109 protein-coding genes, 1 tRNA gene and 1 pseudogene (2 of these 111 running past the window's edge) are annotated in these 115,343 nt (G+C 45.0%); 50 read left to right on the top strand and 61 right to left on the bottom strand.

Going from position 1 to position 115,343, the window contains the following annotated elements; translation table 11 throughout:
• Window positions 1-921, bottom strand: the 5' portion of a protein-coding gene (locus ATY38_RS03025) for a glyoxal oxidase (protein WP_062557991.1). Its footprint begins 651 nt before the window's first position; the window shows 921 of its 1,572 coding nt (coding positions 1-921); the start codon lies at window positions 919-921; its stop codon lies beyond the left edge, outside the window.
• 365 nt (window positions 922-1,286) lie between these two features.
• Here ATY38_RS03025 and ATY38_RS03020 point away from each other — a divergent pair, with 365 nt between their 5' ends.
• On the top strand, window positions 1,287-2,132 hold the full coding sequence (locus ATY38_RS03020) for an HDOD domain-containing protein (RefSeq protein ID WP_062557990.1): 846 nt from the start codon (window positions 1,287-1,289) through the stop codon (window positions 2,130-2,132).
• A gap of 15 nt (window positions 2,133-2,147) precedes the next feature.
• On the opposite strand, the gene trpC is transcribed toward ATY38_RS03020, so the two are convergent.
• From trpC to ATY38_RS03005, 3 genes are read right to left on the bottom strand one after another with little or no spacing between them, the layout of a single operon-like run.
• Window positions 2,148-3,005, bottom strand: coding sequence for an indole-3-glycerol phosphate synthase TrpC (gene trpC / locus ATY38_RS03015; protein ID WP_062557989.1), 858 nt, complete (start codon window positions 3,003-3,005; stop codon window positions 2,148-2,150).
• A 5-nt stretch (window positions 3,006-3,010) separates the two neighbouring features.
• Window positions 3,011-4,036, bottom strand: a complete 1,026-nt coding sequence (trpD, locus tag ATY38_RS03010; protein WP_062557988.1) for an anthranilate phosphoribosyltransferase — start codon at window positions 4,034-4,036, stop codon at window positions 3,011-3,013.
• 27 nt (window positions 4,037-4,063) lie between these two features.
• Entirely contained in the window at window positions 4,064-4,627 is a 564-nt protein-coding gene (locus tag ATY38_RS03005) for an anthranilate synthase component II (protein ID WP_062557987.1), read from the bottom strand.
• A gap of 241 nt (window positions 4,628-4,868) precedes the next feature.
• On the opposite strand from ATY38_RS03005, the gene rpsF reads away from it, so the two are divergent.
• From rpsF to ATY38_RS02975, 6 genes are all read left to right on the top strand, one after another.
• Complete coding sequence (rpsF, locus tag ATY38_RS03000; RefSeq protein ID WP_062557986.1) at window positions 4,869-5,288, top strand: 30S ribosomal protein S6; 420 nt, start codon at window positions 4,869-4,871, stop codon at window positions 5,286-5,288.
• 11 nt (window positions 5,289-5,299) lie between these two features.
• Window positions 5,300-5,596: a primosomal replication protein N gene (gene priB / locus ATY38_RS02995; RefSeq protein ID WP_013646586.1), complete on the top strand. Its 297-nt coding sequence runs from the start codon at window positions 5,300-5,302 to the stop codon at window positions 5,594-5,596.
• An 18-nt stretch (window positions 5,597-5,614) separates the two neighbouring features.
• Window positions 5,615-5,899: a 30S ribosomal protein S18 gene (gene rpsR, locus ATY38_RS02990; protein ID WP_062557985.1), complete on the top strand. Its 285-nt coding sequence runs from the start codon at window positions 5,615-5,617 to the stop codon at window positions 5,897-5,899.
• Window positions 5,900-5,910: 11 nt separating this feature from the next.
• Window positions 5,911-6,366, top strand: coding sequence for a 50S ribosomal protein L9 (gene rplI / locus ATY38_RS02985; protein WP_062557984.1), 456 nt, complete (start codon window positions 5,911-5,913; stop codon window positions 6,364-6,366).
• 108 nt (window positions 6,367-6,474) lie between these two features.
• Window positions 6,475-7,863, top strand: a complete 1,389-nt coding sequence (gene dnaB / locus ATY38_RS02980; RefSeq protein WP_062557983.1) for a replicative DNA helicase — start codon at window positions 6,475-6,477, stop codon at window positions 7,861-7,863.
• A 124-nt stretch (window positions 7,864-7,987) separates the two neighbouring features.
• On the top strand, window positions 7,988-9,208 hold the full coding sequence (locus ATY38_RS02975; RefSeq protein ID WP_062557982.1) for a hypothetical protein: 1,221 nt from the start codon (window positions 7,988-7,990) through the stop codon (window positions 9,206-9,208).
• 65 nt (window positions 9,209-9,273) lie between these two features.
• Here ATY38_RS02975 and ATY38_RS02970 read toward each other — a convergent pair whose 3' ends face one another.
• The gene (locus ATY38_RS02970) at window positions 9,274-10,638 is read right to left on the bottom strand and encodes an HD-GYP domain-containing protein (protein WP_062557981.1); all 1,365 of its coding nucleotides are present in this window, start codon (window positions 10,636-10,638) and stop codon (window positions 9,274-9,276) included.
• A 164-nt stretch (window positions 10,639-10,802) separates the two neighbouring features.
• On the bottom strand, window positions 10,803-13,589 hold the full coding sequence (locus tag ATY38_RS02965) for a class I SAM-dependent DNA methyltransferase (protein ID WP_062557980.1): 2,787 nt from the start codon (window positions 13,587-13,589) through the stop codon (window positions 10,803-10,805).
• A 110-nt stretch (window positions 13,590-13,699) separates the two neighbouring features.
• Between ATY38_RS02965 and ATY38_RS02960 the strand changes: the two genes are divergently transcribed.
• From ATY38_RS02960 to ATY38_RS15735, 5 genes are all read left to right on the top strand, one after another.
• Window positions 13,700-14,674, top strand: a complete 975-nt coding sequence (locus tag ATY38_RS02960; RefSeq protein WP_062557979.1) for a 2-hydroxyacid dehydrogenase — start codon at window positions 13,700-13,702, stop codon at window positions 14,672-14,674.
• Window positions 14,675-15,072: 398 nt separating this feature from the next.
• The gene (locus ATY38_RS02955; RefSeq protein ID WP_062557978.1) at window positions 15,073-15,582 is read left to right on the top strand and encodes a hypothetical protein; all 510 of its coding nucleotides are present in this window, start codon (window positions 15,073-15,075) and stop codon (window positions 15,580-15,582) included.
• A 243-nt stretch (window positions 15,583-15,825) separates the two neighbouring features.
• Window positions 15,826-16,731 carry a Stf0 family sulfotransferase gene (locus tag ATY38_RS02950; RefSeq protein ID WP_062557977.1) on the top strand — a complete coding sequence of 302 codons (906 nt, stop codon included), beginning with the start codon at window positions 15,826-15,828 and terminating at the stop codon, window positions 16,729-16,731.
• A 123-nt stretch (window positions 16,732-16,854) separates the two neighbouring features.
• Complete coding sequence (locus tag ATY38_RS02945; RefSeq protein WP_062557976.1) at window positions 16,855-18,030, top strand: M20 aminoacylase family protein; 1,176 nt, start codon at window positions 16,855-16,857, stop codon at window positions 18,028-18,030.
• Window positions 18,014-18,154, top strand: a complete 141-nt coding sequence (locus tag ATY38_RS15735; RefSeq protein ID WP_176767915.1) for a PIN domain-containing protein — start codon at window positions 18,014-18,016, stop codon at window positions 18,152-18,154. Before ATY38_RS02945 ends, ATY38_RS15735 begins: the two co-directional genes overlap by 17 nt.
• A gap of 146 nt (window positions 18,155-18,300) precedes the next feature.
• On the opposite strand, the gene ATY38_RS02940 is transcribed toward ATY38_RS15735, so the two are convergent.
• The 10 genes from ATY38_RS02940 to mfd form a co-directional block, all read right to left on the bottom strand.
• Entirely contained in the window at window positions 18,301-18,924 is a 624-nt protein-coding gene (locus ATY38_RS02940; protein ID WP_062557975.1) for a PEP-CTERM sorting domain-containing protein, read from the bottom strand.
• A gap of 236 nt (window positions 18,925-19,160) precedes the next feature.
• Window positions 19,161-19,559: a hypothetical protein gene (locus ATY38_RS02935; protein WP_143023459.1), complete on the bottom strand. Its 399-nt coding sequence runs from the start codon at window positions 19,557-19,559 to the stop codon at window positions 19,161-19,163.
• 47 nt (window positions 19,560-19,606) lie between these two features.
• Window positions 19,607-20,545 (bottom strand): hypothetical protein, encoded by a 939-nt coding sequence (locus tag ATY38_RS02930; protein ID WP_062557973.1) that lies wholly within the window; start codon window positions 20,543-20,545, stop codon window positions 19,607-19,609.
• Entirely contained in the window at window positions 20,542-20,841 is a 300-nt protein-coding gene (locus ATY38_RS15730; RefSeq protein WP_074701698.1) for a TRCF domain-containing protein, read from the bottom strand. Before ATY38_RS15730 ends, ATY38_RS02930 begins: the two co-directional genes overlap by 4 nt.
• A 10-nt stretch (window positions 20,842-20,851) precedes the next feature.
• On the bottom strand, window positions 20,852-21,097 hold the full coding sequence (locus tag ATY38_RS02925; RefSeq protein WP_062557972.1) for a hypothetical protein: 246 nt from the start codon (window positions 21,095-21,097) through the stop codon (window positions 20,852-20,854).
• Entirely contained in the window at window positions 21,084-21,356 is a 273-nt protein-coding gene (locus tag ATY38_RS02920; RefSeq protein WP_062557971.1) for a BrnT family toxin, read from the bottom strand. The genes ATY38_RS02925 and ATY38_RS02920 overlap by 14 nt, the downstream gene beginning before the upstream one ends.
• A 119-nt stretch (window positions 21,357-21,475) precedes the next feature.
• Window positions 21,476-21,649, bottom strand: a complete 174-nt coding sequence (locus tag ATY38_RS16015) for a hypothetical protein (RefSeq protein WP_158441754.1) — start codon at window positions 21,647-21,649, stop codon at window positions 21,476-21,478.
• A gap of 175 nt (window positions 21,650-21,824) precedes the next feature.
• Window positions 21,825-22,175 (bottom strand): REP-associated tyrosine transposase, encoded by a 351-nt coding sequence (locus ATY38_RS02915; RefSeq protein ID WP_062557970.1) that lies wholly within the window; start codon window positions 22,173-22,175, stop codon window positions 21,825-21,827.
• A gap of 81 nt (window positions 22,176-22,256) precedes the next feature.
• Window positions 22,257-22,754, bottom strand: coding sequence for a PIN domain-containing protein (locus tag ATY38_RS02910; protein WP_062557969.1), 498 nt, complete (start codon window positions 22,752-22,754; stop codon window positions 22,257-22,259).
• Window positions 22,755-22,932: 178 nt separating this feature from the next.
• Window positions 22,933-26,397 carry a transcription-repair coupling factor gene (mfd, locus tag ATY38_RS02905; RefSeq protein ID WP_062557968.1) on the bottom strand — a complete coding sequence of 1,155 codons (3,465 nt, stop codon included), beginning with the start codon at window positions 26,395-26,397 and terminating at the stop codon, window positions 22,933-22,935.
• 510 nt (window positions 26,398-26,907) lie between these two features.
• On the opposite strand from mfd, the gene ATY38_RS02900 reads away from it, so the two are divergent.
• Together ATY38_RS02900 and ATY38_RS02895 are read left to right on the top strand one after the other, a co-directional pair.
• The gene (locus ATY38_RS02900; RefSeq protein ID WP_062557967.1) at window positions 26,908-27,741 is read left to right on the top strand and encodes a TRAP transporter TatT component family protein; all 834 of its coding nucleotides are present in this window, start codon (window positions 26,908-26,910) and stop codon (window positions 27,739-27,741) included.
• Window positions 27,742-27,914: 173 nt separating this feature from the next.
• Window positions 27,915-28,514 carry a histidine phosphatase family protein gene (locus tag ATY38_RS02895; protein ID WP_062557966.1) on the top strand — a complete coding sequence of 200 codons (600 nt, stop codon included), beginning with the start codon at window positions 27,915-27,917 and terminating at the stop codon, window positions 28,512-28,514.
• An 86-nt stretch (window positions 28,515-28,600) separates the two neighbouring features.
• Here ATY38_RS02895 and ATY38_RS02890 read toward each other — a convergent pair whose 3' ends face one another.
• The 5 genes from ATY38_RS02890 to ATY38_RS02870 all read right to left on the bottom strand — a co-directional run bounded on the left by ATY38_RS02890 (window position 28,601) and on the right by ATY38_RS02870 (window position 36,017).
• Window positions 28,601-29,647 carry an HlyD family secretion protein gene (locus tag ATY38_RS02890; protein WP_062557965.1) on the bottom strand — a complete coding sequence of 349 codons (1,047 nt, stop codon included), beginning with the start codon at window positions 29,645-29,647 and terminating at the stop codon, window positions 28,601-28,603.
• Window positions 29,631-31,826, bottom strand: a complete 2,196-nt coding sequence (locus tag ATY38_RS02885; RefSeq protein ID WP_062557964.1) for a TolC family protein — start codon at window positions 31,824-31,826, stop codon at window positions 29,631-29,633. Before ATY38_RS02885 ends, ATY38_RS02890 begins: the two co-directional genes overlap by 17 nt.
• Window positions 31,799-33,124, bottom strand: coding sequence for a glycosyltransferase family 2 protein (locus tag ATY38_RS02880; protein WP_062557963.1), 1,326 nt, complete (start codon window positions 33,122-33,124; stop codon window positions 31,799-31,801). The genes ATY38_RS02885 and ATY38_RS02880 overlap by 28 nt, the downstream gene beginning before the upstream one ends.
• A gap of 3 nt (window positions 33,125-33,127) precedes the next feature.
• Window positions 33,128-34,510, bottom strand: a complete 1,383-nt coding sequence (locus ATY38_RS02875; RefSeq protein ID WP_062557962.1) for a TackOD1 domain-containing metal-binding protein — start codon at window positions 34,508-34,510, stop codon at window positions 33,128-33,130.
• 340 nt (window positions 34,511-34,850) lie between these two features.
• Window positions 34,851-36,017: an IS4 family transposase gene (locus tag ATY38_RS02870; RefSeq protein WP_062557961.1), complete on the bottom strand. Its 1,167-nt coding sequence runs from the start codon at window positions 36,015-36,017 to the stop codon at window positions 34,851-34,853.
• A 388-nt stretch (window positions 36,018-36,405) separates the two neighbouring features.
• Between ATY38_RS02870 and ATY38_RS02865 the strand changes: the two genes are divergently transcribed.
• The 3 genes from ATY38_RS02865 (at window position 36,406) to ATY38_RS02855 (ending at window position 38,166) form a co-directional block, all read left to right on the top strand.
• Entirely contained in the window at window positions 36,406-36,768 is a 363-nt protein-coding gene (locus ATY38_RS02865; RefSeq protein WP_062557960.1) for a hypothetical protein, read from the top strand.
• A 143-nt stretch (window positions 36,769-36,911) separates the two neighbouring features.
• Entirely contained in the window at window positions 36,912-37,685 is a 774-nt protein-coding gene (locus ATY38_RS02860) for a complement resistance protein TraT (RefSeq protein ID WP_062557959.1), read from the top strand.
• 133 nt (window positions 37,686-37,818) lie between these two features.
• A complete protein-coding gene (locus tag ATY38_RS02855) occupies window positions 37,819-38,166 on the top strand; it encodes a Spy/CpxP family protein refolding chaperone (protein ID WP_062557958.1) in 348 nt (115 codons plus the stop codon).
• Window positions 38,167-38,169: 3 nt separating this feature from the next.
• On the opposite strand, the gene queC is transcribed toward ATY38_RS02855, so the two are convergent.
• From queC to ATY38_RS02790, 13 genes are all read right to left on the bottom strand, one after another.
• Window positions 38,170-38,847, bottom strand: a complete 678-nt coding sequence (gene queC, locus ATY38_RS02850; protein WP_062557957.1) for a 7-cyano-7-deazaguanine synthase QueC — start codon at window positions 38,845-38,847, stop codon at window positions 38,170-38,172.
• Window positions 38,848-38,980: 133 nt separating this feature from the next.
• Window positions 38,981-39,637, bottom strand: coding sequence for a 7-carboxy-7-deazaguanine synthase QueE (gene queE, locus ATY38_RS02845; protein WP_062560074.1), 657 nt, complete (start codon window positions 39,635-39,637; stop codon window positions 38,981-38,983).
• Window positions 39,638-39,731: 94 nt separating this feature from the next.
• Window positions 39,732-40,631 carry a tol-pal system protein YbgF gene (gene ybgF, locus ATY38_RS02840; RefSeq protein WP_062557956.1) on the bottom strand — a complete coding sequence of 300 codons (900 nt, stop codon included), beginning with the start codon at window positions 40,629-40,631 and terminating at the stop codon, window positions 39,732-39,734.
• 2 nt (window positions 40,632-40,633) lie between these two features.
• Window positions 40,634-41,158 (bottom strand): peptidoglycan-associated lipoprotein Pal, encoded by a 525-nt coding sequence (pal, locus tag ATY38_RS02835; RefSeq protein WP_062557955.1) that lies wholly within the window; start codon window positions 41,156-41,158, stop codon window positions 40,634-40,636.
• Window positions 41,159-41,191: 33 nt separating this feature from the next.
• Window positions 41,192-42,490 (bottom strand): Tol-Pal system beta propeller repeat protein TolB, encoded by a 1,299-nt coding sequence (gene tolB / locus ATY38_RS02830; protein ID WP_062560073.1) that lies wholly within the window; start codon window positions 42,488-42,490, stop codon window positions 41,192-41,194.
• A gap of 47 nt (window positions 42,491-42,537) precedes the next feature.
• Window positions 42,538-43,482 carry a cell envelope integrity protein TolA gene (gene tolA / locus ATY38_RS02825; RefSeq protein ID WP_062557954.1) on the bottom strand — a complete coding sequence of 315 codons (945 nt, stop codon included), beginning with the start codon at window positions 43,480-43,482 and terminating at the stop codon, window positions 42,538-42,540.
• A gap of 10 nt (window positions 43,483-43,492) precedes the next feature.
• A complete protein-coding gene (gene tolR / locus ATY38_RS02820) occupies window positions 43,493-43,906 on the bottom strand; it encodes a protein TolR (protein WP_062557953.1) in 414 nt (137 codons plus the stop codon).
• A gap of 19 nt (window positions 43,907-43,925) precedes the next feature.
• Window positions 43,926-44,606, bottom strand: a complete 681-nt coding sequence (tolQ, locus tag ATY38_RS02815) for a protein TolQ (protein ID WP_062557952.1) — start codon at window positions 44,604-44,606, stop codon at window positions 43,926-43,928.
• Window positions 44,603-45,013, bottom strand: a complete 411-nt coding sequence (gene ybgC, locus ATY38_RS02810) for a tol-pal system-associated acyl-CoA thioesterase (RefSeq protein WP_062557951.1) — start codon at window positions 45,011-45,013, stop codon at window positions 44,603-44,605. The genes tolQ and ybgC overlap by 4 nt, the downstream gene beginning before the upstream one ends.
• 22 nt (window positions 45,014-45,035) lie before the next feature.
• Window positions 45,036-45,941 carry a cysteine synthase CysM gene (cysM, locus tag ATY38_RS02805; RefSeq protein ID WP_062557950.1) on the bottom strand — a complete coding sequence of 302 codons (906 nt, stop codon included), beginning with the start codon at window positions 45,939-45,941 and terminating at the stop codon, window positions 45,036-45,038.
• Window positions 45,942-46,067: 126 nt separating this feature from the next.
• Window positions 46,068-46,355 carry a ComEA family DNA-binding protein gene (locus tag ATY38_RS02800; protein ID WP_062557949.1) on the bottom strand — a complete coding sequence of 96 codons (288 nt, stop codon included), beginning with the start codon at window positions 46,353-46,355 and terminating at the stop codon, window positions 46,068-46,070.
• Window positions 46,356-46,544: 189 nt separating this feature from the next.
• Window positions 46,545-48,197 (bottom strand): MFS transporter, encoded by a 1,653-nt coding sequence (locus ATY38_RS02795; protein ID WP_062557948.1) that lies wholly within the window; start codon window positions 48,195-48,197, stop codon window positions 46,545-46,547.
• A gap of 32 nt (window positions 48,198-48,229) precedes the next feature.
• The gene (locus ATY38_RS02790; protein ID WP_097104206.1) at window positions 48,230-49,369 is read right to left on the bottom strand and encodes a Do family serine endopeptidase; all 1,140 of its coding nucleotides are present in this window, start codon (window positions 49,367-49,369) and stop codon (window positions 48,230-48,232) included.
• Between the two features lie 78 nt (window positions 49,370-49,447).
• Between ATY38_RS02790 and ATY38_RS02785 the strand changes: the two genes are divergently transcribed.
• Both ATY38_RS02785 and mltA read left to right on the top strand, forming a co-directional pair.
• Window positions 49,448-50,194 (top strand): Nif3-like dinuclear metal center hexameric protein, encoded by a 747-nt coding sequence (locus tag ATY38_RS02785; protein WP_062557946.1) that lies wholly within the window; start codon window positions 49,448-49,450, stop codon window positions 50,192-50,194.
• A gap of 219 nt (window positions 50,195-50,413) precedes the next feature.
• Window positions 50,414-51,616, top strand: a complete 1,203-nt coding sequence (mltA, locus tag ATY38_RS02780) for a murein transglycosylase A (protein WP_062557945.1) — start codon at window positions 50,414-50,416, stop codon at window positions 51,614-51,616.
• Between the two features lie 46 nt (window positions 51,617-51,662).
• On the opposite strand, the gene ATY38_RS02775 is transcribed toward mltA, so the two are convergent.
• Both ATY38_RS02775 and ATY38_RS02770 read right to left on the bottom strand, forming a co-directional pair.
• The gene (locus ATY38_RS02775; RefSeq protein WP_062557944.1) at window positions 51,663-52,385 is read right to left on the bottom strand and encodes a DsbC family protein; all 723 of its coding nucleotides are present in this window, start codon (window positions 52,383-52,385) and stop codon (window positions 51,663-51,665) included.
• Between the two features lie 25 nt (window positions 52,386-52,410).
• The gene (locus ATY38_RS02770; RefSeq protein WP_062557943.1) at window positions 52,411-53,580 is read right to left on the bottom strand and encodes a UbiH/UbiF family hydroxylase; all 1,170 of its coding nucleotides are present in this window, start codon (window positions 53,578-53,580) and stop codon (window positions 52,411-52,413) included.
• Between the two features lie 258 nt (window positions 53,581-53,838).
• On the opposite strand from ATY38_RS02770, the gene ATY38_RS02765 reads away from it, so the two are divergent.
• The 4 genes from ATY38_RS02765 (at window position 53,839) to ATY38_RS02750 (ending at window position 56,575) form a co-directional block, all read left to right on the top strand.
• A tRNA-Met gene (locus tag ATY38_RS02765) sits at window positions 53,839-53,914 on the top strand.
• Window positions 53,915-54,211: 297 nt separating this feature from the next.
• A complete protein-coding gene (gene cysK, locus ATY38_RS02760) occupies window positions 54,212-55,189 on the top strand; it encodes a cysteine synthase A (RefSeq protein ID WP_062557942.1) in 978 nt (325 codons plus the stop codon).
• On the top strand, window positions 55,189-56,139 hold the full coding sequence (epsC, locus tag ATY38_RS02755) for a serine O-acetyltransferase EpsC (RefSeq protein WP_062557941.1): 951 nt from the start codon (window positions 55,189-55,191) through the stop codon (window positions 56,137-56,139). The genes cysK and epsC overlap by 1 nt, the downstream gene beginning before the upstream one ends.
• A 28-nt stretch (window positions 56,140-56,167) precedes the next feature.
• Window positions 56,168-56,575 carry a GlcG/HbpS family heme-binding protein gene (locus tag ATY38_RS02750; RefSeq protein ID WP_062557940.1) on the top strand — a complete coding sequence of 136 codons (408 nt, stop codon included), beginning with the start codon at window positions 56,168-56,170 and terminating at the stop codon, window positions 56,573-56,575.
• Window positions 56,576-56,672: 97 nt separating this feature from the next.
• Here ATY38_RS02750 and ATY38_RS02745 read toward each other — a convergent pair whose 3' ends face one another.
• The 5 genes from ATY38_RS02745 to cysB form a co-directional block, all read right to left on the bottom strand.
• Complete coding sequence (locus ATY38_RS02745) at window positions 56,673-57,167, bottom strand: DUF2165 family protein (RefSeq protein ID WP_062557939.1); 495 nt, start codon at window positions 57,165-57,167, stop codon at window positions 56,673-56,675.
• A 100-nt stretch (window positions 57,168-57,267) separates the two neighbouring features.
• Window positions 57,268-58,128 (bottom strand): Tim44 domain-containing protein, encoded by an 861-nt coding sequence (locus tag ATY38_RS02740; RefSeq protein ID WP_062557938.1) that lies wholly within the window; start codon window positions 58,126-58,128, stop codon window positions 57,268-57,270.
• A 132-nt stretch (window positions 58,129-58,260) separates the two neighbouring features.
• Window positions 58,261-58,695 (bottom strand): DUF3293 domain-containing protein, encoded by a 435-nt coding sequence (locus ATY38_RS02735; RefSeq protein ID WP_235590375.1) that lies wholly within the window; start codon window positions 58,693-58,695, stop codon window positions 58,261-58,263.
• Between the two features lie 51 nt (window positions 58,696-58,746).
• Window positions 58,747-59,310 carry a c-type cytochrome gene (locus tag ATY38_RS02730; RefSeq protein WP_062557936.1) on the bottom strand — a complete coding sequence of 188 codons (564 nt, stop codon included), beginning with the start codon at window positions 59,308-59,310 and terminating at the stop codon, window positions 58,747-58,749.
• 269 nt (window positions 59,311-59,579) lie between these two features.
• Window positions 59,580-60,509 (bottom strand): HTH-type transcriptional regulator CysB, encoded by a 930-nt coding sequence (gene cysB, locus ATY38_RS02725; protein ID WP_062557935.1) that lies wholly within the window; start codon window positions 60,507-60,509, stop codon window positions 59,580-59,582.
• 400 nt (window positions 60,510-60,909) lie between these two features.
• On the opposite strand from cysB, the gene ATY38_RS02720 reads away from it, so the two are divergent.
• From ATY38_RS02720 to ATY38_RS02675, 11 genes are all read left to right on the top strand, one after another.
• The gene (locus ATY38_RS02720) at window positions 60,910-61,137 is read left to right on the top strand and encodes a hypothetical protein (protein WP_062557934.1); all 228 of its coding nucleotides are present in this window, start codon (window positions 60,910-60,912) and stop codon (window positions 61,135-61,137) included.
• Window positions 61,138-61,182: 45 nt separating this feature from the next.
• Window positions 61,183-62,925 (top strand): nitrite/sulfite reductase, encoded by a 1,743-nt coding sequence (locus ATY38_RS02715; protein ID WP_062557933.1) that lies wholly within the window; start codon window positions 61,183-61,185, stop codon window positions 62,923-62,925.
• 7 nt (window positions 62,926-62,932) lie between these two features.
• Complete coding sequence (locus tag ATY38_RS02710; RefSeq protein WP_062557932.1) at window positions 62,933-63,466, top strand: DUF934 domain-containing protein; 534 nt, start codon at window positions 62,933-62,935, stop codon at window positions 63,464-63,466.
• Window positions 63,459-64,157, top strand: coding sequence for a phosphoadenylyl-sulfate reductase (locus ATY38_RS02705; RefSeq protein ID WP_062557931.1), 699 nt, complete (start codon window positions 63,459-63,461; stop codon window positions 64,155-64,157). The genes ATY38_RS02710 and ATY38_RS02705 overlap by 8 nt, the downstream gene beginning before the upstream one ends.
• 84 nt (window positions 64,158-64,241) lie before the next feature.
• Window positions 64,242-64,382 (top strand): hypothetical protein, encoded by a 141-nt coding sequence (locus ATY38_RS16010; protein ID WP_158441753.1) that lies wholly within the window; start codon window positions 64,242-64,244, stop codon window positions 64,380-64,382.
• Window positions 64,383-64,495: 113 nt separating this feature from the next.
• Window positions 64,496-64,900 (top strand): response regulator, encoded by a 405-nt coding sequence (locus ATY38_RS02700; RefSeq protein WP_062557930.1) that lies wholly within the window; start codon window positions 64,496-64,498, stop codon window positions 64,898-64,900.
• A gap of 113 nt (window positions 64,901-65,013) precedes the next feature.
• Window positions 65,014-68,553, top strand: a complete 3,540-nt coding sequence (locus ATY38_RS02695) for an FAD-dependent oxidoreductase (protein ID WP_062557929.1) — start codon at window positions 65,014-65,016, stop codon at window positions 68,551-68,553.
• A 6-nt stretch (window positions 68,554-68,559) separates the two neighbouring features.
• Window positions 68,560-68,946 (top strand): Hpt domain-containing protein, encoded by a 387-nt coding sequence (locus ATY38_RS02690; RefSeq protein ID WP_062557928.1) that lies wholly within the window; start codon window positions 68,560-68,562, stop codon window positions 68,944-68,946.
• Window positions 68,947-69,248: 302 nt separating this feature from the next.
• On the top strand, window positions 69,249-70,376 hold the full coding sequence (locus ATY38_RS02685) for a Re/Si-specific NAD(P)(+) transhydrogenase subunit alpha (protein WP_062557927.1): 1,128 nt from the start codon (window positions 69,249-69,251) through the stop codon (window positions 70,374-70,376).
• 77 nt (window positions 70,377-70,453) lie between these two features.
• A complete protein-coding gene (locus ATY38_RS02680) occupies window positions 70,454-70,762 on the top strand; it encodes an NAD(P) transhydrogenase subunit alpha part 2 (protein ID WP_013646651.1) in 309 nt (102 codons plus the stop codon).
• A complete protein-coding gene (locus ATY38_RS02675) occupies window positions 70,763-72,145 on the top strand; it encodes an NAD(P)(+) transhydrogenase (Re/Si-specific) subunit beta (RefSeq protein WP_062557926.1) in 1,383 nt (460 codons plus the stop codon).
• Between the two features lie 108 nt (window positions 72,146-72,253).
• On the opposite strand, the gene ATY38_RS02670 is transcribed toward ATY38_RS02675, so the two are convergent.
• Together ATY38_RS02670 and ATY38_RS02665 are read right to left on the bottom strand one after the other, a co-directional pair.
• Complete coding sequence (locus tag ATY38_RS02670) at window positions 72,254-73,765, bottom strand: sensor domain-containing phosphodiesterase (RefSeq protein WP_062557925.1); 1,512 nt, start codon at window positions 73,763-73,765, stop codon at window positions 72,254-72,256.
• Window positions 73,766-73,828: 63 nt separating this feature from the next.
• Window positions 73,829-74,875 (bottom strand): phosphoglycerate mutase, encoded by a 1,047-nt coding sequence (locus ATY38_RS02665; RefSeq protein ID WP_062557924.1) that lies wholly within the window; start codon window positions 74,873-74,875, stop codon window positions 73,829-73,831.
• A gap of 212 nt (window positions 74,876-75,087) precedes the next feature.
• Here ATY38_RS02665 and icd point away from each other — a divergent pair, with 212 nt between their 5' ends.
• Complete coding sequence (gene icd, locus ATY38_RS02660; protein ID WP_062557923.1) at window positions 75,088-76,338, top strand: NADP-dependent isocitrate dehydrogenase; 1,251 nt, start codon at window positions 75,088-75,090, stop codon at window positions 76,336-76,338.
• A gap of 174 nt (window positions 76,339-76,512) precedes the next feature.
• Here the strand turns inward: icd and ATY38_RS02655 are convergent, their stop codons facing one another.
• Window positions 76,513-76,716, bottom strand: a complete 204-nt coding sequence (locus tag ATY38_RS02655) for a cold-shock protein (RefSeq protein ID WP_013646657.1) — start codon at window positions 76,714-76,716, stop codon at window positions 76,513-76,515.
• Window positions 76,717-77,375: 659 nt separating this feature from the next.
• On the bottom strand, window positions 77,376-77,582 hold the full coding sequence (locus ATY38_RS15725) for a hypothetical protein (RefSeq protein ID WP_144429452.1): 207 nt from the start codon (window positions 77,580-77,582) through the stop codon (window positions 77,376-77,378).
• 502 nt (window positions 77,583-78,084) lie between these two features.
• Between ATY38_RS15725 and clpS the strand changes: the two genes are divergently transcribed.
• Entirely contained in the window at window positions 78,085-78,393 is a 309-nt protein-coding gene (clpS, locus tag ATY38_RS02640) for an ATP-dependent Clp protease adapter ClpS (protein WP_062557920.1), read from the top strand.
• A 1-nt stretch (window position 78,394) separates the two neighbouring features.
• Window positions 78,395-80,650: an ATP-dependent Clp protease ATP-binding subunit ClpA gene (gene clpA, locus ATY38_RS02635; RefSeq protein ID WP_062557919.1), complete on the top strand. Its 2,256-nt coding sequence runs from the start codon at window positions 78,395-78,397 to the stop codon at window positions 80,648-80,650.
• Between the two features lie 195 nt (window positions 80,651-80,845).
• On the opposite strand, the gene ATY38_RS02630 is transcribed toward clpA, so the two are convergent.
• The 6 genes from ATY38_RS02630 to ATY38_RS02605 all read right to left on the bottom strand — a co-directional run bounded on the left by ATY38_RS02630 (window position 80,846) and on the right by ATY38_RS02605 (window position 89,256).
• Window positions 80,846-81,595, bottom strand: a complete 750-nt coding sequence (locus ATY38_RS02630; protein ID WP_082632988.1) for an IS5 family transposase — start codon at window positions 81,593-81,595, stop codon at window positions 80,846-80,848.
• A gap of 325 nt (window positions 81,596-81,920) precedes the next feature.
• Entirely contained in the window at window positions 81,921-85,079 is a 3,159-nt protein-coding gene (locus ATY38_RS02625; RefSeq protein ID WP_062557918.1) for an efflux RND transporter permease subunit, read from the bottom strand.
• A 33-nt stretch (window positions 85,080-85,112) separates the two neighbouring features.
• Window positions 85,113-86,612 carry an efflux RND transporter periplasmic adaptor subunit gene (locus tag ATY38_RS02620; protein ID WP_062557917.1) on the bottom strand — a complete coding sequence of 500 codons (1,500 nt, stop codon included), beginning with the start codon at window positions 86,610-86,612 and terminating at the stop codon, window positions 85,113-85,115.
• A gap of 3 nt (window positions 86,613-86,615) precedes the next feature.
• Entirely contained in the window at window positions 86,616-88,043 is a 1,428-nt protein-coding gene (locus ATY38_RS02615; protein ID WP_062557916.1) for a TolC family protein, read from the bottom strand.
• A 127-nt stretch (window positions 88,044-88,170) separates the two neighbouring features.
• Window positions 88,171-88,545: a hypothetical protein gene (locus tag ATY38_RS02610; protein ID WP_062557915.1), complete on the bottom strand. Its 375-nt coding sequence runs from the start codon at window positions 88,543-88,545 to the stop codon at window positions 88,171-88,173.
• 111 nt (window positions 88,546-88,656) lie between these two features.
• A complete protein-coding gene (locus tag ATY38_RS02605) occupies window positions 88,657-89,256 on the bottom strand; it encodes a Maf family protein (protein ID WP_062557914.1) in 600 nt (199 codons plus the stop codon).
• 56 nt (window positions 89,257-89,312) lie between these two features.
• On the opposite strand from ATY38_RS02605, the gene ATY38_RS02600 reads away from it, so the two are divergent.
• From ATY38_RS02600 to ATY38_RS02555, 10 genes and pseudogenes are all read left to right on the top strand, one after another.
• A complete protein-coding gene (locus ATY38_RS02600; RefSeq protein ID WP_062557913.1) occupies window positions 89,313-89,828 on the top strand; it encodes a YceD family protein in 516 nt (171 codons plus the stop codon).
• An 18-nt stretch (window positions 89,829-89,846) separates the two neighbouring features.
• On the top strand, window positions 89,847-90,026 hold the full coding sequence (rpmF, locus tag ATY38_RS02595) for a 50S ribosomal protein L32 (protein WP_013646667.1): 180 nt from the start codon (window positions 89,847-89,849) through the stop codon (window positions 90,024-90,026).
• Window positions 90,027-90,087: 61 nt separating this feature from the next.
• A complete protein-coding gene (plsX, locus tag ATY38_RS02590; RefSeq protein WP_074701490.1) occupies window positions 90,088-91,128 on the top strand; it encodes a phosphate acyltransferase PlsX in 1,041 nt (346 codons plus the stop codon).
• Window positions 91,128-92,084, top strand: coding sequence for a beta-ketoacyl-ACP synthase III (locus tag ATY38_RS02585; protein ID WP_176492691.1), 957 nt, complete (start codon window positions 91,128-91,130; stop codon window positions 92,082-92,084). Before plsX ends, ATY38_RS02585 begins: the two co-directional genes overlap by 1 nt.
• A 2-nt stretch (window positions 92,085-92,086) precedes the next feature.
• Window positions 92,087-93,032: pseudogene (gene fabD, locus ATY38_RS02580) on the top strand (ACP S-malonyltransferase).
• A 46-nt stretch (window positions 93,033-93,078) separates the two neighbouring features.
• A complete protein-coding gene (gene fabG, locus ATY38_RS02575) occupies window positions 93,079-93,822 on the top strand; it encodes a 3-oxoacyl-ACP reductase FabG (RefSeq protein ID WP_062560071.1) in 744 nt (247 codons plus the stop codon).
• Window positions 93,823-94,009: 187 nt separating this feature from the next.
• Window positions 94,010-94,252, top strand: coding sequence for an acyl carrier protein (gene acpP, locus ATY38_RS02570; RefSeq protein WP_062557910.1), 243 nt, complete (start codon window positions 94,010-94,012; stop codon window positions 94,250-94,252).
• A gap of 35 nt (window positions 94,253-94,287) precedes the next feature.
• Complete coding sequence (fabF, locus tag ATY38_RS02565) at window positions 94,288-95,529, top strand: beta-ketoacyl-ACP synthase II (protein WP_062557909.1); 1,242 nt, start codon at window positions 94,288-94,290, stop codon at window positions 95,527-95,529.
• A gap of 16 nt (window positions 95,530-95,545) precedes the next feature.
• Window positions 95,546-96,541, top strand: a complete 996-nt coding sequence (gene mltG, locus ATY38_RS02560) for an endolytic transglycosylase MltG (protein ID WP_062557908.1) — start codon at window positions 95,546-95,548, stop codon at window positions 96,539-96,541.
• A gap of 44 nt (window positions 96,542-96,585) precedes the next feature.
• The gene (locus ATY38_RS02555) at window positions 96,586-99,168 is read left to right on the top strand and encodes a glycosyltransferase family 39 protein (protein WP_062557907.1); all 2,583 of its coding nucleotides are present in this window, start codon (window positions 96,586-96,588) and stop codon (window positions 99,166-99,168) included.
• 116 nt (window positions 99,169-99,284) lie between these two features.
• Here the strand turns inward: ATY38_RS02555 and ATY38_RS02550 are convergent, their stop codons facing one another.
• The 4 genes from ATY38_RS02550 to ATY38_RS02535 all read right to left on the bottom strand — a co-directional run bounded on the left by ATY38_RS02550 (window position 99,285) and on the right by ATY38_RS02535 (window position 103,436).
• Complete coding sequence (locus tag ATY38_RS02550; protein ID WP_062557906.1) at window positions 99,285-100,319, bottom strand: methyltransferase; 1,035 nt, start codon at window positions 100,317-100,319, stop codon at window positions 99,285-99,287.
• Between the two features lie 63 nt (window positions 100,320-100,382).
• Window positions 100,383-100,886, bottom strand: coding sequence for an SRPBCC family protein (locus tag ATY38_RS02545; RefSeq protein WP_062557905.1), 504 nt, complete (start codon window positions 100,884-100,886; stop codon window positions 100,383-100,385).
• Between the two features lie 177 nt (window positions 100,887-101,063).
• Entirely contained in the window at window positions 101,064-102,602 is a 1,539-nt protein-coding gene (gene murJ / locus ATY38_RS02540; protein ID WP_062557904.1) for a murein biosynthesis integral membrane protein MurJ, read from the bottom strand.
• 111 nt (window positions 102,603-102,713) lie between these two features.
• Complete coding sequence (locus ATY38_RS02535) at window positions 102,714-103,436, bottom strand: hypothetical protein (protein WP_062557903.1); 723 nt, start codon at window positions 103,434-103,436, stop codon at window positions 102,714-102,716.
• Window positions 103,437-103,603: 167 nt separating this feature from the next.
• Between ATY38_RS02535 and ATY38_RS02530 the strand changes: the two genes are divergently transcribed.
• The 3 genes from ATY38_RS02530 to ATY38_RS02520 are packed head-to-tail and all read left to right on the top strand — an operon-like array spanning window position 103,604 to window position 105,543.
• Window positions 103,604-103,918, top strand: a complete 315-nt coding sequence (locus ATY38_RS02530; protein ID WP_062557902.1) for a hypothetical protein — start codon at window positions 103,604-103,606, stop codon at window positions 103,916-103,918.
• Window positions 103,919-103,928: 10 nt separating this feature from the next.
• Window positions 103,929-104,786, top strand: a complete 858-nt coding sequence (locus ATY38_RS02525; protein ID WP_062557901.1) for an HvfB family MNIO-type RiPP peptide maturase — start codon at window positions 103,929-103,931, stop codon at window positions 104,784-104,786.
• A complete protein-coding gene (locus tag ATY38_RS02520; RefSeq protein WP_062560070.1) occupies window positions 104,764-105,543 on the top strand; it encodes an HvfC family RiPP maturation protein in 780 nt (259 codons plus the stop codon). Before ATY38_RS02525 ends, ATY38_RS02520 begins: the two co-directional genes overlap by 23 nt.
• Window positions 105,544-105,650: 107 nt before the next feature.
• Here the strand turns inward: ATY38_RS02520 and ATY38_RS02515 are convergent, their stop codons facing one another.
• The 6 genes from ATY38_RS02515 to ATY38_RS02490 all read right to left on the bottom strand — a co-directional run.
• Entirely contained in the window at window positions 105,651-107,612 is a 1,962-nt protein-coding gene (locus ATY38_RS02515) for a GGDEF domain-containing response regulator (RefSeq protein WP_062557900.1), read from the bottom strand.
• Window positions 107,613-107,814: 202 nt separating this feature from the next.
• The gene (locus tag ATY38_RS02510; protein WP_062557899.1) at window positions 107,815-110,568 is read right to left on the bottom strand and encodes a hybrid sensor histidine kinase/response regulator; all 2,754 of its coding nucleotides are present in this window, start codon (window positions 110,566-110,568) and stop codon (window positions 107,815-107,817) included.
• Window positions 110,568-110,999 carry a YfiR family protein gene (locus ATY38_RS02505; RefSeq protein WP_235590374.1) on the bottom strand — a complete coding sequence of 144 codons (432 nt, stop codon included), beginning with the start codon at window positions 110,997-110,999 and terminating at the stop codon, window positions 110,568-110,570. The genes ATY38_RS02510 and ATY38_RS02505 overlap by 1 nt, the downstream gene beginning before the upstream one ends.
• A 236-nt stretch (window positions 111,000-111,235) precedes the next feature.
• Complete coding sequence (locus ATY38_RS02500) at window positions 111,236-113,101, bottom strand: TonB-dependent receptor plug domain-containing protein (RefSeq protein WP_235590373.1); 1,866 nt, start codon at window positions 113,099-113,101, stop codon at window positions 111,236-111,238.
• Between the two features lie 322 nt (window positions 113,102-113,423).
• Window positions 113,424-115,280, bottom strand: a complete 1,857-nt coding sequence (locus ATY38_RS02495; protein ID WP_062557897.1) for an ABC transporter ATP-binding protein — start codon at window positions 115,278-115,280, stop codon at window positions 113,424-113,426.
• Between the two features lie 6 nt (window positions 115,281-115,286).
• Window positions 115,287-115,343 carry the 3' end of a TraB/GumN family protein gene (locus ATY38_RS02490; protein WP_176492689.1) on the bottom strand. It continues 1,185 nt past the right edge of the window, so only the last 57 of its 1,242 coding nucleotides appear in the window; its start codon lies beyond the right edge, outside the window — the gene reads right to left on this strand; it ends in the stop codon at window positions 115,287-115,289.

Raw genomic sequence — 115,343 nt, 5'->3', positions numbered from 1 at the left:
GTTGACAACGGACGCCTTGCGGTTGTCGCGAACTGATAATATGCGGCCTGGGGCATACATGATGCTCGGCAGACTGTTAAGGCCCGGCAGTGTGGTTGATTTATACTTCGAGAGCGTACCGGTGCCTGAGGTGTCGAGCTTGTACATTGATCCATCGTGGCCAAGAATGAACAATTTGCCTTGCGGGTTTACCCAAGCTCTGGGATAGAACCAGGCAACCCCGGTGCTGCCCAGTGCGCCGTAAGCGGCGTTACTGGTCGCTGAGCTAAGTACCCGCCATTGCCCGTCAGTCGTGCGCACTTCCGGCGTAGGAGAATAAGTTGCTACAGTGGCGGGTATGGTGGGCGTTCCGGGAAAATCCCTGCTGTTACGGCCACCCATCACGACATGTTCACCATTGGGCAGTGTTACAGCGGTTGCGTACCAACGCTTAAACGTCATGTTTTTGGGATGGTGCGTTAATGTATCGGTGGAGGAGTCAAAAACATTCACATTAGCGTGAGCATATTGCCTCTTCGTGTTCAAGAAGGCGTCGCCACCAAAGAAAAGACCGCGGCCATCCGGGAGATGTGCCTGACCAGCGCAGTAAATGTCGGTAAGGGTTGTGTTGGGTAATGTCTCAAATGCATTGGATCCGATGCCGAGCGATGGATCCCAGATAACATACAGCAGATTGCCAATCTGCGTACCCACGGTATCGGTTCCATAAGCAATGACTCGTCCATCCGGCATCAGCATCATTGCGATAGGTATAACGGGCCAATCGTGCAGAGGACCGAATCTGCCTTTCAGGTGAGCTTGTGATCCGGCTGCCACCGCATGAAAGTTGCTTCCGTAAAGAAAAAGAAATAAGAACAGGATGGCGGGTAAAAGATACTTGAGATGCCAAATTCCTTGAGCAGAAAGAGAGCGTTTAAACATCCTGTTTCTCCTGATATTGAAGGTATGAAAATACGGGTAGTGGATGGCTTGCTTATATGAGCGATAATAAAGGGAATTGTATTTTATAACAATGAAATAGTGGAGAATATGAAGGATAAATAAATTACCCGAGTTTGTTTACAGTCTGTCTGGGGTACCTTATTTCGCTCTTATGGGTATTTATACACTTTGCTGTATTTTCTTTTCTTATTGCTGATGGATCGCTGGTTTGATTTTCCTCTCTTTTTCTCAGAAAGATGTCAGCAACCCGTGATTGTCTTTTCAATAGCTAGCTTATTGTTTCCTCAAGGTTTATAAAGAAATGTCGTAAGAAATTTCACGCCAATCTTATTCGGGAGCTCAGAATGTCTCAACCAGTCTCAAGAAAATTATCAGATTGGGTTAATTTCCTCACAAGGGCAGAAATTCCTGTTCTCAAACAAACTGCACGGAATCTTGAGGTTCTTACAAAAGATGAACAAAACTTAAATGCACGCAGTTATGCGAGTGTGGTGAAAAATGATCCTTTGATGACAGTAAAACTTATGCGTTACATGCAAGATCATAAGCATCGCTGCCAAGAGCACGATGTGATGGAAGCCGAGCAGATTGTAATGATGCTCGGACTTGAAACCTTGTTTAAGAAGATTCCTCCTGCACCATTGGTTGAAGAAGTTCTCGGACGCAATAATATGAGTGCGCTCATCCATTTATTAAAAACGGCTCATCGTTCCAATATGGCAGCATCTTATGCGTATGACTGGGCGATTCGTTTGCATGATCTGCATTTTGCTGATATCCGTCTGGCTGCCCTGTTGCACGACATCGCAGAAATATTGATGTGGTGCTTTGCACCCGTTGAAATGTTAAAAGTCAAACAACTGCAAAAACAAAATAAAGCATTAAGAAGTGCAGCAGTACAGGAAAAAATTCTGGGATTCACTTTAAATCAATTGCAACATGAGCTTGCTGTCAGATGGAAATTACCTGAGCTACTGATTACACTGATGGATGATGAGCATGCAAAATTACGACGAGTTCGCAACGTCATACTTGCGGTGAATCTGGCCAGGCATTCCGCTAATGGATGGGACGATGCTGCATTGCCTGACGATTATGAAGAGATTTCCAAACTCCTGCACTTGCCAGTGTGTGATGTCATGACGATCGTCGGTGCTAACAAGCAGCACGAAAGTGCCCATCTTGCCTGAAATATAAACTATCAATTAAGAAAACAAACGCGCCAATTCAATGCCCGGATCTTCCGCGCGCATGAAAGCTTCCCCGACAAGGAATGTGTTAACTTGGCGAGCGCGCATGTGCGCAACATCGGTAGGCGTATGAATTCCACTTTCGGTTACAACAATTTTCCCGGATGGGATCGAGGGTAGTAATTCCAAGGTTGTATCGAGTGATGTTGCAAAAGTATGCAGGTTGCGATTATTGATTCCGATTAATGGTGTCGATAGCTGCAAAGCCATTTTCAGTTCAGCGGCATCATGGACTTCTACCAGAACAGCCATTCCCAGCGAGTGAGCCAGTTGCTCAAGCCTTAACATGCGTTCCAGAGATTCATTTTTTAGATTTCCTGATGGATTGCTGCATTCCAGCAAGAAAGCGCTTACGATCAATAAAATGCAATCTGCGTTCATCGCACGTGTTTCAGCAATCTGATACTCTTCCAGAATGAAATCCTTGCGTAAAACTGGAAGCGAACAGGCGTTCCTTGCCGCTTGCAAATATTCGGGGCTGCCCATAAAAAATTGTTGATCGGTCAATACCGAAAGGCAAGCTGCGCCATGCTGGGCATAGGTATGAGCTATTTCGGCAGGAACAAACGCAAAGGAATGCGCGCTTCCCGAGGAGTGTCCGCGTAAAACACCTTTGCTCGGGCTGGCTTGCTTAATTTCAGCGATGACTGCTGATTTTCCTGCAGCAATTTTATTTTGAACGGCAGCGATAAAATCTCGTGGCGGTGCTGCGGATTGCGCTTCTTGAAGTAATATCGGATAAGGTTTTAATGCCTTGGCGGCTGCTATTTCTTGTTTTTTGACAGTGAGTATTTTGCTTAGAATATCAGACATGTTTTTTAATTCGGATTTTTATTGGTAAATTCCACCAGATCATGAAGTTTTTTCAATGCGCCGCCACTTTCGATGGCTCTCTGCGCCGCTCTGATTCCCAATCCCAGTGTGTCTGTGAGCCCGGCAGCATATATCGCAGCGCCGGCGTTCATTGCAACGATATCCCGCGCGGGCCCCGGGTTGTTTCTAAGAACTGAAAGCAACATTGTTTTTGCCTCTTCATTATTGCTAACCTGAATGGCGTCGATATCAGTGGATTTAAGGCTGAAATCTTCCGGTTTGATGTTATAAATGGTTACTTGGCCATTTCTTAATTCGCCGATAATCGTTTCACCTGTGATCGTGATTTCATCCAATCCATCCTTGCCATGCACGATCAGTACATGCTGGCTGCCCAGTCGCTGCAGCACATGAGCCAAGGTTTTTACGAGGTCTTCACTGAAGACTCCCAATACTTGCCTTTTGGCATTGGCGGGGTTTGTTAATGGCCCGAGGATATTGAATAAAGTTTTGATGCCTAATTCACGTCGCACCGGGGCGGCATGTTTCATTGCGGCATGGTAATTGGGAGCGAACATAAAGCCGACACCGATTTCGTTGAGGCTCTGGGCAACCTGCTGTGGTGTCTGGTTGAGATTGACACCCAGTGCTTCCAGTACATCAGCACTGCCGGATTTGCTCGAAACTGATCTGCCGCCATGTTTGGCCACCTGGGCGCCTGCGGCGGCGGCCACGAAAGCCGATGCCGTTGAAATATTAAAGGTGTGTAAGGAATCCCCTCCCGTGCCGCAAGTGTCTACAAGATGAGTGTCATTGGAAATATCGACCTTGGTCGCAAATTCACGCATGACTTGTGCTGCGGCAGCTATTTCTCCAATAGTTTCTTTTTTTACCCGAAGACCGGTGACGATTGCAGCGATGAGCATGGGTGAAATTTCACCTTGCATGATTTTTCGCATTAGAGCGATCATATCATCGTGCAATATTTCTTGATGCGCGATGATGCAGTGCAGTGCTTCCCGTGGATTCATGAGATTGCCTCCATGCAATCTGATCGCTTAACGATTAAGGAAATTCTCGAGCATTTGATGGCCATGTTCACTCAAAATGGATTCAGGATGAAACTGAATGCCTTCAATGGCAAGGGTTTTATGACGGATACCCATAATTTCATCATCTTCGGTCCATGCCGTAATTTCCAGGCAATCCGGCAGCGTTGAGCGCTCAACGACAAGAGAGTGATAGCGAGTGGCAATAAAGGGGTTCGGTAAGCCGCGAAAGACTCCGATGTCATGATGATAAATCGGAGATGTCTTGCCATGCATCAATTGTTTCGCATGAATAACCCGCCCGCCGAATGCTTGTCCGATGCTTTGATGCCCCAGGCAAACACCTAGAACGGGGATATTCTGGCTGAATTGGTGAATGACAGACAGCGATACGCCTGCTTCATTCGGAGTGCAGGGGCCTGGAGAAATCACAATTCGCTCGGGGTTTAACTGTGAAATTTTATCCAGAGTGATTTCATCATTTCGGTATACAACAACCTTTTCTCCTAATTCAGAAAAATACTGTACCAGGTTATAAGTAAAAGAATCGTAGTTATCAATCATTAGCAACATGATTATTATGTGCGCTGTTGGTAATAGTTATTTCTGAAGCTTTTGAAAAAAATCAAATCCAGTGACAAAATTCTTGAGTTATGGCGGATAAATTTTACCAGTTCGACCGGTATGCGAATAACATTATTGCGGTTATTTGAGCGCCATTTGATATTGCCTTATTAATTCAGTAGAATAGCACGTTTTCCAACCTTGCCTCACTATCGTGATTGGTGGGAGGCTTATAACCCGAAAGGAATTTATGCGACATTACGAAATAGTCTTTATTGTTCATCCTGATCAGAGTGAACAAGTGCCTGCAATGATCGAGCGCTATCGTGGCATTGTAACTTCTAAAAACGGCAAAGTTCATCGTGTGGAAGATTGGGGGCGTCGTCAGCTTGCTTATCTGATTCAGAAAGTTCATAAGGCGCATTATGTATTGATGAATATTGAATGTAATCAGGAAATTCTGGATGATCTGGATCACGCTTTCAAATTCAGTGATGCGATTTTACGCCATTTAACCATTAAAACTAAGGGGCCTATCACTGAACCATCGCCCATGATGCGCCAAGTGGAGAGAGCCGGTTCCGCGAGCCTGCAGGATTCAGAGGGAATTGCGGATGAAACGGATTCTGATGAGATTCCGGTAGAGTCCGGTGCTGCTGCGACTGCATAGTTTTCTAGCCATTGGAATGTAATCAGACCACTATTTGCGGGAAAATTGCCAAATTAGGCATTTTACGCTACACCCCTGCCGGCACGGCTGTGATTGAGTTTACGGTAAGTCACGGATCTCGGCAAAAGGAAGCGGGTGTTATGAGGCAAATAGTCTTTGATGTTCCTGTGGTTGTGATGGGAGAGCAGGCTTTGACCGTGGCCGAATTTGAGATTAACAGCAGAGTTAGGCTCACCGGGTTTCTCAATAAAAAGAACCATATGAATCAGCAATTAGTGCTGCACTCAGATCAAATTGAACTCATTTAATTATAAATAGGAATAAACATGGCACGTTTTACTACCAGACGTAAAGACAGTAAAGAGAAAGAAAAAGATAAAAAAGCCAATCGCCCTTTATTCAAGCGTAAAAAGTTTTGCCGTTTTACCGCGGAGGGCATTAAACAGGTGGATTACAAGGATATTGAAATTTTGAAAGATTTCATTAGTGAAAACGGCAAGGTGATTCCGGCGCGAATTACCGGTACAACTGCTTTTTATCAGCGTCAGTTAGGTACGGCGATAGAAAGGGCTCGTTTTCTGGCGTTATTGCCTTACACGGATCGTCACTAAGGAGCAATGATATGCAAATCATTTTGATGGAAAAAATTAGCAATTTGGGTCAACTAGGTGACGTAGTTAATGTTAAAAGCGGGTTTGCACGTAATTATCTGATTCCGCAAGGTAAAGCAAAGCGTGCAACGGAGCAGGCTATTGCGGAATTCCAATCCAGGCGGGCAGAATTGGAGAAAAAACAGACAGAAATTCTTGCCGCTGCTCAGGTTGTTGCTGCAAAACTGGATGGTTTGCTGGTGCAAATTACTCAGAAAGCCGGCAGTGATGGAAAACTATTCGGTTCCGTTACCAATGCGAATATTGCCGAGGCGCTTACCGGCCTGGGTTTCTCAGTTGAACGTACCATGATTCATATGCCGCATGGTCAATTAAAGCAAGTGGGTGATTATCCCCTGAGCATTTCACTGCATGGTGATGTAAAAGCAAGTATTACCGTTTCGGTACTGGGCGATTCAGCGTTCTGATAGAGCAGTTCTATGGGCTCATTTGGAAAAGGACTATTCGTAGTCCTTTTTCATTTGTGATTCAGCAAGTGGTAGAATCAGACATCTTCAACCGAGTTTTCGATATCTATGGTGCAATCACCGATCAGTCTCCATCAGGATCAGCTACTCGATCCCTATAAAACACCGCCCCATTCGATTGAGAGCGAACAATCGGTACTGGGTGGGCTCATGCTGGACAATAACGCGTGGGAGAAAGTCGCCGATATCATTACCGATGCCGATTTTTACCGACAGGATCATCAACTGATTTATCACCATATCTGTAAGCTGATAGAACAGAACAGGCCTGCTGACGTCATTACCGTAGCGGAATCGATGGAAACATCCGCAGAGCTGCAGACTATCGGCGGGCTTGCGTATATTGGTGCCATTGTGCAGAACACACCTTCGGCGGCAAATATCAAGCGCTATGCGGAAATTGTTCGTGAACGCTCGATTATGCGCAATCTGGCCCAAGTCGGCGTGCACATTACGGACTCTGCCTATAACCCGGTGGGACGCTCTGCCGCAGACTTATTGGATGAAGCGGAAGCGAAAGTATTTGAGATTGCAGAAGAAGGTGCGCGCGGTAAGGAAGGCTTCATGGGAATTCAGCCCCTGTTGCGGCAAGTGGTCGAGCGGATAGAGTTGTTATATAGCCAGGATAATCCGAGCAATGTAACCGGAATTGCATCAGGTTTTCACGATCTTGATCAGAAGACATCCGGATTCCAGCCGGGCGATCTGATTATTGTTGCGGGCCGGCCGTCCATGGGTAAAACCGCATTCTCCTTGAATATTGCAGAGCATGTGGCATTGGAGTTAAACAAACCGGTTGCAGTATTCAGTATGGAAATGGGCGGTGCGCAGCTGGCCATGCGGATGCTGGGATCGGTGGGAAAGCTGGATCAGCATAAAGTGCGTACCGGTCGTTTGGATGATGAAGATTGGCCCAAGCTGACGCATGCCTTGGGCAAGCTTAATGAAGCCCCCATTTTTATTGATGAAACGGCGGCGTTGAATGCGCTCGAACTCAGAGCACGCTCCAGGCGGCTGTACCGTCAGTACGGTGAGCTGGGTTTGATTGTGGTTGATTATTTGCAACTGATGTCTTCCAGTAGTCACGGAGAGAATCGCGCCACTGAAATTTCGGAAATATCGCGTGCGTTGAAAGGGCTGGCGAAAGAACTGAAAGTGCCGGTGATTGCATTATCGCAACTTAATCGCAGTTTGGAGCAACGGCCCAACAAACGCCCGGTGATGTCGGATTTGCGCGAATCCGGCGCGATTGAACAAGACGCCGATGTGATTCTGTTTATCTACCGCGATGAAGTCTATAACCCCGATTCGCCAGACAAAGGCATTGCCGAAATCATTATCGGCAAGCAGCGCAACGGCCCGATCGGAAAAGTCGATCTAACATTCCTGGGCGAATATACACGCTTTGAGAGCCATGCCAGGCCGGAATATTATTAGTGGAATTTTGTCGCAGCGACTGATTTCTTGTAGTTTATCCAGCGCTTAGCTTTCAGCGCGTAGCACAGATATGGGTTTGCGCGACTTTGTATCGGAGAACCCATTGCGGGATAGAGGATGAGCGGTGAAGTATAAAAGGCGGCAATCAAGTTATCAGTGGTTATTCTTGCAGCGCTTGCTGTGCCTGTTCGTTTTGCTCACCCTGACCGGCTGTATATCGCCGATAGCGTTGAATCGCGCTGTGATTGCGTATGATGAAGCGGTTACCGATTCCATATCACAGCAGCTATTGGTAAATATCGTACGCGCGCATTACCGTCAGCCGGTACATTTTACCGGCGTATCCAATATCGCCGCTACTTTTACTTTTGTTGCCAATGCCGGGGCTATACCATCGCCTGGAGGGCTCGCCGGTGCAACGCTGATGCCGATTTTCGGCGGTAGCCTGGCTGAGAGCCCAACAATCAGCATTGTTCCGATCGAAGGGGAAGAGTTCACGCAGCGCTTGCTGACGCCGTTTCCGCAAAGCAAGCTAACGCTGTTGCTGCGGCAGCATTATGATGTCGACATGCTGTTGCGCATGATGGCGCAGGAAGTACGTATGGCGCACTCCGAGCGGCATAGTGTTCATCGTAACATCCCCTCGGATAAAGCGGGTTATGAAATGTTCCGCCGCGTGGTGCTGCATTTCTCCGCGATCCAGGATCATAATCAGTTGTATGCAGAGCCGTTGTTGTTGAAACATACCTGGAAGATTCCGTCCAGTTCGATTGCGCCTGATAGCTTTCAATCGTTGCAAAAAGAATTTATCGTGCACTATGACGCTGAAGACGATAGCTTTGTTTTACGTAAACATACCCCCGGCCCCATTCTGATTACTAACTATGATCCCGATTTGCTACCCGAGGAAGAGCGCGAAGCACTGAATGAGCGCGCTAGAGATTGGGATGTCAGCGATATTGCGTTTGATATTCGCGCCGGTCATTATGGCGGTGAGTGGCCGATGAGCGGTATGTTCCGGTTGCGAAGCTTTCACTCGATTCTTGGTTCTCTGGGCGAAGCACTGGGTAATGAGAAGGGATATCATGTCGAGAAAGATGCCAGAACGCCGCCTATCCTCAACAACGAGAATCCAGATCAAACCTTGGAATTTGTGGTTTCCAAGTTGCCTTCTGCCGACGCCGATCTTTCGATCCGCTGGAATGACCGGTACTATGCGGTCAATACGATAGGACCCCATGCGCGTTGGAATCGGAATGCATTTCAGTTACTGTTCCTGCTATTTCAAATGACCGTCACCGATTTGCCGCGCATCGGTGTGCCGAGCATTACGATTGCCAAATGATTTGGCAATCCATTGTGACCCACAGAAATTTTTACTGATTTCCGTCAAGTCTAATGCATTGTTATTCAAGGCTTGTGGTTGGGAGATTGGGTACCCGTTGCGGTTGCCAGGAAATAACGTGAAATGCAGCGTTTTACCAGGGCAATCATCTGGTTTTCCTTAATATTAGTCACCTGCTGATAGAGCGCTGGCGCGATTGACACGAAAATACGTAATAACCGCGGATCAAAATGACTGCCACTATCGCGTTCAAGTTCTGCGATGGCGTCATGCACCGTCCACGATTCCTTATATGGACGTTTGGAGGTGAGTGCATCGAATACATCGGCAATGGCGAATATCCGCGCATTCAAGGGGATTTCTTCGCCTTTGAGTCCCTCCGGATAACCGCTGCCATCATATTTCTCATGATGAAAATGAGCCACATCGCAAGCTCCGCGGAGCCAGCTGGATTGCTTTAATATATCTACACCCAGTGTGACATGCGTTTTCATGATCTCAAATTCCTGCGGGGTCAGCTTTCCCGGTTTCAGCAAAATGGGATCGCGGATTCCAATCTTTCCGACATCATGCAAGAAAGCACCGGTGATCAGGTTAAGGATATTTTCATGACGCAATCCGATTGTTTCTCCCAGCCGGAGTGCATAAAAGGTAACGCGGTAATTATGGCTATTGGTATCGGAGTCGCGTTCCGCAATGGCGCAACCCATCACATTCATCAACTCCAGATTTCCGGTTAAAAGATCGGTGGAAAGCTTGGTGAGTTCCCGATTGAGCATTAGCAAAATCGGATACATCAGCAGGGTGGTGAAAGTGATGCTGATGGTAATCAGTAACAGTGTGTGAAACAGTTCATCCTTGATCGAATTCCGAGTCTTCTGATCGACCTGGTAAATGCCTTCGAAATAACCCATCACTGCATGCTGCGGCCCTTTGATCGGAACCAATATGACCAGCAGCAGTTTATCTTGAATTAAATGAAATTCCTGGAAAAAGTCACCGCGTTTGGGGAATCGGTGGCGATGACTGTTGATCCATTGCTCGGTGGTTTTCTGTCCTGGACGGAATGCTTCGATCTTGAGTTGCTTGTTAATATCATAGAGCTCAACCACGAGGAAATTGCGTTTAACCAATTGCTGTGCCAAATCGGTTAAATGTTGATAAGTTGGGCTGTCCAGTTGTTCCAGATCATAAGAGGATTCACCGCTGAGTACGGCAGATTCCTCCAGCGCGAGCGTATGCACGAATTGCTGAAAGCGCGAAATTTCAAGCCATAGAACGATGCCACCGATGGTGAAACTGAGAAACAACCATCCCAGAAACAAACGTAACAGGATTTTGCGCTGAACGAATTGACTGATGGCAAGCGCTTCCTGTGAATCAGCTTTGACGTCAATCAGGCTCGAAATACCGGATTTTGATTCAGTCATAGTTTGATTTCCTCACTAGAAATTACATTGACATGTGATGGCAGAAGAACAATGTATCAGGCTGAATATTATAGGTACACAGTCAAATATTTTGTGAAGTGTGCGGCGGGAGAGTTTTTCTGAAACCGCTGATCAATTGCATTTCACCGGTGCTTGCACTTGCCTCAATGACGGCTATTTCTGGATTTCTTCGTTGAGGTGGCGGGCAGCAGGCTGGTAATGGCTTGGTAGCGTTCAAACAAAAACGCCACCCGCTCCGCCTCGGACGCAAATGATTTCTTGCCATACGCCGCATCGACAGCGCGATCCAAAGCCTGATGCGCGCGCACCAGTTCTGGTGGCATGGCCAGCGGGTCGTATAAATCTGCCAACGTGGCATCGGGAAACTGCGCACGAGCATTGAGTACCGCTTGCGCGGCGGTTTCGATGGCGGGAATCCCCCCGCGCTGCGCGCCTCCCCCCTTTGCCAAAGGGGGGTTAGGGGGGATTTCAGGCCACGGGAAGTTGTTGTAGACGATGCCGACGGAATAGCGGTAATCGCTTTTCAAACGTCCGCATACGGTGCGCATCCAGGCGTTGTGCATCGTGGAGGTGAGGATGCCAAAGTGATAGAGGGTTGCATTTGGCAACATAAATACTAAATCGCTACAAAATGTGTCTGGTTGCATAAATCCAAGCGGAATAAAGTTACGACGCTCAGATGATACTTTTGGAATAAGAAGATAAGGCGTGGTTGGTATGAGTTCAGTTCCAAAATGGGTCGGTGTATCAGCTGCTTTTAATGTTTGGGCGCGCTTACTTTTTAGGCGAAAATTTTTAACAGCCTCGACCAAAGACATTGCTTCTGGAAGCTGACGCAGTTCGTTTGGAGGACAATCACCGAGCCATAAACACCAGCGCTCATATCCATTGAGAAATTCGACCGCACCGAGCCAGCGATAGAAATATTTTTCTGCTTTAGGCGAGCGTTTAAGAAATTCTTTTTTTTCTTCAGTAGTGAATAGGAAATTACCATCATCAATTGGTTGACTTCCTATACCGATTTCGGGAACGGAGCAAATTGGTTTGTTTCGATTTTCTAAAAATAGATTTGGTGAATCTACCAAATAAGGATTAATGTTCTTGGCTGCCACTGCATGTGGTTCGCCCTTAATATTCACGTATTCAAAAATGGTTTTATGCGTAGCTTCCAGCAAGCCAAATCCGATGATGACGCAATGCACTGCGGCTTTGCCTTTGGCTTCGCTCATCCACTGAAAGGTGCGATGAGCATAATGAATATGTGCGCCGCGTCTCAGCAAATCAGGCCATAGCACGCCGACCTGCTCGCCTTGCGTAATCGAATTGGTGGAAACAAACGCGGCCCGAATTGCCGGATGAGCAGTGATGTAATCGATGGCTTTGCGGTACCAGCAGGTGACGTAATCGAGCAATCCCGCATTTTTGGTATCGTGGAAAATGGTAGCGACATCGGTGCGTTGCGTTTCGTTCATGAATTTTGCGCCAATGAACGGCGGATTACCCATCACAACATTACATTCTTCCGCCGCGATCACAGTGTTCCAATTGAGCCGCAACGCATTGCCGTGCACGATGTGCGCGGATTTGTTCAGCGGCAGGCGGATGAAGTACTGGCCGAATTCTTCCGACACCAGAGCGTTCATCTGGTGGTCGGTCAGCCATAATGCGACTTGTGCGATTTGCGCCGGGAATTCCTCGATTTCGATACCGTGAAATTGATCGACGTCAACCTGAATAATGCTGGTGATGTCCAGCGTTTGCTGGCCGCTGTCGTGCAATGCGCGCAACACTTCCAGTTCGAGTCGGCGCAGTTCGCGGTAGGCGATCACCAGGAAATTTCCGCAACCGCACGCCGGATCGAGAAATTTCAGGCTGGCCAGTTTGTTATGGAAGATTTGCAGGCGTTTGGCGTTGTGCTTGATTTTGGCGAATTCCGCGTGCAGTTCATCGAGAAATAACGGGCGGATCAGTTTCAGGATGTTTTCCTCGGTGGTGTAGTGCGCACCGAGGTTACGCCGCGCGTTCGGCGTTTCATCTATGATGTTCTGGAACAACGAGCCGAAAATCGCCGGTGAAATACCGCTCCAATCCAGTGCACAGCAATACAACAGCGCGGCGCGCATGTGGCTGTCGAAGCTGGCGAATGGCAGGCGTTCTTCAAACAGTTTTCCGTTGATGTACGGAAAGCGCGTCAACGTGTCGTCGAGGTTTTTCAGCCGCTCGTCTACCGGCGTGTTGAGCACGTCAAACAGTTGTGCCAGTTGCGGTGCCAGGTCGCTGCCGTCTTCGCGCGTTTGCTGTTCGATGAATTCGGTGAACTGCGTGCGCTCGAAAATGCCGGTGTCTTCGGCAAACAAACAAAACAGTAAGCGCACCAGATACACTTCCAACGCATGGCCGGTGTAACCGATTTGCTTCAGGCGATCGTGCAATTTCGCCATGCGTTGTACTGCCTTGGCGTTGACCGGGCTTTGCGGGGAGATTTTTTGCGGCTGGTAACCGGCAATGAACCAGAACAGTTTGATGAATTTGTGAAATTCTTTCAGCAAGAATTCGGTTTGCGTACCTTCGACCGTATCGTACAGACGGAAACGCACAAAATCGCTGACCAAAATAAAACGGGGCAACTCGTGTTCTTTCAGACCGGGGAAATAATCGATGGCCTGCCGGTAAGCGCGATCCAAGTCTTTGCCGCGCGATTTGTGCTCGATCAGCAGATTGCCTTTCCATAACCAGTCGATATAGCCATCGCGGCCATCGAGCTTTTTGACCCTTTGCTCAAAACTGCCGATGCGCCGGGAAGTAATGCCAAAGACATGGAAGAATTCAATCCAGAAAGGCTTTGCATCAGAATTTTCCGATTCCGTTTTGATCCATTCTCTGGAAAACGCCAGTGCGCGATCTTTGATTTCGTTCCAGGCCAGTGCCATGCGTTCTCCGGTTATGGGTATCTATTTGGTGCGCACGATTCTACGTGATCCGCAGGAAACGTCCAAGCATCGCTTGTGGTATGATTTTCGATCATAGGAGGAGTATTGAAATGCGCGCTGTTTTTCTGGATTTTGGTTCTGTAACCCGCGGCGATATGGATTGTGCGGCGCTGGAGCGCGCGGTATCGCCGTGGCAGTATTATCATGATTCTTCCGAATCGGAGGTGCTGGAAAGAATTCGCGAAGCGGAGGTGATTGTCAGCAACAAGGTATTTATCGGCCGCGCGGCGATCACTGCGGCGAGGAATCTGAAACTCATATGCGTAGCAGCAACAGGGTATAACAACGTTGATCTCGCAGCCGCCAGCGAGCGCAGTATTCCGGTGTGCAATGTACGCGGCTACGCTACGCCTTCGGTTGTGCAGCATGTGTTCATGCTGATGCTGAATCTGGCGCGTCATTTTGTCGACTATCAGGAGCTGGTGAAACGCGGCGGCTGGCAGACAAGCCAGTTTTTTTGTCCGCTGGATTTCGGTATCCGGGAGTTATGCGGAAAAACACTGGGAATCATCGGTTATGGCGAATTGGGTCATGCAGTGGCCAACGTGGCGCAAGCATTTGGCATGAAGGTACAAATTGCCGAGCACAAAAACAAGTTGCCACGCCCGGGCAGAACTTTGTTTGATGAGGTATTACAGCAGGCGGATTTTATTACGCTGCATTGCCCATTATCGCGGGAAACGCAGCACCTGATCAGCCGCAAGGAATTTGAGCTGATGCAATCTTCTGCGTATCTGATCAATACCGCGCGCGGTGGTCTGGTCAATGAAACCGATTTATTGGAGAGCTTATCTTTGGGCCGAATTGCCGGTGCTGCGATTGATGTGATTCAGGAAGAGCCGCCGAGCAAGGATAATCCGATTTTGCGGCAACAGCCTGCCAATCTGATTGTTACGCCGCATATCGCCTGGGCCAGCCGGGAATCGAGACAGCGTTTGCTGGAATTATTGGCGAACAATATCAAAAATTTCTTCCAGCATAAATCTTTTAATCAAGTAACTGATACAGATAGCAAGATTGTTTAGAGCTTAGCTGAAAACTCACTATTCTATCTCGTTGCAAAGCAATCATTGAAACCAGCAAATTCCCACTCTTTCGCTCTCGTGGTTGCGTAAATTTACGCTTGCCCCTCAATAGTTTTCATTTGCAGTCGCTTGGTGGTTTTTGATGCTTACTTGCTTTAGTGAGCTTCTTACATCTGCCGGTTAAAATCAGAACTTTCGGGTATTTTGGCAAGAGGGTTGAAAAACGATCATTTGAACATATTTTATAAAATGTACAGGGAAATTATTCCGGTGGAATTGAATCGGAATAAAAGATAGGTACAAACTGCATTAGCATCATTAATTGAAAGAGAGAGCTATTAACCAAAACGTGTTTATGTTCTTTCTTTTTAAACTCCATACTCTCGAAGGAGGGAATTATGCGACGCATATACTTTCTAGTTCCGGATATCACAACCACTAAAAAAATTGTCGAGGATTTGCTTCTGCAAAAAATTGAAGAGAAGCATATCCATGTAATTGCAAAACGTGGCACACCGCTTGAAGATTTGCCAGAAGCCAATCTATTGCAAAAAACTGATTTCATTCCTGCCGTGGAGCAAGGTGTCGCATTGGGTGGCGCAACAGGCTTGCTGGCCGGGCTGGTTGCAGTTGCATTGCCGCCAGCATCGACGGTCATTGCCGGGGGTGTTTTATTGGCAACCACTTTGGCGGGGGCAGGTGTAGGTTCATGGTTTGGCGGTATGGTGGGCATGAGTGTTGGCAATCGGCAAATCAAAGAATTTGAAGATGCGATCGAAGCGGGTAAATTACTGGTTCTGGTCGATGTGCCGACTGACCGGGTGGCTGAAATTGAAGATCGGGTCAAACAACATTTGCCTCAGGTTGAAGTCGAACAAACGGAACCCAGGGTGCCGTCATTTCCGTGATTATATTTTGGTCTGGCACCGGTTCTTTGCTGAGCAATGGAGAGCCGGTGTCATCTATGATTGGATTTGCAAAAAATCCAAATGAGCATGTAAAAGCAAAGTTGCGCGCGCGGCGCCATAAAGAATAGGGATGCTTTTTTCTATAATTTGTTGATTGATTTACCGGTATGAATTGTTTTGCGTCGCGCATGAAACATCCGGTTTGGCAATATTAGTAATACTGTGCTATATAGTTGGCGCAAGATGTTGCCATTTTTACAATCCCTTTATCACGCTATTCGTTCGACGCTGGAGCAGCCATTCCCGATCGAATACACGCCATGTCACCACGAAATTGAGACTTTAGAGTACTTTAATCAATCGGATAAAGTTCTTTTTAGAGATTTATCAATAAAAATAAATACCCAGAAACAAGTCATACTCTGCTTTACAAATCGTTGCGGTTCCAACTGGCTGGCTGAATTGCTCTATGCCACGGAATTGATGGGATTGGCTGATGAATTTTTCAATACAGAGCGAATTCAGGCAGACTGTGCTGAGTGCGGATTAAATTCATTGGATGATTTCGTGCGCCATTTGCCCGGTAATCACAGCACGTTAAATAAAATTTTCGCTACCAAGCTTTCTTGGGATCAACTGTATTTTTTATCCCGTACAAAAGTAATACCTTGGATCATCCCCAATCCTCAATTCATTTATATCGTGCGAGATGATGTGGCCGCGCAAGCGCTCTCATTCCTGGTAGCTCAACAGACAGGGCAATGGAAAAGTAATTGGAATAGTGGCTTGAATGGAAAAATAGAATTGGCAGACATAAGCAACGAACAAATCATCACGGCGATTTCCGAGATACTGTTTGCGCAGTCAAGATTTGAACTTTATTTTGAGATGCTTAAGTTGAATCCCTGCCGAATTCATTATGAAGATTTACTAGCAAAGCCTGAGTTCATCATTGCAAGAATACTTCAATATCTGAAGATACCCGCCCCGAAAAAAATGGAAATTAATTCTGCCAAGCTACAGCTGGAAAAACAACGCGATGAGCAATCAGAAAAGCGGCTTGCCCGATTTCACCGTGAAACGGAAGACCGGTATAACTTTTTGCGTATGGGTTCGATTGCGGGTTCTGTTCATGAATCGGTACGTTGATACTCAAGACACGTCTTCGTTTTTCTTATCAAAAGCAGCGCATTCTGAATTATTCATGTTGTTTAAGTCCTCGGCATTATGGTATGCGCGATTTCACGTTGGGGTCACGGGTATGGATCGACGATGAACATTGTTTCCGAAATCCTGGCATTGCATGCCGACATGCGCCGTTGGCGCAGGCAGTTGCATCAATATCCGGAAGTCGCATTTGAAGAAACCGCAACCGGCCGGTTGATTGCCGAGCAACTGCGAAAAGTCGGCATCGAAGTGCATCCAGGCATGGCTAAAACCGGTGTTATCGGGATTCTGCGTCGTGGTAGCAGTAGTTACAGCATTGCGTTGCGTGCCGATATGGATGCGCTATTTATCCAGGAACAAAACCGGTTTGAGTACGCCTCACGCAATGGTGGAAAAATGCATGCCTGCGGGCATGACGGACATTGCGCCATGTTGCTCGGCGCTGCCCATTATCTCGCCAATCATGGTCGTTTTGACGGGACGGTGTATTTTATTTTTCAACCGGCGGAAGAATGCCGTGCGGGTGCTCATCAAATGATCAATGAAGGCCTGTTTGAACAATTTCCGGCGCAACGGGTTTTCGGCATGCATAATTTTCCGGATGTTCCGGTCGGGCATTTCGCGGTCAAAGCCGGCCCCATGATGGCCTCGTTTGACTGCTTCGAAATCAATCTCAGCGGTCAGGCTACGCATGCCGCGATGCCGCATTTGGGTAACGATGTGCTGGTCGCTGCGGCACATTTGGTCACCCAATTGCAAACCATTGTCAGCCGCCAGATTGATCCGGCCGATGCTGCCGTAGTCAGCGTCACGCAAATTCACGGCGGCAACACCTGGAATGCGCTACCGGATTCGGCGATAGTGCGGGGAACCTTTCGCAGTTTTAAAAACTCGGTGCGGGTGCAACTGGAACAAAGTATCAGTCATCTGTCGCAAAGTATCGCACATGGTTTCAGGATTAACGCTGACATCCGTTTCAATCCCGAAAATCCCGGCTATCCGGTCACGATCAACAGTCCTGATGAAACCACCAGCGCAATCCGTGCTGCCACCGCTGTTGCCGGTACTGATTGCGTCAATATAACACCGACTCCCAGCCTGGGCGCGGAAGATTTTGCATTTATGCTGGAGCAAAAACCGGGTTGCTATATTTGGATCGGTAATGGTAACTCGGCAGGCAACTGTCTGCTGCATAATCCCAATTATGATTTTAATGATGAGATTTTGCCGCTCGGTGCGGCGTATTGGGTCAAGCTGGTGGAGAATGAATTGGCAGATTAGTTTTTATGGTGCTTTGATCGTAGCCGCAGCGCTCGAATTCCGCTGTAACCGCCTATATACAAAAGATCTGCAGCACGGACAGCAAGACGATGGATTGTTGAGTGAGAATCCGTTTCGTGAGTGAATTCTGATTAGATCGTTGATAAAGTAATATTTTCATCAATGCACGCTGAACAGAATCAGGCCGCGAAGCAAAAATTGTTTTTGCATTCGCGGTCTGATCCTTGGTTTTATACTTATTTCTCGCATTTCCTAATACTGTGAAGAGAATTATTCTTGATTATAGATTTGATAATTTCTTCTACGAAAAGCCGTAAAGCCTAATAGACTTAGGCCAATAAGAGTCATCGCATAAATTTCCGGTTCGGGAACAACACTGGTGAATGAAATCATATCCAATGAACCACCATAACTATCGCTCTTTCCCGTGGCACTGAAAGTAAGCAAGCCATTTCCATCAAAGCTAAATATTGCTGAGTAATTTTGCCAATCATGATAGCGTCCTCCGCTGACACCACTTAATAAAGTTAAGGGAGCAGAGCCATCCAGCGTGAAGGATAAGTCATTGGTGTTGCCGGTACCAGGGCGTGCTGAATACCAGAAGCTGAGTTCATACAATCCAGGTGTGCCAGTTAACACCTGCGATATCGAACTATTGGAATAAGTATCCAGTTCGATGAAATTTGTACCATCATAAGCAGTTCCCGCAACATTATTGCGCAATTCGATGTTAGGAGCACCGGTCCATCCGGTCAAATTTTTGTAAATATTCCATGTGCCATTGGATTGAAAATCTGTTTCAAAACTGCCATTTGTCACAAGCTCCGCAGCTGCTGAAGCTAGCATTGGAGTAACAAGTAAAACGCCTAATGCGTATTTATAGAATCTCTTCATTACAATCACCTATAAAAGTAGGAAAATATAACCTGCTTATCAACAACGAGTGTAAATCCGAAAGCTTTAGATCCTCAAAGAACCGATGGTTATATAAATCCTAATTATTGGTTATGTTGCTGGTGGCGGCTGGTACGTACGCTGAATGAGGTCTTGCGAATGCAGAAATAATTGCACTTAACTGATTGATGTGTCTCCTTGCAGTCGGATATATCCTGCCGGGCTCGATCAATGATTTATTCACAGAATCCACTGAATATTTTGTCGCCACTGTCTGTACCCCAAAATGGCTTCTTCTTTTCCTGATTATGTTCGGCAACATGGATATATTTGATCCACATGTTTGGGGGGTGCGAAGTAACGATAGCTTTATAAGAAGTTTCATTACTTCCTTTATCGAGCACTGTTACTTGCTTGTATGACTGAGTGGCAAATGGCAGACCCACCATTTCGCCTGTGTCTCGATTAATCGAAAACTGCTTGCCAAATAATTGTTTGTAAATGCCAAGGTGCTTCTCCATCGTGCCATTATCTGACAACTCCAGAATCTGTTTAATTGTGCAGAGGTATGTACTTTCTTCTGCAACTGAATTAAGTGGAAATAGAAGTATTAGAAATAGAATGTATTGTTTCATAAAAAATTTTCTCGCTTTTCTGGCAGAGTAGGTTCGGATTCCTGCTGTCATTCTAACCTACCGTGCTTTGTACGAACCTTCTCAAGCAAGTATCCATTTTCTTCCTGGATTGCAACGTATTCGTTATCCGCTGGCAGGAAGTCGAGCGGGATTGGGTTGAGGGCGTTTGGATTATGAATGACAGCACTCGGCTCTATAGTGCCGATAATCGAGCTTCCATTTAAATCAATTGCCCAAATTGCACTAATGGCATTAAATCTTGAATCAAGGAACGTGAATGTGGGTACTTCAGCTTTGTTTTTGTTTCGTATATGAGGTCGATGTTGGTGACCACGATCAACCACTTGACGAGTAGTTTTGTTGATTTGCAATTCATAAGGCCCTACCGGGAATACAGCCTCCGCAGCAAATGGAAGCTGACTAATTCCAATCAATGCAGAGAATGGTCCACTGCGCAACCTACATCCATTTACTGCGATGACATAGGCATCATTTGGTCCTACCTCGCCAGATTCCAGATATCCTTTCTTGTCAACGCCACCAATGAGTATCTCGGCTTTATTTTTTATAGCACTCGTCCATCGGAGAAGTATCTGTTCATGAGGAAAACTTACCCTACCTTTTTGCGGGTTTAGCCAATTATGGGGAATATCAATAGGCTCTGGGCAAACAACTTCAATCCAAACCTTGCGAGTACCATCCATAACCAAAAAATCCGGCCCTTGTCCCAATCTCCGTCGAGGAGGGAAGTACTTGCAGCGAAGACGCTCGGCTACGAGAGCTTCCGACAAGCATGCCCAGAACTTTTGATCGCAACCGGAAGTAAGTTCAGTGACAAATTTGGGATCTGAAAATCCACTTTTAACGAACTCAGTGAAGATACTCATAAGGTAATGTTGTATGACGACTGCGCGAGCATTTTCACCAGAGAATCGCGCCTTGACGTGAGTCAGTATCTCTGAAAGTAACTGATTGTTTTGCATCATAAGTTATTCCTCCCCAACTTCTGCATCAACTCCTTCACTCGCGTTACCCGCTTGTTCAAATCCTCGATCTGTGCCTGAATTTTCAGCCGATCTTGGCCGGAGAGTGAATATTCTCGGCTGCTCTGTATCAGTTGGATATTTTTTGCCGGATCGATCGGTGGATTGGGGATAAACTGGATTTGGATGCTTTCTGCGCTGTCGTCGATGCGGGTGATGCCGAGCGGCTTGGCGATGATGCGCAGGCGGTGGCAGTCGAGCAGGAGACGTGTTGACAGGTTTCCTGTTGATCCTCCCAAGCTTTGCTAGTTAACTGGATTTGTCAGGATGCTGGGTTAAGTTGATCAAAGTTTTTGTCTCTTCCAGTAAATGCCGCAGAGCATTGTTAACTGCTTCATCGTTCGGAAAAGCTTTCGCAATGTCAGCTTCAAGAAGCACCACGTTGGTTTCTGCCTTGATACGGTTTGCATATTTGCCACGGATAATCTTATCGAAATCAGACCGTTTGTATTCCGGTCTTAGCTCGTCTGTCATTTCAGATTTAACTTTCTTCATAAATTTTCTTCTCCGTATTTGTAGCCAATCGTGCTGATATGATTCTAATCGTATCACCGCTTTCTGTATGCGCCACCGCGAGTAAACGTCCTTGGGAGGAAATGCCAAATGTTACATATCGCTCCTCGTTTTCCGAATGATCGGGATCATGGGTAGTCGCAGAAAGTACATCACGCAATGCACTGGATGCTTCCTCTAAAGTGACATCATGTTTACGATAGTTAAGCGCAGCTTTTTTGGCATTCCACTCAAAGTGCATAAATACCGATGTATCTCCGTTTTTAATGAAATCACGTTAGAAAATACTTTCCAACTTACAGTTAAGTTATCACAAAATGCATCTGAATAGCGTTTTGCAGATAGTTTCTCAATAGTCTGTTAATTGTTAGCGCCCAACTTCTGCACCAACTCCTTAACCCGCATCAGTCGTTTATTCACATCCTCAATCTGCACTTGACTTTTCAAGCGATCTTGGCCGGATAATGAGTATTCGCGGCTGCTCTGTATCAGCTCGTAGGTTGGGATGAGTCTGCGAATCCCAACTTTTTTCACCGTTTACCATATAAACTCCACATCTATCATTGCTATCGCCCCAATTATTTGTGATTACGCCAGCCTTGATATACTGTGAATGCTCGAATAAGGCCATTTGCTTGCCTGGTGGACGAGTCCATGCTTTACCGGGTTGTAATGAATGTAATCGATATGCCGTTCAGAATCATTTTCGTCACGAATCAAATGCTCCCAATACCGGCTGGTGCCAAATTCCACGTTCGCCTTTGGAAATTCGGCTGGCATTGCGGCGTTCGTTCATGGTGATATGACGTGAGAAACCCGATTTGATCAGCATCCATCGAATTGAAAAATCCGCATCGTCAGACGGTAAAGTCCATATCGCATGCAAATGATCCGGCAACACGACAAAGGCATCGATATGAAAAGGATGCCGCTGCTTCACCGTTTTGACAGCCGCGCGCAAAATTTCCACATGATCCAATAACAAACGCAGGTGACGTTGCACAAGATTGACCGTGAAGAAATAGATTCCGGTTTTTACATCGCCACGCTTGTATCGCATGGTTGTTCATTTTTTCATGCCCGATGCCTATATTTAATGTTGGGGTTCGTGGACTCACCCCAGCTTACCGGGCTATCTGCGTTAGATCCATGTTGGTTGAGAATCCTTGATGCAGTTCCAAACGCGAATACCTTCCGTGATGGCTGCTGCAGCAAGACGGGCATCGGCGGTTATCAGAACTGATGCAGAGTTTGGTCCCAGATGAGCATACTTGCCTTGAAGGATTGTTTCGAGCTGAAGCGCATCGGATAAGTCAAGACTGTGCTTCTTAGCTCGTGCTTGCACGGCCTTTAACCCCTGGAACGAAAACAGACCAATATCTTCTACTTCGATTTTCTTGCTAGACGCGTACTGAACTAGCTGTCGTGATGAGTTGAAATAAGTGTCTTCAGAAATGCGTCCATGAGTCCACTTTGCCTTCAATACACCTAGTGCCTCCATTACACACAAAGAAGTAGACCCGAGATTTGTATTTGCAAAAAAGAAGGAACGGACCGGTTCATGATCTTCTTCATCGACGATAACCTTAACTAACGCTGATGCGTCGAGGTAGTGATGCTTTGCCCAGTGATCAGACATAAATTCTCTTGGCCTAAATAGAAATTAAACATCCGAAACGACGCAATCTAATGCGTCAAAAATTAAATTTATATTTGGAGTCATCATGCTAACCCCTCCCATCTTATAAAAAAGCATCACTTCGTTTTTCAATATGATACACGTCAACGAATTCATAAGCCGTCGGAAAAAGCTATTCTCAATCATTCACCCCCAACTTCTGTATCAACTCCCTAATCCGCATTACCCGCTTATTCACATCCTCAATCTGCACCTGAATTTTCAAGCGATCAGGGCCGGAGAGCGAGTATTCGCGGCTGCTTTGGATCAGTTGGATAATTTTTACCGGATCGATCGGTGGGTTGGGGATAAACTGGATTTGGATGCTTTCTGCACTGGCATCGATGCGTGTGATGCCGAGCGGTTTGGCGGCGATGCGCAGACGGTGGCAGTCGAGCAGGGCGCGGGCCGGGTTGGGCAGCAGGCCGAAGCGATCGATCAGTTCGCGTTGCATGTCGTCGAGCTGCTCGTTATCGGCGCAGTTGGCCATGCGTTTGTACAGCACCAGTCGTTCGTGGATATCGTGGCAATAGTCGTCCGGCAGCAGCGCGGGTACATGCAGGTTGATTTCGGTAGCGACGCCCAATGGGTGCTGCATATCGGGTTCTTTGCCTTGTTTTAAAGATTGGATGGCAGAATCCAGCATCGAGCTGTACAGGCTGAAGCCGATTTCCTGCATTTCACCGCTTTGCGATTCGCTCAAGACTGCACCGGCGCCGCGGATTTCCAGGTCGTGCATGGCGAGATAAAACCCGGAGCCGAGTTCTTCCATCGCCTGTATCGCTTCCAGACGTTTCTTGGCTTGCGCGCCGAGCGCTTCTTCCGGAGGAGTCAGCAGATAAGCATAGGCTTGATGGTGCGAGCGCCCGACCCGGCCGCGCAGTTGATGCAGTTGCGCCAGGCCGAATTTGTGCGCATTGTTGATGACGATGGTGTTGGCGCTCGGGATGTCGATGCCGGTTTCTATAATCGTGGTGCACAGCAGGATGTTGAAGCGCTGCTGGTAGAAATCGCGCATGACATGTTCCAGTTCACGTTCCGGCATTTGCCCGTGGGCGATGTTAATGCGTGCTTCGGGCAGCAAACCCGTCAGTTTCTCAAGCATCAATTGAATCGTGTTGACTTCGTTGTGCAGGAAATAAATCTGCCCGCCGCGTTTGAGTTCGCGCAAACACGCTTCGCGGATGATGCCCATTGAGAATCCGCTGACAAACGTGCGAATGGCCAAGCGGCGCTGCGGTGCGGTGGCGATGATGGAAAAATCGCGCAACCCTTCCAGCGACATCGCCAGCGTACGCGGGATCGGCGTGGCGGTGAGCGTCAATACATCAACTTCAGCGCGCATTTTTTTCAGTTGTTCTTTTTGCCGCACGCCGAAACGGTGTTCCTCATCGATAATGACCAGGCCCAAATTCTTGAAATGCACGTCTTTTTGAATCAATTTGTGCGTGCCAATAATGATGTCGATTTCGCCTTTGGCCAGGGCGGCAATTGCCTGGGTTTGCTCCTTGGCGGAGCGAAAGCGCGACAATTCGGCGATTCTGACCGGCCATTGATCGGCGATCAGACCGAAGCGGTCGGAGAAATTCTGAAAATGCTGTTCCGCCAGCAACGTGGTGGGAACCAGAACCGCTACTTGTTTGCCATCGGCGACTGCAATGAACGCAGCGCGCAACGCTACCTCGGTTTTGCCGAAACCCACATCGCCGCAGATCAACCGGTCCATCGGTTTTCCGGATGTCAGATCTTTGATCACCGCTTTAATCGCTGCCGCTTGATCAGCAGTTTCCTCAAAGCCGAATCCTTCCGCGAAAGCGTCGTAGTCGTGTTGCTTGAGTGTAAAGGTATGTCCTTCGCGTGCGGCCCGTTGCGCGTATAAGTTCAATAATTCCGCAGCGGTATCGCGCACCTGCTGCATCGCCTTGCGCTTGGCTTTGTCCCATTGGCCGCTACCTAGTTTATGCAGCGGCGCGGATTCGGGCGCTGCACCGCTGTAGCGCCCGATCAGATAGAGCTGTGAAACAGGCACATACAGTTTGTCGCCGCCTTCGTATTCCAGTGACAAAAATTCACTGAGCTCGCCAGGCTCGCCTTCGCCGACATCCATGCTGATCAAACCGAGATAACGGCCAATGCCATGCTGCTCGTGGACGACCGGATCGCCCGGCTTGATTTCCGATAAATCGCGCAGAATGTTGTCGGTGGATGTGGTTTTGCGCGATTCGCGCTCGCGCCGTCCGTGGACATGCGTTGCATACAGCTCGCCTTCGGTGATGAAAGCCCATTGCGCGGGCTCGTGTATGAAACCGCTATGTAACGGTGAGATACTGATCATAAAGGATGACGAGCTGCCTAAGAACTGGGCATAATCTTCACAATTGTCCGGATGCAGACCGTATTGGTGCAGATACTCGGTAATGAGCTCGCGCCGTCCCATGCTTTCCGCCAGCAGCAGAACGCGCCCACCGGATTGGGAAAAATGAGCAAGAAATATAGCCAGTTTTTCCAGCGGATTCTCGGCGTGCCGATTGACTTGAATCGAAGGCAGCGGGAGAGTGTTCTTGGGGGCGGTCAGTTTCGAGTCTTGCGCAGAGGACAAAATTTCAATGCGCGCATAAGGTTTTAATGTGCCGAAGAAGCTATCGCCGGATAGAAATAATTCCAGCGGCGGTAGCAACGGCCGATCCAGGTCGCCACGTAGTAATTGAAAACGGGATTGCGTATCGCGCCAGAATTCCTCGATCACCGGACGTATATCGTGATGCAGGCAAAGCAGGGTATTTTCGGGCAAATAATCAAATAGCGTAGCCGTCCGATCGAAAAACAAAGGTAAATAATACTCGATGCCTGCAGGTGTCAGGCCTTTGCTGATGTCCTTGTAAATTTGTTTTTTTGACGGATCACCCTCGAATTTATCGCGGAAATTACCCCGGAAGCAGGTGCGTCCCGCTTCGTCCAGTGGAAATTCACGCGCGGGTAGCAGGCGTACTTCCTTGACTGGATAAATACTGCGTTGCGTATCTACATCGAATGTGCGGATGGTGTCGATTTCTTTATCCATTAAATCGATACGGTAGGGCAGTGGGCTGCCCATCGGGAACAAATCGATCAGACCGCCGCGCACGCTGTATTCGCCGGGTGAGAAAACCTGCGTAACGTGCGAGTAACCCGCCAATGTCAATTGACTGCGTAATCCCGATACATCCAGCGTTTCGCCTTGCTTGAGGAAGAAAGTATGCGCCGCCAGATATTCGCGTGGCAGCATGCGATAGAGTGCCGTGGTCAACGGTGCAATCAACACATCGCATGCGCCGTTCATCACTTGATAGAGTGTTGCCAGCCGTTCTGAGACGAGATCGTGATGGGGTGAGAATACATCGTAAGGCAGTGTTTCCCAATCCGGTAGTAAGTGCGTTCTTAATTCGGGAGCAAAGAATGGAATTTCTTCCAATAATCTTTGCGCATCGAGTGCATGAGCGGTAATGATCGTGACCGGCTTAGCCTGTTGCGCTAATTGCGCCAGGAATAATGCATCGCTGGAACCATCCAAAGCAGCATAACGGGATACGGTACCGGGCTTAGGTAAAGAGTATGGGTGTTGCATTATTTACATGCCTGCCTTGCAGCATTAGAAAATGAGGATTGGAAAGATAGATCGTGATCAAAATTTGTATATTATCCTAGAAAGCGTAGTAGAACGAAATGGAGTATAAGTTTATTCGCTGCAAGGCGGGATAAATCGACATAAAATGTCATTTCATTGTAATAAGTTGCAAGGAAATGAGGGATTCAGAAATATGCCATTTGTTTCGTGACAAACGCATCGGGTGAATGAAATGATTAAGCCTGATACAGGCTATCGGAATCCTGGCATGGATTAGTTGTCTTAGTGGCTGGCTATACGATTTCCAGAATGGAAGGGAGCTATACTTCATTCTCATTTCCGTTTCAGTTTCTGCAGTAGCGGATTGTTTAAAAAGGCGTAAATTCCCTTATTATTTATGATTTGAATTTATTCCAAATAGCGCTATGCTTCTATTTCGTGCGTACCCTGAATAACGATATTTTATTTTGTCAGACTGATCAAAGAAACAGCTTATAAAAAGGATTTAACATGCGTGTTTTCATAAAATCAAACTTAAGGCAATTGGGAAAAGGATTTATCCTTTTTACATGCGGCATGGCTGCACTGATTTGTTTGACATCATCGGTACTGGCGTACCGCATTGCGCCCACTGTGTTAACTCCGGAAAATCAGCAGAGAATTGAACTGGCGGCATGGAAGTATGCCATTGATACCCCGCTGTTGCTGGAAACTATAGACTGGTTTCGCGATTTAGCGGGAAATTCCCAAGAATCGGCTGCGCTGGCGGAGCTTGCCCGATTGAAATTTATGCGCGCTCAGCTCGAACTCGATAAACATCAACGGATACAGTTGTTTGAACGCAGTATTGCAATGGCTGATCAGGCACTGGAGTTGAATGCCAATGATGTGCGCGGACTGTTCTGGAAGGCTGCTGCGATGGGAAAAATCGCTGAAGATAGCGGTATGCTCAATGCACTGAGAATGCTTCAGCCGATGCAGGATTTGCTTTTAAAAGTAGTCGAACTTGATGAAAGATATGAGAATGCCGGCGCTCATCGCGCATTGGGCCGTATTTACCATAAACTGCCAAGGTTTCCGATCAGCTTTGGTAGCAACCAAAAAGCGCTCGCACATCTCAAACGAGCCCACGAGCTGTTTCCGCAGGACATCATTACCCGTGCCTTTTATGCTGAATTGTTGTTTGACATCGGTAGAAAGAATGAAGCGCGCAAACATGCTGATTTTGTTCTGACAACCCCCATTGCGGAAGAAGATGCGCTGGAGTTTACCGAATATGTCGATATCGCGTTGGAAGTGGTTAAGAAAACCGGTGGATCGAATATTAAGGTGGGAAACTATTAGATGCCGCATCGATAAAAAGAAAATTACCGAACGGCGAAAACTTATTGATAGAACTGTAAGTATTAAACATTCTCAATAAATTCAAAGCGATTGGAGCAATTTTCCAATCTTGCTTTTCCTACAAAATAAATCAGTTAAACTACTGCAACCGATTTTTCCTGCCAACATTCTTTATGACTGAAACTCTAATTGATTTGATCCGTCACGGTGAGCCTGTCGGCGGACGCCGCTATCGCGGGCATGGCGTGGATGATCTTCTGAGCGAGAAAGGATGGTCGCAAATGTGGCACGCAGTGGGTGAATACAATCAGTGGCAGCATATTATTACTTCTCCGCTGCAACGCTGCCAGGCATTTGCCTGTGCTTTAGGGGAACGTTATGGCATTGACGTCTCCGTCGAACCGCGCTTTAAGGAGGTGGGATTTGGTGAATGGGAAGGATTGAGCCATGTTGAAGTTAAAATTGGGCGGGCATCCGAATACCAAGCCTTCTTGAACAATCCTGTGAATGCGCGACCGAAAGGTGCTGAACCTCTCGACGATTTTGTTCAACGGGTTAATTCAGCCTATGAAGCAGCTATCGAGCGCTATTCCGGTCACCATATTCTGATCGTGGCGCATGCGGGTGTGATGCGCGCATTGGTTGCAAAAACAATCCAGGCGCCTACATCCGGTTTATATCGCATCAAAATCAGCAATGGCGGGATTGCGCGTATTCGTCACGCCGGATCAGGCGCAGTGCTGGAGTTGTTGAACGGGAAATTGTCTGCTTAGCAGTGGGCAGGAGGATTTATGTTTGCATTTTTCTGATTTAATCTCCGCCGAATTTAATTCCTCGCCGCTTGCGGCGGGGTGCTTTATTAGAAATAAATTGTTACTGGCATTCCATTGATTAACCGGTTGTTAACCTGCTCAATAAATTCTAATTGAGCTAATATTGCGGTGCGCACCGGTTCAAGGGGATTCACTTCTTCGGTCAGTGTTTTTTGCGTAACACCCGGGACGGAAATTATTTTTGCCTTTGTTTTTTCTCCATTGGGAAATTTCACAGTTACAATTTGACCTTCTATCGCATAATTCTGGTATTTGGGCGGGATGAAGGCATCGACGTGAACTTTCTCAGGAAAAATAATTTCAAGTAGTGCCTGTCCGCGACTCAAGTATTCTCCGGGCTGCACGAACACTTCGGTAACTATTCCATTTCCTGCAGGTGCCACAAGGCTTAGCTGCTGCAGCTGATCTTGAATCTTTTCAAACTCGAGTTGCATTTGGCTAATCTGGTTTAAAATCCTGCGCATTTCAGAGGATTGATCCTGTTCCTGACGTTCAGCTTTCTCAAGTGTCACGATATTTTCAAGTGCTCTCTGATACTGATTTTTGGCCGAAGAAATTTCCGCTTGAGTGGCAGCTCCCTGCTTAAACAATGTTTCATAATGCTGCAAGCGATTGTATGAAAAAGTCTTGTGCTCTTGCGCATATCTTAATAATTGCGCCGAATTCGATGTTGACTGCTTGGCTTGTACCGACATTTTCTGTTGTTCTTTTTTTAGAGCATCCAGTTCAATGTGTAACCGGTCATGGCTATCAAGTAATGGAGTGTTGGTCAGCTCAGCCAATTGATTGCCCTCGGAAATTGCTTGCATGGGCTCGACAAATATCTGCTGAACATACCCGTCAACAGCGGTGCGAACTGAAAAATTATTGACTCTAATGCGTCCGCTCGCTTCAATTGCAATGGTTTCCCATACAATGATTCCCAACAAATAAATGATCGGGAGACTCGAAATCGCAACGATCGAATACCAGCGCCAAGGTCTGCCAGGGCGCTTTGCTTCACTATAGTGAACGCGTAGTCCTCGGTCGATGTTAGGGGTTTTATTTTCGGGCTGATTAAAGCGGATTTTCATGAAGGTAATGTTCCCAGTCTAGCCATGATTGAATAATGAGGCCGCCAAAGTTTGAGCTTTGAAGTTGATCTTGAAGGTGCTGCATTGCATTAATGAAATGGTGTCGCGGTTTATGCGCATAACTATTTTCGGAACCTAATTCCTTTTCCAAGCTTTGCGCAAGACTGAACACCAGCGTCCGATGTTGTTGCATAGCCGATTTGAGCGCGGTGACAATAGCCTGTATGTTCATGGTGTAATACATCACTGTAATTTCTTTGATTCCGATCTGGCTTAATTCACAAAGAACACATAAACCAAATGATGAGTCCTGGGTTAAATAACGCGGATGAATGCTGATGCCTATAGGCCATGGAGAAATTGCCGCTACTTGTCGGATTGTTTCGATAAATTCTTCTAGTCTTGCTTTTCCAGCCAGCTCCGATTCCAGTTGATCCGGTTCAATATCAAGATGCAATCCATCGAAACTTACGGCTTTCAGTTTGTGGATAATTTGTATTAAATGATGGCGATATTCGGGCAAAATCCAAGACGGGTCACCTAATAGTAATTCAATCTTTTTCTTGCGATGATGAGCGTCATGCAAAAAATTGTGCACGCTTTGGGGATTATCTGCGACCAGTGAAATTTGCTGTGCATCAAGAGATACCAGAAACCGATTAATTGCATGAGTTTCTTTCTTATTCCATAATCCGGTTTGTGTTATTAATTCATCAAAATTCCACACGTAAACAGCCAGTTGACCGGAAATGAATTGTGTGCTTACGGGTGTGATAAGTTCGTCACTTTGTTTTAAAGTGACGTTACCTCCATTGGTTAGAAATTTTTTTGCTTGCTGCAACGGACTACTCAATGAAGCGATGTCAGTTTCCGGGTAACTGTCTTCTCCCGGCATACTCGGTAATAAAATAAATTGACGCAATCTGATGTGAAGCTTCCAATGTTCGGACTCTGCTTCGATATTTTCTACTGCGACCCGATAATAGGTATTCAGTGCCTGCAGGTATTGCTCCACTACATCGCCATCCAGCACTTGCAGACGCAGATATCTTTCCCGCAGCAGTTCTTGCGCAGCCTCAAGGCGCGTGCGCTGAAAATTGATTTGCTGAGTCAATTGTTGAAAGCTACTCAGCAGCGCGTGGAATTCGTGTTGCAACTCCTGACCCCGCCGTGTGTAATCCGCACGCAGGCTGATTAATTGACTGTTTAATCGGGATTGTTCGTTTTTCCGGTAGCTCACAATTTCCAGCGGCATTCTGAAATTAAAACCCACTGCTCCGCCATAACCCCATTGCATCCCGTCAGGCGGTGATGGATGAGGAATTGCCGGCCCTCCGAAACCTGTTACTGATACATCGGATTCTATTCCTTGCCAATTTTGAGTATCACGGATATTTTGCAGATTATCTATTTGCGTTTGTAGTATTCGCAGATCCAGCTGATCAACTTCGTTCGGAAGGGTATCCGCAATCTTGCCCAAGGGTGGCTTGATCGGCGTAAAGGGCATTACCGTTGTATTGGTCAAGTGCGCTAATCGCATTAACGCTTGATTACTGTTGTTGTAAAATTCCACCTGAGTGCGTTGTGCCCGCTCAAAAGCGGAAAGAAATTCGAAGTAATCTGATTTGAACAATAATCCTGCTTCTTGCCGCTTGCGTAGTAAATTCTCAACGCCTTCATTACGCAAATGCAGGTAGTTATCCGTCAGTGTCAGGATCTTTTGCGCACTCCAATAGGCGGCGTAGTTTTCTTCTAGAAAAAGTGCTGCCAGCCGGCGGCTCCAGTCTAACCGAATAGTTTCAATTCTTACCTGTGCCGCTGCGTCTTCAATGGCACGTTGCTGTCGTTCCGCGCTCCCCAGCAAAGGATAACGCAAGCCAATGCGCGCCATAGGATCAAAGAAGTGTCCAAATGGCTCGCGTGCGTAGGGGCTTTTCTGAAAACCACCGGAAACACCCCCAAATACTTCCAGGCCCTTGAGTGCTTCTTGAGCCAGTAGATTAGATCGCTGCGCTTCTAAATCAGCTTGTGTTTTCAATATGGATGCGGCTTGATCAAGGTGCGAAAAGAAATCGGCAAGCGTTCTTGACTCGGCAAGCGTACTCGAACTTAGCAGTATCATTAAGGCTAGCAGGAATAAGCAACGCACGATTACTGCTTCCCCTTTCTTAGGACCCATAGCGGTGCCATGGCTGAATCCAGGTGGCCTTTATTGATAATCTGATTCAAGATAGCCAGCGCACTCCAGACACGGGATATAAATTGAAATACGGGATAAACCGGAAGAATAAAAATGGCATTACAGTCTTCCTTTCTTCTATCGGTAATGAATAGCAGATAGAGAAAGTACTGAATGGCAATAAGGCAAAAATAGAAGGTATAAACCAATATCATGCTAAGCAAGAAGGCATGGAAAGGAAGCTTCACTGCGATATAAATCGTATAGATCACAATAGAAAAAGGCATGACAATCTGAAACAAGATGCCGTACCAGAAAAGAAAAATGAAATTTTTCCACCCCATCATTGAAGCTGAAATGCCGAGCTTGTGCTTGTTTGAATAGATATACCAGAGATCGCCATCCCATCTTAAGCGTTGCTTAAGAAAATCCATAAAACTTTCGGGTACATCCGTATGAGAAACCGCCCCCGGTTCAAACTCAATTTGTAGATGCGGATAGCGCTTGTAATATTGCTTGATACGAAGTGTCAGATCGAGATCCTCGGCGGTTCCGGTATTCCAGCCTCCCACCTGCTGAAGAAAAGATTTTCTGAAAATACCGAATGCTCCCGGTACATTATTGATAACGCCCAAGTTCGCAAACCCCAATTTTCCTACTTGCATTGTCAACATATATTCTAAGCTTTGCAGTCGGGTCATGATTGTTTTTGCGGCGTTACGTACCCGCATCGGGCCTGTGACAGCAACCATGTCAGGTTTGCGAAAATGTGCTGCGGCATGATGGACCATTTGATTATCAAATGAGGTATCGCCATCCAAAGCAAAGAAAATTTCCCCTCTCGCTCGGTTTAACCCTGCATTGAGCGAAGAAACCCTACCTCCGCGCTGAAACTTGGGAATAATGACTAGCGAGCGTTTAGGGTATCGGGAAACTAAAGAAATAAGTTCTACCAGAGCCTGATAAGTGGCTTGGTTTCTTTTTGCCTCGTCCACGATTGCAATAATTTCTATGTGTCCGGAATATACTTGTTCCAGCAATGAAATCACCGTACTTTGGACAGCCTTGCCTTCCGCATAACAGGTGATGGCACAAGTTACATGAGGGAAGTAATGAAGCGTCAAGGGCGCCTCTATAGCGTTCTTGATTAGATAGCGGAATGCGCTCATCCAGTTAAGAAAATAAAGAGGAAGCTCAAAAAACAGTACAAATGGAATCAGCATGAACGCATACTGAAAATCCTGATAGTGGGACAATGTAGCCTGAAACAGATACCAAGCCTGGTTCAGACTTTCCATGAATTACAGTAATTCACCATAAAGACGGGCAAGCAGCAACTCAGCATTTTCCTTGCTGGATAGTTTATGTGAGGGAACACTGACAAATCGAAAATCCAATGTATGTTCACTCTCTTCCAGCAATAATTTCATGCTGTTTTCTATACGCTTATGAAAACCAGTGAGTCCTTGTTCATCAGTGTTGGGCAGTAGCAGCCAGAGCATGTTTTCCGCCGTTCGGGTGGAAAGATCTGGGGTGCGTAGTAAACTTCTTAGCTGCTGCGCAAAGAACTCAAGCATTTGAAGCAATCGCGCATGATTAAAAAGCTCGATCAAATCGGGTAAGTTAGCAAAATAAATTCCAAACAGACTGAAATTGACGTTTGGGTAACGTCGTGACGTTACCATCATCCAATCAAGATCGTGGATAAATAATTCGCGGGGAATGAAATCAAGCTGATTAAAACCTGAGGACAAATCAAAGACCTCGCCACGAAAAGCGATTGTTCTTCCTTTGTCGCTTAAGCGCCAATTGCGAATCTCATTTTGAATAAGTTCACTGGATTCCATTTCCTTTTCACACATAGCACAGCGAACCTGCACATTGCCTTCGACAAATGATTGACTACATGAATGGCATCGGTAGTTTTCAATCGGCCTATCGTAATCGCTGCCGATATGACGCAGCTGGGTATGGCATTTAGGGCAGATTAAGGTGCCGCTATGCAGAAATTTCTCCTGCACATCAACACATCCGCAGGTAAAACAATGTAAAGATGCTTGCGTGCCAATGTCGATAGATAGGCAATTTGGACAAACATCAATAAAACTCAAATGGGAAGATCGGCAATATGTGCATTCACGCTGACGATCGATCAGCATGATAGGATCGATTATTTTGCTATTTGCAAGATTTCGCAGCCATTCGAAAGAATCCGACTGATCCAGGCTAAGTGCTTCGAGTAATGGATAACGGTAGAAACGTGCATGCTGCCAATCATGGTAAGGCTGAAGGATAAAGTCCGGGCGCAGCCAGAAATATTTGATGAATCGCCCTTGATGCGTAATATAAGTCTCATCCTTCTTGAAAGATTTCAACAAATTATCAAACTGATTGATTTTTTCTCGTAAATCTGCAGGTTGTGGCAGCTGTCCGTCGAGCATAAAGTCGTCGTAGGGAAACGCTGAACCTGTAATAAAGCACAAAGATGCAAAAAATTCACTACCCTTACGCACCTTTTCCAGGGTGGAAGAAATGTAATGTTTATCCTTTCCTTTAATGATAAAGGCGGATGGAATAATTCTTTCCTTTTCCCAAACTGAAAAATCACTAAAATATGAGATCTCAAACATATTCTTGTATTCACTTGTTAAATCAGTATCTTCCTGAGAGAAAACAATAAGCATGTCTGGCTTCCGGTGATTTCTTAACCGTATAAAATTAGGAGGGCTAAGTCGTACAATTTAAAGCATGTAATAAATAAATCATTCGGTTGTAATCATTTTCCTACAATATTATTTAAGATTATCGTGTAACTAGTGTAGGAATATTGGAATATAACTTATCATTCTTTTAATTTACAATTTTTCCTGCAATTTGTTCGAATTGAGTAAGCAAGCTTTGCAAAAATACAACGATGTAGGAAAAATGTGATCACTCTCCGGAATAATGAAATAACAATCCGGGCGAATTGGATGCACAATGTGTGACTGCATTTGTTGTCCAATGTCAGTAGTGTCCGGCAATTTAGTTGAATAGATTCAGTTGGTTGTTGTTATGGTGAGTGATCATTTGCATCTCAGTATTTTTAAGTAATTGATCTAGGTTAGTTTTCTCGAAAAGAGTTAGGCTCAGGATTTGTAGGATTGTGTAAAGTGAAGTCTCGGTATTGAGTTGCTTTTTTACGATGGCAACCAAGACATAAACCGAGATGGCAATCCATATCTGTGTCTTGACTGCGTTTTCAGTGGTTCCGTAGAATTGCTTGATACGAAGATGTTGTTTGATCCACTTGAAGAATAGTTCGATCTGCCAGCGACAACGATAAAGCTGAGCGATGGTCAGTGCAGGTAAATCGAAGTTGTTGGTTAGAAATACCAGATGCTTGTCGTGTTCGGCATCATAGAACTTAATACGTCGTAGGTGCTGCGGGTAATCCTTGCTGGCCTTCGTAGCGGTCAATGCAATGGTCTGATCGCATCGCAGTCCCGTGGATTTGTCCACTGAGTGAGAGTAGACACGGCGAAAAAGGAGACTGGATTTAGCGCGCGTTACAAAAAATGCTTGTGCTTGATGCATAGTGAACCAGCGAGCAAAGTCGGTAAAGCCCCGATCCATGATGTAAAAGCTGCCAGCTTCGGGGATCAGGAAATCGAGCACATTGACTTCGTGCATCTTGCCGTCGCTGATATGGATGAACGTTGGAATGTTGCCGCGTAGATCAAGCAGTGTATGCATCTTGACGGCAGCTTTGGTCTGACGAAAGCGCGCCCATGGAAAGACGCTCAAACACAGATCGATGGTCGTGGTATCGAGTGCATAGACTGTCTGTTCCAACTCCACCGCTAAGCTATCGCTGGAGTAAAGCTTTCTGGCGATCTGGATCAAGCTCATCGCGAAATCCATGTAGATGCGACAATCGCGCTGCTCGTTGGCATCGGCCAACGTACTCTTGGCGATGTTGCCTCGTATGCCCAAGTGATAAAGCTTAGCTTGGTGAGCGCGCAGACAGGTTTCGATGTTGCGCAGACTCTCGCGGTAAGTCAGCTGCGCGAAAGCCATGCAAAGAAATTGATCGAGATGCGAAAGAGTCTTGGTGGGATATTTGGAAGGGTAACGCTGTACACAGCGGCGGAATGTGTGAAGGGGCAAGTAATCCATGAGTTGTGCGAATACCAATTTGCCTGAATGCATGATAAGAAGCCACGTAGGGAAATCTCCAGTTTCGCAAAAAATTCACTTTCAAATCGGTGACACCCCCAAACATACCATTTCATTCTACAGATCAATCTGTTATACAATCATCTTGGGTAAATTGCCGGACACTACTGGTCCAATGTATAGGCCGTTCTGTTTCTGTTGAACAGTAAATGCCATCATATGTGGATAAGTACATCCAATTCCATAACGCCTTCATTCAATTTATAATTGGCGATGAAATAAGGTGGATAGCGGAACTGATAATGATTAAGGGTGGCAAGTCTTCGAAGTTTGTTGAGAATATGCAAGTTATTTAAAGATTTATGGCAAGTGCTCTAATTTGATAATATCATTTGACTCATCGAGAATTTGGAGGTGTGCAATGCGTACAATGCAATTCAGTATGATTCTTCACATAGCGCTATTAATGGCATTTGTAAGTAGCGAAGCTTTAGCCAGGCAGGATCTCAGTGAAATTCAAAGGCAATTTAACGCAGAAACTATTAATAAACGCTTTAGTGTTCCCAGCGATGCCGCTTTAACATCTGCGCTCAAAGAGGCGACACAAAGAGGCATGCCAACAAGGACACAGCGATTTGCTCCAGGCTGCGTGGGTTTTGGGTGTGGGGGTGCTATCGGTTTAGGCAACTTTGGTTATGGCAGTTATTTTGGAGGCTATGCTCGCCCATATTATGGGGGGTTATATGGAGTGAACAGTTATCTGCCTTTTTATTCCGGCTGGTGATGGTCGGGATCGGTGCTGCTTGTGGGATAGTCATCTAATTGTCCATCAATTCAACATATGGGCTACAGTGGATTGATGGATAATCTGCTGTGGTCACTTGGAAGTAGGGTTTTTCATTTAATTACTAAAGAAGGGGAGATGAAATGGGAGGGTACGGCAGTAAGAATACATGGATATTCACAGGAATCATGGTTTTTTCTTTGATTCTAAGTGGATGTGCGGCAGTTCATACATCCATTGCTAAGAAGGATCTGGATGTTCAAACCAAGATGAGTGATACCATTTTTCTCGATCCTGTTGAACCGAGTCAGAGAACGATCTACCTGAATATCCGCAATACTTCCGACAAAACCAATTTTGATATTACGGCTACGGTTGCCAGAGCGTTGGAGGGTAGAGGTTATCTCATTACTAATAATCCCAGAGAAGCGCATTACTGGTTGCAGGTTAATATCCTAAGCGTTGACAAGGCCAGTCCTACTGCTGCTGAAGCTGCTTTGAGAGCGGGTTATGGGGGCATGGGAAGCGCCGCGCTGGGTGCTGCCGTGGGAACAGCTACGGGCGCTGCCATTGATGGCTGGAGTGGAGCTGGCATAGGTGGGTTGGCTGGTGCAGCTGCTTTCGGCCTCGCCAGTACGCTCGCAGATGCGTCGGTGAAAGATGTTACCTTTATGGCCATTACAGATGTTGAGATAGCAGAGCGAGCCGAGGATGGTGTCATTGTTCGTGAAGACAGGCAACAAGATGCGAAGCAGGGTGTGGGTGGTGCAAGAAGGCAGTCTTCGACAAAAGTCAGTGAAATGAATAAATATCGTACTCGTGTAGTCAGCACGGCGAACAAAGCAAATTTGCAGTACGAAGAAGCTGCGGTTGAATTGACCAATGGTTTGGCTCGCTCCATTTCAGGGTTGTTCTAAATACAGTAGCAAAATTGCCGATTTCCCCCAGAAGCTGCATGATACTGGGGGAAGAAATAGCCATGATTGCTCTTGTTCTGCAAAGTTCTAAATTTACAAAACGCAATATTCTTAGAAACTTAAGGGGACTGTGATGAAGATAAAAATACTTCTTATAGTATCATCGATGATGGTTTTATTATTTACTGCTTCCATCATACATGCTCAAAATAAAAATTCTCCAGCTGATAATCAGAATGCCATCGATCGAATGACTAAAGAATTGGGACTTAATGAAGCTCAGCGCAGTAAAGTTGAAGCTATTCTTAATACGGAACAGAAGAAAGTTGAGGCTGTTTTCAATGAGGAAAGAAAGAAATTACAGTTAATTCAAGAAGAAACTCGATCAAGCTTGCAAGCGGTATTAACCCCCGAGCAAATGGAGAAACTTGAAAATAAAATGCGACAGGCAGGCAATAAGAATAATACTCAGAAAAAATAGTATTTAGTTAGCTTTGTAAGCGGTCGGATCGGGTATATTCGCCGCTTTGAATCCCGCTTTGCGAATACGACAGGAATCACAAACACCACAAGCCCGCCCTGCTTCGTCTGCCTGATAGCAAGAAACGGTTAAGCTGTAATCAACACCTAAAGCAAGTCCAGCGTGAATAATCTCTTGCTTTGATAAAAGCATGAGCGGCGCATGAATAGTTAACTGCTTACCTTCAACGCTTGCTTTAGTTGCCAGATTGGCCATTATTCCGAAAGCCTGAATGTACTCTGCGCGGCAATCCGGATAACCGGAATAATCAACCGCGTTGACACCAGTAAAAATGTCCCGACAATCCAATGTTTCCGCCCAAGCCAATGCCAGTGACAACATGATGGTGTTTCTGGCTGGAACATAGGTAACCGGAATGCCGGGATTTTCTCCTGATGTCGGTACTTTGATGGATTGATCTGTTAGCGCAGATCCACCAAATGTGGTCAGATCAATCTTGATTATTTGGTGGTTATGAGAACCCAATGATTGGGCTATCTTTTGCGCGGCATTTAACTCTACGTGGTGTCGTTGGCCATAATCGATGCTCAACGCATAGCACCTAAAATCTTGGCTGCGAGCAATAGCCAATGTGGTTGCGGAATCCAATCCACCGGAGAGCAATACGATCGCTTTTTTCATACGCTAAGATTTTTCCGGATATTTATCATTTGAGCTACAGTAAGAAAACTATATTGTTGATTGTAAGATTGCTCACTATATTGAAATGACGAGTGAGGGCTACTTATCCTACGCACAGGCTCCTTAATAAATTTCATCTTCCCGGTCCCTCACCCCATAGCAATTTATGCATTTGAAGCTGCATTCTCACCGGCAATTCATCGCGCAAAATCCAAGATGCCAATGTCGCAGGATTCAGGCTGTCATAAACCGGTGAAAACAAGATTGGGCATAGCTGAGAAAGCTGTTTCCGGCGAATAATTTCACCGGCCCATTGATAGTCCGCTTCATTACATAATACAAACTTGATTTCATCTTTTGGTGTCAGATGGATAAGATTCTCCCAGTTATTTTTCGTGACTTCCCCGGAACCTGGTGTTTTAATGTCCATCACTTTGCAGACCCGGAGATCGACTTGCGATAAGTCCAATGCACCGCTGGTTTCGAGTGATACCGAATATTTTGCATCGCAAAGTGCGGTGAGCAGAACTAAGCAAGCTTTCTGAGCGAGGGGTTCTCCACCGGTAACGGTGATGTAATTTGTTTTGTAATGCGCGATCCGGTTCAAGATTTCTGCAATCGAAATATTTTCACCGCCAGTGAATGCGTAAGCAGTGTCACAATATCCACAACGCAAGGGACAACCCGTCAGGCGTACGAAAACAGTCGGTAATCCTACCCGACTTGTTTCACCTTGTAACGAGAAGAAAATTTCATTGATACGCAAGGTTGTTGTTTCGAACGCTTGCATCATTACTAATTACCTGAAGGAAAAAAACGGACTCTACTACTTTGCAGCGAATGCAGCAAACAGCAATTGAGGAATAGATGGTTAAGTTCTGGATTTACTTGGTGTTCGCCAGGCGTTGCTTGGCCTTTCCTGCGGCTTCACTATGCGGATGACTTAGCAGCAAATCCTCCAGGGTTTTTCTGCCCGCATTGCGATCACCCATTTCGAACTGACTGGTAGCAATATTGAGTAGGGCATCGGGTACTTTATTGCTATCAGGGTATTTACTGATCAGTCTTTTTTGCGCATCGATGGCTAATTGATAATCACGCAATGCGTAGCGCGCATTGCCAATCCAGTAAGCAGCACCGGGTGCCAGGCTGGATTGCGGGTAATTTTCCAGGAAGCTTTCAAATTGTGCGATAGTGTTAGCATATTCGCCATTCTTAAACGAATCATACGCTTCCTTATAAGCGGCATTTTCCATCGGACCGGGTGGTGCTAATTCATTGGCTGACAAAGGACCGGAATCCATTGCCCTGGATGAGTCGACACTCTCAACTGATGAGGATTCAGGTGTTATATCATTATTAATCGGCGGTGCGGTTGCATGTTCGTCGAGGGGAGGTGCTGTCATGCTGCGAGGAGAGCTCTGAGTGGGGGAATGAGGCAAAGGCGTCGGGCTACCTGGTTGCTCGATCTGACGTAGTCGATTATCAAGATCGATATAAAAATCCCGTTGTCGCTTTTGTAACAACGCGTTATCGTTGCTGAGCATTTCTATTTGCCCGTTCAACTTGCCCAGTTCAAGCCCGAGCGTTTCAACCTGAGTATAAAGTTGCAACAATGCCTCACTATTAAGCGCTTGATCCATCTTGGCAATACGCGCTTCCATTTCCTTAACCTGTTTGCGCAACACATCAATTTGTTCACGTGCTTCACTATCACCAAAAAATGACGCATAACTGACATTGCAACTCAGCAACAACAATAGAAGGAAAGCGCGTATCAGCATGGTTATTCGCCCCGATAAAGAATATCGGTACGGCGGTTCTGACTCCAGGTTGATTCACCGTGTCCCAACGCGCGAGGTTTTTCTTCCCCTAAGCTAACTGACTCAATTTGTACGTCTTGTGCGCCTGACAAAATCATCATGTTCTTAACGCTATCTGCGCGGCGTTGACCCAAAGCGAGATTGTATTCACGGCTGCCCCGATCATCCGTATTTCCTTGCAGGATCACGCTGGCGGCGGGATTGTCACGCAGGAAGCGGGCATGAGACAGCACTAATTCCCTATATTCGCTTTTGACTGTGTAACTATCAAAGTCATAAAAAACGCTACGTTGTGACAAAATGCTGTTGGGATCATTCAATTGGTTGAAATAACCAGGTCTCCCTGAATCGGATCCCATCAAATCACTCCCGCTTAAGTCATTTCCGTTACCTGGGCCGGACGATAGATCATCAACATCAGGCTGTGTCGTTTGACTGGCACATGCGGATAACAGAACGATCAATGCAAGGCATAATAACTTTCTCATTTGTTGCTCCTTTAAAATTAAAAAACTAAGACATTACTTCCATTTGGGTAAAGGACCCCAGGCCGGTTCCCGAATATCACCCGCTTGTACTGACAGTTGCTGCCGTGTCTGTCCATCTCTGGAAACAGCGGATAATATACCATGCCCGTTTATTTCAGTTGCATACAAGATCATTTTGCCATTGGGTGCGAAGCTGGGTGATTCGTCAAATTTGGAGTTGGTTAAAATTTCTATTTGACGTGAACCGATTTCTTGAACCGCTACATTAAACTGATTGTTGTTGCGATGAATAAAAGTAAAACTTTTGCTATCATGACTATAATCGGGACTGACATTATAGCTACCTTCAAAAGTAAGACGTTCGGCATTGCTTGATTCTGTAGCAGTTACCGGCATGCGGTAAATTTGTGGGCTACCCCCGCGATCAGAAGTAAATATGATGTATCGTCCATCCGGAGAGAAGTTAGGTTCTGTATCGATACCGGAGCTTCGGCTCAATCTTTGTAAACCGCTACCATCGGTATTGACCAGAAATATTTGCGATCCGCCCTGGCCAGTCAGCACAACCGCCAGCTTTTTTCCATCCGGAGACCAGGCCGGCGCGCTATTGCTGCCTTTAAAGTTGGCAACCGCTCTGCGTTCCCGGGTTGATAATGTCTGAACGTATACAACCGGTTTTTTATTCTCAAAAGACACATAAGCCAATTGATTTCCGTCCGGAGACCATGCGGGAGATATTATGGGTTCCGTATATTCGATGATGGATTGTGCATTATAACCATCGGCATCGGCAACCTGGAGTGCGTATTTATTACCCCGTTTTAATACGTAGGCGATACGGGTGCTAAATACTCCCACATCACCGGTCAGTGCTTCGTAGATAACATCCGCAATACGATGTGCTGCAGCGCGTAATTGTGTGGTTGGAACGGTAATGGCCAAACCGGTTAATTGCGATTTCTTGGCAATATCCATTACACGAAACTGAATTTCCACCTGATCGCCGGATAAATGCGTAACGCGGCCAATAACCAAGGCATTGACGCCACGATTGGCCCAATCCGCGTAGGCCACCTCTGCAGGCGAATGTGGCGACGAGCCGGCGGGATCTATCAATCTGAACAATCCAGTACGCTGCAAATCGGCATTGATAACCGGAGTGATATTTTGCTGAAGCCTACTTTCCTCGGCAAAAGGGACGATAGTAATCGGAATACGGGATGCCCCTCCGCCAAAAATTTCGATATTCAGTTGTGCATGGAGTGACGAGCTGACTAGCCATAGAAGTAAAAATAGCAAGACATGCATTGATTTATAAAAGTAAATTGACATAAGCGTTAAATTCTTAAGAAGCATTAATTTTTTGCTGATTATAGCAATCATTCACGATAATGCACTGTAATATTCAGATTGCGAAATTCATTAAACAGTGCGGGATCCGGAGGTAAGGGCAATGGTTTTGACAAATGGATTGCACGTTCCACGGCATTATCAAAAACAGCATGTCCGCTACTCTTGCTCAGCCTGACATCGAGAATGTCACCGCCGGGAAGCAGTGTAACGCTGAATTCAGCGATAGGATTTCCCGGTAAATCAGGCGGCATTACGATTCTGCTCCTGATCTTGGCCAGGATCAGAGCCTTATATTTCGAAATTTCATTCGTTATCTGATTCCTTGCTGCTGCTTGTTGCGCAACGCGTTGTGCTTCAGCTTCCCGTTGCACTTTTGCTGTTTGTTCTCGCTGTCGTTGTGCGGCCAATTCTTTTTGTTTCTGTAGTTCTTTTTGCTTCTCCAATTCCTTTTGCTTGTCTAATTCTTTTTGTTTTTCCAACTCTTTTTGTTTTTCTAATTCTTTCTTTTTTTCAAGCTCTTTTTGTTTCTCCATCTCTTTAAATTTTTCTTGCTCTTGTTTTTTTTGCTGTTCCAGATCCGGTTTGATTTCTTTAATGGGCTCTGGCTTCTGCTGTAGCGTAATATCAGGTTTTTTGACAGGCGGTGTTACAGCTGCTTGCTGTGGTGCTGGCTTGGCAGGTTCAGGTTTAACGGGTTCAGGTTTTGGCGGCTCGGGCTCGGGCTTTGATTTAACGGGCTCAGTCGCTGGTTTGATTTGTTTGGGTGGTGATTGAGTTTTAACTGGCTCCTGAATGGGCGTGGGCAACTCCGTCCAGATTTCGACCATCATGCCTTCAGGTGGGTGATCCTTCCAATTCAAACCAAAAATCAAGAGTGCGATAAATACGAGATGCACCAGCGCAGCCAGTGCGCCAGCCAATAGTATTCTCGGTTCAGAATAGGATGAATTGCGTAAGGCACTTACACTCATTACGAATAGTTCATTTTTGTTGCGCCAGTAAACCCACTTTCTGCACCTGATTCTGCTGCAATACATCCATTACCTTAATGACTTCTTCATAACGGACGTTTTTGTCAGCGGTAATCACTACGGGCTGTTCTGCATTTTGCGCCTGTTTCTGTTTGATAGCTTCAATCAATTGATTCTGATCAACACTTTGTTCTGCAGATGATACGGCACGATCGCGTAAGGCAAGGCGACCATCCGCTTGTATAATCACTTCCAAGGGTACGGCCGGTGTTGCCAACGATTTGCCGATCTGAGGTAATTCAATCTGCCCATGATTGATCATGGGTGCTGTAACCATAAAAATAATCAGCAATACCAGCATTACATCAATGTAGGGCACCACATTGATTTCATTCATTAGCCGATGTTTTGCGCGCCGCGCCATAGAACCCTCTTATATCAGTTTATCCGGCTGCTCGCCGTTGCAATACATTGGACAATTCTTCCATGAAACTCTCAAAACGGGTTGCCAGTTGATCGGTGCTGCTGGCATAGCGGTTATAAGCAACCACCGCTGGAATGGCCGCAAATAATCCCATTGCAGTCGCAATTAAGGCTTCTGCAATTCCGGGGGCGACATGCGCAATGGTTGCTTGGGTAACGCTGGAGAGGCTGCGGAAGGAATTCATAATGCCCCACACAGTGCCTAACAAGCCGATGTATGGACTGACTGAGCCAACGGTAGCCAGGAATGACAAATGTGATTCCAGATAATCCATTTCCCGCTGATAAGTAGCGCGCATCGCTCTGCGAGTGCTTTCCATTACCGCGTCAAGATCAGATCCGGCAGGGTGCTTGTTAAATTCACCAAAACCAGCGGCAAAGATTCGTTCCAAACTCCCGGAATCATAGCGCGCGCTCGTTATTCGTTGATGTAGCGCATTCAGGTCTACCCCGCGCCAGAAAATATCCTCGAAATCATCAGTTTTCCTTTTTTCATTGCGAATAACAAACAATTTACGAAAAATAAACCACCAGGAAAAAAATGAAATCAATACCAGAATCAGCATTACCAGTTGTACCAGTACACTGGCGCTACTGATCAGATAAAGAAATGACATATCTTGTGTTACTGTTGTGCTCATGCGGACTTCCCAATTTTTTCACGAAGAGATGCAGGAATACTCACAGGTTTGAGTTTTTCTGCACCGACACATACCACATGAATTGTGGCATTTACTAATTTGATATGACTGCATAAAACTTCTTGGAATAGCGTGATGCGGCTTCTGCCAACTTCCTGAACGGCTACTGTTATATTCAGTAGATTATCCAATGTCGCTGGTTTGAAATACTCGACCTCAATTGAACGGATCATGAACAAGACTTTAGAGGTTGCAACCAATGTATTGGCATTAAATCCAAGTTCTCTAAGCCATTCATAGCGTGCCCGTTCCATGAAATTCAAGTAGGTTGAATGATATACCACTCCACCCGCATCTGTATCCTGATAATAGACACGAACCGGCAGTGAAAAGTAATTGGTTAACATAGTAAACGAATGACGCTAAGTCTTATTCTGATCGTACATCATTAGCAGGAAAAACCCCTGTCGATAAATAGCGATCTCCTCGATCACACGCGATGAAAACTATGGTTGCGTTTTCAACCCGATCGGATACTTTAAGTACTGCCGCTAAAGCACCGCCCGATGAAATGCCTGCAAAAATTCCTTCTTCACGCGCTAACCGGCGTGTCATATCCTCAGCTTCATGCTGAGAAACGTAGATCATTTCATCAACCTGTTTCGCATCGAAAATTTTTGGTAAATACGCTGGGGACCATTTGCGGATACCGGGTATCTGCGCTCCCTCTTCCGGTTGCACGCCGACTATTTTAATGGGTGTTCGTTGTTCCTTAAAGAATCTTGAACAACCCATAATTGTACCTGTGGTTCCCATGCTACTGACAAAATGGGTGATTTTTCCTTGCGTATCGCGCCAGATTTCGGGCGCAGTGCCTTCATAATGTGCCCGTGGGTTATCTGGATTTGCAAATTGGTCCAGAATGATGCCTTGACCTTCATCACGCATTTTTTCAGCTACATCCCGCGCTTGTTCCATGCCGCCGGATTTTGGCGTCAGAATAATTTCTGCGCCGTAGGCGCTCATGGATTGCCGCCGCTCAATACTCAAATTCTCCGGCATGATCAGTATCATCCGATATCCCATCATGGCAGCAGCCATGGCCAAAGCAATTCCGGTATTGCCACTGGTAGCTTCAATCAGTGTATCGCCTGGTTTAATTTCTCCACGTTGTTGCGCATGCGAAATCATCGACAATGCCGGACGGTCTTTCACTGATCCGGCTGGATTATTGCCTTCCAGCTTGACTAGAATGGTATTGGAAGTCGTTCCGGGTAAATGCTTGAGTCTGACTAAAGGCGTATTACCAACAAAATTTTCAATCGTTTTGTGCATGATGCAAACTTTACCATAGATGCATCAATTATCGCATAAGCTAACGGCATTGAAACAAAGTAATCACGCAAATAAAAACCCTCTCTGAGGATAATCCAGAGAGGGTTAATTAATCCATTGCAAAAACTACTCCTGTTTGGCCGGAGCTTCTGTGGCTTTTTCACCTTCGACGGTAATTACATCGCGAAGTTGTTTGATAGTTCCTTGACCAATACCGCTTACTTTCGCCAAATCATCAACGGAAGCAAAGGTGCCGCTTTTTTCGCGATGTTCAATGATTGCTTTTGCTTTAGCAGGACCAATACCTTGTAAAGATTCAAGTTCAGCTTGCGACGCCGTATTGATATTGACTGCTGCGAATGCAGTGCCAGTAAACAAGAATACCAGAGCCATCAGTAGAAACCATTTCTGCATAATATCTCCTTTATCAAAACAAATACTGATGCATTTAACAAAACAAGCGCTTCAGTTTTTGTGGATTAAAAAATACCTGCTTACATAAACTGCTATGTATGCAGGTCAAAGTGATATCGGATTTTACGGAAATTAATTTAGAGATAAATTAGTTGATATTAATCAATACATTATTGCTCTGAAATAAAATCAAGCATTGCGAAAGCGTGAGTGTTTGACAACCAAAATCGTGAGCAGCGGCAAAACAAAACCAATGACTGTGACGGTAATCAGTAAATGTCCCAGTTCGCTATAATCTGCCGGAATAGTCACTTGACCGGAAACGGCATCTTTTACTTCACGTTTTACTTCGTAAATCTGATTGAGATATTTTGTTCCTAGTTGCGAAGCCGAAAGTGCCAGATTGGTGAATGATGCCATTACAGCAAAGAAAGTGGCTTTAAGTTTTTCCGGTGCAGAGTTGGCGATCCAGGCCAGCATTGGAATCATGGCAATCTGACCAAGCGGCGATTCCAGTGCGGTATCAATCAAAGCAATGAAACGGGCATCGACCACGCCGCCGGTCATAGCCGCTGTCCATTGATGCAGGCCAAAATACATGCCAATGATCGGTAATGAAAGAAATGTTCCTATGATCGTCAAAAAGCCGATGATATAGGCAATCGAGCGCTCGGCCATAAAACGGCGGAAAATGAACATGCCGAATAGCGTTAATGTAGCGCCGACTAGTGATAAAACGGCGAGGAACTGCTGATCAAAACCCAATTCGTCAATCATCCACCAGGTAGAACCGGCCCCGGGTCCCGGAATAGCGCGAAATATGAATATCAGCACAGCCGTGCCTACTAACACGTTGCGAGCATCAGGCTCCAGCTCACCGGTTAAGCGCCACATCAAAAATATGACAATGACCATGGAGATGACGAAAATGATCTCCTCGCTGCCGGGCATGCGGCTCAAGCCAAGGCTCAAGGATATGATTGTGAAAGCTAATCCACCGCCGAGAATCCACCAGTTTACTGCGGGTGATTCCGAATGTATGTTGAGTAGCCCATCAGCTTCCTGACGGCTATGTCCTAGTGCGAGAAAGCGCTTGTATTCGCGACGACGTAACCAGGATGCAAAGACAACGCCAAAGATTGAAATTAGCGGAATAATCAAAGCGAGCTCATACACCAATAAATACACCGCTTCTTTTTCTACTTCCGGTAATGACCCAGCATCGCGGAGTACAAAAACATTGACCACGGATACTAGCACACCGCCGCCGATAATGGCGACACGTCCGAGGGTTTGCATCGTGACATGCATCAGTTTGCGTTTCTCTAAACCCAGCTTATTGCCATTTTCGTCTACGCGCGGCACTGCTTCCACGGTCATGGCATCGGCCACCACATCCTGTAGAACATAACCGATCGGAGCCAATAACGCTGAGACTACATACCAGGTTTCAACTGAAGCCATAGCAATCATAGCCTCAGTGTGGCCGAGCAACCCAATCATGATTAACAGACTTAACATGATCAAACTGGCACCCAAATATACCAGCACTCCTTTCCAGCGCCAGATCAAATCAACCAAATGTCCCATCGGCATTTTGAGTGCCCATGGCAACATCATCCAGAATCCCAGCATGGCTAGAAATTCGGCGGAAAGTCCAAGTTTTTCTTTGACATAAAACGTACCAACAATACTTGTCAGACCCGATATGCCGGCGGCGACATATACCATCAAGGGCGGTAAATAAGACAAGCGCATTTCACGACCTAAGGCAAGAATATTGACGTTAAGCCATTGTGCGATTATGGATAGAAAGCCGTTTGTCGGTAATAGGTTTTTCATAAATTTGATATCATTCTAATTTTTAAGTACGGTCACTTTTGTTTTGGTCTTACACCTACTTGCACTGGAAAAGATTTTTCTTGTTTATTGCGAATGACTGTAACAGTTACCACTTTACCCGGTGGCAATGCGGCTACGTAATTGAGCATTTCCGATGAGTTTTTAAGTGGCTTGTCCTCGATTGCAATCAATATGTCACCTGGTTTTATTCCCGCTTTATCGGCCGGACCATCTTTAAGAATACTGGCTATCAGGGCTCCCGATGGATTATCCAAATTGAATGACTCTGCCAGCTCTTCCGTCATATCTTGCATGCTGACGCCTAGCCAGCCACGGATTACCCCGCCAGACTGAATGATCTGCTCCATAATTTGTTTGGCAGTGTGAATTGGAATTGCAAAGCCGATACCGAGTGAGCCGCCGCTGCGGGAATAGATTGCAGTGTTGATTCCAATTAGATTGCCCGCAGTATCAGTCAATGCTCCACCAGAATTACCCGGATTAATCGCTGCATCGGTTTGAATGAAATCTTCAAAGGTATTAATTCCCACCCGGCTCCTGCTCAGTGCGCCAACGATCCCCATGGTAACACTTTGACCGACTGCAAAGGGATTGCCTACAGCAAGTACGACATCGCCTACTTTAACCTGCTGTGATTGGCCAAACGTTATAGCCGGCAAATCCTTCAAACTTATTTTGAGTACTGCCAGATCGGTTTCAGGGTCGGAACCAATCAGGCGGGCTTTGGTTTTTCTGCCATCAATCAGCGCCACTTCAACTTCGTCTGCGGTTTCAACGACGTGGTGATTGGTCAGTATATAGCCATTAGAGCTGACAATGACTCCGGAGCCCAGACTTGAAGTGCGCTTTGGTCTGGATTCTGACTGGTCTCCAAAAAATCTGCGAAACATAGGATCATTCAGCAAAGGATGAGCAGGCTCCTTGATCTCCTTGCTGGTGAAAATATTGACAACAGACGGCATGGCAATTTCAGCTGCTTTGGCATAGCTATCCGGTCTTTCCGATATAACCGCAGGTGCAACTTCTCTTACGGTTACAATTTCTCCTCGTGGTTTCCAAGAGAGCAAATCCGGTCGGAGTGTTGATACGACAAAAAAAATAGCCAGCAATACTGTTGCAGTTTGTGCAAAAATTAACCAAAGTCTGTACATCAAAATGTGTTACTCCACAATAAATAGTCGTAATATGAATAGATTGCGATGCAGCATTAGAAACCAAGGAGGAAATCAATGGATCGAGATGAGCTGGAAAATCATCTGAATCAATTACTGGATATACCCCGTTTTCAGGATTATTGCCCAAATGGGTTGCAAGTGGAAGGGCGTAGCAATATTCATGTTGTTGTCAGCGGTGTAACTGCTTCGCTCGATCTGCTGCAGGCGGCGCTGGCAGCGAAAGCGGATGCGGTTTTGGTTCATCATGGTTATTTTTGGCGTGGCGAAGATATGCGCATCACCGGTATAAAAAATCGTCGTATCGCTTTGTTAATGAATCATCAGATCAATATGTTTGCCTATCATTTACCGTTGGATGCACACCCGGTGTTGGGTAATAATGCGCAATTGGGACAAAAACTGGGGTTTGTTGAAAATGGCCGTTTTGGCGGACAAGATATCATGATGCGGGGAGAGCTGAAAGAAACTATGAACTTGGCTGCACTGGGCGATAGAATATCGCAAACTTTATTGCGTAAGCCAATGATAATCGGTGACCTTAATAAAAATATACAGCATATTGCCTGGTGTACCGGTTCCGCGCAAAATTATTTTGACGCGGCTATCCTGCAAGGAGTTGATGCGTATTTGACGGGTGAAATTTCAGAGCATAATGTACATACTGCACGCGAGTCGGGTGTTGCATTTATCGCCGCAGGGCATCATGCAACGGAACGTTATGGTGTGCAAGCATTGGGCAATTACATTGCGCAGGAATTTGGAATACAACATCAATTTATTGATATTGAAAATCCTGTGTAATGGGTAAAGTTGATATCGAAGAAATATCGGACAATTCTAATGCTGGTTTTTATTCCTCTTTGTTTTTGTCATCTTGTTTTTTTTTACCTGAAAACATAGTCCACCAGATAATGAATAGAAATAAACCCAATGCCACTGCCGCTTCGACGATTAGTAACCACATAATTTAAGATTGCTGTTTTCATAATTGAATCGAGCCGTTACTTTAACCAAAATCAGATGAAAAACCAATTAAGTTTTATCGTTATCATTTCATTTCTGTGGCTTGCAGCATGTACCACTGGAAGTATCAGTCCCACGCCGCCACCGACGCAGTCTGAGGAAACTATTGCACCGCCTTTGCCCGGTAAGCCACTAGCGAAGTCTATCCACAAACGTGATCAATGGTCTTCATTAACTGGTTGGAACAGCGATGATTTACTGCCTGCATGGCAGGCTTTTCTGCAAAGTTGCAGGGTTTTAAGCAAGCAACCCGTTTGGCATGAAAATTGCAAAATCGCCGCATCATTGCAGCATCCCAGCAATACAAGGATAAGAAAATTTTTTGAAACTTATTTCATTCCGTATCAAGTTGTAAATACCGATAATACCGAGCAAGGACTGATTACCGGATACTATGAGCCCTTGCTAAAAGGAAGCCGGACATTCTCGGAACGGTATCGTTTTCCGGTTTATGCTGCGCCTGATGAGTTGTTAACCATCGAATTGGGCGAAGCCTACCCGGAGCTTAAAGATCTACGTTTGCGCGGACGTCTGAACGGACGCAAAGTGGTACCTTACTATAGCCGGTCAGAGATTATGAATAATCCGGGATTATTGAATGGATATGAGCTCTTATGGGTAGAAGACGAAGTTGAGTTATTTTTTCTCCATGTGCAGGGTTCAGGACGCATTGTGTTCGATAATGGTGAAATGATGAAAATAGGTTTTGCCGATCAGAATGGGTTTCCATATAACTCTATTGGTAAACTTCTGGTGCAACGTGGTGAGTTACCCCTCGAACAAGCATCCATGCAGGGTATCAAGCAGTGGGGCCGACAAAACCCCAATAAGCTGGCGGAGTTGTTGCAGCAAAATGCACGTTACGTATTTTTTCGCGAATTACCATCCGATCTATCAGGTCCCATTGGAGCTTTGGGTGTGCCATTGACTGCCGGTAGAAGTATCGCTATTGATCCATTGTCAATTCCGCAAGGTGTGCCGGTGTTTCTGGCAACGACCTGGCCCAATACGAGTAGGCCTTTGAATCGGCTCATGGTAGCGCAAGATGTGGGTGGCGCGATTAAAGGCGGGGTACGCGCGGATTTCTTTTGGGGATTTGGCCATGAAGCTGGAAATCAGGCAGGTAAAATGAAGCAAGCAGGAAAAATGTGGATATTGATGCCGAAGGAATATCAGCCGGTCGCGTTTACCCAGCAATAAAAAGCTTGCTGCGGTTTATCAACAAGCTTTTTAAGTTTTTTAGGTTTTATTTGTTTTTGCTCGCGTTTTCCAACTTTTCCTCTATGGCTGCGGCAGGGATCATTCCCCCAACAACTGAGCCATCAGTAAAAATTAGCGTTGGTGTGCCTGAAACTTTATTTTCACGACCTGACTTTACCAAAGTTTCCAAGGGGGTTTCGCAGTCTTTTTCTGCTGGCGCGGTGCCTTTCAGCATAAAATCCTCCCAGGCCTTGATTTGATTTTCAGAGCACCAGATTTTTTTTGATAATTCCATTGAGCCATTAAGTACCGGGTAAAGCAGATTATAAACGGTAACATTGGTGACATTGATCAATTCCTTTTCCAATTGTTTGCAGTAAGGACAATTGGGATCAGTATAGATCGCCACTTTGCGTTTGCCCTCGCCTTTAACTGCTGTGATAGCATGTTGCAGAGGCAGGGAATCGAATGGCACGCGCCGCGCCGCCTTGATTTCTTGGATACGTTCGTTGGTCATGCTAACCCGGGTTTTGGTATTGATGACATGGCCAAAAAAGAAAAAATTTGCTTTATCATCGGTATAAAACAGTTCGTCGCCTACAACGACTTCATATAAGCCTGAAAAAGGCGTTTTCTTTACACTGTCAATTTTTTGATTTTCGAAATGGGGTTGGACGGCTTTCTTAACAGTTTCTTCATCGGCCCAGAGTATTCTGGGGAAAAGACTGAATGATAGGATTAAAATGAAAAGCTTTAAGTGTGTAGCCATGACAACTCCAGTTTAAAAAAGAAATTTAGTTCAAAGCGTGCTGTATCAATCGGTTTTTAATCAATGGCAGATGATTGGTTATTTCAAGCCCTAAATTACGTATGCGGGCTAATGTCGGATTAGGGTTGTTGAATAATTTCTGTAATCCATCCGTTACCCATTCCAGAACCAGAATATCTTCCTTGCGTGCCAGCTCGTAACGCCGCAAAAATAAATAATCGCCGCAATCTGTCTGCCTGTCTTGCGAGTTCAGTATTGCCGCAAGTTCTCGCGCGTCACGTAATCCCAGGTTGACACCCTGGCCAGCCAACGGATGAATGCCATGCGCAGCATCACCGATTAATGCCAGACGAGCTTTAACCAATTTTTTCACATGCACATGATTCAATGGAAAACCTGCCGGCGGTGAAATTAATTGCATTGCACCCACAGTATGTGCAGAAGCTTCTTCCACTTGCTGGCAAAGTTTTTCCGCAGACAAGTTGCGCAAAAAATCCGCATGATCTTCAGTGGTAGACCAGACCATGGATACCCGCTTTCCCGGCAGCGGAAGTAATGCCAGTACGCCATCGCGCCTGAACCATTGATGAGCAATCTGACGATGCGATAGTTCCGTGCTGAAATTGGCGACTACGCCAACCTGATCGTAGGCATGCTGCGATACATCAATCCCGGCTTGTTTACGTACCCAGGAATTGACCCCATCTGCGCCTATTATTAATGCAGCTTCAAGTTCGGTGCCGTCCGTTAACTCCACATCGACATGCGTATCATGCCAAGTGATTGCGGTACATTTTGCTGGGCAGTATATTCGTATATTTTCCTTTGAAGATTCAAGCATATGCCAGATAGTGGTTTGCAGCTGGCGGTTCTCAGCAATAAACGCCAATTCGGGTAAGCCAATCTCGTATGCACTGAAGTTGATATGCGCAGTATTGTCGTCGCCAAATATCGCCATCTCATAAACGGGTGCTATCCGTTCAGTTTCCATCAGCTGCCATGCGCCCAGTTTTTGCAGGAAAGCGGCACTGCCCGGGCTAATCGCATACACCCGGTTATCCCAGCTATTATCTTGCGGTACTGGTGCGGGTTCATGCGGTTCTATCAACGCTATCTTTAGCCCGCTATCTTTAAGCGCAGCTACCAGGCTTGCACCTACGAGTCCGCCACCTATTATTATGATATCGAATTTCATGAAATTGATTATACAGCTGCTTTGGCATGGACAGGCAACACAAAGTTAATCATCGTTAGAAGCAAATTTTTTGCTGCCTAAATCAACGGACAATTGTACATTCTCAGTGGATAAATCTAAGCTACTGATACACTTGGAAAGAATCGGCAAGCGTAATACAATGTCATGAAAACACGCATAAACCCTTGTCATGTCACATTTTTGATCTTGACAAGCCACCCCCCGGAAGGCAAAATGCGGCCCTTGTGTTAAGCACGTGGCGAATTAGCTCAGTGGTTAGAGCAGCGGAATCATAATCCGTTGGTCCGGGGTTCAAATCCCTGATTCGCCACCATTCTTATGGGCAAAGGGATTGGTTTTGATGACTAATCTATTTAGAGCTGTTACGAAGAGGATAGCTTTTCGTACGTTGCTATCCGCAAAGCCGTTTCTTCTTCTGTTCCTATCCCAATCGATACAGCTTCTTGCGATATCAAGATTGCATGAATATTATGGTTCAGTCCGGTTTCTAGCTATGTACTTTGAGACTTTAAATGAATGTGGTGCAACGAATATTTCGGTTAAGTATCTGATAAAGAGATAGTAATATAAATCTGACCGGAAATTGGTATTTAGTGCATAAAGAGAAATCATGGCAAATTGGTTTAAAGACAACTCATTATCCATTGGACCAACACCATTGGTGCGACTTAATCGGGTGATTGACAATGCGCCGGCTGTAGTGTTGGGAAAAATTGAAGGGCGTAATCCGTCGTATTCGGTTAAGTGCCGCATTGGCGTAGCAATGATTGACGATGCTGAACGTAGAGGATTATTAGGGCCGGGAAAGGAAATTCTTGAACCTACGAGCGGTAATACCGGGATTGCGCTGGCATTCGTGGCAGCTGCACGAGGAATTCCGTTGACCTTGACAATGCCGGAAACGATGAGTGTGGAGCGACGTAAGTTGTTAATTGCATTGGGTGCCAAGCTGGAATTAACCGAAGGTGTACAGGGTATGAAGGGAGCTTTGGCGAAGGCGGAAGAAATTATTGCCGCTGACCCGGATCGCTATGTGTTGTTGCAACAGTTCAAGAACCCCGCTAATCCTGAAATTCATGAAAAAACCACCGGGCCGGAAATATGGAGCGATACGGATGGTGCGGTCGATATTTTTGTAGCAGGCGTGGGTACGGGTGGCACGATTACCGGCGTTTCTCGTTATATCAAAAAAACCAAAGGCAAAGCCATCACTTCAGTGGCAGTTGAGCCTGCGGCGAGTGCGGTATTGTCGCAAAAGCGGGCGGGAGTTTCATTGGCGCCAGGCCCCCATAAGATTCAAGGTATTGGAGCTGGTTTTGTGCCTGATAACCTGGATCTTTCACTGGTGGATGAAATCGAGCAAGTGACCAATGAAGAAGCGATGCTTTATGCGCGGCGCTTAGCGCGCGAAGAAGGTATTCTGGCCGGAATTTCCTGCGGTGCGGCTGTGGCGGCGGCAGTACGTCATGCTAAGCTTGCCCGGAATAAGGGAAAAACTATTGTAGTGATTTTACCGGATTCCGCTGAGCGTTACCTAAGCGGTATTCTGTTTGAACGTATGTTTGACGAACAGGGCCTGACAGCATAGTGAACACTAGCAAGAGAACGCGCGATCTTTTGTTGCGTAGTACCTATTTGAATGTTGATAGTATCGTGGCGGAGCTGCGTGCGTTGCGTCTGGCTTCGTTGGAAAGTCGTAACCGACATGATCGTCCGCCCAGACTACCGTCACGCAGGATTCTGGCGAGTGTTGCAGAGGGCCTGAGTGCGGCTATGTTTCCTAATCGCCTGGGTTCATCTGAGTTGGCTGATGAGGGTATCGATCATTATGTTGGACATACCCTGAATATGACATTGCGTGAATTGATGGTGCAGATTCAGCATGAATTGCACTATAACTCTGGTTTGGAGGTTCTGGGCGATCAGGATCGTGCACAATCGGTAGCGATTACGCAGGCGTTTGCAAAACGTTTGCCGGAGGTCCGAAGTTTGCTGGAAACCGATATTAAAGCAGCGTATGAAGGTGATCCGGCGGCGCGCAATGTGGATGAAGTACTGGTTTGTTATCCTGGCATCATGGCAATTACGCATTATCGGTTGGCGCATGTTTTGCACGGTTTGGGGGTGCCTCTGATTGCGCGCATGATTTCAGAAATTGCGCACTCTGCCACCGGTATTGAAATTCATCCAGGTGCACAGATTGGCGGCAGTTTCTTTATCGATCATGGTACCGGTGTGGTAATTGGAGAGACTGCTATTATTGGGCAGAATGTTCGTCTGTATCAGGCGGTTACGCTGGGTGCCAAACGTTTTCCGGTAGATGAGAATGGAACCTTGGTGAAAGGCAATTTGCGCCACCCTATTGTGGAAGATGACGTGGTGATTTATGCCGGAGCTACAATTTTGGGACGGATAACCATAGGTCGAGGTTCGACGATTGGCGGCAATGTATGGCTGACGCGAAGCGTGCCACCGGGCAGTAATATCTCTCAGGCGCAAATGCGTCAGGAGGTATTTGAGGGGGGCGCCGGAATTTAATCAATAGAAGAGTGCCTTTAGAAATCATATGACCGCTGACAAAATAATTCTTACATTGGACGACGCCAAAAAAATGGCGGCAGGTGCAGAATCCGAAGCAATGTGCAATAAATGGCCGGTTGTCATTGCAATTGTAGATGATGGGGGGCATTTGCTTTACTTGCAACGTCTAGACCACGCACAGTACGGTAGTATAGGTGTGGCAATTGAAAAAGCGTGTGCTGCGATAGCTTTTCGCCGCCCGACCAAGGTATGGGAAGACAATATTGCGGAAGGGCAATTGCGTTATCTGAATTTACCTGGCACCTTGCCGATTGAAGGCGGGTTGCCCATCGTTGTTAATAATCAATTTGTGGGTGCAATCGGAATCAGCGGCGTAAGATCTTTTCAGGATGCACAAATCGCTCAGGCTGGGATTGATGCATTGTTATCCTGATTTTCTTGTTGGGAATCTGCACAAGATCTTGCTCGTGTTGATATCGATATAAAATTTGTACCACTTTCACAGAGTACAAGTAGCCTTTCAGAAGTCTTTAACGATGATTGTCTTCGTCTTTCTGGGTGAGGTAAATAAGAGTAATGGCAGCAATTATCACCAGACGGAATGCAGCTTGCTGGCCATTGGCAACTTCCGATTGCCACATTAAAAACCATTCTCCGCCAATCGTCATAAATCCGACGAACCATAGACAGAAACCGAGAGAAAGTCCGAGTATGGCCAAGCTTTTGGCTTGATTGAAGGATGAGGGATTCTTGATATTTTGGCATAAGCGCAAGCCACCCAGCCAACATAGTCCGGCAATCAGGATTTCAGTAACAATGATCAGCGCATATGCTGCATGATGTAAAAAAGGAGATTCAATTGCCCGCCAGAGGCCCTGGTTGTCAGGAAAAGTCTTATCCATCAAAAGAACATGCGCGGTGATGGAGAAATTTGAGTTGTAATCGGTGAGATTATTGAATGCAACTAGCGATGCATACAACGCGAAAGCCAGGACCATCATACTTTTTGATAATCGCGTATACATGATAATTAAAGCAATGGCGCAGTTTAAACTAGAGGGAATTTGTTATCCCGGCTGGTGCTATTCAAGCCGCAGGTAGTCAGCCGGGATATGATACGGAAAACTAAGAGGCTTGTTGAATACCGGCCAATAACCAGGTTGCATCCGGATCTTTCAGATCTTTTTGTACATGCCAGATCTCATCAAATGCTTCCGGTTCGCCATCAGGTGAATCTTTTAGTTGACCGGTAAAGCGGACACTTGCGATAGCCAGGTCACCGGCTGTTTCAACCTCCAGTAAATTGGCATCAATGAACATGATTTCGGTTGTTTGTTGCGCATCTCCTCGTTCATTAATTTGTGCGCTAATTTCTGTCAGCATCTCGGGTGTTGTGTAGTCACGAATTTCATTGATATCGCCATGATCGTGAGCGGCCTGCAGACGCATAAATGAAGCTTTTGCATGGCGCAAAAAGGACTCCACTTTAAAATCTGCAGGAATATTGGGTTGCCGATAAGCGGTTTGACTGTCCGCGACTGTGGCTGCAGCAGGAGGCGTGAATGCAGGGGTGTTGAAGTTTTCGCGTGTATTTGTATTTATACCCGAGTATTGCATGGAGGAGGATTGTTCCACCTTGGGTTTACGTAGCATACGGATGATGAAAAATACAGCGCCTATGAGTAACAGCATGGTTACGATATCCATCATATTGATGTTTTCAAACGCACCCCCCATAAAAAGTGCAGCAAGTAAACCACCGGCAGCCAGACCGGCTAATGCACCGCCCCACTTACTGCCACCGGACGCGGCGGCGGGTGTCGCAGCTGGTGCTTGCTGCGGCTTAGGCGCAGCTTGCTGCTGATTGACCGACTGACGTTGAGTGCCTAGGTTTTTACCGCCGCCCATGCGTTTGGCTTCTGCATCAAAAGCGAGTAAGCCAAAACTGAAAATAGCCAAAGTTAGAAAGGTGAGTGTTTTTTTCATAATGATCTTCCAAACTGTGTTTTAAAGCTTCGAGTATAGCATCGGGTTTATGCTGCCAGCTACATTGAATTTTTAGAGATGCAAATTTTGAATGCGCTTCTTCTGTTGTAAAAAGCGCTAAGCTGTACTTTTCTAGCGTAACAATATTAGGCGGGGAATTGCTTCATTATCAATCCATACAATGGCATTTTGATTAAATCGTTGCCCGATTGATCGGCTGGTATTAAGATCCAATCCAGGAACAAAGAAACTTTTTTCAGGCAGCCATTGGTCGATTGGATCTATATTCAGGCTTTCAATGATGGGATAGGCACGAAGCTGCAACAAATTTCTGAGTTGTTCGTGCACCGCTAAATTTTCTTCATTACTGGCAAGCTGACTGTAGGGGTTGTATGCGCTGACAATTGCCGCGCATGATTGTTTTGATGCTGTTAAAAGTTTTGCCAGTGATTCCGAATATTGATTAATGTGTAAAGAGATTGAATTGCAATCAGTACCCACCCGATAATGGGTGCGGCAGTAACTTGTGATGAGATTGCTTGCGATAACCGATAGAGCCACAGTCACTGAGCAATGATAAGCTTAACTTTTCTGCTTGGCGGGCGGGGGTTTATCCAGTCAATGGCTATGCCCATGGCCGTTGTCTTCACCGCCATGTGCGTGACTTTGGGTTGAGTTGATGAGATTTTCATATTGTTCCGGTGTCATATGACCCAGTTTGAAAATAAAAGCGACCATCCCCCAGATTGCTTGATCATCATGACTCAATCCCCATGCTGGCATAGCAGTCATTTTTAGACCATTCTTTATCACCCAAAAATACGCTTTGGCGTGCTCCATTCTCTTTGTTTCATCAGTCGTGGTTTCGCGTTGATGGAATATGGGTGCTTGGGGATATAGGCCTGCTGAGAGTTCTGTCGGTTTCATGCCGGGTGCCAGATGACAGATGGTACACATGGCATTGTAGTGCTCCGCGCCTTGTGCGAGCAATTCTGTATCTTCCAGTAAAGGTACTGTCAAGTCTTCGGCGCGTGCTTTAATGGAGCTGTCACGTACCCATTCAATGAGTTTTTCGGTGATTTTCCAGTGTTTTTCTGTCGCGGCCATATTATAAGCACCCGATCCAAGAGCGATGATACCTAAGACAAATGATGCCAATAACAGACTCAGGATTGTTTTCATTGTTTCACCTCATTAAATGATCTGGCACTGGTTTCAATAATACTGAACAGCTTTAGCTATCAGCTATCTCATACTACTTTTAATTACCACGCGAATCAATTTATGTTTTCAGAGAGGCATGTTTTTCCGGTCATTAATCCAGACCAACAATATTATTACCCGGGATGCGTGTCACTTAATTTGTATGATGCTGTCTTGTCAGTAGAGGCTGCTGATTTCAGTTTTATTTGGATTGATAAAGAAACATTTGTTCGTATTTTTTTGAATTGCTACGATTGACTGTTTTCTAATCTGGCCTGAATACTTGCATAATTTAAGTGTGGCGCAAACATTTCGATAAAATCGAAAATATAACTACGCAAATAACTATGGCGGCTTATGCCGATACGCGTTGTGCTGGATTCAAACAAGTGACTGGCATCGATCGACCTTAGATTCTTGTCTCGTTTGGCATCAAAAGCCATATTAGCCAGTATGCCAACGCCTAATCCCAATTCTACGTAAGTTTTGATTATATCTGAGTCGATTGCTGTCAATACCACATTAGGTTCTAATCCACAGTTTGCAAAAGCCTGATTAATTTTTGAGCGACCAGTGAAAGCAAAGTCATAAGTAATGATGGGATATTGATTGAGCGCTTCCAACGTGAGTTTTTTTATCTTCAAGAGTGGGTGCTTGGGTAGTACAATGACACATCGATTCCATTCATAACATGGCAGCATGACGAGTTCTTGAAAGTGTTCAATGGCTTCTGTAGCAATTGCGACATCCGCTTCGCCGGAAGTTACTAAGGCTGAAATTTGCATCGGACTGCCTTGACGCAGGATAAGCTTAACTTTTGGATATCGTGCGGTAAAGCGCTTGATTACGGCAGGTAGAGCGTAACGAGCCTGAGTGTGCGTGGTTGCGATTGTTAGGGTTCCGCCTGCTTCATTGGTGAATTCCTGCGCGATTTTTTTCAGATTATCGGCATCGCGGAGCATCCGAGTGGCGGTTTCTATGATCAGCTGCCCCGGTGGAGTTATTTGTACGATACGCTTACCATTGCGCAAAAAAATATCAACACCGAGCTCGTTCTCAAGCATCTGGATCTGTTTGCTGATGGCTGGTTGAGAGGTGTGCAGATTCTTGGCTGCTTTGGACAGGTTCATATCGTGACGAGCGGTTTCACACAAATAGCGAAGTTGTTGGAGTTTCATAGGCGCACCTGATAATAATAAATGGTTATATACATCTAATATAATATTATTTTGATTTATAAAAATGTATTGTTATCATAATAAACGACTGCAAAAGTAAATTGAAAGGCAGTTCTAAATCTATTCTGTCGGATTCTCTGATCAATTCTTTCACGCTGCTGAGTTGGTAGTTATTGACACGCGAAAGGTGCTTGTCGTTAGTTTTTGGTAGAATGACGAATTGACCATTCTGTTTGTGTCGGTTGCGTGTATCAACGATGCTGAATGATCACTTGTGGACACGATCACGATTGAAAAAATTCAAATAATTGGTGGTTGGTGAAATTGTTCTTAATTGAATGGTAGATTGCTTATTTTTTGACAGATTTAGGCTTTCCATTAATGAAACAAGGATTGATTGATGAGTACGAATGTAGAGGATAAACCTAAGCAAGTGAGTTGGTTTAATGGTTGCGGCGGGCGGATTGGTGTAGTGGTAGGTGAAAACGGTGAGCATGCTTATATTGGCGTGGCGTTAAGGCATGATGAAGATGATGATGTAGACCATATCATGAAGTATGGCGCCAAGTTTCCATTGGATGCGGCGCTGTTGCTGCCAGTGTCTAAATACTATACACAGGAATCCTGAAGGCCTCTTGGAAGCATCTTGAACAAATGAGCGAGGAAATTAAATATGTATCGCTATGATGAATATGATCAACAAATAGTGAATGAGCGTGTCATGCAATACCGTGATCAGGTGCGTCGACGCCTCTCAGGGGAGTTGAGTGAGGAGGAATTTCTTCCACTGCGGCTGCAAAATGGTTTGTATATGCAGATTCATGCCTACATGCTGCGTATTGCAGTACCGTATGGCCTGATATCTTCTAAGCAGATGCGCATGTTTGCTCATATTGCACGGAAGTACGATCGTGGTTATGGCCATTTCACCACGCGTCAGAATATTCAATTTAATTGGCTTAAACTGGAGGATACTCCGGATATCCTGGCGGATCTGGCATCGGTTGAAATGCATGCTATTCAGACTTCTGGGAATTGTGTGCGGAACATTACATCGGATGAATTTGCTGGTGTGGCACAGGATGAAGTAGTTGATCCACGTCCTTATGCGGAGATTTTGCGCCAGTGGAGCACTTTTCATCCGGAATTTGCATATCTGCCGCGAAAATTTAAAATCGCCATCAGTGGTGGAAAAGAAGATCGTGCTGCTATTTATGCGCATGACATCGGATTGGCGGTGACAAAGAATGCGCAGGGTGAAATCGGCTTCCGGGTATTGGTTGGCGGTGGATTGGGGCGGACGCCGATCATTGGCAGTGAAATTTGTGAGTTTGTGCCATGGCAGCATATCTTGACGTATGTCGAATCTATTTTGCGCGTGTATAACGAATATGGTCGACGCGATAACAAATTTAAAGCACGCATCAAAATACTGGTGAAAGCACTCGGGATTGATGAATTCAAGCGTCGGGTGGAGGCGGACTGGGCTGATCTGAAAGATGGCCCAGGTACATTAACTATCGAGGAGGTCGATCGTGTTGCCTCTTTCTTTTCTGATCCGTTTTATGAAACATTACCTGATCATGATTCGAAATTAAATGAGTTCAAGGCAGATAGCCGTTCATTCTCGAACTGGTTATCGCGTAATGTTAGACCTCATCGTATTCCGGGTTACGCGATCGTTGTTCTGTCACTGAAAAAACCGGGTAATGCACCCGGTGATGCTACGGCTGAACAAATGGAAGCAGTCGCGGATCTGGCGGATCGATACAGCTTTGGTGAATTACGCATCACACATAAGCAAAATCTGGTATTGGCCGACGTCAGGCAGAAAGATTTGATTCGTTTATGGCAAGAGGCGGCCGAGCATGAGTTGACAACGCCCAATATTGGCATGTTAACCGATATTATTAGTTGCCCCGGAGCGGAATTTTGTACGCTGGCTAATGCTCGTTCGATACCGCTGGCAAAGGTAATTGCCGAATGTTTTGAAGATCTGGACTATCAGCATGATATCGGTGAGATTACGTTGAACATTTCGGGTTGCGTGAATGCTTGTGGGCAACATCATATCGGCAATATTGGTATCACTGGCGTGGAGAAGAAAGATCACGACGAATGGTATCAAGTTTCGATCGGTGGTTCGGAAGGCAATGACAGTTCGATTAGTAAAATTATTGGTCCGTCATTTACTTTCAATCAGGTGCCTGAAGTTATCGAACGCTTGATTCATGTGTATCTGCGTGAGCGTATGGAAACCGAGCGTTTCATTGAAACGGTGCGTCGTATTGGTCATGCGCCATTCAAAGAGCATGTATACGCTACTGACTTTATGGCTCAGGAAGAAAAGGTTGCGGACAAACACATCGTGGAGCCTGCGCAGTACGAGGTTCCTTATTATTCCCCGAGGTTCTGATATCGATATGATCATAAAAAATAAAACCATCGTTGCGGACGATTGGACGGTATTGCGGCTACAGGAGCATGATACTGCTGAGGACATAATAGTTTCAGTCGGAAAAGTCATTGTTCCTCTAAAAGTATGGCGAGCTCAACACGAAACGTTACAGCAGCGTAAGGACATCGGCGTTTGGTTGACTAGTGATGAGCGTGCGGAAGATTTGAAGGATGATGTGCAAAAATTTTCTGTGATTGCGATTGATTTTCCGAAATTTTCGGATGGTCGGGGATATTCCATTGCGTATAATCTGCGTGCACGACTTGGCTATAAGGGTGAATTGCGGGCGATCGGCGATGTGTTGCGCGATCAATTGTTTTACATGCATCGGGTTGGTTTTGATGCTTTTGCGCCGCGGCCGGATCGCAAGATCGAAGATGCACTAAAGGGTCTCAGTGATTTCTCTGAGGTTTATCAGACTTCTTTTAATCCGATTTTACCCCTGTTCCGGCGCACGCAGCGTAAAGGAAATTCGACTGTAGGCACACTCAATGATTAATTTGCAACATAGAGTTGATCAGGTTGTGACGGTTCTGACTGAAACTGTGCGTGATTATGCCCCGATAGCGTTTGCTAATAGCCTGGGTGCTGAAGATATGGTGCTGACAGATATCATTGATCGACATCATATCGACATCGAAATGTTTAGTCTGGATACCGGGCGTTTGCCGCAAGAAACTTATGATCTGATGCAAACCGTGCGAGAGCGCTACAAAACGACACTGCGCATTTATTTTCCCAATGTAAAGCAGGTTGAAGCGTATGTTGCTGAGCACGGTGTCAATGGTTTTTACCAAAGCGTTGATTTGCGTAAAAATTGCTGCTATATCCGGAAGGTGGAACCATTGCGTCGCGCCTTGCAGGGTAAGCGAGGGTGGGTCACTGGAATTAGACGAGAACAGGCCTCAACTCGGGCAAATCTGAGTGTGTCTGCATATGATATGGATAATCGTATGCAAAAGATTAATCCATTGCTGGAATGGACCCATGCGGAAGTTTGGGAATATCTCAAACGCTATGAAGTGCCTTATAACAAACTGCATGACAAATTTTATCCCAGTATCGGTTGTGCTCCCTGTACGCGCGCTATTACACCGGGAGAAGACATACGTTCCGGTCGCTGGTGGTGGGAGACGCCGGAAACCAAGGAATGCGGATTACATACCGAAAAGGTAGTTCAATCAAAATAATCGCGGTTACTTGCAATATCTTGTCTGTTTTTGTCAGAGTGATAGATCTGGAATTTGCATAATTTTTATTTACCGAGAAAAAAAATGAGTCGTCGTGCCTTTACCCATCTAGATACGCTGGAAAGTGGGGCGATACATATAATGCGTGAAGTGGCGGCGGAGTATGTCAATCCTATGCTGCTATTTTTCGGGGACGATAGCTACTGTTTTATTGCGCTTAGCTGAGAAAAGTATTTCGTTCTGGGTGGTTTCCATTTCCATTGTGATACGGCACATAATTTTCCTGAGGTTATTGTATTTTGGGATCAGCGTGTCAACGAACATCAAACTAACACAATATGAATATAATAAATAACTCAGATCTGAAATTAAATGGATGCACTATTCTGGTGGTGGAAGATAATGAATTGAATCAACAGGTAGCCCAGGCTCTACTCGAATATAATGGAGCTGTTGTATCTATTGCAAGTAACGGACAAGAAGCACTGGATAAGTTAAGTAAGGAAAATTTTGACTGTGTACTGATGGATGTTCAAATGCCTGTTCTGGATGGCTTAAAGGCTACAAAAATGATCCGGGCTAATCCGCAGTGGTCGAAAATATCGATTATTGCATTAACAGCCAATGCGGACCCGGATTATAAAGATTCGTGTCGGAGTGCCGGTATGAATGATTTTTTAGCCAAGCCAATTGATCCGGAGCAGCTAGTTATCATCATATCAAAGTGGCTGTTACCAGGATGAGTGATTATAAAACTCAGATGTTTGAAATTAGGCAGGCAATATTGCCGCAGATCATGATGGCCTATTTTCCCATTGGTGATAATAATTATTAAGTATATGGAATTATGACAAAAATGGATGCTACGTTTCATACCCGACAGGAAGCAACAACCACTTTATCAAATTTTAACTTTGGTTTTACAATCGCTGATCTCTATTGTCGCGACGGCTTGGTTAGATTGGATCAAGTATTTCTGGATTTTCTTCGTACCGGGGATGAGGCGCTACATAAAAAATTGGAGCAGGCGCGTGAGCAACCTGATGATCTGTTGCCGAAAGACGAGTCTGCATTGCTGATTGAAATTGCACCTTGGCTGGAAGATTTCATTGCCCGGTTGTTTTACATTGAGAATGAAGTGCAGCAGCTGGCGGCACAACATCATGAGCTGGCTCCGTTATATTTTTGCAAACGACAGTTTGTTCAGCGTCGTGCAAAGGGAAAAGTCAGCGATGCAGAATTGGCTGGCATCGATGGATTGGCTCTTGAAAAGGAGCTGGCTGCAGAATTTGGGGAAGCTTTCTCTGAATTGGCTTTTGCTATCAACGTGACACAGTGGATGGATGCGGAAGTGGATAATGAGTCCCGGTTGAACAAAGCGCTCCACTATGCAGCCTGGGCACTGCGAACGCCGACCGGACAGCAACATACGCGGCAAGGTATTTTATTTAAGTCGCCTGCCAAATTAGATTTTCAGCATCTGTTGTCGTTGGAAACGGATGAATCGGCAGGATATCCGGTGCATCGGTTGAGTCACCTGCGTGAACGCAATGGTTTTGCGCTGACCGATACCGGAACAGATTTGATGGGTGCGCTTGATGAAGCTAATTACTGTATCTGGTGTCATGAGCAAGGTAAAGATTCATGCTCCAAGGGTTTGATACAGAAATCTAAATCGCCGGATGAACCACCTACTTTCAAACGCAGTGAGCTAGGCGCGCTGCTTGCAGGTTGTCCGCTGGAAGAGCGCATTTCCGAATTTCATAAGCTTAAGACACAAGGAGTCGCAGTAGGAAGTCTGGCTATGATCGTGCTGGATAATCCGATGTGTGCCGGAACCGGTCATCGCATTTGTAACGATTGCATGAAATCTTGTATTTATCAGAAGCAGGAACCGGTTGATATCCCGCAAGCCGAGACAAGAACGCTGAAAGACGTGCTGGCATTGCCATGGGGATTTGAAATCTATAGTTTATTAACGCGCTGGAATCCTTTAAATTTACATAGACCAGTGCCAAAACCGCCATCCGGCCGCAAGGTGTTGGTGGTTGGGATGGGGCCGGCCGGATATACACTGGCACATCATTTAATGAATGAAGGTCACACCGTGGTGGGTATTGACGGGCTTAAGATTGAGTTTCTGCCGGAAGAGATCTCAGGGGTAAATTTACAGGGTGAGCGAGTGCCATTTCAGGCGATCCGGTCGGCTAGCACGTTGGAAGAAAGCTTGGAGCAGCGTATGCCGGGTGGTTTTGGTGGGGTGGCAGAATACGGAATCACTGTGCGCTGGAATAAAAATTTTCTTAAGCTGATTCGGTTGTTGCTGGAGCGTAGAGAAGAGTTTGCGTTGTTTGGAGGTGTGCGTTTTGGTGGCACATTGACTGCTGATGATGCCTTTGCCATGGGATTTGACCATATTGCTCTGGCCGCAGGTGCTGGGCGGCCCACTGTTCTGGATTTGCCAAATGGATTGGCGCGTGGGGTGCGTGCCGCATCAGATTTCTTGATGGCTTTGCAGCTTACAGGTGCTGCGCAAAGCGATTCGATTGCGAATATGCAATTACGTTTGCCGGTGGTGGTGATCGGTGGCGGTCTCACTGCTATTGATACCGCAACCGAGGCATTGGCATATTATCCGGTGCAGGTGGAGAAGTTTCTGCAGCGCTATGAAATACTGACAGTAGTACAAGGCGAAGATGCGATCCGTGAGGCTTGGGATGATGAGGAGAAAAGAATTGCTGACGAATTCCTTAATCATGCTCGAGCTATTAGAGCAGAACGTCAGGATGCAAAAAAAGCCGGACGCGCGCCGCATATCATCAATTTGCTGCAAGCTTGGGGCGGTGCGACAATAGCTTACCGCAAACGTCTGATCGATAGTCCTTCCTATACATTAAATCATGAGGAAGTGGAAAAGGCGCTGGAAGAAGGCATCTGGTTTGCTGAGGGAATGACTCCAAAGCGCGTTAATGTGGATCAGTGGGGGCACACCCAATCGGTGCAATTTGGCGTGCAGAAACGGGATGAAACGGGACAATGGCAAGATGCAGGCAACGTCGAGTTACCAGCCCGTGCATTGCTGGTCGCTGCTGGTACTCAACCTAATACAGTGCTGGCACGGGAAGATGAGAAACTGTTCAAACTCAATGGCAGATATTTTGCTGCTTGCGATGAGGAAGGGAATCCAGTGCAACCAGAGTATGCAAACCCCAAACCTGGGACACCAATGGTATTGCTCAGCCGTTATCGGGATGATCAGGATGGCCGCTTTATAAGTTTCTTTGGTGATTTGCATCCATCCTATTCCGGTAATGTGGTGAAAGCGATGTCGAGCGCCAAGCAGGGTTATCCGGTGGTGCATCGGGTGCTGGAGCGTGTTAAACCGAAATCGAGCCAGTCATCCCGGGGATTTTTTACAGATCTTAACAATCAGCTGCGTCCAACGGTTTATAAAGTAGAAAGGCTTGCTCCCAATATCATCGAAATCGTTGTGCATGCTCCGATGGCAGCGGAGCATTTCCAGCCAGGTCAATTTTATCGTTTTCAGAATTATGCAACACTGGCAAAAATTACAGGGGATACTCGGCTTGCAATGGAAGGACTGGCGTTGACGGGTGCATCGGTGGATATCGAGCTCGGGCTGGTTTCGCTCGTTGTTTTGGAGATGGGCGGATCTTCTAATTTGTGTGCGATGTTGAAACCGGGTGAGCCGGTTGTGCTGATGGGACCTACCGGAACACCGACGGAAATCCCCGAGAATCAGATTGTGGTGTTGGTGGGCGGCGGTTTAGGCAATGCGGTGTTATTTTCTATTGGCGCAGCTGCGCGCGCAGCGGGATCGAAAGTGTTATATTTTGCTGGCTACAAGAAATTGATTGATCGATATAAAGTGGCTGAAATTGAGGCTGCAGCGGATATCGTCGTATGGTGCTGCGATGAGTCGCCCGGTTTTACAGCCACGCGTTCTCAGGATAAAAGCTATGTGGGAAATATCGTACAAGCAATGGTGGCTTATGCCAGCGGTGAATTAGGTGCGCAACCGGTGGCGCTGGCTGAAGCTGATCACATTATTGCAATTGGTTCAGATCGAATGATGGCTGCTGTTGGTGTGGCTCGTCATAACCAGTTGAAACCTTACTTGAAAGCAGATCATTTTGCTATTGGTTCGATTAACTCGCCCATGCAGTGCATGATGAAGGAAATTTGTGCGCAATGCTTGCAACCGCATCAGGATCCGGAAACAGGAAAAATTACATATGTGTTTTCTTGCTTCAATCAAGATCAACCTTTGGATCAAGTGGATTTTTCGGGATTAAATACGCGTCTGCGCCAAAATACCGTTCAAGAAAAATTAACGAACCGATGGGTCGATCGTTGTTTAAAGCATGGAGTATGAACTTCAGTGATTAATGAAATAGAAAAAGAATTATCACTGGACACGTCATTACCGGTTGATATAGCAAAAATGCGTCAGATGTTTCATGACAATTCTGTGCTAGTGCAGAAATTTTGCCTTAAATTTATTGAGGTTGCCCATAACACGCTATCAGAAATGGAAGTGGCGCAAGTGGAAAGAGATTTGCCAGCGTTGGGTCGTTTAGGGCATAAATTAAAATCTTCAGCCAGAACAATCGGCGCCTTAAGTTTTGCTGATATTTGCGAGGCACTTGAGAAGGCGAGTGCCAACAACAATTGGTTCGGTGCAGAATCATTGCTGGTAAAAATTCGACCCTTGTTGCAACAGATTACAGAGCAACTAGAAAATGAGTTGAGTCAATTAAGTGAATAAGATTCTTAACAAATAATCTTGATGATCCTTTAATCTCGACGATCCCGAAAAGATTCTGAATTGAAAATTTGATAGAAGCATAGGTGGGATATTTATCCATACAGACTGTTGTTTAATTCAGCGTAGTATTGATTACTGCAAAAAATTGTGTGAGTTATTAGAAAATCATGCGATATCAAGTTTTTCCTGATCCATTTAATGCATTACGCCCAAATTGATTTATAATTCACAGTTCGTTAAAAATTTAAACTCAATATTAGTTCTTATTTGCAAGCAGATAGGTAAGAAAAGGGAGATTATCAATGCATATAGGCATACCGGCAGAGATTCGCAGCGGAGAAACGCGTGTAGCCGCTACACCGGAGACCGTGAAAAAATATACTGCCAAGGGTGTTCATAAGGTTTTAGTCCAGTTAGGTGCCGGTGCGGGTGCCAGTATTCCTGATTCAGCCTATCAAGAGGCGGGCGCAATGATAGTGACTGATGTGGCTGAATTGTATGCGCAATCACAAATTGTGCTCAAAGTACGTGGTCCGGAATCCGGTGAATTAGCGATGATGCGTAAGGATGCGGTATTGTTGGGATTGTTGTCGCCGCACCAGAAGGATGGCGTGGATGCACTTAAACAGCATGGATTGACCGCATTTGCAATGGAGAAATTACCGCGTATTTCGCGTGCGCAAAATATGGATGTTTTGTCATCACAAGCAAACATTGCTGGCTATAAGGCGGTGATTGTGGCGGCAAATATCTATCAAAAATTCTTTCCAATGCTGATGACAGCAGCGGGTACCGTGAAGGCAGCACGAGTTTTGGTTTTGGGTGCGGGTGTTGCTGGGTTGCAGGCTATTGCAACCGCGAAAAGATTGGGTGCCGTGGTTGAAGCGTTTGATGTGCGACCAGCAGTTAAAGAGCAGGTGGAGAGTTTGGGGGCGAAGTTTGTAGAAGTTCCGCTCAGCGATGAAGAGAAAGCTCAGGCTGAGACAGCCGGGGGATATGCCGCAGAAATGTCGGATGATTACAAGCGACGGCAAGGAGAATTAGTCCATGAGCGTGCGATTTCAGCAGATATCATTATTACTACAGCACTAATTCCAGGGCGTCCAGCACCTGTTTTGATCAAAGAAGAGACTGTTCAGGCGATGAAGCAAGGTTCGGTTATTGTTGATATGGCGGTTGAAGCAGGCGGTAACTGCCCATTATCCGAACTAGATAAGAATGTGATTAAACATGGCGTACATCTGATTGGTATGGCGAATCTTCCCGGCTTGGTGGCAGCCGATGCTAGTACTTTATATGCACGAAATCTGATGAATTTCCTTAACTTGATGCTTGATCAAGAAAATGATGCACTGAAAATAGACCGCTCAGATGAAATTATCGCGGGAACATTGTTATGTGCAGGGGGAAATGTCATAGGAAAGGAATGATCATCCGCAATAAACTAAAAAACGCTTTTTAGTTGTTGTATCGAGAAATACAGTTAACGAATTTTAAAGGAGTAAATATGATTGGTGAAATTGACCCGGTTATTATCAATCTAACGGTTTTTGTACTGGCGGTTTTTGTTGGCTATCATGTTGTGTGGAACGTTACACCGGCTTTACATACCCCTCTGATGTCGGTGACTAATGCTATTTCCGGTATTATTCTCGTCGGTGCAATGTTGGCTGCAGGGCCGACGGAGACAGACTGGGGTGTTTGGTTAGGTGCTGCTGCGGTTACGCTGGCAGCAATCAATGTTTTTGGTGGATTTCTGGTGAGTCAACGGATGCTGGAAATGTTCAAGAAAAAAGATAAAAAAGGAAACGCGTAAATGTCAGCAAATATGGTAGCACTTGCATATTTAGTTGCTTCAGTATTTTTCATACTTGCACTAAAAGGCCTAAGTTCGCCTGAATCTGCGCGTCGTGGAAATTTGTTCGGCATGGTGGGTATGGCGATTGCAGTTGCCACGACTTTGACGCTTACGCAGAACTGGCTTTTGATTCTGGGATGCATTGCGGTGGGCGGCATCATTGGCGCGATTGTGGCGCAACGCGTACAGATGACAGCAATGCCAGAATTGGTTGCTTTTATGCATTCGCTGGTTGGTCTGGCAGCAGTATTTATTGCGGTTGCTGCGGTCAATAATCCGGTTTCATTCGGTTTGCCAGAGATTCTTCCTGGGGGCAGTAAGCTGGAATTATTTTTGGGTACCTTTATTGGTGCCATGACATGGTCCGGTTCAGTCATCGCGTTTCTGAAATTATCAGGACGCATGAGTGGCACTCCGATTGTTTTCAGTGGCCAGCATATGCTTAATTTGTTGCTGGCAATCATCATGATCGGATTTGGTCTGTGGTTTTTCTTTAGCGAAACGACGAACTGGACCGCGTTTATTGCAATGACCGCAATTGCTTTCATCTTGGGATTCCTGATTATTATTCCTATTGGCGGCGCTGATATGCCGGTAGTGATATCTATGCTTAATTCCTATTCGGGTTGGGCTGCTGCAGGTATTGGTTTTTCTTTGGGCAATCCAATGTTGATCATCGCAGGATCATTGGTAGGCAGTTCGGGTGCGATTCTCTCGTATATCATGTGTAAAGCTATGAATCGGCCATTTCTATCAGTTATATTGGGTGGTTTTGGCAGTGATGGTGGAAGCGCAGCGGCGGCAGATGATGGTGTACAGAAGACATACCGCAGTGGCAGTGCGGAAGATGCTGCTTTCTTAATGGGTAATGCTGACAGTGTCATTATTGTTCCAGGATATGGTTTGGCCGTTGCGAGAGCGCAGCATGCTGTGAAGGAATTGGCTGAAATATTGCACGAAAAAGGCGTTAACGTACGTTTTGCGATTCATCCGGTAGCGGGACGTATGCCGGGACATATGAATGTGTTGCTGGCAGAAGCCGAAATTCCTTATGAACAAGTCCTGGAAATGGATGAAATCAACAGCGATTTCTCAAACACAGATGTTGTGTTGGTATTGGGTGCGAATGATGTGGTGAATCCGGCTGCGAATGTTCCCGGTAGCCCGATTTATGGCATGCCGATACTGGATGCGCATAAAGCGCGTACCGTTATGGTGGTTAAGCGCAGTATGGCGGTGGGTTATGCTGGTCTTGATAATGACCTATTCTATATGGATAAGACTATGATGATATTCGGGGATGCTAAGAAAGTCGTTGAGCATATGGTCAAGGCTTTGTGATGAATGATAGAAGTATTGACTAATGGTAGACCTGGAGTCAGGAGAACAACTACATGAAGAGTTGTTCTCTTTTTTATAATATATTGAATGGCGATTTATGATTTGAGGCTAAGTTCCAAGATCATTAAAAGGATGGGGTTTTGCAATACCGAATCCTTGAGCGTAATTAATGCCAATCTCTTGTAATTTTGCAATGATATCATCAGTCTCAACTAATTCGGCAATCGTTTTGACATTAGCTTTTTGAGCAAGCTGATGGATAGTTTTTATCTTGGCTAGATCCTCGTCGTCGCGAAGTATGTTGCAAACAATGCTACCATCAATTTTCAAGTAGTCCACTTTAATCTTGTTTTGTAGATTCAATGAGTCAGGATTATCGTTAAAGCTACAAAGTGAAACCAAGCAACCTAATTCATGAATTTTTTGTGTGAAGATATGTGTATTTGTCATATTATCTTCTGCATCTGAGACCTCAATTTCGAAGCAAAGGTTGGAGCCCGTGACTTTGGTTTTTCGTAATTGATCTTGAATAAAATTGGGAAAGGCTAAGTCTTTTAAAGTATCTCTTGCCAAATTAAGATGAAATACCGAATTGGCTCCGGGGTGAGCTGACAGCCATTGAACGATATGGTTAATGATCCACCGATCCAGCTTAGGCATCATTTGAAATTGATCGACGAGAGGTAAGAATGAACCTGGGGGCATCAAGTTATTTTCTTCCTCATGCATCCGAATCAGAATCTCATAATGTAAGGAAGATGAATTAGAAGATTTGATGGGAATTATTTTTTGGCAATAAAGATTAAACTCTTCTCCATCAATCGCTTGAGCAATGCGTGCAGCAGTAATGCCTGATTTCGATGCGGGTGATGGATTGCTTTGCTGAAGTTTTATATCATTATTAGTTGAGATATCAACAGATTGTTTTAACCCGAGTTTTATTTTATTCTCATCTTTATCGTTTTTTGAGGGCGTGCGACTTTTTTCTTGCGCGCGCGGGGTGTGTAACGTATAGAAGCCGATAGTTTTTCCTTTATTGTCAATGTGAGGAAGATATTGTTCTGTGAAAATATAGGGAAAGCCTTTGGTAGATTTAAGAACTCGTTCGTTGTGTATTGTTTTTCCAGTTAGGATTTTTTCAATATTATTCTGAATATCAGAGAAGAATTCTTCATTTGAAAATTCTTTTAAAAAGTGCCCATCAATCTGAGCAGGATTTAATCCAAACCATCGGCGGAAAATTCGATTATGGTACCGACAGCGGAGTTCGGTATTAAAATAGGCCAACATAACAGGAAAATTCTCATCAATAAATTGTGATTTTATCTTGTTTTCTGAAGCTGTTTTTTCAGCCCAAAGCCGATGCTTAATCTCATTTCCCAGTCTTTCCTTAGTAATATTGAGCTGATTACCAAGGCTTCTGGTATTTTTCTCAGTGTGCCCTAACTGAATGATTACTATTAATATTGCAAAGAGCAAAGAAAACCATAATGCAGGTAACCAATGGGAGGGGATCTCGTTGGTAATATATGTATCTGCAATGATGATAAGCAATAGAATCAGAGAAATACAAATAGTCAAGTAGGGCTTGACGTTATTTAATAATGAATTCTTTTGCACGGCAATTCCTTATTCCTGAGAGCATAGATTAAGATGCGCTGCTACTATATAAATAAAGTATTTTTATTTGGTTTTTCGACTGTGAGTGAAAAGCGGTTTCCTAAATAACCAGAATTTCCATAGATCAGAACGTGTTATTACAAAGTCATTTAAAGCAATCTCGTTCAATGTTGTTATGGTTAATCGGCTAACTTTTCCACTCTTAATTGCTGTATATAAGGGTATAAACCAAGTGTGCTCCATGTTTTTGAGAGTTTCGCGCCATTCATAAGCATTCTTGTATTTTGCTGGACTGCGTAGCGAATCCAATACTACGAGATGATTCCCTGGTATCTTAGTTTTGAGCCAATTATTAACATCAATAGGTAGATTTAAGCGATTAATACTGCTAGCTAGTGCTAGTGACTGAGAAAAGTCATCATTGCTCCATATATGTGTATACGGAGAGTGTATTGACTGAAGTATGCCTCCGCCCCCCCCAAGCCAAATACTATTAATGATCAGTTCGCCGCGAGATTCGCGGGCTTGGTTAATGGGGTGCTCATGCAACAGCATTTGTACTTCGTTAAAGATTTTATGCCAGATGATGCTGTCTTTGCCTGTCGGCAAGAAATTATTAATGTTCTTGCAGGTGACTTGACTGAGTAGATGTGTCTGCATTTCAGGTGCCTTAGGTATTCGAATGTACCAGCGATGCGGATGGAAAGTTGAAAAAATAAAATTCGAGTTACCAAGATTATGATTCAAGTCCTGTACGAACTGTTCCGCTTCTTCTGGAGAAATTTTGAAAGACTGGCTATCTGCTAGCATGATATGGTTTTGTTCAATTCGGAGATGAACAGGATCGGCACACATCCAGAAATCTTTACTTGTTTTTGCCAATGCTGGAGCATCAATGTGTAACATCAATGGTGCAATAGGCCAGCTTCCATGTTGTTGCTCCAAATTAAATTGTTTACACAACCAAGTTTCCATTTCAAGAGATGAACTGGTCCTGGAAATACCTTTAGATAGCAGCGTTTCTAAAAAATGAATTAATAAACCATTATAGATTTCTGGCTGTGAAGTATCAGACCAAAATAGATTTGGAATTAATAGGTTAATATTCATTATGAGGGAATAAAACACTCCAAAAGTGTGGTGTAGAGTAAGTGACCGGGTTGCTACTAATACAAATTCGAGGTAATACCATTATGCATGAATGAAACCGCGTTAGCGTGGAAAGGCATTGTGTTTACACGTATAATGCACAGAAGGCTAAGCCTATTTTAAATTGGCAAAATTTTTCTTGCAAATTGCATTTTTGAATACTCGGAGAGGTTATGTATCAGCATATAAAGGTGCCTAGTAAGGGAGAGCGGATTAAGGTTAATGATGATTATTCATTAGAAGTGCCTGATAATCCAATAATTCCTTTTATTGAAGGTGATGGAATTGGTGTTGATATTACTCCAGTGATGCGTAATGTTGTTGATTCAGCTATTGAGAAAGCTTACGGTGAGCAACGAAAGATTTCATGGATGGAAATTTATGCGGGCGAGAAATCAACTCGAGTTTATGGACCAAATGTATGGTTGCCGGAAGAGACACTGCAAGCTGCTGAAGAATTTGTGGTTTCAATTAAAGGTCCGTTAACAACACCGGTTGGCGGTGGAATTCGTTCGATTAATGTAGCTTTACGGCAACAACTGGATTTATATGTTTGTTTGAGACCTGTACGCTATTTTTGTGGTGTTCCGAGTCCATTAAAAAATCCAGAAAAAACAGATATGATTATTTTTCGTGAAAATTCTGAGGATATCTATGCAGGCATAGAGTGGGAAGCGGAATCAGAATCTGTAGTAAAGGTTATTGATTTTTTGATTAAAGATATGGGAGTGACTAGTATACGTTTTCCTCGATCTTCTGGTATCGGTATTAAACCGGTTTCAAAAGAAGGAACGGAGCGTTTTGTTCGAAGAGCGATTCAGTACGCCATTGATAACAAGCGTAAGTCGGTTACATTAGTGCATAAAGGTAATATTATGAAGTTTACTGAAGGCGCATTTAAAAAGTGGGGGTACGCATTAGCTGCTAGTGAATTCGGAGCGGAGTTGCTGGATGGCGGACCGTGGATGAAATTACCCTCCACCATGGGTGGAATTATTATCAAAGATGTAATTGCTGATGCTTTTCTTCAACAAATCTTACTTCGTCCAGAAGAGTATGATGTTGTTGCAACACTGAATTTGAATGGAGATTATATATCCGATGCTTTGGCTGCACAGGTGGGTGGGATTGGGATAGCGCCTGGTGCTAATCTCAGCGATGTAGTGGCGGTTTTCGAAGCAACGCATGGCACAGCACCTAAATATGCTGGAAAAAATCAAGTAAATCCTGGTTCAATAATACTATCAGCGGAAATGATGCTGCGACATATTGGTTGGAGTGAAGCAGCTGATAAGATTATTAAATCTATGGAAAAGACTATTCAGAACGGAATTGTTACTTATGATTTCGCTCGGCAAATGACTAATGCTAAGAAAGTTTCCTGCTCGGATTTTGGTAATGCAATGGCCGATTTTATGAGCTAAACAACACTCACCGAATATTATTTTAGTTAGCTATCGAAGTGGATGGGAAAACTCTAAAGTAATACCCCTTGCTACGTGTGGTAAAACAAAGCAAAGGGGCTCTTATATAGAGAAAATTTTTTATTGCTTTGGCCAATTAATAAGACTAAGTTTCTAGGCCAGTAGTTATGAAAGTTAGGTGGCCTGGATATTTGAGGCTTGTTTCCCTTTTGGTCCCTGAGTGACATCAAAGCTCACTTTTTGACCTTCTTTAAGGGTTTTAAAACCAGACATATTGATTGCCGAGAAGTGTGCAAACAAATCCTCGCTACCGTCATCAGGAGTAATAAAACCAAAACCTTTAGAATCATTGAACCATTTTACTGTACCTGTTGCCATTTCTACTTCCTATATAAAAACTGGGCCGGAAACCCTAATACTATTTGAAATTCAAGACTATTTATGAACAAAATAGATTCATAAAGAACTTGAAGCCAAACGCCATTTGCTGTTTTACGCAAATCCTGGATTAAAGTCAAGCGGTAGTCTCTTCCATCATGAAATGAATCTGAGGAGGCTATCGTATTTCCAACGAATAAGTCTGAGCGAGTAGAGTCTGCATTGTGCATTATGCGAGACATGGCAATAGACCTGAATGAAGGTATAAGCTACAAACAACAAACTTGGCGCGGGTGGGAGAGTTTCTGGAAGAGGATGCACAATATTGTGCTCAAGGTATGATTTTTTATAGGCTTATATCAAAATAAAGGCAATATAAACCGAATACTTGTCCCTCTGGTGTGCCTGCGGGAAAGCGTTGTGTGCCTCTTAGTCCGGTTTGGTTATTGATTATATCCGCATAAAGTGTACACCAAGGTGATCAGGGTGGTGTGAGTGTCATTTATTCTTGCGGTCAACTGCGTCCCAAATTCAGTTTGTGACCGTCTCGGTGAGAGATCAGCGAGGTATATTTGCCATCTTGAGTATCCATGTCGTAACGGTTTGAAGTTTGTCAATTTTACAAAGCAAAGGCGCCAAGCTGCTGGAAAAGCTATGTGTCATTGAGTTTGCCAAATCACGATCAAAGCATTCCAGCGATAATGTCCTGGTGAAATTGATAAATGGTGTTGTTGTTCATAAACAAACATCCCGGCTCTATTCATTTGGCGGTTTGCTGAATGAAAAAACGATTGCTGCATTCTGTACTGGTTTCCTTTACCTGCATACTCAATTTTTATCGTTCCTGCTTTTTTAGGGGCTATCATTGACAATAAGGTAAGGAACGAGAAATATTGCTATAAAACATGATGACCCCTCAAGAAAAGTTGAAATCATTGCCGCAGGTAGCTTTACATTTCAGGCCGGGAATAACGTTTGCACAACTGAATGCAAATACTCTTAGAATCAGTGACAATGATGCAGTTACAGAGCATGATAAAGGTTATTCTTGTCCATTGTTGCTGCACTCAGCTGATTGTTTGATGATGCAATGGTAGAATACAAGTGAAACATCCTTTAACCTGAGCCAAAACAAAATTGAGTTTGATATCCAATTTTACTAATCTTCTTTGAAATTCATTTCTTGTATTGTTCTGTATTGGAAAATACCTCGGTGATGCCATTTTTGTAGTTAAAGGAAAAGTAATTGCCTCAAGATACTTGAAAATTTTGTCGTAATCGTTAAATATGTTTTGTCTACGAGTGTAATAGAGTTTTTTGTACTATATTTTATGATTGGAAATTTATCAGTTTGAATAGGAAACATTCATGACGGAAAGTAAGTCTGAAACCGTTAAGCTTTCACAAGAGAAGGTTAAGCATAACCCCCCCCCTCTTTATAAAATTTTACTATTAAATGATGACTTCACCCCGATGGAGTTTGTGGTTGAAGTACTAAAATTGTTTTTCTCCATGAATCAAGAACAGGCGACATTAATAATGTTAAAGGTACATACAGAAGGAGTGGGTGTGTGTGGTATATACCCTGGTGATATTGCAAGTACTAAAGTCAAACAGGTTATTGAATTTAGTAGAAGAAATCAGCATCCACTTAAGTGTGTAATGGAGGAAAACTAAAATGATTGCACCAGATTTAGAAGTTAGCTTGCATATGGCATTCGTAGAGTCGAGGCAGAAGCGCTATGAATTCATTACGGTAGAGCATTTGTTGTTGGCGATGCTAGATAATGCAAGTGCTGCTGAAGTATTAAATGCCTGTTTGGTAGATATAGAAGATTTGCGAGCAGCATTATTAGATCACATAACACACCATACCCCGGTAATTAAAGGTGATGAAGAGGTTGATACGCAGCCTACACTGGGTTTTCAGCGCGTTATTCAACGTGCCATATTGCATGTTCAGTCATCAGGGAAAAAGGAGGTAACTGGTGCTAACGTATTGGTATCGATATTTGGAGAAAAAGATTCGCATGCAGTTTATTTCTTGCATCAAAGAGGCGTAACACGTTTGGATGTGGTGAATTATATTTCTCACAGTATTAAGAAAATATCGAATGAAAATGATACTAAAACTGCGAATGAGAGCGATACCGAACATGAGTCAAACTCTGCTGGATTGCTTGAGAATTATACGGTAAATCTAAATCACTTGGCGTTAATAAATAAGATTGATCCTTTGGTGGGGCGTGAAAAAGAAATCGAACGTGTGATACAAATCCTCTGTAGGCGCCGTAAAAATAACCCATTATTAGTTGGAGAGGCCGGTGTTGGGAAAACTGCGATCGCAGAAGGCTTGGCAAAACGAATTGTCGAGGAAAATGTACCTGAATTACTTTTAAAGCATCAGATTTACTCACTTGATATGGGGGCTTTATTAGCGGGTACAAAATACCGGGGAGATTTTGAGCAACGCTTAAAAACTTTACTGAAGCAATTGACTGATAATCCTGCTGCGATTCTATTTATTGATGAAATTCATACACTTATTGGTGCTGGCGCTGCCTCTGGTGGAGTTATGGATGCTTCAAATTTACTGAAACCGATTCTAAATACGGGACAATTGCGGTGTATTGGTGCAACGACTTTTAGTGAGTATCGTGGAATTTTTGAGAAGGACCATGCGCTATCAAGGCGCTTTCAGCAAATAGAAGTCAACGAGCCGAGCGTGGATGAGACAGTCGCTATTCTGCGAGGTCTGAAGTCACGCTATGAGCAGCACCATAAGGTTAAATATACCAGTAGTGCATTGGTTTCTGCTGCGGAATTATCGGAACGATATATTAATGATAGACATTTACCAGATAAAGCCATAGATGTGCTTGATGAAGCTGGTGCTGCGCAGCGACTATTGCCGAAATCGAAGAAACGCAAGGTTATTGGTAAAGGAGAAATTGAAAGTGTGGTCGCTAAGATCGCAAGAATACCGTCGCAGAATATCTCTACAAATGATCGTAGTAAGTTGAAAACTTTGGGGCGTGATATGAAAGCGGTTGTTTTTGGCCAAGATAATGCGATTAATACATTGACAGCGGCTATTAAGATGGCAAGAAGCGGATTGGGTAATTCAAGAAAACCAGTTGGCTCTTTTCTTTTTACAGGCCCAACAGGTGTTGGGAAAACTGAAGTAGCGAGGCAGTTGGCTTATGCTTTGGGTGTTCATTTGCATCGTTTCGATATGTCCGAGTATATGGAACGTCACGCAGTATCACGGCTGATTGGTGCGCCACCTGGTTATGTAGGGTATGACCAGGGAGGATTGTTAACTGAGGCTGTGATTAAACATCCCTATTCGGTTTTATTATTGGATGAGATCGAGAAAGCGCATTCAGATATTTTTAATATCCTTCTGCAAGTTATGGATTATGGAACATTGACTGATAATAATGGGCGTAAAGCGGATTTGCGTAATGTCATCATTATCATGACTACAAATGCAGGTGCTGAAGCACTTACAAAATCTTCAATTGGATTCACAAAATCAAATTCTGCGGGCGATGAATTAATTGATATTAAAAAATTATTTACTCCTGAATTTCGTAATAGACTTGATGCGATTGTTTCTTTTGCTCCCTTGGATCAGGAAATCATTTTGCGAGTCTCTGATAAATTTCTGATTCAGCTTGAGAATCAGTTGCAAGAGAAAAAGGTCGAGGCAACGTTCACGGAGAGATTGCGTAAATATCTTGCGAAACATGGTTTTGATCCGTTAATGGGCGCGCGACCTATGGAACGCTTAATTCAAGATACAATTCGTAGTGTGCTTGCCGACGAATTATTGTTCGGGCGCTTGGTCAATGGAGGAAAAGTGACGATTGATATTGATGATGATGGTAAAGTAATCCTGTTATTTGAAGAAGAAACTGCAGTTATTTGATTGATAGACTGAATCCGATATCATACAAAGAATCTATATTTTCTAGAGAATGGTAGAATATTAAAGCGAGTTTTAAAATTTCTTCGTCGATTACACAGAGGGTGTTTTAACAAGTTTGAAAGATGTAAACATACAAGTGGTTGGTAGATTGTACCGTTGATTTTTCAGTATTCTTTGCTAGAGTCTGTTGACATTTCACATAGGTAGCCACAGATATCCACATGCCATGGCTACCATACTCTCAAAATTTCTCTTCAGTTTGTCGTATCGTGTCGCTACTGCCCGATACTGCTTTAGCCGGGCAAAAGCATTTTCCACCAAATGTCGGTATCCATACAAACCCCAATCCATATCTGCGTTGCCCTTCAACGAGTTGCGCTTTCTCGGTATCACAGCTCGAGCCCCTTTCTTCGTTATCTGTTCTCGTATACATTCGCTGTCATAGCCTTTGTCCGCAACAATCGCTTTCGCGTCAGGCAGTTTGGCAATCAAATCAGGTGCTATAGAACAGTCATTGACTTCTCCACCGGTGATTTCAAAATCGGCTGGTAAACCATAACTATCAACCGCCAGGTGAATCTTTGTGGTATTGCCTGCGCGGCTTTTCCCGATCGCCTGTGGTTCCTTGTCCGCTGCGCCTGCACTATGCTGGTGCGCTTTAACATAGCTGCCATCAATAAATTCCCATTCACAATCCGGATCAATAGACAACGCCTTGAAAATCCTTAACCATTTGCTGCTTAATGACCACGCATTGAATCTTTTGTAGATGGAATTCCAGCTTCCAAATGCCTCAGGCAAGTCTCGCCACGGGCAGCCAACCCGCATTCGATACAGCATACCTTCTACTGTCATGCGCAGATTGCGCTTGTTATATATCGCTTCTTGAAGCAGAATCTTCTCCAGCTTCGACCAGAACTCATCACTGAGCATCAATCGGGGCATCGCAAACTCGTTTTGTTGGTGCTATGGGAACCCCAATATTACGAGTTTGTTTCTATCTATTAAATACTTATCTCAAAACGTCAACGGACCCTAGGTGTTTAGTCCCACGGTGTGGTGTGGAGTTGTCCAATAATTCTTCCCTCCGTAAGTGGCTGTATATTACTCCACCATACCGTGGGACTAAACACCTAGCCCGTATAAAATATTTTGAAATGACGATGTGGCTCAATGATCGTCTAGATAAAGTCTTCTGTGGAAAGCCTTGCTGCATATATTTCCTGAGGCATATATCAATCTGTTCATCCAGGTCCAGGGGTTGTCTGGATTATTCCTTACTTATATTCTTCCCATGCACGATTCGATACAACACCGGCAATACCAGCAAAGATAACAGAGATTGGGATAATGTACTGCCGATCATCACCGTTGCAAGTGTGCGCTGTACTTCGGCGCCAGTGCTGGTGCTGAGTGCCATGGGCAGGAAACCCAGTGACTCCACCCAAGTTGTGATCAGAACCGGACGTAATCGCATGAGAGAACCCGTTCGAATGGCGTCGTCGAGTGTGAGTCCCTGCTGCCGCAGATCGCGGATAAACGACAACAACACCAAGCCATCCAATACCGCCACGCCGGACATGGCGATGAATCCTACACCGGCGGAAATCGACAAGGGAATGTCGCGTAGCCATAAGGCCACGATTCCACCGGTGATTGCCAACGGAACTGCACTAAAGACCAGTAAGCTATCGCGAAAGCTGCCAAGCATGGTGTATAGCAGAAAAAATACTAGGCAAAGTGCCAATGGAATGACAATCTGTAAGCGTTTCACCGCTTGGATCAACTGCTCGAATTGCCCGCCCCAGGCAAGCCAATAGCCCGATGGAATTTTAATTTGCTTCTCAATGAGTTTTTCTGCTTCATTGACGAAAGAGCCGATATCGCGTCCACGCACATTCGTAGTGATTACCACCCGGCGCTTGCCATTCTCGCGGCTGATTTGATTAGGGCCTGTGGCAATCTGTAGATCGGCTACTTCGCCTAACGCGACGTAGATGGGCAAAGCAGTAGCTGGTGCATTCTGGCCGCCTGATATATTCAGTATCGGAAGCTTGATTGGCAAGCGCTTAAGTGTTTCGATATCACTGCGAATCTGTTCCGGTAAGCGCACTTGCAGCTCGAAACGGCGATCGCCCTCGAAAATCAAACCGGTGGTTCTGCCACCAATTGCAATATTGATGGCATCCTGTACGTCGCTGCCATTGAGACCATAACGCGCCATTTTTGTCCGGTCCATCTGAATTGACAATACCGGTAGGCCCGTGATTTGTTCAATCCGTACATCTGCCGCGCCGGGAACGGCTTTGACGATTTTTTCGATCTGCTCGGCGACATTGAGCATGACGTCGAGATCATCGCCAAATACTTTTACCGCGACATCCGCGCGCACTCCGGACAATAGTTCGTTAAATCGCATCTGTATTGGTTGCGTGAATTCATAGTTGTTACCTGGCACTTTTAATACTGCTTGTTCCATCGCAGTGATTAATTCTTCTTTGTTGCGATACTTTCCGGACCATTCGGATTGTGGTTTTAGAATGATAAAAATATCCGCGACGCTGGGTGGCATCGGGTCGGTGGCAATCTCGGCAGTACCGATTTTGGAAAATACCCGGCTGACCTCGGAAAATTTTTTGATCGTTTCTTCCAACTCATTCTGCATCTCAATGGCTGTACTCAAACTTGTGCCGGGTATCCGAATTGCATGCAGGGCGATATCCTCTTCATCGAGACTGGGAATGAATTCACTCCCCATGCGTGTAGTCAGCAACAGCGACAACACCACAATGACAGCGGCGATGGTAATCGTCAATCCCTTGTTATCCATGGCGGCATCCAGTGTAGGGGCATAGATTTTCTTAGCCCATAGCACGGCGGCTCCTTCTTTTTCCATCATTTTTCCGGAGAGGAACATAGCCACTGCCGCCGGTACAAATGTCACCGATAGAAATACCGCTCCTAACAATGCCAGTAAAACCGTGAATGCCATTGGATGGAACATTTTTCCTTCCACGCCGGACAGTGCGAATACCGGTAAATAAACCACCATGATAATAATTTGCCCGAACAGCAGCGCCCGCCTCACTTCCTTGGAGGCATCAAAAACAATTTCGAAGCGCTCGGCAGGCGTCAATTCTCGCCCCAGACGCCCTTGTTCAAGGGAAAGGCGGCGAATACAGTTTTCGACAATAATGACAGCACCGTCGACGATGATGCCAAAATCAAGCGCGCCTAAGCTCAGCAAATTGGCGCTGACATTGTTGGCCACCATGCCGCTGATAGTGAACAGCATTGATAGAGGAATAATGAGGGCGGTAATCAGTGCGGCACGCAGGTTACCAAGCGCTATGAACAATACTACAATGACCAGTGCGGCGCCTTCCAACAGGTTATTTGAAACTGTACCGATGGTTTTGTCGACCAATGTGGTGCGGTTATAAACCGGTGTCGCAACCACACCGGAAGGCAGACTGCGGTTGATTTCGGCCAGTTTTTCCGCTGCTGCCAGTGAAACGATGCGGCTATTTTCCCCGATCAGCATATGCGCTGTGCCCAGCACTACTTCCTTGCCGTTCTGGGTTGCGGCGCCAGTGCGTAACTCCTTGCCGATCAGTACATCAGCCACGTTTTTGATTCGTATCGGCACGCCTTGATTACTGCTCAGAATGATCTCGCCGATTTCGGTCAGATTCACCACCTGCCCAGGCACTCTGACCAAATACTGTTCGCCGCTTTTTTCGATATAGCCTGCACCTACATTAAGATTATTACGCTCCAGCGCAAGTACCAAGTCTTGCAATGTGAGCCCGAATGAAATCAGTTTCTCAGGATAAGGTGTAACATGAAATTGCTTGACATAGCCACCGATGGAATTGACTTCAGTGATCCCTTCTACCATACGTATTCGTGGCTTGATAATCCAGTCTTCAATCTCGCGCAAATCAGTCGCTGTATATGGGGTACCATCCGGCTTGCGCGCATTTTTTTCCGCATCGACAGTCCACATGAAGATTTCACCCAGACCTGTGGAAATAGGTCCCATCGTAGGTACGATTCCGGTTGGTAATCGGCTTCTGGCTTCCTGAATCCGTTGACTGACCAATTGCCGTACCAGATAAATGTCAGTGCCGTCCTTAAAAATTACCGTAACTTGCGATAACCCGTAACGCGAGAGAGAGCGGGTGTATTCAAGATTGGGTAAACCGGCCATCGCCATCTCAATCGGAAAGGTGATACGTTGCTCAGCTTCCAGAGGTGAATAGCCGGGTGCTGTAGTATTGATTTGTACCTGCACATTGGTGATGTCCGGCACAGCGTCAATGGGTAGTTTTAGGTAGTTGTATACGCCAAATGCAGCCATTATCAGTACCGCCATCAGCACGATACCGCGTTGATAGATGGATATATGTAAAATGCGTTCAAACATGATGGTGAATCTCGCTTTGATCGGATTATCGATTTAATGGTCGTGCGTTGCGCTTGCTTTACCCAATTCTGCCTTAAGCGCAAAGCTGTTGCCCCCGGCGTACTGTTCTCCGTGGACAAATCCTTCGAGGACTTCAACCATTTCACCATCACTGCGTCCCAGCTTCAAAGGACGAACCTCGAAATACTGGTCATAGCGGCCGAATACCACCGACCAGTCGTGGAACGTTTGGATGGCATGAACAGAAACGGCGACAGGCACAGCAATTTCTTCCGCTACCAGCTCAGCGTTCACAAACATGCCGGGACGCCATTTACCCTCAGCATTATCCAACTCAACCCGGGCTGTTGCCGTGCGTGTTTGTCCGCCGATCAGGGTGGAGATGTAAGTCACCATTCCTTCGCTTTCTACATCATAAGCCGTTGCCTTCACAGCAACTTTCTGGCCCACCCGAATCACGTTAAGATCTTTAGGATAAACCGTAACAGCCGTCCATACCGTCGATACATCCGCGACAGTATAAATTTCACTGTCTTCCTTGAGCACTTCGCCACGTGCGACAGCTTTAGCAATGATGATTCCGGAAATTGGAGCGCGTATTTCGTACTGAGTAATGTTTGCTCTCATGAAGCCGGACTCAGGTTGCACGCCTAAAGCACGTAATTTGGTTGCAGCTAATTCCAAGGCGATCTGAGCTTCGTTCCATAATTCTTCTGCCAAAAGAAATTCCTGTTGAGCGCTGATTTTTTCTTCCCACAACTGTTTCTCCCGCTCGTAAGTTTTTTTTGTCAGCGTCAGCCGTTTCTTGGCTACAGAATATTGACTGCGCAGGTCTGCCAGCATCGGGCTTTCAATAATGGCCAGCACATCACCTTTTTTAACTTGTTGCCCATGATGACCATGCACCGTCGTCACCACGCCGGGAACCCGTGGCACCACACGCACGATGTTATGTTCATTGAAGATTACCTCTCCCGGAAGTCTGAGTTTTGGTTTGATAATCGCCGGTTCCGCAGTGAGCAGCTCGATACCCATGCTTTTTAGCATTTCATCCGGTATTTCCACTCGCCCTTCAATCTGGCTATGGCTCCAACGCATTAACTTACCGTCATGTTCCGCGGCAATGGCGAGATCAAAAGAATGCGGTTCCTCGACGATTTGATCCCCCAGCAAATAATCCGCTTCCGGGGTAAATCGGAACAATTGCGCCGGCGCGCCCAAACGGGTTAATGTGATGGCAACTGCAGCAGAGGTTGGTGGTAGTAATTTACCCTTCTCATATAAATAAACCCGGAATTGTGGTGGTACGCCTTTTTCAAAAATCGTTAGTTCTATGCTGAAGTCATGATCAATAAACAGCTTGCCTCCTCTTGGTCCAGTAGAAATCTGATCTTCGGCCGATTTTTCATGTGCGTGGGTATCCGTCATCTTTACTCCGACCCCAGCAGGTTTATCCAAAATCAGTATCAATCCGCCCAATATAACCCCTACGGCAATAACTATAAGAATTGGCATCAATCGCGCTTTATCCATAATTTATTCTTTAACCTTTTTCTCTACACCACGATGATTTAGCATGCTATCGATAGGCGCTGCGATCAGGCGCTCTATATCATTCATCAAGCGTTGATAGTTTGCCAGTGCGCGGACGTAGAGCAATTGATTCTGAAATAGCACGCGTTGCGCGTCCAATAACTCCAACAAGCCAAATTTGCCCAATTCATAACCTCTGCGCATCACATGAAAAGCGCCCTTGGCACCAGGCAGAATCTCGTCGCGTAGTAGATTAATCTCATTCCAAGCCGCTAGCATTGCTTCATAAGTCTGGGCCAGTTCGGTTTTCAACCTGAGTGCCATCATCGTCTGTTCATCTTCGGCTTTGTCCACGCGTTGATAAGCTTCTTTGAGATTGCCTTGATTGCGATCGAATAGCGGTAATGGCATCATTACGCTTGCTACGGCTGTGTTACCCCCCACGACAGCATAGTTCACGATTCCCGCAGTTAGAGTCAAATTGGGAATGCGGCGGGTTTGTTCAATTTCCAATAACGCCTTACGATGTTCAATATTTTTTATGGCACGAAGCGCCAGTGGATTATCTAGTATCTTTTTTTCAAGTACTTGAAGATCTGGCGGCGCAATTATTATTTTCAGATCTCCAATCGCGATATTGAATTGGGGCGAGGAACTGTTCCATAACAGCGCTAACCGCCTGCGTGCGGATATCAGATCTCGTTGTGCCTGCTCCTGCTCTATACGCGTCGTCGACAGACCTATTTTCACCCGGGTTTCTTCTATAGGCGGCACTTTTCCTGCTTGTACTCGCCCAGTGACGGTGCTAACCACGTTTTGCGCCACTTGGTTGGTTTCTGCGGCCAGCTTAAGCCGTTCCTGCGCGGCCAGAACTTCTGTGAATACACTGGCAACTTGAGCAATAATCTCGATGCGTTTGGCTTCATAATCTTTGGTTGCCAGTTCTTCTCCAAGCAAAGCTGCATTCACTCTGGCGGCACGTTTTCCACCTAGTTCGATTAACTGGCCAATGCGTATTGTCGTGACCTGCTGTACTACTTCCTGCACTATCGAATCGGGTGCATTAAGGTCGCCACTCAGTTTCTGAATATTCCCGGCATTTTCAACATTTACCGACAGTTCCGGATTTCTGAGTAATCCGGCTTGTAGCGTTACTCCTTCCAGTGCACGTATTTCTTTGGAAAAAGCCGCCAACTCTGGATTATGGAGTAGTGCCAGATTGACCGCATCGTGCAACGTAAGATCATTCATCTCATTGATCGATGGTTTGGCGAAATGATCATTCATCCGATTTGATGCGTTACTGAAGGCGTCAGCACTGACTTCTATTGGAGATGAAAAACCCAGCCATAGAATACAACTCAGTATCATGATCGGTAATTCTGTTGCCACACCGGGGTATGGCGTTCTAGACAGACTGATTAGTTTCATGGAATTCCCTCCGTCGTCTGTTTATGCATCAGTAGATCTGTAGAGCAGATCATCAAATTTAAATTGATCTGTACTTACATGGTTGTGAATCAATAAATTTAATCCACAACGATCAAAGTTTTTTAAACTAGCTTAGAGAGATGCTTCGGGGAGGGCGCAGGGGCAAATCCGGGATTGTTTCCGGAATAAACGAGGAAATGAATGCAGTGATAGCTTCTGTAAGGATCAGATCGGGAATATGCGGAAAAGAATTAAAGAAAAACGGCTGGTATTGCCCTACAGAGTGCAGGCATAGATGAGTGACTGCATCCAGATCTACACCATCCCAGGCTACATTATTCTGATGCAATTCCAAATGTGTCGTAGGATCCGCGGACAATGATTGACGGATATGATCCAGTTCGTGGGCGAAAACTTCCCCTCTAAAAGACAAGCTTAATCCATTCGTCAGTATACTGATAATCAGCATAAGAATGAGCGGATGAACGGGATATTTTCGCATGGATATGTCAATCTACAAATAATGTAAATCTTGAATAGTCGCAATCATTTCACATTATGATGCCGTTTGCAATTAGGAAATTTTATTAAAAAATTTAGATTCTGAGTTTTTTTAAATTATTTTGACCCCTTCAATAGTTAGCATATCGATTAAAGTGATGAGAGGTAATCCGATCAATCCGCTAGGATCGTCTCCCGTCATTCGTTCGATAAGTGCGATACCGAGTCCTTCAGATTTTGCGCTGCCGGCACATTGATAAGGTTGTTCTTTTAGCAAGTAATTCTCGATTTGCTGATCACTCAACCGCCGGAATTGCACATGGTATGGAATAACACGTATGTGTAGCTTATCAGTAAAACTATTCAGAACACATACAGCGGTATAAAAAACAACTTCCTTTCCTTGGGTTTGTCGCAATTGCTCCACGGCATTCGCGTGATTCAATGGTTTGCCAAGACGAATGTCCCCTAATGCTGCTACTTGATCGGAACCAATAATAAGCGCCTGTGGATAAATTGTGGCCACCGCTCGGGCTTTTGCCTCGGCTAAACGTGCGGCTGTTTGGCGGGGAGATTCATTGATTAGGGGCGTTTCGTCAATTTGTGGATTGCTGGTTTCAAAACAAATTTGTAATCGCTGAAGTAATTCTTTGCGATAAATAGAACTGGATCCCAGTATAATCTGCGGTGTAGAGTCGTTTTTTGTTTTCAAAGTTTTCTTCTGTATTTTTTGACACTTACGAGTAAAAAATATAACATGCGCGCCTTATGTCTGTTAGGTTAATAATAGATCCTATAGATTTTGTTCAAAATGCGGGTATACGTCATGGTAGAATCCCGGTGATTGATCTTGTACGTTTGCATGACTTATTGTTCGACAAAGAGGGAGAGCTAATCTATCAAATTAGTGGTCGACTCGACAAGAATGCAAAACCTGGTTTGCAGTTGGAAGTTAAAGGCAAAATTCATCTTAATTGTCAGCGCTGCCTTGAAAAACTTGTTTACGAGATTGACCTGAAGACGTTTTTGTTGCTGGCAAAAAATGAGGTGGAGCTGCAACAGGTTGATGAAGACGATACTATCGATGCTATTTTAGCAACACCTGAGTTAGATGTGATCAATTTAATTGAAGATGAGGTAATTCTCGGCTTGTCGATTTCATCACGTCATGCAGATGGTGAGTGTAATTCACTAAAACTAAAATCAGCTACAGATAATCCGGCTGGTAAAAAGCAATCAGCAAATCCCTTTGCAGTATTGGCAACATTAAAAAAGACACACTAAGCTTAAGGAGTTATCGCAATGGCAGTTCAACAAAATAAAAAATCCCCATCAAAACGCGGTATGCATCGCTCGCATGATTTTCTAACTAACCCGCCCTTAGCCGTGGAACCCAGTACTGGAGAAATTCACTTACGTCACCATATTAGTCCAAATGGATATTATCGTGGCAAGAAAGTCGTTAAAACGAAAAACGATTAAAAATTTTTTATTGCTACAACATCCTGAATATAGATTTCTCTAAGTTACAAGAGCACTAAAATTGGATATTACTGTAGCAATAGATTGTATGGGCGGCGATCATGGTCCGCATGTCACTGTTCCCTCGGCGCTTGATTATTTACACAGCGATCCTGAAGCTAATATTATTCTTGTCGGTATTCCTGATGCTATTGAAGCTGAACTTCGTGCCGCAAATTCGGAGCTGGGGCCGAGAATACGCCTGCATCCAGCAAGCGAAGTGGTTGGTATGGATGAATCGCCGGCAGTAGCTCTGCGTGGTAAAAAGGATTCTTCCATGCGAGTTTCTATCAATCTGGTTAAAACAGGTGAAGCGCAGGCCTGTATCAGTGCCGGAAATACAGGCGCGTTATTGGCAACTTCCCGGTTTGTATTGAAAACGATTTCCGGCGTTGACCGCCCGGCACTTGCTGTAATCTTGCCCACCAGTATCGGTCATACTTACGTTTTGGATCTGGGTGCAAATGTCGATTGTACAGCCGAACAATTGTTTCAATTTGGAATCATGGGTGCATCCTTGGTATCTTCAGTAGAAAGCAAGGCGTATCCAAGCGTTGGGCTGCTCAATATTGGAGAAGAAGAAATCAAAGGAAACGAGATAGTCAAGCAAGCAGCCGAGCTATTGCGGGATAGCGGACTTAATTTTTATGGTAATGTCGAGGGTACCGATATCTATAAAGGAACAACTGATGTTGTAGTTTGTGATGGATTCGTTGGTAATATTACCTTAAAAACATCGGAGGGCTTGGCGCAAATGCTGGCGACTTATTTACGCGAAGAATTCAATCGTAATTTGTTGACAAAGATAGCCGGTGTGATTGCAATGCCTGTAATTAATTCGTTCAAACGCCGTGTTGATCACCGACGTTATAACGGCGCAAGTTTTCTGGGTTTGCGCGGTATAGTCATTAAGAGTCATGGTTCGGCAGATAAGTATGCTTTTGGTTTTGCCATAAAACGAGCTGCAGATGAAGTTCGTGGCGGAATGTTGCGACGGATTAGTGAACGGGTCGCTGAGTTCTCCCGCCATCCACAGCTTCCCTCTAAAGAAGTTACAAGATAATGTATTCAAGAATCACTGGAACAGGTAGTTATCTGCCGGAGAAAGTACTTACCAATCTCGATCTTGAGCGTATGGTTGATACTAGTGATGAATGGATACGAACACGGACAGGTATTACGCAACGGCATATTGCAGCAGAGGATCAGGTTGCCAGCGATCTGGCATTGTATGCGTGCCAGAATGCCATGCAGGCTGCTGGCATAACGGGAAAAGACATTGATCTTATCATTGTCGCCACTACTACACCTGACATGATTTTTCCAAGTACGGCTTGTATTCTGCAAAATAAATTGGGTATCGAAAATTGTCCGGCATTTGATGTGCAGGCTGTTTGCAGCGGCTTTGTTTATGCATTGGCGACAGCCGACATGTTTGTCAGTTCGGGAAAATGCCGCAATGCCTTAGTGGTTGGGAGTGAAATCTACTCAAAGATACTCGATTGGAATGATCGTAGCACCTGTGTTTTATTTGGTGACGGTGCGGGCGCCGTCGTACTATCGCGCAGTGATCAACCCGGGATTTTGTCAACCCATCTCCATGCAAGTGGCAGTCATAGTAATATTCTATCCGCTCCTGGGTGCATCAGTGGCGGTAAAGTGCATGGCACGCCCTACATCAACATGGAAGGCAATGCCGTTTTTAAATTCGCAGTCAAAGTCCTGGAAGAAGTCGTGCATGAGGCAGTTGCAGAAAACAATTTGCAACCCACCGATATTGATTGGTTGATTCCTCATCAGGCCAATATCCGGATTATTCAATCGACTGCAAAGAAATTGGGATTGCCCATGGAAAAAGTGGTAGTAGCAGTGGATAAGCATGGCAATACTTCAGCAGCTTCCATTCCACTTGCACTGGATATTGCTGTAAGAGACGGACGCATTCAGTCTGATCAATTGATATTGATGGAAGGAGTGGGTGGTGGTTTTACATGGGGAGCAGTTTTACTGCGGTGGTAATCATGAAATTTGCATTCGTATTTCCAGGTCAGGGATCACAATCGGTTGGAATGATGAATGGGTATAAGGACTTGCCCATCATTCAAGAAACCTTTCAAGAAGCTTCCGATATCCTCAAACAGGATTTCTGGGTGATGGCAAATTCCGGATCTGAAGAGGAACTTAATCTTACTTTGAATACGCAACCCCTCATGTTAACCGCGGGAATAGCGGTGTATCGTGCCTGGATTAGCCTGGGCGGCAAAAAAACCAGTGCTGTTGGCTGGACATAGCCTGGGAGAATACACCGCGCTGGTCGCATCGGAAGCGCTGGGTTTTGCCGATGCGCTGTCATTGGTGCGCTTCCGCGCACAAGTTATGCAGAAAGCCGTGCCGGAAGGGGTTGGCGGAATGGCCGCGATTCTCGGATTGGATGATGAAACCATCAAAACAATTTGTCGTGATATTACAAATCAGGGTAATGGGGAATCTCTCGAGCCAGCCAATTTTAACTCACCGGGTCAGATCGTTATCGCGGGACACAGAAATGCAATTCTGCGAGGAATTGAATTGGCGAAAGCGAAGGGAGCAAGGCGTGCGATCATGCTACCCATGAGTATCCCTTCACATTGTTCTCTAATGAAACCGGCAGCTGAAAGTATGCGATTGCAATTGCAGTATGTCACACTGCAATCGCCTAAAATCCCAATTTTGCATAATACTGATGTAAAACCGCATTCAGATCCATCGGTAATTAAAGAAATTCTGGTTCAGCAGCTCATAAATCCGATACATTGGGTGGATACTATTCGGGCTTTTGTGACCGCTGAAATTACACACGTCGTTGAGTGTGGACCAGGCAAAATATTGAGCGGATTGAACAAACGCATTGATCAGCATTTGCAACAGTTATCATTGACTGATAGCGAAGCGATCAAACTAGCTATCAACGATGTCAGGGTTATATGAACAATGTTTATTTGCAGTCAACTGTCATGGCTCTATGCAAGGGGATATGATCTTGGAAAATAAAATTGCTTTAGTAACTGGCGCTAGCCGAGGAATCGGGCAGGCCATTGCATTAAAATTAGGACAGCTTGGCGCGCGAGTCATCGGTACAGCAACCACCGAAAGTGGTGTTGCAGGGATTAATCAGTATTTGGAGAAGGCTGGTATTCAAGGTAGCGGTGTTATTTTAAACGTAAATGATGGTGAACAAATCAACCAGGCTATTCAAACCGTTCGTGAAAAATTTGGCGAGGTGGGGATACTGGTAAATAACGCCGGTATTACGCGTGATAATCTTCTGGTTCGCATGAAAGATGAAGAATGGGATGAAATTATGGAAACCGACTTAAAATCAGTATTCCGGTTGAGTCGTGCGGTTCTCCGAGCAATGATGAAAGCCCGGTATGGCCGCATCATTAACATTTCTTCTGTTGTCGGCGCAATGGGAAATACGGGGCAAACAAACTATGCAGCCGCTAAGGCAGGTATCTTTGGTTTTAGTAAATCATTGGCACGAGAAGTTGGCAGTCGCAATATTACTGTAAATTGCGTTGCTCCCGGTTTCATTGACACTGACATGACCCGTTCCCTGGCGGATGAATTTCAACAAAATTTGATTCAACATGTTCCCTTAGGACGACTGGGTCGTCCTGAAGAAGTCGCGTCAGCGGTTGCATTTCTTGCTTCTTCTGCGGCCGCTTATGTTACGGGTACAATACTCCACGTTAACGGTGGGATGTATATGGATTAACCCATAGTTAAGTAGATAACTATTTGTGAAAGCAAATTAATCACAAAACAATCATGCAACATTTTTATAATGCATTACCAAATAGAAACTAAGCCGTACGTTATATCCTGTAGCCATGTTTCGGTTCTGCCGGCATGTAAAATTTGTTAGAATAAACATGTTTCTTACTTGAAAAGGAAATATCTAGATGGAAAATATTGAGCAGCGTATTAAGAAAATTGTAGCTGAACAACTTGGTGTTAATGAAACAGAAGTCAAGAATGAATCATCTTTTGTTAATGATCTAGGTGCTGATTCGCTCGACACGGTGGAGCTGGTCATGGCATTGGAGGAAGAATTCGAATGCGAAATCCCGGATGAGCAAGCTGAAAAAATAAATACTGTCCAAGAAGCGATTGATTACGTCACCGCGAACACGAGTGTTGGTTAGTTTCTGGTTTTTATGTACATGCAAGTGGAGTGATTTTGTTCAAACGTAAGGTAGTAGTGACCGGTTTGGGTATTGTGTCGCCTGTTGGAAACACGGTTCCAAGCGCATGGGAGAGCATTATTGCAGGAAAATCTGGCATTACAAGAATTTCCCGTTTTGATGCATCTGCTTTTGCTTCGCAGATCGCTGGTGAAGTAAAGGATTTTGATATCCATCAATATGTTTCAGCAAAAGAAGCGCGCCGCATGGATATTTTTATTCACTATGGCATGGCCGCAGCTATACAAGCGGTTAAGGATGCGGGCATCGATGAAATTTCGCAGTTAGAGGCGGAGAGAATCGGTGTAAATATCGGTTCGGGCATTGGTGGATTGTCGATGATTGAGAGTACCGATATAGCATATCATGCGGGTGGACCACGTAAAATCTCTCCTTTTTTTATACCGAGCACTATCATCAATATGATTGCGGGTAATTTATCTATCATGTATGGCTATAAAGGTCCCAATCTAGCTATCGTAACCGCATGTACTACAGCTACACATAGTATTGGCCACTCTGCACGCATGATTGAATATGGTGACGCCGATGTCATGGTGTGTGGTGGAGCTGAGTCCTGTGTAACACCGCTTGCCATTGGTGGATTTGGCGCCGCCAAAGCTTTGTCAGTCCACAATGATGAACCGGAAATTGCAAGCCGTCCTTGGGATATAGATCGGGACGGTTTTGTCCTGGGTGAAGGTGCCGGAGTTCTGGTATTGGAAGAAATGGAGCACGCTAAACGTCGTGGTGCCAGAATTTATGCTGAATTAGCCGGTTTTGGGATGAGCGCGGATGCATTCCATATGACAGCACCTTGCGACGATGGTGAGGGTGCAGCGCGTTGTATGTCCAACGCACTTAAAAATGCCGAAATCGATACCACGGAAGTGGATTATGTCAATGCACATGGCACATCTACGCCATTAGGGGATATTGCTGAGACCATTGCGGTTAAACGTTGCTTTGGGGATCACGCCAGAAAACTTGCCGTTAATTCAACAAAATCAATGACAGGACATTTGTTGGGTGCCGCTGGTGGTGTAGAGGCTATTTTCTCGGTACTGGCGACATATCATCAAATTGCGCCGCCGACGATTAATCTTGTCAATCAAGATCCACAATGTGATCTTGACTATATTCCCAATACAGCTAGAAATATGAATATTAAAGTTGCATTATCAAACTCCTTTGGGTTTGGAGGAACCAACGGAACGCTCGTTTTCCGCCGTATATAGGTTTTATCCATTGGCGATGCAAAAGCTGAAACGCCTACTTTTTTCTAGCACATTGATAGCCATTTTGCTTGTTTCATGGTTCTATCTTCACGTTCATTCAAGTGTTAGGTTTCCTGCAATTCCATATGAAATATCCATTCCGGCTGGCGCCAATCTGAAGCAAGTCTCTCAGCAACTGGAAGATGCCGGCATTATTCTTAACAAATGGACATTTATATTATTAGCGCGCTATCACAATCAGGAATCCTCAATCAAAGCAGGCGATTATCGATTCAAGGAAGATATTACTCAGACTGCATTATTAGAAACTTTAACCAAAGGCGATGTCATACAAAATGAAATAAGATTCATTGAAGGGTGGACGTTCGCTCAAATCAGGCAAGTATTGAATGAGCATCCAGCAATTAAAAATCTTACGACTGGATTAAGTGAACAGGAGATTCTACGTTTAATCGGTGCATCCGAGACTGCAGCAGAAGGATTGTTTTTCCCGGATACCTATTATTTTGTTAGAAATAGCAATGATATAGAAATTTTGCAGCGTGCCTATCAAAACATGCAAAATCACTTGCAAAGCAGTTGGTCGGATCGTGCGGAATCATTGCCATTAACCACGCCTTATGAGGCGCTTGTATTGGCTTCCATTATAGAGAAAGAAACCGGCCTGGAAAGTGATCGCGCTGAAATAGCAGGTGTATTTATTAATCGGTTGCGCAAAGGTATGCGTTTACAAACTGATCCAACCATCATTTATGGTCTGGGTGAACAATTTGATGGTAATTTGCGCAAAAAAGACTTGATAACCGATCAAGAATATAATACTTATACGCGCTCCGGTTTGCCGCCCACTCCTATCGCTATGCCTGGCCTTGCTTCGATCCGCGCTGCTCTTAATCCGAGTGAAACGGATGCGCTTTATTTTGTTGCAAAAGGTAATGGAGAATCTCAGTTTTCAACCAATTTGACGGACCATAATAAAGCGGTAACTCAATACCAGAAACAACAAAAATAACAGTATGCCGCCATCAATCCAGTATCACTCTTACCCGTAGCTACATGACACAATTTTCCATCGTAGTGCCCACATTAAATGAATCCGAGAATATTGACTTACTTCTAACTCGCATCTTTGCATTGGATTTTGCTTCGGATTCTTTTGAAATAATTGTTGTTGACGATGGTTCGGCGGATGGTACCCAGGATAAGGTACGTAACTGGGCAAATCAATCCAGTGTTCGTCTGATTGAACGCCGAGAGGCACCGGATCTGACCGCCTCGATACTCACTGGTGTGGCTGCGGCTAAGAATGACGTCATTGTCGTTATGGATGCCGATCTTAGTCATCCGCCTGAACAATTGCGAGCTCTTGTTGCGCCAATACTAGAAAATTCCCATGATGTAGTTGTCGGGAGTCGCTATATTGCGGGAGGCAGTACCGAGAATTGGCCATTGTATCGACAATTTTTATCCCGTGTAGGCGGTTGGATAGCGCGTCCTATTTGTGATGTGAATGATGTCACATCCGGTTTTTTTGCATTTCGCCGGAGTCTAGCCAAAAACATTTCAAGCCATGCGCATGGTTATAAAATTTTGCTTGAGCTACTTATGGCTAATCAGGGAAGAATTCGTGTAACAGAGATACCGATTTGCTTCCGCGATCGTACACACGGTACTTCGAAATTATCGTTATTTCACCAGCAAGCTTATATCCAGCGTTTGATCACGTTAGCCGGAGGAACGGCCACGCTCAACACAGCAGGGCGTTTTGCAGCTGTTGGACTGTTGGGTGTATTAATAGATGCTTTTGTTTTTCACTGGATGATCAGCCGGGAGGCTGGACTTGCTTTGTCCCACTTCGTCAGTTTTTTTATCGCAGCAACTGTCAATTATACCTTTAACTCGAAATGGGCATTTCGTGAACATCATGAAGGTTATTTACGCTGGCATCAATTTGGTCGATTCTTAACTGTTGGCGCACTTGCGTTATTATTACGTGGAGGGGTGCTGGCTTTTCTGGTTTATGTTTGGCATGTGCCGCCTCTGTTGGCCATTTTTCCCGCTATTGTTACTACGGCAGCCGTAAATTACTTGGGCTCGGCCTTTTATGTGTTCCCCAATAAGAAAACTCCTCCATCGCTGGAAATACGCTGGCGCACGGCGGCAATTGGTATTGTGTTGTTCGCCGTGTTGTTGCGACTGGTTTATTTCGGTTTGGCGCAACTCATTCCAGATGAGGCTTATTATTGGCAATATGCGCAGCACATGGATCTCAGTTTTTATGATCATCCCCCTGCAGTGGCTTGGTTAATCTGGCTCGGCACATCAGTGCTAGGACACAATGAATTTGGTGTCCGCATTGGTGCTCTTCTGTGTGGATTGATAACGATGGGTTATTTGTACGCATTGGCCCAGAACTTATACGATAAATCCACTGCAATGCGTACACTGTTGTTATTGGTTATCCTGCCGCTGGGATTTGCTACCGGTCTGCTGATGATCCCTGATGCACCACTCTTTGCAGCTTGGGCAGCCACACTGTATTACATGGAACGTGCGCTTGTTGCGCACCAAAATACGGCGTGGCTGGGCATGGGAGTTGCGTTCGGTCTCGGACTCTTGTCGAAATATTCATTGGGATTGTTGGGGATTGCCGCCCTGGTATTTGTCATCATCGATCCGGTAGCACGCCGTTGGATGAAACGACCTCACCCTTATCTGGCGGCACTACTGGCATTGCTTCTCTTTTCTCCGGCAATTATCTGGAACTATCAGAATGACTGGATATCCTTTGCATTCCAATCGAATCGGGTGTTGGCAGATGACTATAAATTTGCAGTCCATTTATTCATTCTCCACATTATTGTTTTATTAACCCCTATTGGTTTTCTTGCAGCAATATATGCCTTGTTTTTCATTAAACCATCTGAGTCTCGGTGTTTCGAGCACAGGCGCCATTTGTTTGTGCAAGTTTTTACCGGCGCTCCAGTATTGGTTTGTTTCATACTCAGTACTTTTGATGCGCCTCGATTTCACTGGACCGCGCCAATCTGGCTTGCGCTTTTGCCGACCATCGCCTGGATGATCGTTCATACGGATCAGTTAAGTCCTCTGTTCAAACGTATCCAGTCAGCCTGGCGCTTAACCATTATCGCTTGTATTTTTGGTTATGCTTTTGTGCTGCATTATGTGGTTCTCGGAATACCAGGCATACCCTATCATTTATTAACAGAACACTATTTCTGGCGCGAAACTGCTGCCGAGATAGAACAAATTGCAGCCGAAGTCAGAAATCAAACAGACAAAGAACCGATCATTGTGGGCATGAGCAAATGGTCCGTCGCCAGTGCGCTATATTTTTATACGCACGGCGATACAAAGTTGGATATTCGTTCACGTAACATGTTCGGTGGTAGTGGGGCCATGTATGAGTTCTGGTTTCCTTCTCAGAACCCTACCGATAGGCCGATCATTCAAGTGGGGATGAAACGCCGTCATTTAGAAAGCGTATGGACAGACAATGATGTCGAAGAAATGCTTGATCAACCCGGTGCGATTGAATATCGCGTAATCGAGCGCCACGGCGTGCCTGTGCGTCGGGTATATTACCGAGTTTCCCAAGGATTTAAAGGTATTAATTAGTGAATCCTGAAATGTACGCCAGAGATTGTGATGTAGGCTAGTAAATCATCCTACAATCTTTTTTTTCGACCGGAGTTATCTAGTGGTATTAGAGATCGACGTGAAATAGGTGTAATTTAGGGCTTGCGACCGACTACGATACTGTAGTAACCATAGGCTTTGTGAATTCGAATGTCCTCGAAGCCAATTTCCTTCAGCATCGTTGATAACTCCAGGCCGGAGTACTGCTTGCCTTCAGTCCAGCCCATCATTATCATACTGAAAGCCGCGGATGCAAAAGGACCAGTTTTCTGATCGTTATAGAGCATTTCATGGATCACGATGTGTCCGCCGGATTCAAGGCTGTTGAAGCTTTTTGCTGTTAGAAAATGAGACTTTTCCGGCATCCAGTGGTGATAGACATCTGAGAAGAAATGCAGATCAGCCGTCGGCCAATGGTCACTCCAAATATTGATTGCTTGTGTTTTAATTCGCTCCTGCAAGCCATACTGATTAATATATTCCTGAGCTATCTCGCATACCTGAGGAAAATCCAGAAATATAACTTTCAGATTCGGCAACTTTGATGCCGCGCCAATCGAGTGAGCGGCTGAGCCTCCTGCCACATCGAGCATCACCCGATGCTGGGAAAAATCCATGACCTCAGGCCAAACGAATGCTGACGTTATGCTGATGCTGTGCATCCCACGTGTGAAGCGGTGTAGTAATTCGATCTGTTCTTCATGAGATTTAAAAATATCACCGCCGCCATAAACCTGAGGAGAATCCGTTAGAATTGCTTTTTCCAGTGTAGAGAAAGAACATACTTGATAATTATCGATCATCAGATCCCAAAAAAAGCCGAAGTAATTCGGGCTTTTTTCCAGCAGATATTCTTCGGTTACCGCAGTCAGAAAATAACGCCCTTCCTGTAACGACAAGAAACCCAATGCGGTAGCTACAGTCAGGATTGCTTCTGCTGACCGTTGCTTGATGTTTAGTGCATTGCAAATATCTGCTAATGCTAGCGGACCATCCGCCAGTAGAGGAAATATTTTTAGCCGATGGGCTAGTAATAACGCGGGATAACCATAAACTCCAAAGACCACGTCCCATAACGGACGATCATCTACTTGCGGTACTGGGTTGTTGGAAAAATCGTCTTGTACCATCAATCCTCCTTTTTGTTCATTAGATGCTTAAGCTGCCTACTGCATGATATGGGGTAATGCGAGTCAAGAAATGCGCTTGGATTTATCTGTCTCGAGCAAACGCTTGATGTTTTGCACCGTGCGTTCGGCGCCATCCCTGATGGCAACACGAACCAGTCCTTCAAGGGGGCGCATAATCGGTAAAATTTCAAGTAGTTCAAAAGAAAATGTCAACTTGGTAGAGCACTCAGGATGAATGGCTTGCAATTCATACGTGCAGCGGAATGGATCAGATGTCCCGAGAAGAGTTAGGCGTACACCCGGCTCATAAGCGGATATCTTGAATCTGGATTCTGTGCGGCGCCCCTGATCAATACGTACTTGTCGTCCTTCCGTTCCTAGTTCTACCGGACCAGGGGTGATTTTTTCAAGTTCTTTAACTTCGGGAGACCATAGCGGATAATTCTCAAAAAGGCCATCGGCGATATACTGGAAAAGCGCGGTGGCTGGATACTCTACTATGGTATGGGCTCTACCCACGACCGGATCGGTCGAACCCAAGTTGAGCATGGAACCTAAATTAAACATATCACTGGATCCTTACTGACTAATAAACGTTCAATCATGCTATTGATCATAATTAGCTTAAAACGTTAAACGAATAAGTTTTCAATTTCAAGCACTATATCGGTATAGCGAAAAATAACAAGAAGTCTGTTTTCACGTTAGTGATGTGATGTTTATGGAACCAAGAGGTACAGTATTCTATACAATTTGTTGTTTAGTAAAATCTTTTATACGGAACCCCAGTAACCACAAAGCGGCAAAATAGCTCGAAGCACCCATAATGATTATCCCGCTTAACCGGGCGGTGCGGGTCATTGTGGAATCTGTAAACCAGGAAGCGTCGCTGCCTGCCGTGAACCATAAAACAACCCCCATGCATGCCAAGGCAATCAATATTTTTAGAAAGAAATTAAGCCATCCGGGTTGAGGTTGATAAATTTTGTGGCTACATAATTTATAGTACAGCAATCCTGCGTTAATGCAGGCCCCCAGCCCAATGGCTAATGCAAGCCCGGCATGTTTGAATGGAATGATAAAGGCAAGATTCATCAGTTGTGTGGCAATCAACGTGATAACGGCGATTTTTACAGGTGTTTTGATGTTCTGGCGAGCATAAAATCCCGGTGCGAGGACTTTGACCAGGATTAATCCGAATAATCCAATACTGTAAGCAATTAAAGCTTCACGTGTCATCCATACATCGTGTTCAGTAAAGGCGCCATGATAAAAAAGTGTTGTGATTAAAGGCGTTGCCAGTAATGCCAGCGCTAGTGCTGCGGGCAAGGTCAGTAACATTGTCATCCTTAAGCCCCAATCAAGTAAACGGGAATATTCTTCCGTGCTATTGTTATTGTAATGCCGCGCCAGGGATGGCAGCAGAATGGTACCTAAAGCGACGCCTAACAGGCCAGCGGGAAATTCCATTAAGCGATCGGCATAGTAAAGCCAGGATACGCTGCCCGTAATCAGCAAAGACGCAAATATAGTATTGATCAGGAGGCTGATTTGGCTGACCGATACACCGAAAACTGCAGGTCCCATGAGTTTTATTACACGCCAGGCACCCGTATCCCGGCTCTGGAAACGGATGCGTGGTAGTAATTTGAGGCGCAGCAGGAATGGTACCTGGAATATGAGTTGTAGGGCACCACCAATAAAAACCGCCCAAGCTAGTGCAAGAACCGGTGGATCGATAAGTGGCGTGAGCCACAATGCACATCCGATAAATGACAAATTTAATAATGCGGGTGTGATCGCAGGTACATTAAACCTGCCATAAGTATTGAGTATGCCGCCTGCTAACGCGACCAGGGAGATAAATAAAATATAAGGAAATGTGATCTGCAGTAATTCAACGGTTAGATTGAATTTCTCCGGGTCAGCAGAGAACCCTGGTGCGCTAGCATAGATGATGAATGGCGCTGCCGCGATTCCTATCAGCGTGACAACAAACAGTGTGATGCTCAAAAGCATGGTGATATGATCAATCAACTCGCGAGTTTCTTCGGGTGTACGGGTATTCTTGTATTCCGCAAGAATTGGGACGAATGCCTGAGAAAACGCGCCTTCGGCAAACAATCGCCTTAACAGATTAGGAATCCGGAAAGCGACAAAGAACGCATCTGTTGCCATTCCAGCCCCAAAAATCCGAGCAATCATGATGTCGCGCACAAAACCGAGGATGCGCGATACGAAAGTCATACTACTAAGCGCAGCGAGAGCTTTAAGTAAATTCAACGGGGTATTTAGTTCTTTTTTTTACAGCGGGAAAGAAGGTGCACAGTATCATTAAATTTGTATTATCTAAACTTTATTAATGGTTAAGTTTACTCACAAGAGAATAATTATTTAAAAAAAACTGCCTAATTTCTTTAACCAATCGGGTTCGGACCAATTCCATTGTAAGCAGTATTCCGCGCCCAATTTAGGGTTCTTAACATCGGCTGCAATTTTTGTTTGGCCCGTTATAACCGGAGGCAATAAAGCTTCTTCTTTGCCATCATGTTTGCAAAAGAAACGGGCGGTAGAAACTGCGCGACCCTCGGGCAATTGTACTGCCATGTGCAGATGTTGTGTGTCATCATTAATTACATGTGAAAGCGTACCCTCGCTTTGTGTAAAAGCATCTTGATATTCGCAGGTTAAGGTCAGATCGGAGCCATTGATTAATTTCAATTCGGGTGGAATTCTCATGCAAACCCGATAGTTTCCATTTTCTTTTTGTTGGTTATCCGGCTGTCCATTGTTGATTCTGAAATTGCTGATGCTGCCAATGGCGCGGATATTTTGGAACCAGTATTCTGAATTGTCGACATGACATGCGGTTATTTTTTGGGTTTGTGTCAATGTTGCTTTATTGCCGCCATCATCATGCACAGTTAATATTTTTTTTAAATCTGAAATGGTAAAAGCAGACTTGTTCTGTCGGAATTGATCAAAAATTAGCAGCGCTGCACAAAGCGCAAAAATTAATCCGACAACGAAAAACGGGGTAAGCAGTGCAACCAACGCACCAAAGACAATGATCAATACATTGATGTAAAAAATCATCTGGTTGGGTTTGTTAAACATTCAAAGCTCCTTAGATTATCAAGCATATTCTTATAGTATTTATTGAAGCGCTGAGTTTAACAGAGAGCCGCAAGCAAAAAAAGCAACAAAGAAATCAGCAATTGTTTAACAATTTGCGGTTATTATTATGATCCAATCATATTTATCTTTTTTATGAGGAGAAAACAATGTCGAAAAAAATCATTAAGCCTGTTTCAATTGCTTTAGGTACAGCATTAGTCACCAGTCTGGCAGCAACTAACCTGACTGCCGAGACGCATGCCAATCCGTTTGCAATGAGTGAGCTTTCCAGTGGTTATATGCTGGCATATGGAGACAGTGCAAAGAAAGCTGTGCAAGAAGGAAAGTCTGACGGCAAGAGTGAAATGAAAAAGGATATGGAGGGCAAGTGTGGTGAAGGTAAATGTGGCGGCAAGAAAGAAATGAAGCAAGATATGGAAGGTAAAGACGGCGATAAGAAAGCTGAGCAGGAAAGTAAGTGATGTTGAATCCATGAGCGGAAATGTTTATCCTGTTCATGGCGTAGGTCTTGGTCTGCGGCGATCGATGACAGATTCGCTGGCAGATCAAACTCCACACCAGGTGGATTTCTGGGAGGTCGCGCCAGAAAATTGGATAAGTGTTGGCGGGCGCTACGGGAAAAAACTGCGCGAATTGACTGAGAAATTTCCTTTTATCTGCCATGGATTATCACTTTCAATCGGCGGACCGTTATCATTGGATGAAGCTTTTTTGCAGCGTTTGAAAAGATTTTTTAAAGAGCATTGTATCCGTTATTACAGCGAGCATCTTAGTTATTGTAGTGACGACGGACATCTGTATGATTTGATGCCGATACCTTTTACCGAGGAAGCGGTGCATTACGTAGCGGGTCGTATCCGTTATGTACAAAACATTCTTGAGCAGCGTATTGCAGTGGAGAATGTTTCCTACTATGCGGCGCCCGGTAAGCAGATGGAAGAGATTGATTTCTTGAATGCCGTGCTGCAGGAGGCCGATTGCGATCTATTGCTAGATGTGAATAATATTTATGTCAATAGCATCAATCATCGTTACGATGCCGAAGCGTTTTTGCGAAAATTACCACCTGAGCGCGTCCGTTATATTCATGTTGCCGGGCATTATCAGGAAGCGGAAGACCTGATTGTCGATACGCATGGTGCGGATGTGATAGATCCGGTTTGGCGGTTACTCGAGAAAGCCTATCAGCATTTTGGCGTCATTCCTACTTTACTGGAGCGGGATTTTAATCTGCCGCCGCTGGCAGAATTGTTGCAAGAAGTGGATGTTATCCATTCATTACAGTCAAAATGGTCGTTACAATCCAGTGACTATCTACAACACGGTTGATTATCCTGAGTTTATGCGGCAGCAATACGTTTTTGCGGCGTATATCCGTAATCCGGAAACTAATCCGTGCCCTGAAGCAATCGAAGAACGGCGCATGAAAATATACTGCGAACTGTTCTATAACAACGTAGAGGGTTTTATCGCCAACAGCTTTCCGGTATTGCGTCAAATCATACCGGATAAACAATGGTATGCAATGATCCGGGATTATTTTGCCAATCATTTGTCGCATGCACCATTGTTTCCGGAAATGCCGCGAGAATTTGTTAAATATTTGGAACATGAACGAACGATGCAACCCGATGATCCGCCCTTTATTCTGGAATTGGCCCATTATGAGTGGGTTGAGTTAGCACTTTCAATATTGGATGAACACGTAGAAGAAGAAATAATAATCCCAGATAGCGACTTTCTTGATGCTATTCCGGTGATTTCCCCGTTAGCCTGGCCATTGAATTATCACTTTCCCGTACATAAAATCAGTTCGGATTTTCAGCCATGTGTACCCGGAGCGATGCAAACACATTTGATTGTTTATCGAGATGCCGATTTTGAGGTACATTTTATGGAAATTAATTCAGTGACTGCCCGTTTGTTGCAGTTGATCAGCACCAATGATCATAAATCTGCACGGATATTGTTGCAACAAATAGCCGTTGAGCTGAATCATGTGCACCCTGATATTGTTATTCACGGCGGAATGGAGGTGTTGGATGAACTACGGAAGCGTCACGTGATTTTAGGCATCTATTCCTGATACACTCAATCAAATTATTCTACACTTGACGTTTGTAGGCATATACATAAGCAAATCGTAACATCAAGAGCACAATTAATGCAGGTGTTTTATTTAAATAAAAGATTCTATTTTTCTTTATCTGCGGGTGGATCAACTTTCTTGGTAGATGGAGGTGGAGGTGCAGCCAGAAGTTTATCTTTTAGTGCCAGATAGACCCGATTCCTGCCTGCATTTTTGGCTGCATATAGCGCTTTATCGGCCGCAATGACGAGATGATCTTCGTTTTTCATATTGATTTCCTTTAAAGCAACGCCAATACTTATCGTGATTCGAATATGAATCTCGCCGATACTGATTTGCTGCTGGCTTATTTGATGGCGAAGCCTTTCTGCAAAAAGGATGGACGATTTGACATCAGCATTACCTAGCTGACATACAACCAGAAACTCCTCTCCTCCCATGCGGCAAAAAGTATCGCCTTTACGCGCGGTTTTACGAATAATCGAAGAGACTTCTTTAAGCACTTTATCGCCAATTGAATGCCCATAATTGTCATTGATCGATTTAAAATGATCAATGTCGATGAGCATAATTACCATTAGCTGACCGGATCGGTTAGCGATGCTCCATGTCTCGGACAGTGTTTCCATGCCAGAGCGCCGATTGGGTAATTCTGTGAGCATATCGGTCAAGGCATAGTACTCTAGTTTCCGATTGGTGACTGCTAATTCAGCGGCAAAACGCTTGAGCTGCTCGCGATCCCGTTCCCACGATTCCTGTAACTGCCGATAGTGCCAAGCTGCGCGTAATCGGGCTCGAAAGGCGCGAATATTGATGGGCTTGGTTACATAATCATCAACACCCGCATTAAATGCTTTAATAACTTCTTCTTCGTCTTCTATGCTGGTAAGCATAATAACGTATAAGTTCTGGCCCCATTCAGTTGCTCTTAATGACTTGGTTAACTCGAGACCATTCATGATTGGCATCATCCAGTCGGTAATGACTATGTGGGGCGATACTTCCATCGCCAGTGCCAATGCTTGCTGACCATCGTTAGCGGTATACACAGTGTGACCCAGAACATTAGAGAGTAATTCTTTGGAAAGAATGAGATTGGTTGGATCATCTTCAACCAGTAGAACGCGCAGTGAAGAGGCATTGGTTGCGTCTTCCGGACGTGGTGCCGCCGCACTCATCATTTTATGGAAGGAGGGAAGCTGTTCCTTAGCTGTTATCTTGAGTATTTTTCCCCATATATGCCATTCCTGCATGATTTGGTCGATAGAGTCGCCAAAGGTTTCTGTATCCAGACCGATTTTTCCACCCAGTAATAATAATTCAGAAATGCACTGGCTTCGTTCGGATTCTTTGGTTAATGCAAAATCAGCAATCTGTTTTGCCAAATAAAGCTGATGCAGAATTTGGTAAGGGCGGGAACCTTCAGAGAATCCGGAATTTTCCGGTGTTTCATGATAGTAAATCGGTTCCACAAAAATTGTTGGAAAACCAAAATTAATTAACATCGCGGCTGTTAACTCATTATGATCAGTCTGTAAGTACTGTTGCTCCAATTGTTGCAGAGGAATGCCCCGGGATTGTTGCTGTATAAGTTGGGAATATTGATCGGGATAAATTGAAGCGAGTGCCAGGCAACCGATGCGCATCATCAAGCCGCAGGAAAATAAATCTTCGGATGAAGAAGCTTGGGTTGTCTTACTCAATTTCTGCACTGCGATCGCCATCAATAGCGAATGTGACCAGAATTCCTGGTAATCAAATCCATTGCTTGGGTCTTTCGAATATTGGTCAATGAGCGAAAAACCCATGGCGAGTTGTTTGACGGCATTTAGACCAACATGAGAAACGGCTTCTGCTATGGATGAGATAGCGCGTGTAGTTTGTTTAGTGGCATTGGCGCGCTGGATCAATCGGCCTGCGAGTGCAGGATCAGTTTGAATGAGCTTGGTAATTTCATTGATGGATATATCTTCTTGACGACAAGCTTCCAGCAGTGCCAGAGCAACACCTTTAGGGCTAGGCAATAACGTGCTAATTTTTAGTTGGTTAAGATCAGCTATTTTCATGATCGATCGTAAGATTGTCTTTAATGCTTAAAATATCACAAAGAAGTTTTGAATTTATAAATAGGTGTTTTAATAATTGATTAGAGAACAGCCTGTGCCGGTATTTTTCAGCGCTATCTGAACTTGATGATTCCGCAGCTTGTATAAAAGAGTCTGGCTGCTACTGCATCAGTGGCTGATAAGATTTTAAAAAATCTTTCCGTCACGATGCGGTAAGAATTTTTCTTATTTCGGTAACCACACTTTGATATTGTGAACGCATATTTTCTTGTAATGCTTTTGCACGTGTCAATTCGCCCACACGTCCATCAATTTCAAGTTGCTTGAAGATGGCGGATAGACTTTCTGCGCCTATATTTCCGGAGCTGGACTTTAAAGTATGTGCCGATTGTCGCAGACTTTCAGCGTCATTATGAAGAATTGCCAGTTCAAGCTGCAGTAGACTGTTATCAGCAGATTCGAGAAAAGCTTGGAGAATCTTTTGCAATAGATTGCTTTCTCCGGTAGGGTCAAGTTCGCGAATCTGCTCAAGCCTGACCAGATTGAGTGCCGGTGCTGTGCTAGTATCCGATTTTATTGCAACAGATTTTGATTTCTCGGTATTCATAGGATTGTCTTTTTCTTGGGGTAACCATTGAAGGATTTTTTGCTGTAATTGATCAAGCGAGTAAGGTTTGGAAAGAAAATCATCCATTCCCGCGTTTAAACATTGAGTGCGATCGTCTTCGGTGGCATTAGCCGTCAGAGCAATGATTGGAATCATGTTAAGTTGTTGCCGAATTTGTGTCGTGGCTTCAAAACCATCCATTACCGGCATTTGACAATCCATTAAAATAATATCGTAGTGATGCTCTCGGACCAGATCGACAGCTTGCTTGCCGTCATGTGCAATCACAGTATTCAGTCCCAACCGGCTTAACATTGCCTTAGCCACTTCTTGATTGACCGGATTGTCCTCCGCCAATAAAACAGTTCCCTGTAAGTAATGGCTGAGAATGGGGGGGGGATTTTGCATGGTTGCAACTGGCTTATCGAGATTGCGTCCCATGACATCCGTGATAATATCGATTAACTCTTTCTGGCGAACTGGCTTATTGACGTAGCGTAAAATCCCCACATTATCTTTTGCTAACTGGGTAACGTCATTATGAGTTGAAGTTAACATCATTATGCGGGTTTTATTTAACGTAGGATCGGCATGAATTTTTTTTGCCAATTGCAGCCCGTCCATTTTGGGCATATGCATATCCAGAATGACTAAATGATAAGGCTCATTGAGATTAAGAGCTTCTGTCATGGTGGATAAGGCTTGGTCGGCACTATGGGCGCACACCGCGCGAATTTTCCAGTTTTGCAACTGTAGCTTAAGAATCTCCCGATTAGTTTGATTGTCATCTACAACCAGTATTCTGATGCCGGCTAAATCATTTATATTGGGTTGATGTGCGTGCTCAAGAGCAGATTTTTCCAATTCCAGATTAATCTGGAATTTGGCACCTTGACCCGGGGTGCTGTCGACATGAATGCTCCCCCCCATTAATTCCAGTAATTTTTTACAGATCGTGAGGCCAAGGCCGGTACCCCCATATTGACGTGTAGTCGATCCGTCCGCTTGAGCGAATTGCTGAAAAATCTTTTTATGATAATCTGGGAGGATTCCAATACCGGTATCTTCAACGCAAATTCTGAGATTTACCCTGGATTCGGCTGCTTCACAGAGCTGGGTGCGAATCACAACCTCTCCTTGCGAAGTGAATTTGATGGCATTACTGATTAGATTTGCAAAGATTTGCCGTAGTCGGAACGAATCGCCTCGTACCATAAAAGCCCTATTGGGCGGTATGAATTGCGCGGCTAATTCCAATCCTTTTTTGTCGGCAGGTTGTGCAAACATTGCTAACGTATCTTCAATCAGCTGAACCAGATCAAAATCAATGTTCTCCAGTTCCATATGATCCGATTCAATTTTAGAGAAATCAAGGATGTCATTAATGATTCCTAACAGATGTCGACTTGAACTTTGGACTGTTTCAGCAAATCGTTGTTGATCTCGATTCAATTGGGTTTGTAAAAGTAGCTCAGTCATTCCTAGAATTCCGTTCATCGGAGTGCGGATTTCATGGCTCATGGTCGCTAGAAATTCGCTCTTGGCCTTACTGGCGGCTTCCGCTGATTCTTTCGCCAGTACTAATTCTGCTGTTCTTTTTGTCACTTCCTCTTCAAGATGGTTCAGATGATTTGCCAACTTCGCATCACGTTCTTGAATCATTTCCAGCATGTTATTGAATCCTTTGGATAGTGCATTCAATTCTGTGATAGCGCTGGATCCAGTTCTTGTTGTGTAATCTGCCTTACTGGTAACATGCTCCATATTTGTGTAGAGATGGTTAAGCGGATCCAGTATGGATCGGTTTAGCCGCAGTAGTCTCAGATGCGCGATCAATAAAGCAAATGTAGCGGCTGTGAGGGTAATAATGATGTGCCAAAGGATTTGCCAATAAAGTGGTGCCAGTGTGATTTCCAAATATAAACCACCTAACAGCTGATCATTGAAGTGAATGGGCTGGGTAATCGTTAAGAAACGAAAGCCTGTTTGAGAATCTTCTTCCAAGGAAAGCAAAGTTTGGGGAGGTAGTTTACTGGTAACTGAATATTGCACAAACTGTTCTTTTGTCTCGTTGTAAATAGCGGCAATCTGAATTTCCTGAGTATTATTCAGAGAATGTAATAGTGTTTGAGCTGTATTAGTGTCCTGAAACATCAATGTGGCTACTGCATTTTCCGCCAATAACTTAGCTGTTGACTGGCTGGATTTTAATAGTGAATAAAAACTGATGAAGAAGCTGCTGCAAATGACGAGAGTTGCAACCATCAGCATGGCAGTACTCTGTGTAGCAAAGCTGATTTGTTGCAATTTTGAACGTAATGTAATGGTCGTCGATGATGTATTCTTCATTATTGATATACCTTACTGGCAAAACGTAGTAATTGGGAGCTGAGCCTTAAGCCGCTGTTCTTTGCCGTGATGATATTGGCTTCAAATGTAATTTTTCCTTCTTTTACCGCCATGTTTAGCATAATGCCTTGCGAAGCGGTACCTGGGGTATCGGCAACAGTAAGGATGGGTCTTTCATGCGACAGCATGATGATGTCATCGAGATTGCCAATGACTGACCGGGTGATGAATATCATTTGGCAATTGGAGAGATCATTGATATTTTTCGTATGCCGAATGATTATTTCGTGACCGTTAATTTTCTTTTGCTGTAAATGCTGTAAGTGTTCTCCAAACGGATCGTCACCATAAATGCATAAATTCAAATCCTGGCCATGCCGATCAGGCCATTCAGTATATGCAGCAAAATTGTATAAAAAGGCTACTTTCATCCGGTATTCCGTCGGTTGTTCTGCGTATGTCATTGGTGAATAACTTAATATCAAAAGCCAGGATAGCGGTATCAGTGCAAGATAAAATAAACTGGGTTGTTGATAATAAAATAGGAGCTTATGCTTACTATTTAAGGTTACATATTTCGATTTTAGGAATAGCCGAATTTTTCTGCATGAGCGTCTAATAACCTGTAGGTCCGTCTTTGTATAAAGGAATACCATAATCGCTTGCCTTAGAAGCGATAATCCAATCTGAGGCGAGCGGTGCGACCTGGCTGCCAGAAAGTATTTTGCCAGTTGGTATCCGCGGCCGGGTGCAGATAGTTCTCATTAAATAGATTATAAAAACTGAGCGATGCTTCCAGCCCTTTTATCCTGGGAACATCGGTTACGAAATTAAGATTGGAAAGTACATAACTATCGGTATTGCTGCCATCGAGGGTTTTGCGTTTACCGTAGTACTGCAATTCATAACCGGCTCGTAGACCAGTCATCAATGGTATCGGGACCGATAGATTGATTTTTCCCAGATGATAGGGTGAATTGGGAAGATGCGAGTCTTGTTGTTCGGCGTTCTGGATGCCATAACTCCCGCGAAAGCGTGCACCCCAATGCCAGGTTTTGTCCAGAGATAATTCGGCGCCTCTGGCTAATACTTTTTTTGATGTCGATTGATATTGCGAAAGCCCGCTGACGGGATCTATTCCTAGCGTGATAAGGTTGTACATATCCCAAGCGTATACGGTTGCACGCAGATTCATGTCCGGCAGCGGACGGTAATCCGTGACCAGTTCGGCGGTATCAATGGATTCACTGTGTAAACCCGGATTGGCCACTTGAGATACGCCGTCATAATAATCGCGCTCAAAAGAATTCGGTGAACGATGGGCGCGGCCGTATAGGGCCTTGAGAGTGGTTTTGGAGGTGGCTTGCCAGATGAGCGCTCCGCGCGGACTTAACCGGTTGCCAATCCAATCGTTGTGATCGTAACGTAATCCAGCGGTAAGCGATAGGGTATTGGTAATGCTCCATTCATCTTGAGCATATATACCGACTCGTACCACTGAACTCTTAATCGCAATATTCTCGGCGGGATTATCAAAATTCTGGAAAGCTTGCTTGATCTGGGTATTGTTTTGATATTCGACGCCAAACATCAGCTTGTGATCGGTAATCGCGGTAGAGAGGAGTCGCAATTCCAATCCATGCCAGTCGCTTGGTCCGGTAGATAAAGTTTTTTCCCCACCGTAAATTAACGGATTGTCATAGCGATATTGACCGAGAAACAAGCGGCCGAGTACATTTAGGGTATCGTTGGCGAAATTGTCATTGTACTGAATTTGTGTGTTGAGACGGCGATCGCGTTGAAATTGGCCTGCTACCAAAGGATCTGAGAAAGATATACCCGTAGGATCTTCTTTGCGCCGGTCACCATAAATAAAATCAAATGAGAATGCACCATGTGAGGCGCGTGCAAACATTTGTTTGACGTTTTCTCCATCCAGGCGATGTGCTACTCCGGAAATTCCGGAATCGCCAAATTCGAAGAAGTGATCCGTTCCACGAGACTGCAAACCGGAGAATGAGATCAATGCATCTGTGCCATTGTCGAATTGCTTGCCTAAGGTGACGCGCTCCTGTGGCATGATTTCGGCTGTTTGATAAGAGGCTGAAACTTCCGCTCCTTTAATGTCAGCGCCTTTGCGGGTGATGATATTAACTACACCCAGCATGGCATTTTGGCCGTAAACAGCGCTGCCCGGTCCAGGTATAAATTCGATTCGTTCGATCAGGTCGATATCCAGTGGGAAATCACGCCCCGTCGGTCCTTGATCATAGGTGGCATCGTTCATGCGGTTGCCGTTGATCGTAATCAATACGCGCGTATTGAAATCGCCAGGCAACCCAAGACCACGCGTACCCAGATATTCATATTGATAATCATACGTGGTATGAATTCCGGGGAGACTGGCCAGCGCCTCACCCAGCGTGCGCCAGCCATAGTTTCTGATATCTGCGCGAGTAATCACGCTGACCGCAGCAGCAACTTGCTGTTGTTTTTGTTCATACTTGGAAGCACCTACAATGTTGATATTCATCAGTTGCTCCAAGCTCAATTGTTCTAGGTTCGCTGTAGCAAATGCCGGATGTGCTGTTGTAAAAAGCAAAGCGAATAGCAGCCCTGCACTTGCGGAAAAATACAGGATGAGCGAGTGGAACTTTTGTGGAATGAGCACGATGAGTCGCTTGATGTTTAAATATTATTATTTAAACATGTCAATCGGCTGCTCAAAATCCGGGAAATAGGAGTTTTATTACCTTAAATCATTAAGTGATGCGTGGGTGGTTTGTCTTTATTGAAATTGCCGGATATCAGATGGTATACAATGCGTTATACAGGTTGTGTTTTTAATCGATTAGTTAAGACAGATCGTTCTCCAGTAATCCAAGAAATCCACCTGACTGATGATTCCATAATTGTGCATAAAGTTGATTATTGGCAATGAGTCTGGCGTGACTGCCTTGCTCAACGATGCGGCCTTTATCAAAGACAATGAGTCGATCCATTGCAGCAATCGTTGAGAGCCGGTGCGCGATCGCGATCACTGTTTTTCCTTCCATCAATTGATAGAGGCTTTGCTGAATGCTGGCCTCGACTTCGGAATCCAGTGCGGAAGTAGCTTCGTCGAGCACCAGGATGGGTGCATTTTTTAACAGCACGCGAGCGATGGCGATGCGTTGTCGCTGACCACCAGACAGTGTGACGCCACGTTCACCGACATGGGCGTTGTAACCCGTCCGGTTTTTGATATCTCTCAGCGATTGAATAAAGTCGTGTGCCTGGGCTTGTTTAGCGGCTATGATCATTTGTTCTTCGGTAGCATCCGGCCTGCCAAACAAAATATTGTCGCGTACTGATCGGTGCAGTAGGGAAGTGTCCTGTGTCACCATGGCAATATTAGCACGCAGGCTATCCTGTGTGACTGTACGGATATCCTGTTTGTCGATGGTTACGTTGCCATGCTGAACATCATAGAATCGCAATAGCAAATTAACGAAGGTTGATTTGCCAGAACCGGATCGACCCACAATACCTACTTTTTCACCGGCTGCAATGTGCAAGCTGAGATCATCGAAAATGTTCATGGATTCTTGATGTTCAGAGTGATAGGAGAAGGAAACGCGACTGAAATGGATGGTGCCTTGATGCACCTTTAATTCCATAGCATTGGGTATATCAGTGACAAGTTGTGGTTTGGAAATTGTGTTGATACCGTCTTGGACGGTACCCATGTTTTCGAACAGCGTGTTGACTTCCCACATGATCCAATGTGACATGCCGGTCAATCGAATTGCGAGACTCATGACGATGGCTATGGCGCCCGGCCCGATATCCCCTTGTAACCAGATCGTTAGGCCTAATGCACCGGTTGCGAATACCATCATCATATTGATGACCCAAACACAGAAGTTTAGGCCTGTCGATAAGCGCATTTGAGGGTGCACGGTTGCCATGAATTCTTCCATGCCTGCCTGAGCGTATGCCGATTCTCGTTGACTCCGTGAAAACAACTTCAATGTCAGTATGTTGGTGTAGCTGTCAACAATACGTCCGGTCATGAGCGCGCGTGCGTCGGCTTGCAAGGTGGATATACGTTTCAATCGAGGAACAAAATAGGACAAAATAACAATATATAAAACAAGCCACACCAGCAATGGTAAACATAAAACCGGATCTGCATTGATAACCAGGAATAAGGTGGTGGTCAAGTAAACCGAGACAAACAGCATGACATCAATCAGCTTGAGTACTGTTTCACGGACGGATAATGCGGTTTGCATGACTTTGGTAGCGATGCGGCCGCTGAATTCGTGCTGAAAAAATGCATAGCTTTGATTCAGCAGATAACGGTGCGACATCCAGCGCACACGCATGGGAAAGTTGCCCATCAATGTTTGGTGGATGACCAATGAATGTAACAATACCAATAACGGTATTACTACCAGTATGAAAACCGACATGCCGAGCAAGGTTGGCCATTCTTCTTCCAGAAAGTTCCCCGTTCTCTTTTCCGCCAGCCAATCGACCATTCGTCCTAGAACGCTGTAGAGCATGGCTTCACTGATCGCAAGGCAGGTAGTCAGAATTGCTAGTAATACAAGATAAGGCTCGATGCCCTGAGTGTAATGGCGGCAAAACTGGTACAACCCCTGCGGTGGTTCAATGGGGTGTTCCGGAGGGTAAGGATTGATCAGGCGCTCGAAGAAGCCGAACATAACTGTCTAACTTGAGCTAAGTTGCTCGAAAATTCTGAATCCAGCGACATACGTGCCAATCGC

Source organism: Nitrosomonas ureae (assembly GCF_001455205.1).
GTDB classification, from domain to species: domain Bacteria; phylum Pseudomonadota; class Gammaproteobacteria; order Burkholderiales; family Nitrosomonadaceae; genus Nitrosomonas; species Nitrosomonas ureae.
The sequence above is the reverse complement of the archived record's forward strand: the minus strand, read 5'-3'. Positions and strand labels throughout refer to the sequence as shown.

Coding starts and splice junctions, on each gene's coding strand:
- ATY38_RS02705 (WP_062557931.1), top strand. CDS start 63,459: ATGATTAATTTGCAACATAGAGTTGATCAGGTTGTGACGGTTCTGACT.
- ATY38_RS02930 (WP_062557973.1), bottom strand. CDS start 20,545: ATGATGCAAAACAATCAGTTACTTTCAGAGATACTGACTCACGTCAAG.
- tolQ (WP_062557952.1), bottom strand. CDS start 44,606: ATGAGCACAACAGTAACACAAGATATGTCATTTCTTTATCTGATCAGT.
- queE (WP_062560074.1), bottom strand. CDS start 39,637: ATGCAAGCGTTCGAAACAACAACCTTGCGTATCAATGAAATTTTCTTC.
- ATY38_RS02910 (WP_062557969.1), bottom strand. CDS start 22,754: ATGTCTGATCACTGGGCAAAGCATCACTACCTCGACGCATCAGCGTTA.
- rplI (WP_062557984.1), top strand. CDS start 5,911: ATGCAAATCATTTTGATGGAAAAAATTAGCAATTTGGGTCAACTAGGT.
- mltA (WP_062557945.1), top strand. CDS start 50,414: ATGAAAAACCAATTAAGTTTTATCGTTATCATTTCATTTCTGTGGCTT.
- ATY38_RS03005 (WP_062557987.1), bottom strand. CDS start 4,627: ATGTTGCTAATGATTGATAACTACGATTCTTTTACTTATAACCTGGTA.
- ATY38_RS02750 (WP_062557940.1), top strand. CDS start 56,168: ATGACCGCTGACAAAATAATTCTTACATTGGACGACGCCAAAAAAATG.
- ATY38_RS02625 (WP_062557918.1), bottom strand. CDS start 85,079: ATGTTTGAACGCATTTTACATATATCCATCTATCAACGCGGTATCGTG.
- ATY38_RS02615 (WP_062557916.1), bottom strand. CDS start 88,043: ATGAAACTAATCAGTCTGTCTAGAACGCCATACCCCGGTGTGGCAACA.
- clpA (WP_062557919.1), top strand. CDS start 78,395: ATGATTGCACCAGATTTAGAAGTTAGCTTGCATATGGCATTCGTAGAG.
- ATY38_RS02665 (WP_062557924.1), bottom strand. CDS start 74,875: ATGAATATTAACCTATTAATTCCAAATCTATTTTGGTCTGATACTTCA.
- ATY38_RS15735 (WP_176767915.1), top strand. CDS start 18,014: ATGAATTGGCAGATTAGTTTTTATGGTGCTTTGATCGTAGCCGCAGCG.
- ATY38_RS02630 (WP_082632988.1), bottom strand. CDS start 81,595: ATGCCCCGATTGATGCTCAGTGATGAGTTCTGGTCGAAGCTGGAGAAG.
- ATY38_RS02795 (WP_062557948.1), bottom strand. CDS start 48,197: ATGAAAAACCTATTACCGACAAACGGCTTTCTATCCATAATCGCACAA.
- clpS (WP_062557920.1), top strand. CDS start 78,085: ATGACGGAAAGTAAGTCTGAAACCGTTAAGCTTTCACAAGAGAAGGTT.
- tolR (WP_062557953.1), bottom strand. CDS start 43,906: ATGGCGCGGCGCGCAAAACATCGGCTAATGAATGAAATCAATGTGGTG.
- ATY38_RS02965 (WP_062557980.1), bottom strand. CDS start 13,589: ATGGCACTGGCCTGGAACGAAATCAAAGATCGCGCACTGGCGTTTTCC.
- ATY38_RS02935 (WP_143023459.1), bottom strand. CDS start 19,559: ATGAAACAATACATTCTATTTCTAATACTTCTATTTCCACTTAATTCA.
- ATY38_RS02730 (WP_062557936.1), bottom strand. CDS start 59,310: ATGAAAACAATCCTGAGTCTGTTATTGGCATCATTTGTCTTAGGTATC.
- ATY38_RS02505 (WP_235590374.1), bottom strand. CDS start 110,999: ATGAAAGTAGCCTTTTTATACAATTTTGCTGCATATACTGAATGGCCT.
- ATY38_RS02880 (WP_062557963.1), bottom strand. CDS start 33,124: ATGGAAAGTCTGAACCAGGCTTGGTATCTGTTTCAGGCTACATTGTCC.
- ATY38_RS02675 (WP_062557926.1), top strand. CDS start 70,763: ATGTCAGCAAATATGGTAGCACTTGCATATTTAGTTGCTTCAGTATTT.
- ATY38_RS15725 (WP_144429452.1), bottom strand. CDS start 77,582: ATGATAGCCCCTAAAAAAGCAGGAACGATAAAAATTGAGTATGCAGGT.
- ATY38_RS02770 (WP_062557943.1), bottom strand. CDS start 53,580: ATGAAATTCGATATCATAATAATAGGTGGCGGACTCGTAGGTGCAAGC.
- pal (WP_062557955.1), bottom strand. CDS start 41,158: ATGAGAAAGTTATTATGCCTTGCATTGATCGTTCTGTTATCCGCATGT.
- cysM (WP_062557950.1), bottom strand. CDS start 45,941: ATGCACAAAACGATTGAAAATTTTGTTGGTAATACGCCTTTAGTCAGA.
- ATY38_RS02620 (WP_062557917.1), bottom strand. CDS start 86,612: ATGGATAAAGCGCGATTGATGCCAATTCTTATAGTTATTGCCGTAGGG.
- ATY38_RS02950 (WP_062557977.1), top strand. CDS start 15,826: ATGTTGCCATTTTTACAATCCCTTTATCACGCTATTCGTTCGACGCTG.
- ATY38_RS02785 (WP_062557946.1), top strand. CDS start 49,448: ATGGATCGAGATGAGCTGGAAAATCATCTGAATCAATTACTGGATATA.
- ATY38_RS02550 (WP_062557906.1), bottom strand. CDS start 100,319: ATGGTACAAGACGATTTTTCCAACAACCCAGTACCGCAAGTAGATGAT.
- fabG (WP_062560071.1), top strand. CDS start 93,079: ATGATCTTGGAAAATAAAATTGCTTTAGTAACTGGCGCTAGCCGAGGA.
- ATY38_RS02915 (WP_062557970.1), bottom strand. CDS start 22,175: ATGCGATACAAGCGTGGCGATGTAAAAACCGGAATCTATTTCTTCACG.
- ATY38_RS02655 (WP_013646657.1), bottom strand. CDS start 76,716: ATGGCAACAGGTACAGTAAAATGGTTCAATGATTCTAAAGGTTTTGGT.
- ATY38_RS02510 (WP_062557899.1), bottom strand. CDS start 110,568: ATGAAGAATACATCATCGACGACCATTACATTACGTTCAAAATTGCAA.
- ATY38_RS02600 (WP_062557913.1), top strand. CDS start 89,313: ATGTCTGTTAGGTTAATAATAGATCCTATAGATTTTGTTCAAAATGCG.
- trpC (WP_062557989.1), bottom strand. CDS start 3,005: ATGTCTGATATTCTAAGCAAAATACTCACTGTCAAAAAACAAGAAATA.
- ATY38_RS02870 (WP_062557961.1), bottom strand. CDS start 36,017: ATGCATTCAGGCAAATTGGTATTCGCACAACTCATGGATTACTTGCCC.
- dnaB (WP_062557983.1), top strand. CDS start 6,475: ATGGTGCAATCACCGATCAGTCTCCATCAGGATCAGCTACTCGATCCC.
- queC (WP_062557957.1), bottom strand. CDS start 38,847: ATGAAAAAAGCGATCGTATTGCTCTCCGGTGGATTGGATTCCGCAACC.
- ATY38_RS02500 (WP_235590373.1), bottom strand. CDS start 113,101: ATGAATATCAACATTGTAGGTGCTTCCAAGTATGAACAAAAACAACAG.
- ATY38_RS02925 (WP_062557972.1), bottom strand. CDS start 21,097: ATGAAGAAAGTTAAATCTGAAATGACAGACGAGCTAAGACCGGAATAC.
- ATY38_RS02865 (WP_062557960.1), top strand. CDS start 36,406: ATGCGTACAATGCAATTCAGTATGATTCTTCACATAGCGCTATTAATG.
- ATY38_RS02535 (WP_062557903.1), bottom strand. CDS start 103,436: ATGTTTAACAAACCCAACCAGATGATTTTTTACATCAATGTATTGATC.
- ATY38_RS02610 (WP_062557915.1), bottom strand. CDS start 88,545: ATGCGAAAATATCCCGTTCATCCGCTCATTCTTATGCTGATTATCAGT.
- ATY38_RS02970 (WP_062557981.1), bottom strand. CDS start 10,638: ATGACTGAATCAAAATCCGGTATTTCGAGCCTGATTGACGTCAAAGCT.
- ATY38_RS03020 (WP_062557990.1), top strand. CDS start 1,287: ATGTCTCAACCAGTCTCAAGAAAATTATCAGATTGGGTTAATTTCCTC.
- ATY38_RS02680 (WP_013646651.1), top strand. CDS start 70,454: ATGATTGGTGAAATTGACCCGGTTATTATCAATCTAACGGTTTTTGTA.
- ATY38_RS02515 (WP_062557900.1), bottom strand. CDS start 107,612: ATGAAAATAGCTGATCTTAACCAACTAAAAATTAGCACGTTATTGCCT.
- ATY38_RS02900 (WP_062557967.1), top strand. CDS start 26,908: ATGCGTGTTTTCATAAAATCAAACTTAAGGCAATTGGGAAAAGGATTT.
- acpP (WP_062557910.1), top strand. CDS start 94,010: ATGGAAAATATTGAGCAGCGTATTAAGAAAATTGTAGCTGAACAACTT.
- ATY38_RS02890 (WP_062557965.1), bottom strand. CDS start 29,647: ATGAAAATCCGCTTTAATCAGCCCGAAAATAAAACCCCTAACATCGAC.
- ATY38_RS02545 (WP_062557905.1), bottom strand. CDS start 100,886: ATGTTTAATTTAGGTTCCATGCTCAACTTGGGTTCGACCGATCCGGTC.
- ATY38_RS16010 (WP_158441753.1), top strand. CDS start 64,242: ATGAGTCGTCGTGCCTTTACCCATCTAGATACGCTGGAAAGTGGGGCG.
- ATY38_RS02740 (WP_062557938.1), bottom strand. CDS start 58,128: ATGAAAAAAACACTCACCTTTCTAACTTTGGCTATTTTCAGTTTTGGC.
- rpmF (WP_013646667.1), top strand. CDS start 89,847: ATGGCAGTTCAACAAAATAAAAAATCCCCATCAAAACGCGGTATGCAT.
- ATY38_RS02895 (WP_062557966.1), top strand. CDS start 27,915: ATGACTGAAACTCTAATTGATTTGATCCGTCACGGTGAGCCTGTCGGC.
- ATY38_RS02695 (WP_062557929.1), top strand. CDS start 65,014: ATGGATGCTACGTTTCATACCCGACAGGAAGCAACAACCACTTTATCA.
- ATY38_RS02555 (WP_062557907.1), top strand. CDS start 96,586: ATGACACAATTTTCCATCGTAGTGCCCACATTAAATGAATCCGAGAAT.
- ATY38_RS02955 (WP_062557978.1), top strand. CDS start 15,073: ATGCGACGCATATACTTTCTAGTTCCGGATATCACAACCACTAAAAAA.
- trpD (WP_062557988.1), bottom strand. CDS start 4,036: ATGAATCCACGGGAAGCACTGCACTGCATCATCGCGCATCAAGAAATA.
- icd (WP_062557923.1), top strand. CDS start 75,088: ATGTATCAGCATATAAAGGTGCCTAGTAAGGGAGAGCGGATTAAGGTT.
- tolA (WP_062557954.1), bottom strand. CDS start 43,482: ATGAGTGTAAGTGCCTTACGCAATTCATCCTATTCTGAACCGAGAATA.
- ATY38_RS02800 (WP_062557949.1), bottom strand. CDS start 46,355: ATGCAGAAATGGTTTCTACTGATGGCTCTGGTATTCTTGTTTACTGGC.
- ATY38_RS02710 (WP_062557932.1), top strand. CDS start 62,933: ATGATCATAAAAAATAAAACCATCGTTGCGGACGATTGGACGGTATTG.
- ATY38_RS02700 (WP_062557930.1), top strand. CDS start 64,496: ATGAATATAATAAATAACTCAGATCTGAAATTAAATGGATGCACTATT.
- ATY38_RS02960 (WP_062557979.1), top strand. CDS start 13,700: ATGCGCGCTGTTTTTCTGGATTTTGGTTCTGTAACCCGCGGCGATATG.
- ATY38_RS02715 (WP_062557933.1), top strand. CDS start 61,183: ATGTATCGCTATGATGAATATGATCAACAAATAGTGAATGAGCGTGTC.
- cysK (WP_062557942.1), top strand. CDS start 54,212: ATGGCAAATTGGTTTAAAGACAACTCATTATCCATTGGACCAACACCA.
- tolB (WP_062560073.1), bottom strand. CDS start 42,490: ATGTCAATTTACTTTTATAAATCAATGCATGTCTTGCTATTTTTACTT.
- ATY38_RS02775 (WP_062557944.1), bottom strand. CDS start 52,385: ATGGCTACACACTTAAAGCTTTTCATTTTAATCCTATCATTCAGTCTT.
- ybgC (WP_062557951.1), bottom strand. CDS start 45,013: ATGTTAACCAATTACTTTTCACTGCCGGTTCGTGTCTATTATCAGGAT.
- ATY38_RS02855 (WP_062557958.1), top strand. CDS start 37,819: ATGAAGATAAAAATACTTCTTATAGTATCATCGATGATGGTTTTATTA.
- ATY38_RS02720 (WP_062557934.1), top strand. CDS start 60,910: ATGAGTACGAATGTAGAGGATAAACCTAAGCAAGTGAGTTGGTTTAAT.
- ATY38_RS02940 (WP_062557975.1), bottom strand. CDS start 18,924: ATGAAGAGATTCTATAAATACGCATTAGGCGTTTTACTTGTTACTCCA.
- ATY38_RS02860 (WP_062557959.1), top strand. CDS start 36,912: ATGGGAGGGTACGGCAGTAAGAATACATGGATATTCACAGGAATCATG.
- ATY38_RS02945 (WP_062557976.1), top strand. CDS start 16,855: ATGAACATTGTTTCCGAAATCCTGGCATTGCATGCCGACATGCGCCGT.
- ATY38_RS02920 (WP_062557971.1), bottom strand. CDS start 21,356: ATGCACTTTGAGTGGAATGCCAAAAAAGCTGCGCTTAACTATCGTAAA.
- ATY38_RS02585 (WP_176492691.1), top strand. CDS start 91,128: ATGTATTCAAGAATCACTGGAACAGGTAGTTATCTGCCGGAGAAAGTA.
- rpsR (WP_062557985.1), top strand. CDS start 5,615: ATGGCACGTTTTACTACCAGACGTAAAGACAGTAAAGAGAAAGAAAAA.
- ATY38_RS02525 (WP_062557901.1), top strand. CDS start 103,929: ATGAGCGGAAATGTTTATCCTGTTCATGGCGTAGGTCTTGGTCTGCGG.
- rpsF (WP_062557986.1), top strand. CDS start 4,869: ATGCGACATTACGAAATAGTCTTTATTGTTCATCCTGATCAGAGTGAA.
- ATY38_RS02685 (WP_062557927.1), top strand. CDS start 69,249: ATGCATATAGGCATACCGGCAGAGATTCGCAGCGGAGAAACGCGTGTA.
- mltG (WP_062557908.1), top strand. CDS start 95,546: ATGCAAAAGCTGAAACGCCTACTTTTTTCTAGCACATTGATAGCCATT.
- ATY38_RS02790 (WP_097104206.1), bottom strand. CDS start 49,369: ATGTACAGACTTTGGTTAATTTTTGCACAAACTGCAACAGTATTGCTG.
- ATY38_RS02530 (WP_062557902.1), top strand. CDS start 103,604: ATGTCGAAAAAAATCATTAAGCCTGTTTCAATTGCTTTAGGTACAGCA.
- ATY38_RS02495 (WP_062557897.1), bottom strand. CDS start 115,280: ATGTTCGGCTTCTTCGAGCGCCTGATCAATCCTTACCCTCCGGAACAC.
- ATY38_RS02745 (WP_062557939.1), bottom strand. CDS start 57,167: ATGTATACGCGATTATCAAAAAGTATGATGGTCCTGGCTTTCGCGTTG.
- mfd (WP_062557968.1), bottom strand. CDS start 26,397: ATGCAACACCCATACTCTTTACCTAAGCCCGGTACCGTATCCCGTTAT.
- ATY38_RS02885 (WP_062557964.1), bottom strand. CDS start 31,826: ATGGGTCCTAAGAAAGGGGAAGCAGTAATCGTGCGTTGCTTATTCCTG.
- ybgF (WP_062557956.1), bottom strand. CDS start 40,631: ATGCTGATACGCGCTTTCCTTCTATTGTTGTTGCTGAGTTGCAATGTC.
- cysB (WP_062557935.1), bottom strand. CDS start 60,509: ATGAAACTCCAACAACTTCGCTATTTGTGTGAAACCGCTCGTCACGAT.
- ATY38_RS02875 (WP_062557962.1), bottom strand. CDS start 34,510: ATGCTTATTGTTTTCTCTCAGGAAGATACTGATTTAACAAGTGAATAC.